The sequence below is a fragment of the Nonomuraea glycinis genome (assembly GCF_014646515.1).
In the GTDB taxonomy this organism is placed as follows: Bacteria; Actinomycetota; Actinomycetes; order Streptosporangiales; family Streptosporangiaceae; genus Nonomuraea; species Nonomuraea glycinis.
Window position 1 is genome coordinate 112109 of sequence record NZ_BMNK01000018.1, and the last position, 100047, is coordinate 212155.

Genomic DNA, 100047 nt, shown 5'->3' on the forward strand with positions numbered 1-100047 from the left:
CCGCCCTCGCCGGGCGCTGCACGGTCCCGGTCGACCTGGAGGTGCAGACCAGCGAACGGTACGAGGCCGCGATCGAGAACGCCATCTACTTCGTCGTCGCCGAAACGCTGACGAACGTCGCCAAGCACAGCAAGGCCACGGTCTGCACGATCCAGCTCATCAGCACCGGTGCCGTGCTCATGCTCACCATCGGGGATGATGGGGTCGGCGGCGCGCATGTCGCCAAGGGACACGGTCTCGCCGGGCTGGCCGACCGGCTCCGCGCGGTGGACGGGGAGCTCATGGTGCGGTCGCCCGAAGGCGGGCCGACAGTGATCTTTGCGGAGGTTCCGTGCGTGTAGTCGTGGCCGATGACGCTGTGCTGATCAGGGAGGGCCTGGTCAGGCTGCTCGAAGAGTTCGGCTGCGAGGTGGTCGCGACCGTCGGGGACGGTGACGGCCTCGTCAAGGCGGTCGCCGAGCACCGGCCCGACGTGTCGGTGGTGGACGTGCGGATGCCGCCGTCCTTCACCGACGAGGGACTGCGGGCCGCCGTCGAGGCGCGGCGCAGGGTCCCCGGGGCGCCCGTGCTGATCCTGTCGCAGTACGTCGAGGTGTCCTACGCCGACGACCTGCTCGCCGACGCCCGGGGCGCGGTGGGCTACCTGCTCAAGGACCGCGTCGTCGACGTGGACGAGTTCATGGAGGGGCTGAGACGGGTCGCCTCCGGGGGGACCGTGTTCGATCCACAGGTGGTGTCACAGCTGATGGTGCGCAGGCGCAGGGACGACCCGCTCGCCCTGCTGACGCCTCGCGAGCGCGAGGTGCTCGGCCTGATGGCGGAGGGCAAGTCCAATCCCGCCATCGGCAGGCAGCTCGTGATCAGCGACGGGGCCGTCGAGAAGCACATCAGAAGCATCTTCAGCAAGCTCGGCCTGTACGCCGACGACAGTGACCAGCATCGCCGGGTGCTCGCCGTACTGGCCTATCTGCGGTCGTAGCGCCCCCCTGACGTTCACCGGGTGGGCCGGGCTCGCGGACCCGGACCGGCGACCGCCGGCCTACCCCGGCCACACCGGAGTAGCTGGCGTGCCCGCGGTCGTACGGCCGGAGCCTGGCTCGCTCACAGGCGCAGGGTCCGCCTGTCAGCCCCTCCTCGGCCCGCAGTCCGGCCTGACATCCCGGATGCGTCAACGGCCGGTCCGCGCGATGCTGCGCTGCGCGCGGACCTGGCCGCCCGGTATCAACCGAGCGCTTCGACCAGCTTCTTGCGCTGCTGGGCGCCCAGGCCGCCGAGACGGCGCTTCTCGTCGACGCCCGCCTCCTCCATCAGCGCGGTGGCCTTGGCCGGGCCGACGCCCTTGACGGCGCGCAGCGCCTGGGAGACCTTGATCTTCTTCGCGATGTCGTCCTCGCGCTCGAGCAGCTGGGAGAAGGTGACCTCGCCGGCCTTGACCTTGGCCAGCAGAGCGGTGCGGGCGGCGCGGGCCTCCGCGGCCTTCTCCAGCGCTGCCTTGCGCTGCTCTGGGGTGAGAGTGGGAAGTGCCATGTTCTGTTCTCTCCTCGGGGAGTTGACGATCGGGGATTCCTGTTACCCGTAGTGCAGTGGCTAATCATGGCGGATACCAGCGGTTCTTGTTGCGAAAAGCGCCGCTCAACGTGTCCGCCACACCGATGAGGCCGCTTCGGCGCACGCCACATCCTGCTCGGCGGTGCCACCGCTGACCCCCACACCGCCGGCCACCCGCTCCGTCTCGCCGTAGTCCGCCCAGAGCGGGATCCCGCCGCCGACGCAGACGAAACGGTCATGCCAGGACAGGTATTCGCCCGGCCCCGAGGCGGCCGTGGGCGCCAACTCGGCCGTGGGCCTGCGGTGGGCCGCCGCGGCGCAGGCCTTGCCCGGCGCCAGGGACGCTCCCGCGAAGCCCGCACCCTCCATACGCTGGAAAGACACCAGATGGCCGCCCGCGTCGACCACGGCCACGGAGATCACCGCGCCCTCCCGGGCGGCCTGCTTCAGTGCCGCCTCGCACATGCGTAACGCGAGCTCGAGATCCACGTACGTCCCCCTGGGTTTCGGTGTCCAGCCGCTGCCCCGACGCCTCATGCGTACAGCGCGTGCGTCGGCTGCGCAAGATCGGCTCCGGGTCCGGAACGGCCGCCGGGGGACGCGTACAGGATGGGGCCTTTCAGCCCTTGCGCGTGGTATGAATCACATTGCTCGCTCGGGCGTGTCGCGCCTACTTCGGTGTCGAAAGCCAGGTCGCGAGGCCCTCGGGGGTCAGGAAGGCGTCGAACACCGACTCCATGGCGCCCAGCAGAGAGCCGCGCCACGGCATGGCCGACGGGGCGATCAAGGGCGGGCGGTCGCGGCGGATGGTCATCAGGCCGTCCTCGACGGCTCCCGTCAGCACGGGCGCCACCCGCTCGTACAGATCCGCGGCCAGACCGGACAGGACGACCACCTCCGGATCGTGCGCGTTCACCAGAGCAGCGATCCCCCTGCCGAGCGCCCGCGCATTGGCCGCGACCGCCTGCATGGCCGCCTCCGCCTGTACGGCCGCCTCCGCCTGATCGGCGGTCGTCCGGTCAGCCGGCCCGCCATCGGGTGGGCTCGCCGCCTTGGTCGCTGCCTGGGCGAGGAGGTGCGCGGCCTGGGCTCGGCCTTTGCCGCCGCCGTAGGCGAGGCCCATGTGCCGGAGCAGGGCGTTGGCGCCCACCTCCATGCCCCAGCAGCCGCTGGCCCCGCACATGCAGGGCGCGTCGCCGCCGGTGAGGGGCATGTGGCCGAACTCGGCGCCTATCCCGCTCGCTCCGCCCAGTGGCCTGCCGTCGACGATCAGGACGCCGCCGAGGTCGAAGTCCACATGGAGGTGCAGCCCCACCTGGACGCCGCGCAGCAGCCCCCGGCGAGCCTCCGCGAGCCCGGCCAGCGCCGTGTCATTGCCCACTCGAACGAAGCCCGGGCGGTCAGATCCCGGACGCTCGGATCCCGGGCGGTGGACGGCGAGGAGTGCGGGGACGTCCACTGAGCGCCAGCGCAGGTGGGCGATGTCCACCAGGTCGCCCTCGCGGACCGGACCGGCCACCGCCACGCCCACGCCCACCACGCGGGTGCCGTAGCGCGCCAGGTGGTCGCGGATCGCCTCGCCCAGCGGCAGGAACACGCCCTCCGGCGTGCCGTCGTGCTCCTGGACGCCCAGGACGGTGATCCGGCCGCCCAGCTCGCAGGCCGCCAGCTCCCAGGCGTCCTCGCGTACGTCGACGGCCAGCACGATCGGGCCGTCCGGGTGAGGGCCCGGCACCAGCGTGGGCCGGCCTCGTACCTGCTCGGGCGCCGGGACCTCGTGCAGGAGCCCGTCCTCCACCAGCCCGCCGACCAGCACTGACGCGGTCCCCCTGGCGAGCTCCAGCTCGCGGGTGAGGCGGGACCTGGTCCAGGTCGCGCCGCAGTCGTGGACGGCGCGCAGCAACCGCACCCGGTTGTGCGCGCGCAGTTCGCCGCTGGTCCGTGCCCCGTTCGCAATCATCGTATTTCTCATTATGCTCTAGCCGTGAGCAAAAAATGGGGCGATGCCCAACGTGCCCGACTTGGTGTGTTTATTTTCTTCTTTCTGTGCGGGTTGGTCATGGGCCTGTGGGCGGCCGGGCTGCCCTCGCTGAACGACCGTCTGGACCTCGGCCCGGCCCGGCTCGGCACCGTTCTGCTGCTCATCTCCGGTGGCGCGCTGGTGTCCATGCTGGCGGCCGGGCCGCTGGTGGACCGGTGGTCGAGCCGGGCCGTCTGCTGGTTCGCCGGGCCGTTCTCGGCGGTGGTCCTGCTCGGTCCCGCGCTCGCGCCGAACTACGCGGCGCTGACCGTGCTGGCCGTCGTCTTCGGGCTTGGGCTCGGGGTGACCGAGGTCGCCATGAACGCCCACTCCGTCGAGGTCGAACGCCGCTACGCCCGGCCGATCATCTCGGCTTTCCACGGCACGTGGAGCCTCGGTGGCGCGGCCGGTGGCGCGGTGACCGCACTCGTCCTGCGGGCCGGGCTGGACGCCCAGACGCTGCTGGTGGTGGCGGCCGTGGTGGTGCCGTTCCTGTACCTGCCGGCGGCGCGGCTGCTGCTGCCGGACCCGCCCGGCGACACCTCGGCGAGCCCGGCCGCCGGGGAGCGCCGATCCGCGACCTCCCTCAAGTGGGGACTGATCGCGCTGCTCGGCGGGGCCGCGTTCGCCGGTCACCTGGCCGAGGGCGCCGCCATCGACTGGGCCGCGCTGCACGCCCGCTGGGTGCTGGGCACCGACCCGGCGCTCGCGCCGCTCGCCTACACCGTCTTCGCGGTGGCCATGACCACCATCCGGCTGCTCGGCGACCCCATCCGGGCCCGGCTCGGCTCGGTGCGCACGATCCAGCTCGCCGGCCTGCTGGCGACCTGCGGGTACATCCTCGTCCTGGCGGCCCCGCTGACGGGTTCGCTGGCCGTGGTGTGCGCCTGGACCGGCTGGGCGCTGGCGGGGATCGGCCTGGCCACCGTGGTGCCGGTCATCTTCAGCGCCGTCGGCGCGGCGGGCGGCCCGGTCGGGCGCGCGCTGGCGCTGGTGACCGCGTTCGGCTACAGCGGCCTGCTGGTCGGGCCCGCCGTGCTGGGGTACGTCGCGGAGGCGTCGTCGCTGCCCATCGCGCTGATCGTGCCCGCCGTGCTGGCCGCGGTCATGGCTCTCACCGGCGCGCCCGCCATCCTCGCGCTGGACCGCGTCGCCACGCCGCCGGAGCCCGTGCCGGTGGCGGCCCGCGACTGATGACCGGGGGGCGCGAATCCTGGCCGGGACCTCCCGCCAACGCGCGGGACCGAATCCCGGTCCAGGGTTCCCGCCCCCTAGTTGACCTGGCGTTATGCGATCGTGACTTGACCCAGGGGTACGGTCAGAGTTTCATGTCCCAAAACACCGTAAACGTTTACAGAAATGTGGAATCGTTTACGTTCCTGGAAGGACTGCCTTGGCCGAGGGACCCACGATCACGACGATCGCCGAGCGCGCCGGCGTCTCCATCGCCTCGGTCTCCCGAGTGCTGAACGGCCTGCCCACCAGGCAGGAGACCGTGCGCAAGGTGATGGCCGCCGCCGAGGAGCTCGGGTATGTGCGCAACGCCGTCGCCCGCTCCCTCAAGTCCCGCCGCACCCATCAGGTCGCCTTCGCCATGGCCGACGTCGGCAACCCGGCCTACCTGGCCATGTTGCGCCAGATTCAGCCCGTGCTCAAGGCCGCAGGCTACCGGATCGTGCTGCACTCCACCGACGCCGTCGTCGCCGACGAGATCGACGTGCTGCACAGCCTCGGCGAGCGCTACGTGGACGGGCTGATCATGAGCCCGCTGCGGGTCACCGGCCGGCACCTGCAGATGCTGGCCACCGCCAGAGCGCCCGTGGTGATCATCGGGTCGGTGCCCGAAGGCACGCCCGTCGACAACGTGCGCGCCGACTCCCGCACCGGCGTCAAGCTCGCGATCGACCACCTGCACGCCCTCGGCCGCCGCCGCATCGGGATGGTCAACGGCCCGCCCGACACCGTGCCGGGCGCCGCCCGCGGAGCCGCCTACATCGAGGCGCTCGAAGCCTGCGGTCTGCCCTATGACGAGAACCTCGTCCAGATCGGCGACTTCTACCGCGCCGAAGGCGGCCGGGCCGTGGCGGCGCTGCTCGACCGGGTGCCCGACCTCGACGCGCTGATGTGCGCCAACGACCTGATCGCGCTCGGCGCCCTGGACGTGCTGCGCGCCGCGGGCAGACGGGTGCCGCAGGATGTGGCCGTGGTCGGTATGGACGACACCGACCTCGCCGCGGCCTCGTGGCCCTCGCTCACCAGCGTCTCGCTGGGCTCCGCCGAACGTGGCAAGGCCGCCGCCGAGCTGCTGCTCGACCGGCTGCAGCACGGCGAGCGCGAGCCCCGGGTGGTGACCGTACCGCCCCGTCTCGTGGTGCGTGCCTCCACGACGGGCGAGGAGGAGGGCGGGACGTGACGGCCACCGCGACCAAGCCCGCGCCGCCCGCGCGGAACGCGCGCGGCGCCGGCGGACCCCGGCGCAACCGCGAGATGTGGGTGCTCATGCTGCCCGCGCTCGTGCCCGTGCTGCTGTTCAGCGTGGGCCCGCTGCTGTACGGGATCGGGCTGGCGTTCACCGACGCCGAGTCCGGCAAGAACCACGTCACCGGCTTCGTCGGCCTGGAGAACTTCGGCGACCTGCTCGCCGACGACACCTTCTGGGCGTCCATGCGGGTCGGCCTCATCTGGGCCGTGACGGTGACCGTGCTGCAGTTCCTCGCCTCGCTCGGGCTGGCGCTGCTGCTGAACCAGAAGCTCTGGCTCACCGGGCTCGCCCGGGTGCTGACCGTGGTGCCGTGGGCGATGCCGCCCGTGGTCATCGGCCTGATGTGGCGGCTGGTCTACCACCCGGACGCCGGCATCGTGAACAGCACGCTCGGCACCGACATCAACTGGCTCGCCGACTTCACCTGGGCGCTGCCCGCCGTCATCGTCATGGGCGTGTGGAGCGGCATGCCGCAGACCACGATCGTGCTGCTGGCCGGCCTGCAGACCATCCCCAAGGAGCTGTACGAGGCGGGCGAGATGGACGGGGCGGGCACCTGGCGCAAGTTCTGGAGCATCACGCTGCCGCAGCTGCGCCCCATCATCGTCACCATCACCTCGCTCGACTTCGTCTGGAACGTCAACCAGTTCAGCCTGGTCTACGTGCTCACCCAGGGCGGTCCCGGCGGCCAGACCAGGCTGCCGATGCTGTTCGCCTACGAGGAGGCGTTCCGGTACGGCTTCTTCGGCTACGCCGCCGCTCTCGGCGTCAGCATCGTGATCGTCGTGCTCGCCCTGCTCGGCGTCTATCTGTGGCGGCAACTGAGGGAGGCGTCATGAGAAGGATCTCCCAGTACGTCGCGCTGCTGGCGTACATGGTGTTCCTGGCCTTTCCGCTGGTGTGGCTGCTGTCCACGTCGCTGAAGACGCCGCAGGAAATGGCCGGCCTCGACCCGACGTGGATCCCCGCCGAGCCCACCCTGGCCAACTTCGCCGACGCGTTCGGCGAGCAGGACCTGGTCGGCGCGGGCGCGCGGAGCCTGGTCGTGGCGCTGGCGAGCGCGCTGCTCACGGTCACCGTGGCGCTGCCCGCCTCCTACGCCCTGGCCCGCTACCGGGGCACGCTCAAGCAGGTCGCGCTCGGCTGGGTGCTGGTCAGCCAGGTGTTCCCGTTCATCTTGATCATCATCCCGCTCTTCATGGTGCTGCGGCAGCTCAACCTGACCAACACGCTGGTCGGCCTCGTGGTCGTGCATGTGACGTTCACGCTGCCGTTCGCGCTGTGGATGCTCCAGGGGTACGTGCGGTCGGTGCCGCGCGAGCTGGAGGAGGCGGCGGCGGTGGACGGCGCCGGCCGCATGCGGGCGATCGTCAGCGTGGTGGCGCCGCTGCTCGCGCCCGGCGTGGTGGCGACCCTGCTGTTCTCGTTCATCTCGTCCTGGAACGAGTTCCTGTTCGCACTGGTGGTCCTCAAGGATCCCGACGTGATGACGCTCCCGCTGACGCTGGTGAGGTTCACCGGCCCCGAGGGGGTGTCCAGGCTCGGCCCGCTGGCCGCGGCGTCGCTGATGGCGACGATTCCGAGCCTGATCTTTTTCGCAATCATCCAGCGTCGGCTGAGGTCTGGCCTGATGGCCGGCGCTGTGAAGGGCTAGGAGGCTCTCATGCGTATCAAATCCGCGTTGGCGGCGGCGGTCGTCGTCGCCCTGGCCGCCGGGTGCGGCGGCGGCGGGGACGGCGGGTCCTCCTCCGCCCCTGACGAGCCCGTCAAGCTCGACTTCCTCAGCCTCGCCTGGCAGAAGGAGTCGGTTGCGGCCAACAAGCAACTGGTCGAGGAGTGGAACAAGGCCAACCCGAACATCCAGGTCACCTACGTCCAGGGCAGCTGGGACAACGTCAACGACCAGCTCGTCACCTCCTTCGAAGGCGGCGACGCGCCCGACGTCATCCACGACGACTCCCCGGCGCTGTCCGGCTTCGCCACCAAGGGCTACCTGCTGGAGCTGAAGGACAAGCTGCCGGCCGAGCTCAAGAGCGACATCCCGCAGAGCGCCTGGGACACCGTCACCTTCGACGACGGCAAGGGCGCCAAGGGCGTGTACGGCGTGCCGTTCCTGCAGGAGTCGACGGTCATCATCGCCAACAAGAAGCTGCTGGACGCCGCCAAGGTGCGCATGCCCACCCCGGCTGAGCCGTGGACGTGGGACGAGTTCGCCACCATCGGCAAGAAGCTCACCAAGGGCGACACCTACGGCGTGGCCTGGCCGATGAAGTCCCCGGTCAACAAGACGCTGAACCTCGCGCTGAACTTCGGCGGCACCTTCTTCCAGACCGGCGCCGACGGCAAGACCACGGTCAAGGTCGGCCCGCAGGAGAAGGAGGTCCTGCAGCGCATCCACGACCAGCTCTACAAGGACAAGTCCGCCGACACCTCGGCGCTCGGCATGGGCACCGCCGACCCGCTGCCCGGCTTCTTCGCCGACAAGTACGCGATGCTGCCCGTCGGCGTCTACCTGCGTCAGCAGGTGGCCGAGCAGGCGCCCGACGACTTCGAGTGGGTGACGCTGCCGCCGCTCAAGGGCACTGGCTCCGAGCAGGGCGCCGTCTCCCAGACGCTGTCGGTCGCCGCTGACAGCGAGCACCCGGACGAGGCGCTCAAGTTCATCTCCTTCTTCCTGAACGGCCCCAACCAGGCCAAGCTCGCCAAGGGCGACTGGCTGCTGCCGACCTCCCAGCAGGCCGCCGCCGACCCGGCGATCACCACCGAGGAGAACGGCTGGGACGTGGCCACCGCCTCCGCCAAGAACCTCGTCGTCGCGCCCTTCCTCAAGGTGAACGGGTTCGACGAGTGGAAGTCCAAGGTGGCGACGCCCGCGCTGCAGGAGTACTTCGCCAACAAGATCAGCATTGACGAGGTGGCCAAGAAGCTCGTCGAGGACGGCAACGAGGTGCTGGAGCGGTACCAGCGGTGACGTCTGCGGATAGAACCCTTCGAGGCGGGATTTTTCGGGACAGGGCCCGGGGGTGTCTGCTCGGCCTCGCGGCCGGCGACGCCCTCGGGGCGCCCGCCGAGAACCTCTCACCGGCGGAGATCCGCCGCCGGTGGGGGCGGCTCACCGAGATCGAGGGCGGCGGCACGGACGACACCGAGTACGCCATCTTCGCCGCCTCCCTGCTGGTGGATCACGGGCACGGCCTGACCTCGGCGCTGGTGGCCGCCGCCTACCGGGAGCGGATCGTCCCGCTGGCCGAGGGGCCGATGCGCGGGGCGGGCTTCTCCGAGCTCGGCACCGTCCAGGCGCTGCGGCGGGGGCTGGAGCCGCCGCTGACCGGTCTGGTGCACCAGCACGGCTGGTCCGACGGGCTGGCGATGCGGGCCGCGCCGTACGGGATCTTCTGTCCTGGCGATCCCGGTGAGGCGGCCCGGCTCGTGGAGGAGGACGGCCGGGTCAGCCAGTCGGGGGAGGGCATACTCGGCGGCCGCGCGGTCGCGGGGGCCGTGGCCGCCGCCATGACGGGCGCGCCCCCGCCGGACGTGGTCGAGGCCGCGCTCGCGGTGCTGCCCGCCGACTCCTGGACCGCCAGAAATATCGTACGAATCCGCGACGTCATCGGCGCTGCCGCCGGCCGCGAGAGCGGTGGCGAGGCTGTCAGCCGCGAGATGAGAGGCGAGGCCGTCGGCGGGGATGCCGGGGCCGGGGCTTCGGGGCTTGTGGAGGCGCTGCACGAGGCGGTCGTCGTCAAGCACTACCCCTGGACGGACGTGGCCCCCGAGGCCGTGGCGCTGGCGCTGGCCGCCTACCTGGCCGGCGGGGGTGAGGTGGAGGCGTCGGTGACGTTCGGGGTGAGCCTGGGCCGGGACGCCGACACCATCGGCGCCATCGCCGGCGCGATCGCCGGAGCTGGACAGGGCGAGCGAGGCGTGCCCGGCCGATGGGCGGCGCGCATCGGACCGGTGACGGGCAAGTGCCTGCCCGCCGTCGCGGGACGACATGTGCTCGACGTCGCCGACGAACTGGCGGCGGCACTGGACCACGCCCACCGACCCCAGGACGGGACGGCGGCGGCATTGGACGACGCCCGCCGGCCCCAGGACGGGACGGCGGCGGATTGATGGCGGACCGGACAGGGGTGGGTCGATGATGGGACCGGATCGCGCCGGCGAATCGGCGGAAGGACTGTAGACATCATGTCGGGGGACAGGATCACGGGAGCCTTCATCGGGCTCGCCGTGGGTGACGCCGCGGGCTGGCCCGCGAGCAGGCACCGAGCGGCGCTGCACGCGCCCTGGAGCAGGCGGCTGCACCGCGAGCTGGACGTGTTCGCCGAGGAGCACCGGGTCACCACGCTGCCGGTGCCGTTCGCGCTGAACCAGCCGGTCGGGCCGCTGGCCGTCGGCCCGTCCGACGACGCCGAGTGGCTGGCCTGGACGGTGCTCGGCCTCGACCGCCCGAGGGCGGAGGCGTTCAGGAGCCTGGCCGGGCGGACGGACATCAGGGCGCGCGTCTCGGTGGCGACCGCGCTGGACAACCTGGCCAGGGGCCTCGAACCGCCCGCCAGCGGGCACGACAACCCGCACCACTTCGACGACGCGGCCGCCATCAGGGCCGTCGCCTTCGGCGCACTCGGGAGAGACCCGCGCGAGGACGCCCAGGTGACCAACTCCGGCGACGGCGTGCTCGGCGCGCTGGCCGTCGCGGCGGCCGTGGCCGAGGCGGTGGCGACCGGCTCACCGGCCCGGATGGTCGGCGCCGCGCTGGACGTACTGCCGGAAGAGACCGCCATCGGGCACAACGCGAGGCTGGCGCTGAAGGTCGCCCGTGCGGCGGGCGACCCGTTCGGCGCGGTGCCCGCGCTCGACGCGGCCCTGCTCGACCACGTCTACAGCTACGGGGTGGGCGCCGCGCAGACGGTGCCCGTGGCGCTGGCGCTGGCCGAGGTGGCGCAGGGCTCGCTCGGCCGGGCCGTACCGGCGGCCGCCTGCCTGGCGGCGCTGGCCGACTCCGCGCCCGCGCTGACCGGCGCGCTGACCGGCGCGTGCGGCGGGTACGGGGCCATCCCGGAGGGGTGGAGGGCGGCGGCGGGCACGCTCGCCGGCTGCTGTCTGCCCGAACTGACAGGCTTGGATCTCATGGACCTGACGGAGGGACTTTCATGACGCCGCTTGAGGACAGGGCGATCGGCTGCGTGGCGGGGGCGGCGGTCGGTGACGCGCTGGGCGGCGCCACCGAGGGCTGGACCCCCGAACAGATCGTGGGACGTTACGGCGGGCTGGTGGAGGGCATCGTGCCGCCGTTCAACGAGGACTGGCGCAACGCCCGCCCCATCGCGCCCTACCACAAGGGCGACGGCCACATCACCGACGACACCTTGATGACGCACGCGCTGATCCGCGTCTACGAGCAGGCGGGCGGCCACCTCGACGCCTACGCCGTGGCCGAGCACCTGGTGCCCGAGCTGATGGGCAAGCGGCAGTGGGTCCCCGAGCTGGAGGCGGAGGCGCTGCTGCTGCAGCGGATCTTCCTCGCGGAGAAGTGGATCGTCGCCCGCCTGCACTACGGGCACGTCGACCCCCGCGAGGCCGGCGTCGGCAACATCGTCAACTGCGGCGCGGCCATGTACGTCGCGCCGGTCGGCATCGTGAACGCCGCCGACCCCGACGCCGCCTACGCCGAGGCCATCGACCTGACCGGCGCGCACCAGTCCAGCTACGGCCGCGAGGCCGCGGGCGTGATGGCGGCGGCCGTGGCCGAGGCCATGCGGCCGGGCGCCAGCGCCGACTCCGTGGTGGCGGCCTGCCTCCGGCTCGCCAGGGACGGCACCAGGGCGGCCATCGAGTCCGTCTGCGAGGCGGCCCGCGGCCTGGGCCACTGGGACGGCTCGTTCGCCGCCCTGCGCGCCGCCGTACGGCCCTACGACACGGTCGCCGACACCTACCGCGACCAGGGGCTCGGCGCCCGCCGCCCGAGTCGTACGCACAGCATCGAGGAGCTGCCGCTGGCGCTGGGCTTCCTGGTGATCGCCAAGGGGGACTTCCGCGAGACGGTGCTGGGCGGCGTGAACTACGGCCGGGACGCCGATTCGATAGCCTCGATGGGTGGCGCCATCGCCGGCGCGCTCGGCGGCCTCGCCTCCGTGCCGGCGGAGTGGGTCGAGCAGGTGGGCACGGCCAGCCGCACCGACCTGCTCACGCCGGGCCGGACGATCGCCGCGGTGGCGCGCCGGGTGCACGCCGACGACGTGGCCCGGCGCCGGGCGCACGAAGCCGCGTTCACCGACCTTCTGGAGACCTGAATGATCCGGCTCACCTGGGTGCAGCCTGAAGACCTGGTGGGGCACGAGCTCCGCCAGGCGGCCGAGGACGGCCGGGACGCCGGCCGGATCGCCGAGCGATGGCACGCCGAGGGCGGCCACGACGCCCCGCCCCGCGCCGGGGCCTCCGAGCCCGGCGCGCAGAAGCTCCGGCCGCTGGCCGAGCGGCTTCTGGACGAGCTGGACGCGATGGACTCGCCGCTGGACGAGCCGACGGACCTGATCGCCATCATCGCCGCCTGCCCCGGCTGGCCGCAGCCGAGGCCCGGCCACGTCGCCTCCCGCGATCGCGTGCTCGGCGGCTGGCTGGGCCGCTCGGCCGGCTGCGTGCTGGGCAAGCCCGTGGAGAAGCTGCCGCGCGAAGGCGTCAGGGAGCTCGCCGAGGCCACCGGCAACTGGCCGATCCGCGGCTGGTTCACCGCCGAGGGCCTGCCGGACGAGGTCGCCGAGCGCTGGCCGTGGAACCGGCGCAGCGCCGTCAACTCCCTCGCCGAGAACATCGACGGCATCCCCGAGGACGACGACCTCAACTACGCGCTGCTCGCCCTGTCCGTCCTGGAGCGGCACGGCCGCGGCTTCACCACCGACGACGTGGCCAAGCTCTGGCTGGACGAGCTGCCGGCCGGGCGCACGTTCACCGCCGAGCGGGTCGCGTACCGCAACCTGCTGGCGGGCGTCGAGCCGCCGGAGACAGCCACCTACCGTAACCCGTTCAGGGAGTGGATCGGCGCGCTGATCAGGGCGGACGTGTACGGCTGGGTCAACCCCGGCGATCCGGGCACGGCCGCCGAGTACGCCTGGCGCGACGCCCGGCTCACCCACACCGCGAACGGCGTCTACGGGGCGATGTTCGTCGCCGCCATGTGCGCCACCGCGCTGGTCGCCACCTCCGTGGAGGAGGTGGTGGCGGCCGGGCTGTCGGTGGTGCCGCCGCGCTCCCGCCTGCATCTCGCCGTACGGCAGGCGGCCGAGGACGCGGCCCGGGAGCCTGACTTCGAACGGGTCCTCGACCTGCTGCACGAACGCCACGGCGGCCTGCACTGGGTGCACACGATCAACAACGCCGCCCTGATCGCCGCCGCCCTCATCCACGGCGGCGGCGACTTCACCGCCTCCATCGCCGGCGCGGTCGCCGCGGGCTGGGACACCGACTCGGCCGGCGCGACGGTCGGCTCCGTCGTCGGGGCGCTGAACGGCGGCGTCCCCGGGCAGTGGACCATGCGCGACAGCCTCGCCAGCAGCCTGACCGGCTTCGACGGCATCGGGCTGGAGGAGCTGGCGCGCCGTACCCAGGAGATGATGCATCCATGATCACGGTCTTCGGCAGCGCGAACATGGACCTGGTGGCCTACGTCTCCAAGGCCCCTCAGCGGGGTGAGACGGTCACCGGGCGCGAGTTCCGGACGATCCCCGGCGGCAAGGGGGCCAACCAGGCCATCGCCGCCGCCAGAGCGGGCGCGAAGGTGACGTTCCTGGGCGCGGTGGGCGAGGACGCCTTCGGCGCCGAGATGCGCGACGCCCTCGCCGCCGCCGGCGTGGACGTGAGCCTGCTGCGCCAGGTGCCCGGCGTGAGCGGCATCGCGCACATCGTGGTGGACGACGCCGGCGGCAACTCGATCATCGTGGTCCCCGGCGCGAACGGCACCATCAGCGCCCCCACCAGCGACGAGCGCGCCGTCATCGCCGCCTCCCAGGCGCTGCTGCTGCAGCTCGAACTCCCGATGGAGGCCGTCATCGCCGCCGCCAGGGCGGCGCGCGAGGCGGGCGTCCCCGTCATCCTCACCCCCGCCCCCGCGCAGCCGCTGCCGAACGGCCTGCTGGACGCGGTCACCCTGCTGATCCCCAACGAGCACGAGGCCGCCGGCATCACCGGCACCGCCACCCCGGAGGCGGCCATGGACGCGCTGCTGCGGCGCGTCGACGAGGCCGTCATCACGCTGGGGTCGGAAGGGGCGCTGTACGGCGCGAGCACGGGGGAGCGGATCTGGGTGCCGGCGGTCAAGGTCCAGGCGGTGGACACCACGGCGGCCGGGGACACCTTCGCCGGGGCGTTCGCGGTGGCCCGCGCCGAGGGCCGCGACGCCGAGCAGGCGCTGCGGTTCGCGTCCACGGCGGCGGCGCTGTCGGTGCAGCGGCCGGGGGCCAGCACGTCGATGCCCGCCCGCGCGGAGATCGACGCCGCGCACGCCTGACCGGACGAACCTGGTCGGCGCCCAGAAGGCTGGCATCGTGGCGCGCGGCCTGGTTCACAAGCCGCCTGCCCTGGGGACCCAAGGCCGCGTTCGCCGGGGAGCTCCCGCCCGCGCGGCGCGGCGCGGACGGGAGCCAGGCGTCATCGGCTAGCAGAGGGAGTTCCAGTTGATCGCCTTGCCGGCGGCGGCCTTGATCAGCCGGCACGCGAGGGCGGCCAACCCGCCGGTGTAGCCCCCCACGATGGTGCACACCGCCATGCCGAACAGCTGGTAGACCGCGTAGACCGCGCGGGCCTGCCAGCAGTTGAGGGCGGCCAGGGCCGTGGCGTCCGACGGCATGGCGGGCGCCTGGGGGATCGCCTGGATCTGCTCGGCGCTCAGTCCCGCCGCCAGCTCGTCCAGCACCGCCTCGGCGCCGTCCCCGAACTGCGCCAGAACCTCGGCCACGGCCGGGTTCTCCCGCAGTGCCGCCTTCTTGTCGTCTTCAGTGGCGAGGGTCATCCGCTTCTCCTTGTCTCGTCGTACCGGCCGACAGGTGATCGACCGGCGTCCTGACACCCAGGAAAACCAGCCGGCCTGGATGTCCAACAGCTCCTCGGACGGACCCGTCCGCAGTCGAGCCACTCCCGGCCGAACCGAGACGACCGCACGCCAACCACCGACAACTCTCGGTCATTGTTTGTACGCTGTGCGTAGCGGAACGGTGCTGCCGGAGCGGTCCGGGTCAAGAGAGGGCAAGGTCCGGGAAGTGATGCGTAAGGCTCCTGAAGGCAGTCAAGATCCTGGGCCTGACGAGCAGGCGCCCTCCGGGTCCGGCTTGGCACGGGTGAGCTGCCACGAGGACCTGGTCAAGGCACTGGCCGAGCAGTTCGCCCGAGCCGATGTGTCCCTGCGGGAGTTGCAGGCGCGGGCGGACCGGGCGGGCGGCGTCCGGCTGCCACGGGCGACCTGCGCGGACATGCTGGCCGGGCGGCGTTTCCCCAAGAAGGCGCTGATGGTGGCGTTCCTGCGGGCCTGCCGGGTGCCCGAGCCGCAAATCCCGGCGTGGGAACGGACCTGGGAACGGGTACGCCTCACCCGGATGCCCCTTGGGCAGGACCCTACGACCGACTCCTCCACCGGCGCGCCCCCCGAGGACCAGCGCCGGACCGCCGGCGGCACGCCACCTGAGGGCCGCGGCCGTCGCTGGACCGTCGGCGGCGCGCCGGCCGAGGATCGCCGGACCGTCGGTGGCGCGCGGCCCGCAGGTCGCGGCCGGCGCAGAGCCATCGTGCTGGCAGGGGCGATCACGGTGGTCGTGGGCGTCGGTCTCGTGCTGACCGCGGCGCTGCGGGGCGGCATGTCCGAGGGGCTGCCCGGCGACATCGTCGACGTCGGGCACATCGTCAGCGACGACGGCCGCGCGTTCGGCGGCGGCGGCTCCAGCCGGTTCACCGTGACCGTCAGTCCGGCCAACACCGGCGTACGCCTGATCCGCCGCCTGGACGTGGGCGTCCCCCTGCAGCACGCCACCATCACCGTGAACGGCGCGCCCGCCGGGGCCTGGCGGCCGCTGCTCGGCGACGACCTCTACAAGTGGCGGAACCAGATCGTCGAGCTCCCCCCGCACCTGACCGCCGGGCGACGCTCGCTCACCATCGTCAACGCCTCGGTGGGCTCCTCCGACTTCAACGAGTTCCGCTACATCGTCAAGCACAAGGTCGACGATGTCTGGTCGATCATCGACACCATCGACATCGGCCCCGACCACACCGCCGACGAAGCCATGCACGGCTACCGCATCGTCGGGCAGGGCTGGCTCGGCACCCAGACGTTCGCCTACCCGCCCCGCACCGAGGACTGGAACATCGAGTGAGCACGCGACGATCGGAGATCCCCATGCGCCGGCTCTTCCTGGTGTTGGCCCTGCCGGCGACGATCGCCGTACCTGCCGGCGATGTTCAGGCGACGATCGCCGTACCTGCCGGCGATGTTCAGGCGACGATCGCCGTACCTGCCGGCGATGTTCAGGCGACGGCCGCCGTACCTGCCGGCGACGTCGGCGCGACGGCCGTCGCGCCTGCCGGCGACGTCCAGGCAGCGACCGCCGCGCCGCCTGCGGCCGTCCTCCCCGCCGACTTCCCCGACCCGGACGTGATCCGGGCCGGGTCCACGTTCTACGCCTACTCCACCAGCAGCGGAACCCGGCACGTTCCCGTCGCCGCGGCGCCGTCCGCCACCGGCCCCTGGACCGTGCGCGGGGACGCCCTGCCCGCCAAGCCGTCCTGGGCGGTGAGCTGCGAGGCCGACCCCGACTGCGGCTTGTGGGCGCCCGATGTCTCCCGCCGTGCGGACGGCAAGTACCTCATGTACTTCACCGCCCCGAGCGCGACGGCCAAGCGCAGGTGTGTCGGCGCCGCCCTCTCCTCCGGACCACTCGGCCCCTTCCGTCCCCTGGGCGACGGCCCCATCGTCTGCGACCCCGGCGAAGGCGGCGCCATCGACCCGGCGAGCTTCGTGGACACTGGCGGACAGCGATACCTGCTGTACAAGAACGACGGCAACGCCGTCCGCAGACCGGCGATCGTCTGGCTCCAGCGGGTGCTCCCCGACGGGGTGACCTTCGTCGGCCCCCGCAAGGAGCTCATCCGCAACGACGACCCCAGGGAAGACGGCATCGTCGAAGCGCCTGTCCTGGTCAAACGCTCCACCCGGTACGTCCTCTTCTATTCCGGCGGCCCCTACACGGGCGACCGCTACTTCACCGGCTACGCCGTGTCCCCCTCGCTCACCGGCCCCTACACCAAGTCCGCCTCGCCCCTGATGACGACCGCCACCCTGCACGGCGCGGTCCAGGGGCCGGGCGGCGCCGACGTGCTCGGCGACCGCGTCTTCTTCCACGGCTGGGTGAACGGAGCACGCTGGATGTACACAGCGCCCCTGAACTGGACCGACGACGTCCCCGCCGTACGCCAGGCCGGGTAGGTGAGCTGGAAAGCTCGATCGCCTGTCATGCGCCGTACACCGCCGAAGGGCCTGTGATAGTAGTGGCGAGTGAGGCGGTGAGCTGTGGTGATTGATGTGGCGGCGCTCAAGCGGCGTATGGGACGGGTCGGGGTCTGGAGCAGCGCGCTGGGCGGGGAGTCCGCGGCATTCGAGCGCGAGGCGGCCGCCGAGGTGGAGCGACTGGGCTTCGGAACGCTGTGGGTGGGGGAGACCCCGACCGGCAAGGAGGCGCTGGTCCATTCGGCGCTCCTGCTGGGCGCGACGCAGCACCTGATGGTCGCCACCGGGATCGCCAACATCTGGGTGCGCGACGCGACCGCCGCCGCCAACGGCGCGAACGCGCTGGCGGAAGCGTTCGACGGCAGGTTCGTGCTCGGCCTGGGCGTGAGCCACGCCCCCGTCGTGTCGGCGCGTGGCCATGACTACCGCAGGCCGGTCTCGGCCATGCGGACCTACCTGGACGCGATGGACGCGACGAAGTACGGTGGCCCGCTGCCGGAGCCGGCGCCACTCCTGCTCGCCGCCCTCCGCCCCAAGATGCTGGACCTCGCCGCGCAACGCACGCAGGGGGCGCACCCGTACTTCGTGCCCGTCGAGCACACCGTGCGCGCTCGTGCGATCCTCGGCCCCGATCCAATCCTGGCGCCGGAGCAGATGGTGGTGCTCGACACCGATCCGGCGCGGGCACGGCGGACCGCCCGCCGTTTCATGTCCCTCTACCTGAGGCTGCCGAACTACGTGAACAACCTGCTTGACCTGGGCTGGAGCGACAAGGACTGCGCTGATGGCGGCAGCGACGCGCTGGTGGACGCCATCGTGGCCTGGGGCGAGCCAGAGAAAATCATCGATCGAGTACGGGCGCACCTGGACGCCGGCGCGGACCACGTCTGCATCCAGCCGCTCACCGACACACCCCGCGAGGCCCTGGAGCACCTGCGCGTCCTGGCCGCCGCCGACCTGGTCTCGACCTGACGCAGCCGTGTGCCGGCCGGAACAGCCGTAGTGGGCTCACACTGAGGAGCCGACGATCACCTTGCCCACCGCACCGTTCCGCGAGGCGAGCTGCTCCACGGCGGTAACCGACTTACTCAGCGTAAGCCTGTCCAAAGCTGGGGGACCGGCTTACGCTAAGTAAGTGACTTCCCCGAGAACGACCCCGCCGCGCACCCGGTGGGACCACAGCAACGAGGCCGAATGCCGCAGCGCCAGCCGTGCCCTGGAGGTCGTCGGCCAGCGCTGGGCGCCCGGCGTCCTGCTCGCACTGGCTCGCGGCGCCGAGCGGTTCACCGAGATCGCCGCGTCGGTGACCGGCATCTCCGCGCGCATGCTCACCGTCCGCCTGAAGCAACTCCAGGACGCGGGACTGGTCGAGCGTACGGTCGTCCCCACGACCCCCGTCTCGGTGCGCTACGGCCTCTCGCCGCGGGGGGCCGATCTCGTCGTCGCGCTGCAACCCATCGCCGACTACGTCCAGCGGTGGGACGACGACGCGGCCGCGCCGGACTGACCTCCGGCGCGTCAGACCCGGCGGTGGCACCACGGCTGCGGGCGGCAGGGGAGTCGTCCATGTGGGCCGCTCCCCATCCGCCTTTTCTGGGGTGCTTGCAAGAGTCTTCCGGAGGAAGACGCCGAGGATCAGCGTTTCCGGTGAATCAGCTCTGAGTTGACCTGGTGTGATTCAGGCAGGTGAAGAGACCGTTCGGTATCAGACGGTGTTGAGCGGGCAGTGCCAGGGGATGAGCGAGACACCTGAGGCACAGTCGGAGGCGGCGATCGGCCTGGGCGGGGAGAGTGATGTGGTCGCCGAGCGGTCCGGCGCCACCACGGAGACGGGCCGCCGGCCTGTCCCCGCCGACCCGCCGGAGGCCACGGACGAGGCTGACGACGAGGACGAGGCCGACACCGAAGAGGCGGCCGACGAGGAGAACGAAGAGGACAAGGTGCCTCACCCCGAGGCCGGTCCGACGGCCTAGAGGTCGGGCAGCCTTCCGCCGGCTCAAGCCTTCGCTGCCGGCCCTGTCGGGGTGAGGCCGCAGGAGCGCAGGGCGAAGATCGACGCGTCCCTCACTTGAGGCTTTCGGCGTTTCGGGGTGAGCTCGTCCGCGGCCTGGTGAGACTGGCGAAGTAGTCCGTGAAGTGGCAGAGGCTGTCTTCGACCGCCTGGTCATCGCGGTCGGTGAGCCAGCCGAGAAGAAGGCCGTCCATCGCCGAGGTCATCATGCGGCTCAGAACCGGCAGCGGGACCGACCATTCGACGTCGGCGGCTTCCCCGATCGCGAGCAGCAGTCTTTCGGTCTGCTCGAAGTACTGCTGGTACTGCCACGCGGCCAGGTCGGCCAGGTCCGGATCGCGCATGACGAAGGTCGTGAACTCGTAGGTGAAGATCTGGCGTCCGGGTCGCGCCTTCACGTGGGACCAGCCCCTTTCCATGCTGGTGCGCACGGCCGCCTCGGCGGTGGAGCCGAGGTCCGGGACGGTCACCGCCGCGTCGACCATGTCGACGACGATCACACGCACGAGTTCCTGGTAGAGCTCCTTCTTGGAGTGGAAGCAGTAGTGGAACACACTCTGGTGAACCCCGGCCTCGGCGCAGATCGCCCTTGTCGTCGCTTTTGCGATGCCCACCTGCGCCATGGTGTGAAATGCGGCTTCGACCAGGTCCTTCCGTCGTTGCTCCACCGACACGCGTGCCGACACGATCACTCCATCTCCGTTGATGCGGCCGGGATCGACCGAGCCGCCGCCGAGCCTCTGGCGCACAGGCTATCGGGCGCGACGCGCACTCCCACCCACTATAGGTCAAGCGACATAGTCAGGCGACTTGGTCACTTGACTATGTTGTGGATCGGGCTCTAGCGTGCTTCCCCAAGGGCCTGGAGAAACTTTCTGGGGCTGCCCTTGACCACAGGAAGGGGAGAGCTTCATGACCACGAAACCTCAGACCACCGATCGTGTCTGCGTTGTCGGAGCCGGACCTGCGGGGCTGGTCGTCGCCCGACAGCTGCGTGCCGCCGGGCTGCCGTTCGATGTGTTCGAAAAGCACTCTGACGTCGGTGGGATCTGGGACCCGGCGAACGAGGGCAGCCCTGTCTACCGCACCGCTCACTTCATCAGTTCGAAGTACACCAGCGGGTTCTACGGCCACCCCATGCCGGAGGAGTACCCGGACTACCCCTCCTGGCGCGAGATCCTCCAGTACATCCGAGACTTCGCCCAGGCTGAGAACCTGTATGAGCACATCACGTTCAATGCCGAGGTCGAAAGCGCCGAACTGCTCGACGACGGCACGTGGGACGTCACGGTCGGCGGCGAGAGGCGTCACTATCGGGCCCTGGTCGTGGCGCCGGGCGTCACCTGGCACCCCAGCACTCCCGAGATCGCCGGTCGGGACACCTTCACCGGCCAGGTGATGCACTCGTCGGTGTACTTCGACAGCTCGACCTTCGCCGGCAAGCGCGTGTTAGTCGTCGGGGCGGGCAACTCCGGAGTCGACATCGCCTGCGACGCCGCGGCCGGCGCCGACAAGGCGTTCCTGAGCGTACGACGTGGATACCGGTTCGTGCCCAAGCACATCTTCGGAGTTCCGTCGGACGTGTTCATCAACCGCGGAAGGCCGCTTCCGGCGGGCGTCACCCTGCCCGACGACCCGGGCGCGCTCGTCGACGCGCTCGTCGGCGATCTGACCCGCTACGGCCTCCCCGCACCGGACCACGAACTGACGGCTTCCCACCCCATCCTGAACGACCAGGTCATCCACTACTTCCAGCACGGCGACCTCACCGCGAAACCAGACGTCGAACGGCTCGACGGTGGCGATGTCGTCTTCATCGACGGTACGCGTGAACACGTCGACGTGGTCGTGCTGGCCACCGGCTACGAGTACAAGATCCCGTTCGTGGACGAAGCGCTGTTCGAATGGAAGAGCGGTCACCCGCAGCTGTACCTGAACATCTTCAACTGCACGGTCGACTCGCTGTACGTGCTCGGGTTCATCGAGTTCGCCGATGCCGCCTACCACCGATTCGAGGAGATGGCGCAGCTAGTGGCGATGGACCTGACCCTTGAGGGGGCCGACAAGGAGAAGTTCTCGGAGTTGAAGCGCACCCATCAGCCGAACCTTCGAGGCGAGATGACCTACATCGACACACCCCGCCACGCCAACTACGTCGAGACGAACGCCTACCAGGCGGTCCTGGCCGAAGTTCGAGGCCAGTTCGGCGTCGCCGACCTGCGCGACATCTACGGCCCTGAGGAGATCACGCTGTCCCGGCGCCCCGACCCCGCGCGCGCCACATCGCCGACCACCGGCCCGGCGCCCTCACTCAGCACGTCGCGGTAGCCGACGGGAAGCCGTCCACCAGCAGGTGCGGGCGAAAGGACGGAGCTTCAGCGACGCCGGCGCTTCCTGGACAGGACGAACGTCGTCAGGTGCCGAGCAGGTCGTGAATGCGCCAGCCGTCTTCGTTACCGACTATGCGCATGGCCAGCTCCGCCCGGCTGGCCAGGTCGAGTGGGGCGGCCCCAGCGACCGCGTGACCGTGAGCGAGCCGGTCCAGAGCCGCGCCGACGAGAGGCCCGGCAGTTCGTACGGTTGCCGCAAGGGCGATCGACCGGGTGGAGCCGCCGTGCAAGACGATGTTCCGCTGGCGGTACAGCCGGCGAAAGCTGCCCCGGAGGTAGCCGTTGACCCGGCGAAGAGTGATCGATGGCGCTGCGACCAACTCCTGCATCCGCTCGAAGGCCGCAGCGGTGGTGAGGTCACTGGCGGGCCTGCCTGGCTTCGTGGCCAGCCACTGGACCAGTCGCTGTGCGCGCTGCCGGTTGTTGCCCTCTATCGCGGCGAGGTCCCGGTGGAGCCGAGGGTCGGCCGCACGGATCTTGCGCTCGTAGCTCAGCGCGGTCAGCTCGGCGCGCGGCCATCCGGCCGCCACCAGCGCGGCGGCCCGATCGGCGGACACGGTGCGCCCCTCGTCACGGTCGGCCTCGTCGGTGTCACAGAAGTGCAGTGATTCCAAGGCGGCCCAGGCACCGGCGACGGCATTGCTGGGCGAGCTCTCCGTGAGCGGGGCGGCCAGCTCCAGTGCGTCGTCTATGCGTACACCATGTGTGCCGCTTTCGGGCAGATCGTAGAGTACGCCGACGCGCTCCAGGGACAGGACAGTGACGGCGGGGTCTCCGCGGCGGAAATTCTGAGGCTCGGGCAGGCCGGACAGGAAGATCTGTGGGTGTACATCAAGAACTGTCTGTCCGCGCCGATAGCGCACCCGGTTCCGGATGCGGTCGAAGCGCTCGGTGATCTCATGCAGAGCCGAGACATGGTCGCGGGCACGGACACGGAAGAGCAAGCCACCGCTGGCGCGAACGGAAGTGACGGAGGGGAACTCAGAGGAAAGCCGGTGGCCCACCTCCTCCTGTGCCATCCAGTGGGAGGACTTGAGCGCGGCCTGGGCAGCAGGAAGCTTGTCCTGCAGGATGATCATTCCTTCGTACTCGCGTTCACCGAGTGACTCAAGCTCCATAAACAGTTCGATCAGGTCGACGGCGGTCCCGTTGCGGCCGAGACGAGACTTGACCTGGCCGTACAGGAAGTCTTGATGGAATCCCTCATCGAGCAGGTGAGCGGAGATACACCGGGCGGAACGTTCCACATGGACGGGTTGGGTGGAAACGAGATCGCGCCAGCGTCGTAGGTAGCCGTCAGCGGTCAAATCGGCGATAAGTGCCAGCGTGCGCTGGCTTCGCGCGCCTGATTTCAGGGGAGAAGAGCAGGTTCTATGGATCTCGCGACGCAACTCGCTGTCTCCGATGGCGCTATCGGTCTTGAGGCGTGGCAGAAGCGATTCGCGGGCATACCAGGCGAGGGAGGCCGGAGACAGGACGTGTCGTCCGACCCAGTCGGCTGCTTCGACCGCCTCATACATCGACAGAACCGTCCCCACATCCCACAGGCGTCGATGCCACGGCTGCCAGGATTCCAGTAGTTCGCTGACCCGTGCGCGCACAAGGGCGTCGGTGTCGGGCGGGGCGACAGTCGCCACGAAGTTCCTCCAGCCGGATGACATGTTCGTGTTATCGGTTGCGGTCGAGTACAGCGGGGAATTATCCTCGGTAGAACTTAGGCAGGGGAGTCGTCCATTCGGGCCGCTCCCCACCGCCTTCTCTGGGCTGCTCGCAAGTCTTCCTGAGGAAGACGTCGAGAGTCAGGGTTTCCGCTGAATCAGCTCTGGGCTGAGCTGGTACGACTCATGCAGGTGAGCGGACTGTTCGGTATCAGATGATGCCGAGCGGGCAGAGCCAGGGACCGAGGAGGGCGCGAGGTGCCCCACCCCGACGCCGGCCCGACGGCTTAGCCCATTTTCCGCACGCGCCGCTGGACCGTCTCCTGTCAACGGCCGGCCAGCCCGGTGGGAGGCCACACCTCGCAGACGGTTCCGCGATTTCGTGCCATCGTCGGTTCGCTCACCGATCTTCAGAGAGGCCATCACGTGGATGTTCGACGGCCTTCGGCCGATGAGGTGTACGGACGCTACCGGCGGCTTGTCAGCGATCCCGAATTGGATGTGGCGATGTGCTGGACGGTCGTGGTTCCGGGTGACGGTGCGGACTCTCTCACCCTGTATGAGGTGAGCGCGCGACTGGGCGGGGGGACCGGCCATGAGCTGCACGGATCGGCGAAGCCCAACATCGTCAATCTTCCCCTGCCGCACCCAGGCCCGCGCGGGGTCATGGATCGATCCGGTGCGGCAGTCGTCCTGTACGGGCTCGACCATCTCGGATCCTCGCCCGGAGCGCTCCGGCGGCTGGCGTCGAATGCCCGGGTCTACAGCGCCTGGTGGAACGTCAACTCTGTGAACCGCCTGTCCCTTGCCGTCGACGGCGAGGTGCTTGTTTCGATCGACGGGCTGTTCCCAGGAAATCCTGAGGATCACCCGAACCTGGCGCGGTGGCCCGAACTGGCGGCGATGAGTGAGTTCTTCGACTTCGAGGACGAAGACTGGACCGGGAGAGACGACGGCTGGAGCTGGAAAGCAGGTTTCCTGACGGCCATCGAACTGGCCACGGGGGTGCGACTGGACCACCGGTGGCTGGACACGGAACACCCCTATCTAGCCCTCCCGGACCCTGTTCCAGAGTGAAGCGCCTTTACCGGGGCTCAAAGACATTGCCTTCCATCGGCCTTGCCTCACCGCCCCATCCGCTCAAGTTCTTGCTGCCGGCCCTGCCGAGGTGAGGCCGCAGGAGCGCAAGGTCTCATCCAGTTGGTGGACGTATGTGGTGGTCGCCCAAGGTTCCAGCCGGGCTCGGGCCTGGTGGATCTCCTGGGCCAGGCGGGCGGAGCTGTGCTGCTTGGTGATGTCGGCGGCCTCGGTCAGCCGGGCAGCCGCCTCGGGGATCTCCTTGGCCGCCGTCAAAGCGCGGGCGTACCGGGCGAGTGCGAACCCATGAAGCCTCGTGAACCTGGGATCATGCCCGGCCAGATAACGCTCTGCCGCGTTCACGGCGTCTCGGGGTTGATTCAGTCGGATCAGCAAGGTGCTCCTCCTGGATTCCACTACGGGTGGCGCGACCCAGTACAAGAACGTCGGCTCGTTCTCTTTCGGAGCTCCGGCTGACGCGAGCGCGTTCTCATGCGCGCGGGCACTCCCAGAGGCATCACCCTCGGCGGCGTGGGCGAGCGCGCACAGCGCTTGATGCAACGAGGTGAGCAGCTTGCTCGGAGATCGGGCGGCCCAGCTCTGCAGGGCGAAGGCATGGTCGAAGACGGCGGCCGTCCGGTTCTGGTCAGTGGCCATCCTGCCCAGCCAGTAGTGCATGAAGGCGATCAACGTCGGATCTCCGAGATCGAGTGCCGCACGCAACCCGTCACGCAGGGGCTGTTCGGCTGCCGTGTACTCACACAGGTCGTAGGTCAGGTAGCCGGTCAACTGCGATAGTTGTGCGTACGTGTCGAGCAACCGGTCGCGCAGGCCCGGTGCCATCGACTCGCGGGCGAGGAGTTTGCCGACGGCCGTTCGCTGTCCGTTGACCGCTGGCAGCAACGTCGCGGGGCCGGAGACGTCGTCGGCTCGCCGCGCCTGCAAGGTCAGCTTCTCGAAGGTCCGTACGGTGGCCTCGTCCATCCGCCAGGTGTTGCGCAGTACGCCGGCCAGGCGTTCCTCTTCCTCAGGGGTGAGGATGCGCAGCAGGCTGAGCGCCTGACTGCCGCCGAAGACCAGGGCCAGTTCGAAGAGCAGCTCGCGTCGCTTCACGTCGGCCTCCTCGGCGCCGGTGGCGTGTAGCAGCCGTACGCACGCTGCGGCGTCCAGGGGCGCCGTGTCAGCGGCGGTGACTGCTGCGCTCTCGTCCATGGTGACATGGCGTGGAGCAGCGGTCCGGTTAGCGTCTGAGGCTCGGAAGTCCGCCCGGTCGATCACCTCATGATCTGCGGCTCCGTACGATGCCAGCCTCGCACTGGGCACCAGGTTGCGGGCGGTTGTCTGGTAGACCATGGCCAAGGCGGCGAGCAAGCGTGCGGGTGGCCTACGCCCGGTGTGCGACTCGAAGTCGTACAGGCGTGACTCCCGAAGTGCGGCGGTGCCCGCCGGATCGGCGTCGTTGACCAGCGCGACCACGTCGGCCGCGGTGTGGCCGTGTGCCAGCCGATACAGCCGCAACGGGGTGACGTCGTGGGTGAGCGCGATCACCTCGGCGATCTGATCCCAGGTGAGACCTTTCTCCCGGAGCCGCTGACTCCACACCCGGGTCTGCTGCAGCACCAAATAGCCTTCACTGGCCATCCGCCCCACCTCCATCAGACATTGGCCACCGAGTGTAATGCGACGGTCACATTGCGCACTAGGTCGAGCATGCCTGGGGGCACGGCGGGATGCCGATCATGAACGCTGACGGATTCGCCCAGGTCGGCGCTATGCCGGTAGGGGAGGCTCAGCAACTTACGGTGGGGATCACCATCGCTTGTCTGGAGGGGCAACCTTTCGGTGACACATCGATCCTCTTCCCCACGGAGAAGTCCCAGTGCATGTCGCCGCCGCCCTGATCATCCCCCGGCAACACGAGCAAGATCAGCCGTGCCACGTCAAACGCGAGCTCGTCGATGCGATGATCGACCTACACCCCGGCGGCCTGGTCTGGCGGCGCACCTTCCCCGGCGCTTTCGCCCAGATCCCGACCGCCCGCCACTTCACCCGCTTCCTGCTGCTCGACTCCCCCTGCCGGGACGACGCCGAGCAGATCATCGCCGAGCTCAGCGCCAACGCCGTCCAGCACACCAGCAGCGGCCGTCCCGAGGGGACCTTCATCGTCGAGATCGTCCGTACGACCGCCACGATCACCCTTTCGGTCTACGACTGCGGCTGGGGCGGCGTCCCCCGCTTCGGCGCCCCGTGCCGGACCATAGCTGAGCACGGCAGGGGCCTGGCCATCGTCGCCGCACTCGCGCACCAGGTCGGCTACGAGGGCGACGACGCAATCGGCCACAGAGTGTGGGCGAAGATCCACACGCGCCGTCAGTTCGAGAGCCACCCGGCGCCCGCGCTGGGCTGTCACTGTCAGTGCGTGGACATCGGTCGGTGGCGGACGGCGGCGGGAGGAAGCTGAGGGTGACGAGCGGACAGGGCGCCATCTCCTTTGGGCTGCTTGCTCGGAGACTTCGAGTGTCCATACGATCACGCTCAGCAAGGCCGCGTGGAGCGAAGGGAGATCACTGTGGGTAAGCACGAGGGCGACAAGAAGCACGACTACGAGACGTTCAAGCCTGACAAGGATCAGTCGCACGACGGCAACGCCGAGGGGGGCGGCACGCGGGAGAAGCCCGCCGACGGCGGCAAGAAGTGACCGACCTCGGCCCTCTGCTGGACACCATGATCGCCCGGATCGAAACGGTGCGGTCGCCGATGGAGAGCCGGATCGAGCGCGCCCTGCGGTCGGTGCCGCGGCACGAGTACGTTCCACCGGTGGCGCTGATCGTCGGCAACGATCGGCCGCCGATCCTGATCGACCGGGAGGCCGACCCCGAACTGTGGCTGCGCGGCGTCTACACCGAGACGGCGCTCGTGACGCAGCTCGACGACGGCGCGACCGAGCTGCGCGACCTGGACGGCAGTTACAGCTCGTCGTCGTCGGCGCCCGCGACGGTCGCCGACCTGCTCGAACTGCTCGATCCCCGGCCGGGGGATCGCGTGCTGGAGGTGGGCACCGGTACGGGATGGACGGCCGCGCTGCTCTGCCACCTGGCGGGGGAGGCGAACGTGACCTCGGTCGAGGTCGATCCGTCCCTTGCCGAGGCGGCGGCGAAGAACCTCGCCGCGGCGGGTCTGCGGCCGCACCTGATCGTTGGTGACGGTGCCGATGGGGCTGCTGAGCGCGCCCCGTTCGACCGCGTGCACGTCACGTGCGCCGTGCGGACGGTGCCGTACGCCTGGGTCGAGCAGTGCCGCCCTGGAGGGGTGATCGTCACGCCCATGCAGATGGGGGTCGGTGAAGGGCACGTGCTGCGGCTGGTCGTGCTGCCGGACGGCACCGCGCAGGGCAGGTTCCGCGAGTACGCCTCCTACATGACCATGCGGTCGCAGCGGTATGTCCATCTGCCGGACCCGGAAGGGGTGCAGCCGCGGGAGAGCACCACGCGCGTGGACCCCCGCATGATCGCCGGTGCGCCGCCCGGCGCGAGGCTGACGATCGCCGCACTGGCCGGGGTGCGGCTGGACACCCGCGCCGAGCCGGAGTGTTTCAGGGCCTGGGTGTCCAGCACCGTTCGTCCGCAGGAGAAGGCCCTGGTCATCTGGGAGGAGGGACGAACCGAGTACACGCTGTACGAGCTGAGCGACCGGCAGGTGTGGGAGGAGGTCGTCGCCGCCTACTTCCAATGGGTGAGGTGGGGCGAGCCCCGGCGCGACCGGTTCGGTATGACGGTCGCCCCCGACGGGCAGCGCTACTGGCTTGATACGCCGGGCCGCGTGATCGGCTGAGTCGAGTGACAAGGGCCGGACGGGTGGAGGATGTCACGACGAGAGATGGTGGACGCACTCGTCCCGGTAGCGTTCCGTTCGCATGCGTAGCTTGGCCGGGTCCGCCAGGACAGCTCGGGAGGCCGACGGGACGACCGCGTGTCGTACGGGGGCGAACAGGCGGCCGATGTCGGCGGGGGAGGCGCCCTGGGCGCCCAGCCCCGGGGCCAGGACCGGGCCGTTGAGGTGGTCGAGCGGGTAGCCAGGGTCGAGGACGGTGGCGCCGACGACGACGCCGATCGAGCCCAAGGGGGAGTGGCCTGTGTTGGCCGCCCGTACTCCTTCGTAGATCTCGCCCGCCACGGCGCTCTGCAGGGCGGTGGCCTCGGGGTTGGAGGTGCGGGCGAGGACGAAGACGCCGGCGTCGCTGGCGAGGGCGGAGGTGATGGCGCCCCGTAGGCTGCCGAAGCCCAGGTAGGGGCTGAGCGTCACCGCGTCGGCGGCGAGCGGGCTGCCGCGGTCGAGGTACGCCTCGGCGTAGGCGGTCATGGTGCTGCCGATGTCGCCGCGTTTGACGTCCAGCAGGACGAGCGTGCCCGCGTCCCGCAGGTCGGCGATCGTCTGCTCCAGCACGGCGATGCCCCGGCTGCCCCAGCGCTCGTAGAAGGCCGACTGCGGTTTGACGACCCCCACCAGGTCGCTGACCGTGTCGACCACCGTCCGGCTGAACCGGTCGAGGCCGGCGGGGGAGTCGTCGAGTCCCCACGCGTGCAGCAGTTCCGGGCTCGGGTCGAGCCCGACGCAGAGCGGTCCGTGCTTGTCGAGCCTCGCCCGCAACCGTGTGCCGAACGATTCGTTCACCTTGGGCCCCCTCACGACCTAGGCAGACTAGTGGGCGGAAGCCGTATGTATGGGGGTTTGGCGGCTGATACATGGGGCTCCCACCTTCCTAAGGATCCGGCATCTCGGGCATATCGGCCAGAGTTCATAAGAGGGCGGTCTTTCGGGGCGGCCGACGGGTAGTCACCTGGCATGTACGAGATCGCCCAGCGGACGCTCACGTTGTGCACCGACCCGGCCGGGGAGGTGGTCGTCACGATCGGCCTGCCGTACGAGGAGCCGACGGGCGAGTGGTCGTGCCCGTACCGGATCGACGGGCTGGCCGGCTGGGAGCACGAGCGGAAGGTGACCGGGGTCGACTCGCTGCAGGCGGTGGAGCTCGCGGTCGCGACCACGCGCGCCGCGCTCTCCGGCTCGCACGAGGCCAAGGAGGGCCTGCTGAACTGGGACGACGAGCCGACGGGCAGCCGCCCGCAGATCGTGTACGTGAACTGGGAAAAAGGCCAGAACATCGCTTATATCGCGATGAAGCATGAAATCATGCCAGGCGATGTGGTGCGCCAGATCGTGGCCGACGAGGTCGTGCTCGACTACGCGGCGTCCGGTGAGCTGCTCGGCGTGGAGCTGACCAACGCTCACACCCTTCTGCCGTCGGAGATGCGCATCTGACTAACCTCGGAGGCGTGACTACTCCCCGCGTCGTGGCCACGGACCTGGACGGCACCCTCCTGCGCTCGGACGGCTCGGTCTCCGAGCGGACCCGGCGAGCGCTGCGCCTGGCGCGCCGGTCCGGGGCCGAGATCGTGTTCGTCACCGCCCGCCCGCCCCGCAGCCTCGAACCCATCGCCCGGCAGACGGGCGAGCTGGGCACGGCGCTCTGCAGCAACGGCGCCATCGTGTACGACGTGACCGCCGACGAGATCGTCACCATGTCCCCGATCGCCCCGGCGGCGGCCGTGACGATCATCGCCACGCTGGCCGAGGCGCTGCCGGGGGTGACCTTCGCGGCGGAGACGGGCCGGGGCGTGCTGTTCCAGCCGGGTTACCACCGGCACATCCCCACCGACCTGGCCTATTGGCGCTCGGTGCCGGACGTGTGCGCCGAGGGGGAGCCCATCGTCAAGCTGCTCGTCTGGTCGGACACCCACCCGCTGGACGACATGTTCACCGCCGCCGTGGCCGCGATCGACGGGCAGGCCGAGGTGACGCACTCCGGCGTACGGGGACTGCTGGAGATCAGCGCCGCGCGGGTGACCAAGGCGGGCACCCTGGCGGGCCTGTGTGCACGGCTGGGCGTGCCGGCGGAGCAGGTGGTGGCGTTCGGGGACATGCCGAACGACCTGGCGATGCTCACCTTCGCGGGAGCGGGTTACGCGATGGCCAACGCGCACCCGCTCGTCCTGGACGCGGTGGAGCGCCGGACGCTCTCCAACGACCAGGACGGCGTGGCCGAGGCGCTGGAGCGGATCTTCGCCTGATCACGGTGACGTTACGTGTCCGTGACCAGAATCCGCATTTTTCCAGCTAATACGGATTATCACCGCTATTAGCCCTTGACTGCCCCGTCAGCGTGGTTCCAAAATGTCGAGCTAATGCGCATTACCACCTAGACGGGATGATACGGACTGTGACTGTTTCAGGTCGGCGCCTCACGCAGCAGGACATCGCGCGGATGGCCGGAGTGAGCCAGACGACGGTGTCGCTGGTGCTCAACGGCCGGGCCGAGGGCGAGGTCAGGATCTCCCAGGAGACCCGCGACCGCGTGCTGCAGGTGATCAGGGAGACCGGCTACGTCGCTGACCCGGTCGCCAGGCGGCTGGCCGACCGGCGCAACCGGATCCTCGGCGTCTTCACCTACGAGGCGGTCTTCCCCGCCGAAAGCGCCGACTTCTACCACCCCTTCCTCGTCGGCATCGAGGAGTGCGCCGAGGAGGCGGGCTGCGACCTGCTGCTGTTCACCAGCGCCAAGGTCGTGCAGGGGGAGCGGCGGCGGATATTCAGCGCGGAGAGCCGGATCCGGCTGGCGGACGGCTGCGTGCTGCTCGGCCGTACCGTCGACAAGGACGACCTGGCGAGGCTGCTGACCGAGGGGATCCCGTTCGTGTCGGTGGGTCGCCGCGACGACGCCGGCGGGCCGGTGCCCTACGTCGGCGCCGACTACCCGCCGGCGGTCCGCGCGCTCGTCGAGCGCGCGGCGGCGCTCGGCCACCGGCGCCTGGCCTACGTGGGCGTGGGAGTCGGCGCCGAGTCGTACAGTGACCGGCTGCGCGGCTTCACCGAGGCGGTGGCGGCGGTCGGCGCCGAGGGGCTGCATCTGACCTCGGCCGACGGGCTGTTCGACACCGGCGCGACCGCCGTACTCGCCGAAGAGCTCGCCGACGGGGTCGCGATCGTGCGGGCGGCCCGCGAGCGCGGGCTGGACGTGCCGCGCGACCTGTCGGTGCTGGTGCTCGGCGCGCACACCACGCCGGTGCGCACCGACATCGACTTCACCGGCCTGCGCATCCCCCGGCGCGAGATGGGCCGCAGGGCCGTCGAGCTGCTGACCCAAGTGCTGGAGAGCGGCGGAGCACCCCAGGACATGTTGCCGTGCGAGCTGGTCGAAGGCTCGACCCTGGCTCCCGTACAGAACGCTCCCGTACAGAACGCTCCCGTACAGAACTGAGAGAGGTAACCCCCACGTGGTTGAGATATCGGCAGACGCGGTCGTCGTCGGCGGCGGGCTGGGTGGCGTCGCCGCCGCGCTGGCCCTGCTGCGAGCCGGCCGCTCGGTGATCCTCACCGAGGAGTACGACTGGCTGGGCGGCCAGCTCACCAGCCAGGCCGTGCCGCCGGACGAGCACACCTGGGTCGAGCGGTTCGGCGTCACCGCGAGTTACCGGGCGCTGCGGGAGGGCATCCGCCGCTACTACCGCGACCACTACCCGCTCACCGAGCGGGCCCGCGCCTGGCAGGAGCTGAACCCCGGCGCCGGCCACGTCAGCAGGCTGTGCCACGAGCCCAGGGTCGCCGTCTCGGTCATCGAGGCGATGCTCGCGCCGTACCGGGGCTCCGGCCGGCTGCGGGTGCTGCAGCCGTACCGGCCCGTCGAGGCGCAGGTGGACGGCGACCGGGTGAGCGCGGTGCGGCTCGCGCACCGCGACGGCGGCGAGGACGTCACGGCGCTGGGCGCGTACGTGCTGGACGCCACCGAGACCGGCGAGCTGCTGCCGCTGACCGGCGCGGAGTACGTGACCGGGTTCGAGTCGCAGGCCGAGACGGGCGAGCCGAGCGCGCCCGCCGAGGCGCAGCCGCTCAACATGCAGGCCGTCTCCGTGTGCTTCGCCCTCGACCACGTCGACGGCGACCACACCATCGACAAGCCGGACTCCTACGACTTCTGGCGCGCCTACCAGCCGCCGTTCTGGGGCGACAAGCTGCTGTCGTGGCGCTGCCCCAGCCCGCGGACGCTGGAGATCGTGGAGCGTTCCTTCACCCCCAACCCCGGCGACGACCCCCGCCTGGTGGAGGCCGACCAGCGGGTCAACCCGGGCGACGCCAACCTGTGGACCTTCCGCAGGATCGCCGCCCGCGACAACTTCGTGCCCGGCGCCTACGACAGCGACATCACGCTGGTCAACTGGCCGATGATCGACTATCTGGAGGGGCCAGTCATCGACGTGCCCGACGCCGACCGGCACCTGGCGGCGGCCCGGGAGCTGTCCATGTCGGTGCTCTACTGGCTGCAGACCGAGGCGCCCCGCACCGACGGCGGCACCGGCCACCCCGGCCTGCGGCTGCGCGGCGACGTCACCGGCAGCGCCGACGGCCTGGCCCAGGCGCCCTACATCCGCGAGTCCCGCCGCATCCGGGCCCTGACGACCGTTACCGAGCAGGACGTGTCCGTGGCGGTGCGCGGCGACAAGGGCGCCGCCTCCTACGCCGACTCGGTCGGCATCGGCATGTACCGCATCGACCTGCACCCGTCCACGGGCGGCGACAACTACATCGACGTGGCCAGCTCGCCGTTCCAGATCCCGCTCGGCGCGCTGATCCCGCAGCGGATGGCCAACCTGCTGCCCGCCTCCAAGAACATCGGCACCACCCACATCACCAACGGCGCCTACCGCCTGCACCCGGTGGAGTGGAACGTCGGCGAGGCCGCGGGCGCGCTGGCCGCGTTCTGCCTCGACCACGCCACGACCCCGCACGCCGTACGCGCGAGCGAGCGGCTCCTGGCCGACTACCAGCACCGGCTCACCCGTGACGGGGTCGAGTTGCGCTGGCCCGACGTCACCGGTTACTGAAGGAGAACTCATCATGAAGGCACTCGGGAAACTGGCGGCCGTCTCGCTGACCACCCTGCTCGCGGTCACCGCGTGCGGCGGCGGCGAGACCCCTGTGGCGCAGGGACCGCAGCCGCTCCGCATGACCATCTGGACCTCCAACGAGGCCCACCTGAAGCTGTTCAACGAGATCGCCGACGAGTATCGCAAGGCCCACCCGAACGTCGGCTCGATCACCTTCGACACCATCCCGTTCGAGAACTACACCACCACGATCACCACCCAGATCGCCGGCGGCAAGGCCCCCGACCTGGCCTGGATCCTGGAGAGCTCCGCCCCCGACTTCGTCGGCTCCGGCGCGCTCGCCCCGCTGAACAGCAAGATCGAGAACGCCGCGGAGCTCGTCCCCTCCACCACCAAGCTGTGGCAGCGGGACGGCGAGCTGTACGCCTACCCGTTCTCCACCTCGCCGTTCGGCATGTTCGTCAACACCGACCTGGTCAAGGCCGCCAAGCAGAAGTTCCCGCAGGAGCTCATCAAGGCCGGCCAGTGGGACTGGGAGCACGTCAGCAAGGTCAACGCGGCCGTCGCCAAGGACGGCAAGCAGGGCATGACCATCCTCGACTTCGACTACAAGGGCTGGGACAACCTGGCCACCGTCTGGGGCGGCTGGGGCGCCAAGGCCTACAGCGACGACGGCAAGAGCTGTCAGTTCAACAGCCCCGAGATGGTCGAGGCGATGACCTTCCTGCACACCTCGATCTTCAAGGACAAGGCCATGCCGGGCCCCGGCACCGTGGCCGACTTCTTCGCGGGCGACTCCGCCATGGTGATCGCGCAGATCTCCCGGGCCGCCATGCTCAAGGAGGGCACCTTCGATTGGGACCTCGTCCCGCTGCCGTCCGGGCCCAAGGGGAAGTACGCGGTGATCGGACAGGCCGGGATCGGCGTGCTGAAGAAGTCGCCCAACGCCGAACTGGCCACCGACTTCCTCACCTTCTTCACCAACCCCGCCAACTCCGCCAAACTCGCCGCCTACTTCCCGCCGGCCCGCAGCTCCCTGCTCACCGCCGACACCATGGCCAAGACGAACCCGCTGCTCAAGCCCGACCAGCTTCAGCAGGTCGTGATCGACGGCATCGAGACCGGCGTCGTCAAGCCCAGCCACACCGGCCAGGCCGAGCTGGCGCAGACCATCAGAGCCGCGCTCGACCCACTGTGGACGGCCGACGCCGACGTCAAGACGGTGCTGGACGGCGTGTGCGCGAAGATCCAGCCCATGCTCGGTGCGTGACATGGCGGCAACGCAGCTCCGTGATCGGGTGGCGGGTCACACCGCCGCCCGGCGCGGCCCCTTCTGGACCATCCCGCGCCGCGACGCCCTCGTCGGATACCTGCTCATCTCACCGCAACTGGCCGGCAGCGTGCTGTTCGTCCTGCTGCCGCTGGCCCTCGTCGGCTGGTACAGCCTCCAGGAGTGGAACGTCCTGGCCGGCACGTTCGACTTCGTCGGCGGCGCCAACTACGCCAAGCTGCTCGCCGACCCGAAGATGGGCGAGGTGCTGACCAGCACCACCCTGTTCTCCATCGGCCTGGTCGTGCTCAACCTGGCGCTCGCCCTGCTGCTGGCCATCCTGCTCAACCAGAAGCTGGCCGGCACCACCTTCTTCCGCACCCTGTTCTTCTCGCCGGTGCTGGTGTCGCTGGTCGCCTGGACCATCGTCTGGCAGTTCCTGCTGCAGGGCGACGGCGGCATCAACGGCCTGCTCGGCGCGGTCGGCGTCGACGGCCCCAACTGGCTGCGCGGCGACGCCACCGCGCTGCTCTCCGTCGTCGTCGTCCAGGTGATCAAGAACGTCGGCCTCAACATGGTGCTGTTCCTGGCCGCGCTGCAGGGCGTGCCGCGCCAGCTCTACGAGGCCGCCGAGCTCGACGGCGCGAACGCCTGGGTGCGCTTCCTGCGCATCACCGTGCCGCTGATCAGCCCCACCATCCTGCTCACCTCGATCATCACCGTGGTCGGGTCACTGCAGGTGTTCGCCCAGATCGCGGTCCTCACCCAGGGCGGCCCCGGGATGTCGACCACGGTCCTCGTCTACTACCTCTACCAGCAGGCCTTCCAGTTCCGGCACTTCGGCTACGGCGCCACGCTGTCGGTCCTGCTGTTCCTGATCGTCGCGGCGCTCACGCTCGTGCAGTGGCGGATGCGCCGGAAGTGGGTCTTCCATGAGTCGTAGGGTCAAACTCTCGCTGTACGGCCTGCTGTGCGTCCTGTGTGTGCCGTTCGTCTTCCCCACCTGGTGGATGGTCACCTCGTCGGTCAAGCCGATCAACGAGATCTTCGCCTTCCCGCCCACCCTGGTGCCCGACCGGTGGGACCTGACCTCCTACAGCCGGGTCTTCGAGCTGCAGCCGTTCGCCCAGCAGTACTGGAACAGCCTCTACATCGCGGCCGTCGTCACCGTGGGCACCATGGCGGTGGCCGCGATGGCCGGCTACGCCTTCGCCCGCATCCGCTTCCCCGGGCAGAACGTGCTGTTCGTGGTCGTGCTCGTCGGCCTGCTGATCCCCAGCGAGGTCACGATCGTCCCGCTGTTCCAGATGTTCCACGACTTCGGGATGAGCGACACCCACTGGCCGCTGATCCTGGTGCCGATCTTCGGCGCCCCCAGCGTCCTGGCCACCTTCATCATGCGGCAGTTCTTCATCACCCTGCCCGGCGAGCTGGAGGAGGCCGCCCGCGTCGACGGGCTCGGCCGGTTCGGCACCTTCTACCGGGTCGCGCTGCCGCTGGCCCGCCCCGCCCTCGGCGCGGTCGCCATCTTCACCTTCCTGCACTCCTGGAACCTCTACCTCGAACCCATCGTCTACCTGTCCACCCCGGCCAACTTCACCCTCCCGCAGGCGCTCACCCAGTTCGTCGACGCCTACGGCGGACCCATGTGGAACGTGCAGCTCGCGGCCGCCACGATGACGGCGCTGCCGATCCTGGTGGTGTTCGTGCTGGCCCAGCGGCAGTTCATCGAAGGTCTCGCGCACACCGGTCTGAAAGGCTGACCATGCTCACTCGCCGCACCCTCCTCGGCGCCGCCCTTCTGACGGCGGCCGTGCCCGGCACCGCCCGGGCCGCCGCCGTGCCCGGCCTCGCCCCCTTACCCGCCGGAGCGCCGGACCGCCGCCTGTTCACGCCCGCCGAGCAGCGGTTCGCGCCCTACCTGGCGACCCTCGCGCCCATGGTCAACGACATGGACGACAGCGGCTTCTTCGCCGGCGGCTGGTGGCGTAACCCCGCCGCGCCGTACAACGCCCGGGTGCAGGAGCACGTCTTCACGCTCGCCTGGTTCCACGCCAACGCCCGCCCGTGGAACCCGTACGCGGGCGACCCCGCGCTGCTCGCCGCCCTCGACGCCGGGCTCGGGCACTACCTGTCGTTGCAGCACGCCGATGGATCGTTCCCGGAATACCACCGCCAGGAACACCACATGGCCGCCACCGGGTTCGGCATCGGCTACCTCAGCAAGACCCTGCAGATCCTGCGCCGATCCGGCGCGCTGCCCGAGCGGCGGGCCCAGCTCACCACGGCCCTGCGCACCGCCATGACCTGGTTCCTCGACCCGGCCAACGGGACCGTCTGGCAGCCGCGGCTGGAGTACGCCAACCAGACGGCCTCCGGGCTGGCCGGCGCCGGGCTCGCCCTCAACCTCGACCACGACCCCGCCCTGCGCACCCGGCTGACCGAGGCCTTCGCCCGGATCGCCGCCAACGGCCAGAGCCCCGCCGGGTTCTTCTACGAGCAGCGCGGCGCCGACATGAACTACAACTTCGAGGTCATGCTCCCCGAGCTCGCCGACGCCTACCACCAGACCCGCGACCCGGTCCTGGTCGACATGGCCGCCAAGTACACCGACTGGCTCGGCTACAACCTGCTGCGCGAGCCCGACGGCTCCGGCTACATGACGAACGTCGCCACCTCCACGCGCACCAGCTCCCGCTTCTACGCCGAGGTCCGGCCCGACCCGGACCGGACCGCGCTCAACTGGGTCTTCACCGGCCAGGTGCCGCAGCTGGCCGCGTTCATGACCGCCCGCGAGGACCTCGCCGACGCCCGCGCCGCCTGGGCCGCCTCCGCCGAGCCGGTGGGGCCGCTCGCCAAGCAGGACACCTCCCCGCGCGTCCTGTCCCACGCCCTGTACGGCGAGCGGTTCCCCACCCGGCGTCAGCGGGCCGCCGCCATCGCCCGGCTGCCCTACCTGCGCGACCACGACTTCGTGGAGCTGCGCCAGGACAACGGCCAGGACTTCCTGTTCGTTCGCAAGCCCGGCCTGTACCTGGGCGGCTACTTCGGCGCCCGCGCCGACGTCCAGACCCGCACCGGCCTGACCTTCCTCTGGCACCCCGAGGCGGGCACGATCATCCAGGCGCTCAACGACAACAACCACGCCTGCTGGTCCACCGTCTTCCCCGGCCAGCAGCCCGACTCCAACGGCCCGCTGCCCGCCGCCTACTTCCACGGCGCCCCCGGCGGCCGCCCGTGGACCGGCGGTCGCGCCCCCGGCGCCTTCGGCATCCGCTACGGCAACGCCGCCGTCACCACCGACGTGCACGTCACCCGCCAGACACTGCGCCGCTCCGTCCGGGCGAACGCGCCCGCGTTCGAGCAGATCCCGCTCATCCTGCTGCCGACGGACGAACTCACCTTCACCGACGGCACCCGCGCCCAGCACGGCAACTCCGTGACCGCCACCGCCGACGGCTTCGACCTGCGGCGCGGCCGGACCACGATCCGCTTCCGCTGGGGCACCGCCACCCCCGCCACGCTGGCCGCCGGCACGGTCCGCTACCTGGGCGAACGCCGCTTCCACGCCCTCCGCATCCCCCACCAGGGCACCTTCGACCTGACCCTCTCCCTCTGACCCCACGGCCACCGGGCTGTCCGGGCCCTCCGTCTCCGGTGATGATGGCGGCTCTGCCGTTCAGATCTGACAGGGGTCAACCCCTGGGATCAAACGCCCCGATCCGCCGAAGCGCTCTCGACATCCACTGAAGATCGACATAACTTCTGGAAGGCGGCCGCACGCCCAGCCAGGAGGAGCTCACGTATGCAGTTCGAAGTCATCCCCGTCGCGCAGTACGGTATCGACCCGCGCACGATCGCCGCGATGGATTACCGGGTCAGAAACAAGGGCGTCACCGCCGGGATGAATGTCGCGACCTTCCACTTCGGGCTCAGAGGCGCGGGCAAGGCGCAGTTGGGCTTCAAGCCGCTCGCGCACACGCTGGCCAGCCAGGGCGTGGGCTACTACCTGGACGCCAACTGGAGCGGCAAGCAGGTCAGGACGAACGACAGCCACTCCGAGGCGCTCTTCTACCGCAGCGACTTCTTCACCGACCTCCGGCGGGGAGACCAGTGGCCGACGGCCAACGTCATCGACTGGGTGTTCACCGAGCGGCCGGCGTGCGGCGGCGCCTGGTGGGGGCAGAAGCGGGTCCAGGGCGGGTGCGCCGACCTGCTGAACCAGTTCGACGAGACCCAGCGGTTGCGCAAGTGGGACAACGACCCGAACGAGCCGGAGCCGTACGCCGAGCGCGACGATCTGCAGATCACGGTGCTCTGCCTCGACCTGAACAAGGACCTGACCTTCAACCAGAACATCTCGTCCGCCGTCGCGGCGTACAAGAAGCTGAACAGCATCAGGTGAGTCGCCCGCAGGGCATCAGCCGTTCGATCGCGGCATCGGGGCGCGGATGCGTCGATCCTGGGCGGCCAGGACCTCGTCGGCGTGGTCGAAGGCCCACTCGCCCAGGGCCCCGATCGGGCCCAGCAGTGTCCGGCCCAGGTCCGTCAGATCGTACTCCACGCGCGGCGGCGCCTCCGCGTACGACCGCCGCGCGACCAGGCCGTTGGACTCCAGGCGGCGCAGCGTCTCGGTCAGGACCTTGGGGCTGATGCCGCCGATCTCGGTACGCAGGTCGCCGGGGCGTCTTGGCCCATGGCGTAGCGACCAGACGACGACCGCGGTCCAGGTGTTGGAGATCAGGTCGAAGGCGAGTCTGGCCTGACAGTCGGCGAGAAACACGGGGTCCTCCGTTAGGCACCGGATGGTGTGTGACGACCTTTCTACAGTCCTGCGTAGAAAGTACTGACACGCGGAGGACGAACATGCGGATCGGAATCCTGGGCGCGGGCAACATGGCCGACGCCCTCGGCACCCAGTGGCTCACGGCGGGCCACGAGATCATGGTCAGCGGCAGGGACCCGGTGGCGAGCGCCGCCCTGGCCCAGAAGATGACCACCGCCGCAGGGCCTTACCGCGCCCCTTCCCAGCCGGGACAGCCACAGCTCGCATCGCCTGAGCCTGAGGTCGCTGTCGTTCGGGCGGGGACGTGGGCGGAGGCCGCCGAGTACGGCGAGGTGGTGATGGTGGCTGTCACCGAAGCAGGACTGCACGACGTGCTACGAGCAGCAGGCCCGGCAATGAGGGACAAGCCAGTAATCGACGTGACGAATGCCGTCGGACCGGGTGCTTATGACGTGACACGCTCACTGGCCGAGCTGATCGCCGAATCCACGGGCGGACACGTGGTGAAAGCCTTCAACCTGTGCCACGTGAACATCTGGCGCATGACGCCTCCGGTCTTCGACGGCCGGCCGCTGGCCGTACCCCTGTGCGGGGACGACGAGCACGCCCTCGCGACGACCCGCACGCTGGTCACCGACCTCGGCTGCACCCCGGTGTACGCCGGCGGCCTGGACCGGGCGAAACTCCTGGAGGCGACGGCGGCCTTCATGATCGGCCTCTGGATCAGCGGCGCCGACGCCCAGGCTGTCCTGCCACCCCTCGCCCGCTCCGGCGCCCACCCCACCACCTGACGCCCGGCGCGGGGACGTTCCTGACTTTGCCCTACGGCAGGTTGAACTCACCCTTCACGGCGCCATTCAGGAACGCATCCCACTCGTCGTGGTTGAAGACAAGTGCCGGGCCGTCGGGGTTCTTACTGTCGCGGACGGCAACAATCCCGGGGATGTTCCGCGCCACTTCGACACAAGCACCCCCATGGCCGTTGCTCCTGGTGGCCTTGCGCCACTCTGCGCTCGACAGGTGAGGGGCCACGGTGATTCCGGACAGCTTAGGTACGTGAGGCACGTTCGGCTGCTGCTCAGGGTACGTCCCATCGCATGTGCGTCTGGCGGCCGTAAGATCATCGCATTCTTACCGAAGCCTGGTCAGTCGCCCGCCGGTACCGCTTCGGCCCCGCGGCGGCCGTGATCGTCATGCTCTACCTGGCCGCCGTGGTCGTGGCCGGTGTGTTCTCCGCCGTCACCGGTGACGTGGGAGCCGCCTGGGCGGCAGCCGTGTGGTCCCCGTGGTACGGGGCGTCCCAGGGATGGTCCGAAGACGGGGTCGTCCTGCTCGCGCTCGCGTTGGTCTGCCCGCTGCGGGCCTGGATGCTCTGGCAGGTCCTGCGCGGGCCAGTCGTCCGGGCCCGCCGTCCACCGCCGGCGCGTGGTGTGGCCGCAGCACGGCTCGTTCTCTACCTGGGCGTGGCCGTGACCCTGATCCCCTGGGGCTATATCGGCGGTCTGTACGAGGATGTCCCGTCCATGGCTGTTCGGGTGGCGCTGGTGGTGCTGTTCACGCTGGTCCTGACGGGGAGGCCGCCCGGGTTCCGGCTGGTGGCGCTCGTGCTGGGGCTGACGGCGGCGGCGGGGGCGGTCCTGACCGCCGTGTTGTTCCCGATCGTGCTCTCGCTGGGCGGCGAGGAATCCGTCTCTGTCTGGTGGATGTTCGCAGCGCCGGGGCTGGCCCAAGCTGCCTGGCAGACGATGATGCTGCTCGGGCAGAAGGGCGACGGCCGCTGGAGCGCCGCCACCGTCCGCTGTGGCGTGCTGGATCTGGTGGCCTTCCTCGCGCTCCTGGCCGTCAACACCGTCACCTGGCACGTGCGGGATCTGGCGCTCGCGTTCACGGCCTTGGGGTGGGTCCTCACGGCGCTGAACGTGTTCGGGCCGGTCTGGTGGGCGCGGACCGCCCATGAGCTGGCGGACGGCCGCCGGCCGCGGGTGGTGCCGGGCCGATCGCGGGTTCTCGGCGGTGTCGTGGCCGTCGTGCTGCTCACCGGGCTGCTCGGCGGCGAGGAGGGCCCGCGCCTGCCCTACCGGCCGCCTTACGACGTCAGCTGCCCCGCGTGGACGGAACAGCAGCGGGGGTTCGGCGAGACGCGGGCGGAGGATCGGGAGCGTGCCTTCTTGTGCCTGGTACGGGAGGCGGGCGGGCCGATGTTCCCTGCCGGCAGGTCCGACCGGGCCCTCCTGGCGTCCGGCAGGGAACTGTGCGCCCAGCCGATGTGGCAGCGAACCGAGACATGGCTGCGCAGCGATGACCGGACGATCAACATGCGTGGCCTGGACGAGGCGCTGGTGTTCCTATGCCCTGATGTTGTGACGTTCTCGGACGAGCATATGGTCAAGGAGAATGCCGACTACGTCGCCGCGAGCAACGCCGCCTGCCGTGACCCCTGGCCCAGGGCGCGGGCCCGCAGGCAGGGGACGGCGTCGTACTTCACGCCCGATGGCGGTGGCTACTATCTCGCCGATGACGCGGATCCGGACAACGAGTACGGGGTCGAGCGGGACTACGACGGGCTGCTCACGGCCGGGGAGACAGGCGTCGGCGTCGAGACGATCCGGCAGATGAACATCTGCGTGACCGTCAAGGCATTCGACAGGGCTCCGCCGCTGCGGCTCAAGGGCTGGCAGGAGGTGGCCGAGGTGGGGGTGACCAGCCGCAGCGGACGTCTGACGCTGCCGGCCAAGGGACTGGGCGAGGAGGGAGCCGGGCGGGCCCTGCCCAACCTGGCGATCAAGGGACCGGGGCACTATCGGGTACGGGTCCACGCGCGGGCCGACGAGGACGCCGTCACCATCCTGCCCGCCGAGTGGCATCTGGTCGTGGTCTATCCCGGCCGGTCCAAGAAGGAGGTCGTCCATCGGTCCCGTGATTGACCACGAGCGGGGACGTACACCCTGGGGCGTAGTGCGGAGGACGACCAGCGGTGGATGACGGGCGGGTGGGGGCGCAGGATTCTGGAGATCATCCCCGATCGAAGGAGAAGTCAGTGGTCACCCAGGTTGCCCGGGCAAGCGGATATCTGACCGCGTTCAAGGTGGTCGCACTGCTCAACATGGCGGCGATACTCGTGCAGGCGGTGACGGCCGGGCAGATGATGAGCGGGGCCGCTGGGGGACTGCACGGGGCGGGGGCGGGGGCCGTTCATCTGCTGGGACTGGTGCAGCTCGTCGTCGCCGTGCTGCTGTGGCGGCCGGCGCGGGGCGTGGGCTGGCCCGCGCTGGTCAGCCTGGCGGTGCTGCTGCTCGGGTTCGTGCAGTCCATGCTGGGTGGGTCCGGCGTGGTGGCGGCGCATGTGCCGCTCGGTATGACGCTGTTCGGGCTGAGCGTCTGGCTGGTGGTCTGGTCCTGGCGCCGCTGACCAGGCGGCCACGAGAAGGACAGGCGGCCACGAGAAGGACGCGGCCTGGCTCCGCACGCTCGGCCGCTGTACGGCCGGCAGGACCGGCAGGACCGGCAGGACCGGCAGGAGTAAGGGGCGAGCCGCCGAAGCGCGGCTCGCCCCTGAGACCGTGCTGTCACGCCCGCGCGTAGATGCGGTGCACGAACTCGGCGAGCTTGCTGTCGGGCAGCTCCTTGGCCAGATCGGCCTCGGTGATCATGCCCACGATCCGGCGATTGTGGATCACGGGCAGCCGCTTGATCCGGTGCTGCTCCATCTTCTCCAGCGCCTCTTCGACGCTGTGGTCCGCCTCGACCCACACCAGCCCGCGGGCCAGCTCGCTCGCGGTGGTGCTGTCGAGGTCCTTGCCCTCGGCGCAGCACTTGATCACGATGTCGCGGTCGGTGATGATGCCCTTCAACCGGTCGTCGTCACCGCAGATCGGCAGCGCGCCGACCGACAGATCGCGCATCATCTGCGCAGCGGTACGCAGGCTGTCGTTCTCGCCGATGCACTGCGCACCTTGGTGCATCACATCCTGAACCGTCTTTCCGGTCCCTGCTGTGGTCATCTCCGCCTCCCCCAGAAGGTTTGTTGGACATGCTCCGGGGATCCCTACCCAGCTGAGAGCCGTTATTCGGCGTACGCGAAGGAATGGAACTCGATACTGCGTTCTAATGAATCGGGCCGTAGGGCACGTCGCCGCGCAGGGTGATGCGGTGCATGACGCGGCGGGTGGTGCCGTAGTCGCGGTTGGCGTAGTGGGCGGTGCTGCGGTTGTCCCACATGGCGATGTCGCCCACGCTCCAGCGGTGCCGGACGATGTGCTCGGGCTTGGTGAGGTGGGCGTACAGCAGGTCCAGGATGGCGCGGCTCTCGGCCTCCGACACGCCGACGATGTGCGAGGTGAAGCCGGGGTTGACGAAGATGCCTCTGCGGCCGGTCTCGGGGTGGACGCGGATCACGGGGTGCTCCACCGGATCCAGTCGCGTGACGACCTCGCCGTCCCAGACGCTGCCCTTGCCGCCCCGGCGCTGGGCCAGGTAGTAGCCGAACTCCCGGTTGCCGTCGTGCACGGCGGTGAGCTGGTCGGCCAGCTCGCGCACGGGCGCGGACAGGGACTCGTAGGCGAGCTGGCTGTCGGCCCAGCTCGTGTCGCCCCCGGTGGCGGGCAGGATGACGGCGCGCAGGATCGAGCCGAGTGGAGGACGGGGCATGAAGGTGACGTCGGTGTGCCAGATGTCCGCGAAGCCGTTGTCGGCGCTGTCGAGCTCGTAGATCTCCGGGTGCGCCTCGTCCACGCCGCCGACGACGGGGTGGGAGGCGGTCAGCTCGCCGAGCCGCCGGCCGAGAGCCACCTGGCCGTCGTCGTCGAGGTTCTGCCCGGGGAAGAAGAGCACCTTCCTGTCGATGAGCGCGGCCCGTACCGCGACCAGGTCGTCGTCGTGGGCGCTCGCCAGGTCCAGCCCGTCGACGCGGGCGCCGAAGTGCGGTCCGAGCGGGTGCAGCGTGAGCTGGGCGGCGGTTCGCGTGGACATGGGAATCTCCTGTTTCGTCGCGGATGTCAGGTGGCGGCGGTGCGCACGGCCTGGCTGACCGTGGCCCGCAGGGCGGCGTACTCGGGCAGGGCGCGCAGTTCGTCGGGCTCCAGGCCGGTGCGGGGCAGGGGGATGTCGAGGTCGAGGGCGATCCGGCCGGGCCGCCTGGTGAGCACCACGACGCGGCTGCCGAGGAACACCGCCTCCTCGACGCTGTGCGTGACGAACACCGAGGTGCGGCCGGTCTGCGCGCTCACCAGGCGCAGATCCTCCTGAAGCCGCTCCCTGGTGAGCGCGTCCAGGGCGGCGAAGGGCTCGTCGAGCAGGAGCAGCGGGTTGTCGCTCGCCAGCGCCCTGGCGATGGCGACGCGCTGCTGCTGGCCGCCCGAGATCTGCCAGGTCCGGCGGTGCGCGACGTCGCGCAGGCCCACGCGCAGCAGCAGCTCCGGGATGTGGCGGGCGCGCTCCGCCCGAGGGACGCCCGCGTAGCGCAGGGCGAGCTCGACGTTGCCGCCCACGCTCTTCCAGGGGAAGAGCCGGGGCTGCTGGAAGACGATCCCGGCGCCTTTCCCTGGCGTGGGCGGGCTGTCACCGATCCGCACCCTGCCGGAGGTCGGCTCCTCGAAGCCCGCGATCAGGCGCAGGAGCGTGCTCTTGCCGCAGCCGGACGCCCCGACGATCACGAGGAACGATCCCGCCGGGACCTCGAGCGAGAGCGGCCCCAGCGCGGTCACGGCGTCGGGGCCCGTGCCGTACACATGCTCGACCTCGTGTACGGAGACGGCGGCGTCAGGAGTCGAGGACACCGGGCAGGCCCTTGTTGTAGATGGCCTGCTGGACGGTGGCCAGGTCGGGCACGGCGTCGATCTTCTGCTGGTCCTTGAGGAACTGGGCCGCGCTGACCAGGTTCTGCGCCAGTGCGCCGGGTGCGCTCGGCGTCCCCAGCCATTCGGCGGACGCCAGGTCGGCGGGTTCGAGGAAGACTCCCTGGCTGAGCTGGTCCTTGGCGTCGGCCGCGGCCAGGTTCAGCTCGGCGCCCACGGCCGCGGCCGCCTCGCCGGGGTCGTCGGCGATCAGCTGGAGGGCCTTCGCCTCCACCTTGCGCCAAGCGTCGACCGCGTCCGGGTGCGCTTGGATGAACGCTGTGGACACCACGCCGAGGTCCAGGGTGGGCTTGCCCGCCGTGGCCAGTTCGCGGCTGCTGATGAGGGTCTTGCCGGTCTTCTTCACCTCCGCCAGGGTCGGCAGCCAGGTGTAGGCGGCGTCGATGTCGCCGCGCGTCCAGGACGCCAGGATGTCCTGCGGCTCCAGGTCGATGATGTTCACCTCCGACTCGGCCACGCCCGCCTGGCTCAGCGCGGCCAGCAGGCTGTAGTGCGAGGTGGAGGCGAAGGAGGTGGCGACCTTCTTGCCGCGCAGGTCCTTGACCGTGGCGATGCCGCTGCCGTTCCTGGCGACCAGGGCCTCGTTGTCACCCGCCACGTCCAGCACGAACGCCACCTGGTACGGGATGTTCAGCGGCGCGGAGAGCCCCCGGGCGACCGGGCTCGATCCGATGGCGGCGATGTCCACGCTTCTGGCGACGAAGGCGGTGTTGATGCTGGCGCCGGAATCGAACTTGGTCCACTGGATCGTGTAGTCGGGAAGCGCCTGCTCCAGCCATTTCTTGTTCTTCACGATGAGATCGCCGCTGGGGAACGCCTGGTAGGCGAGGCGGATGGTCTTGGCCGGCGTGGCGCCTCCGGTGGACGCGGTTCCGCTGCCGCACGCGGTCAGGGCCGCGGCGAGGACGAGGGGGAGCAGGAGCTTGAGGCGCATGGCGTGGTTCCTTGTCGGGGACGTACGGCGGCGCGGGCTCATGAATGGCCGCGCCAGGGGATCAGTCGCTGCTCGGCGGCCCGCAGCGCGCCGTCGATGAGCAGCCCGGAGATACCGATGGCGATCAGTCCGAGCACCACGACGTCGGTCTGCAGATAGCGCTGGGCGTCCCGGACCATGCCCCCGATGCCGGGCACCCCGTTGACGGTCTCGGCGGCGACCACGGACGAGTAGGCGATGCCGACGGCCAGGCGGACACCGGTGAAGATCTCCGGCAGCGCGTTGGGCAGCACGACGTCCCGGATGACGTCCCAGCGCGAGGCGCCCAGCGCGCCGGCCGCCTCGACCAGGTCCTTCGGCGCGCCGTGCACGGCGGCCGCCGTGGCCACCGCGACCGGTGGCAGCGCCGCGATGGCGAGCAGCCAGAGCTTCGGGGTCTCGTCGATGCCGAACCAGATGATGAGCAGGCTGAAGTACGCCAGCGGGGGCAGGGCCCGCACGAAGGTGACCACCGGCTCGGCCACGACGCGGATCCACGGCACGGTCCCGAGGATGACGCCCACGACCAGGCCCGCCGCCACGCCGATCGCGGAGCCGATCAGGATGCGGCGCAGGCTCACGCCCAGGTGCTCCACGAGGAGGCTGCCGCTGTAGCCGCGGATGCCGTCGTGGGTCGTGGACAGCCGCAGGAGTTGATCCCAGACCGCCCCCGGCGTGGGGATGAAGGAGGGATTGCGCGCCGCGGTGGCGGCCACCTGCCACAGGGCGAGCAGCGCGAGGACGGCGAGCACGCGTACCCCGAAGCGCCGGCCCGCCCGCCGGCGCGTCCTCGGCTCGGCCGCTCGCCGTCCGGGCGGACCGGTTCCGAGGCGTTCCGGAACGAGGGTGGGCGTGGGGTTCACCGTGGGGTCAGCCGTAAGGACATATGCATTTCCTACCAAGTTATAGTGGATTATGCAATATGCCGGTGGACGAGGCGGTGCGCAGCAGACGGCGGAGTTCGTCGTACTCGATCGGGCGGCCGAGCCGGAGGGCGGCGTACTCGCCCGCGGCGCCGCCCTGCGCGGCGAGTTCGGCGCACGCCGCCTGCCACTCCTCGCGGGCCTTCCGTACGGACTGAGTGGCGCTGGGGCTCGCGGGGAGGTCACGGAGCCGGACATAGGTGTCGTACGCCGCACGCTCGGCGGCGGCGGATCCCTCGGCGGGGGGCGGCAGCCGCTCCGCGAGCAGTTCGAGGAAGACCCGGGAGCGGCCCAGCTCGGAGAACTGCCAGGCGGTGACCAGGGTGCCGCTCTCGCCGGGCGTCGGCGGCGTGGCCGAGGCGAACAGCCACACGCCCAGGTCGTACAGGCCGCTGATCGAGCCGCCCGCGCTGATCCGCAGGTCGGGGCTGAGGGCGCGCCCGCGTACGTCCTCAGCCGAGCGCACCGCCGCGAGCAGGCTGTCCCTGGCCACCTGCAGGTCGCCCATGGCCCTGGCGAGTTGGGACAGCCCGGTCAGCGCGTTCATCTCCCAGGTCACCTGCCCGGCCGCGCGGGCGCGCAGCGCGGCCTCGGCGAAGAGCGCGGCGGCCTCGGCGGGGCGGCCCTCGGTCACCAGCTCGTCGGCGCGCAGCGCGAGGTCGCGGATGGGGTTGCCCCAGGCGGGGAAGGGTGCGGGAGTGCGCCGGGACAGCCACGAGCGCATCTGCTCGTCCAGGTTCGTGTGCCCGCGCACGCCCATCAGCAGCGCGAAGGGATGGCTGATGAACGTGCGCGCCTGCTCCCGTCCCCAGGCCAGTCGTTCCCCGATCCCGCCGCGCCGGATCTCCATGGCCCGCGCCTCCAACCGGCGCGCGCCCTCCTCGTCACCGCGCTGCTGCGTGATCACCGCCAGACCCATGAGCGAGTTCCTGCGCAAGTACGGGCTGTCGTCCGGGGAGAGGAGCTCATGGTCCAGGTCCACGGCGACGAGCCCGTGCCGGGCGATCAGGCGGCTCCAGGCGGTGTGCCGGGCCTGGGCCGCCATGCGCGGCAGACCCAGGGCGGAGAAGCGGCGGGCGCACTCCCGCCAGGTGGCCAGCGCCTCGTCCTCCTGCCCGAGATATTGGTAGATCTCCGCCCGCAGCCACAGGCAGCAGGTGCGCTGGATCTCCTGGTCCCGGGTCAGCCGCCGGGCGGTCCGCGGCACGACCTCCGTGTCGACCAGGGTCAAGGCGAGCTCGGCCAGCTCGACCCGGCGCAGCGCCGCCTCGGCGGAGACGGAGCCGACGGTGAGCCGCGCCTCCAGCAGCAGCGCGGAGATCAACGCGTAGTCGGGCCTGCGGCGGCGGGTCAGGAAACCGTCGTGGAGCCACTCGCCCAGATGCACGACGGTGAGCGTCCGGACGTCCGACTGTTGGGCCTGGGCAGTGCCGACGGCGATCCTGTAGAGCGTCTCGGCCGTCTCCGCCAGGCACAGGGCGAGCGCGGGCACGGCCAGCGCAGGGTGGGGCTGCGCCACGTACGCCAGCAGGAACGGCGTCCACGCGTAACGCAGCAGCACGGTCGCCAGCACCGAGCAGAGCGCCAGCGGCACCCGCAGCGGTTTCGGCGCGGTGGCCACGGCGCGGAAGGTGCCGACCCCGACCTGTAGCAACAGGACGGCGGCCACCAGGAACACCCCGCCGAACGCCGTGGCCCAGGCCGTCGTCGCCCAGACGGCGGCCAGCCACGCGCCGGCGGGGGAGAACGCCAGCAGCGCACCGGCCGCGAGCACGATGATCTCGCCCCAGCGCCGCAGCCGGGCCCGCTTGCGGATCAGGCCGCGCCAGGCCGCCATCCGGCCCGCCACGTGCCCGCTGACCAGCAGCCCGGCCAGCAGGGGCAGCCAGGCGGCGCCCCCGCCCGCACGGGCCGCCGCCCACCCACCGAGCGCGGCAGGCGTCACGCAGGCCACCCATCGGGCGCACGCCGACACCCGGTCGGCCCGCCCCGGAGGCCGGATCAGCAGGCCTTGATCGTGTGACTCGCGCCGGCCACCCACCGGAGTGATGTCCCCGCGAACGCCGCCGTTCACGCCCCCATCACGAATACGTATCGTGCACTTCTCAGCACGATCCGGCGGGGATAGCTTCTGCGTGGCGGCGGAAGAACCAGCGCGGAGGGCCATGCCAAGGCGGGTGCGGGTCCGGACCGGCGACTCCTGGACGCCCCATCTGGCGCGTGCGCGGCGGCGCCTGGCGGGCGGGCGGCCGCGGGACGCGGCCCGCGAATACCGGCAGGCGTGCCGGCTCGCCGACGGCGGCCACGCCGATCCGGCCGTCAGGTCCGCGCTGCGGCAGTGGCTCGGGCTGGCGTTGCAGAAGGCGGGCCGGGGCCAGGAGGCGTTACGGGCGCTGACCCAGGCCTGTGAGCTGCTGGGCGACGACCCCGGTGCGGCGGAGCAGTACGCGCGCACCCTGGACACCCTCGGTCTGGTGCAGCGCGACCTCGGGCAGCTCGCCGCGGCCGAGGAGTCCCACCGGCAGGCCCTGGACCTGCTCAGGCGGGCCGGTGCACGTGAGGGCGCCGTACGCGCCGCCGTCAACCTCGCCGTCGCGGTCAAGGACCAGGGGCGTCTCACCGAGGCACGCGGGCTGCTCGCCGACATCGAGCCCGCGGCCCGCGACTGCGACGACCCGGCGCTGCTCGGGCACACGCTGCTCACCCTGGGCCTCGTCCACGAGCTGCTCAACGAGCCGGCGCCGGCGGAACGGCTGGCGAGGCAGGCGGCCGAGGCCTACCGCGCGGCGGGCGACAGGGAGGGTGAGGCGGCCGCCACGCACAACGTGGGCCGGGTGCTGGACACGCGCGGGCGGCACGCCGAGGCCATGGAATGCTTCGCCACCTCCCTGACGATCAATCTGGAGATCGGCGCCGAGCTGGGCGTCTCCGACGACCTCGGCGCCATGGCCTCGCTGTTCCAGCTCGCCGGGCAGGACGAGGAGGCCCGCCGCCTGCATGAGCGGGCACTGGACATCCAGCGCAGGGCGGGCTATCGGCGCGCGGTCGTCGCCACCCTCTGCGACCTGGGATTGCTGGCGCGAGACCAGGACGACCTCCCCCTCGCGCGCCACCACCTGCTGGAGGCGCTGCGGGAGGCCGAGACGCTCGCCGACCCGCACACCGTCTACGAGACGCGCGTTCTGCTGGCGGAGATCAGCATGCTGGAGGAGGACTACCCGCAGGCCCGCGTGGCCTACCTGGCCGCGGCGGAGGCGATGGGGGACGCCAGACGGGCGCTGCTCGACGAGGCGGACGCCGTCACCTACTTCACCGAGTCCCGTCTTGACGCCCCCGGCATGCTGGTCCGGCTCTCGCTCCACCTGCGCGACAGGGCGGGCGCACTCGAATGGGCGGACGCCGCGCGCGGTCAGGAGCTCGTACGCAGGCTGGCCTGGACGGCCCTGCCCGCACCTCCCGGCGCGCCGGAGACGGTCCTCGCCGAGGAGGCCGAGACCCGCCGGCTCCTGCGTGCGCAGGAGGCGGACCTGCGCGTCGGCGGATCCGCCGACGCGGCCCTGCTCACGGACTACCGGCAGACCTTGTCACGCCTGCATCGGCTGGAGGACCGGCTCGCCGAGCTGGCTCCGGAGTACGTGTCGATGCGCCGGGGAGAACGCCTCGGCTGGAATGCCGTCACCGCCCTGCTGACTTCGGCCCCTTCCCCGGACGGGCCAGAGGGGAGCGACGCCATGGCTCGTCTGGTGCTGGCCGAGTACCACGTGACCGACCACGAGACCTTTGTCTTCGGCGTGACGGCCGACGCGCCGGAGCCGGAGGTCGTCACCGTGGACGTGACCCGCGCCGAGCTCCGCGAGCTCGCCGAGGCCGCAGGGGACACCCTGGCCCGCGACAGGGCCGGCCTCGGCGCGCACTTGGCGGACGAGCGACTGGTACGGCTCCTCGCCCCGGTGGCACGGTGGGCCGAGCCGGGGGACGTGGTCTACCTGGTGCCCCATGACTCGCTGCACCTGCTGCCCCTGCAGGCCGTGCCCGTCGAGGGCGTCCCGCTGATAGAGCGCAACCCGGTCGCGTTCGTGCCGTCGGCCTCCGTGCTGCGCCACTGCCAGGCCAAGCGGAAGGCACGCCGCGCGAGCGCGCTCATCGTCGCCGCGCCGCCCGCGGAGCATCCGCTGGCCTTCGCCAGGGAGCAGGCGCTGGCCGTGTCGGAGGCGCTCGGCGGGCAGGAGGTGCCGGCGGCGGCCGACGCCTCCCGCGAGAGCCTGCTGGCCCGCTTCGCCGAACCCGGGCGCGCGCCGGACATCGTCCACTTCGCCACGCATGGCGTGTTCGACCGCGAGGACCCGATGCGCTCCGGGATCGAGCTCGCGGGTGGCAGGCTGACCGCGGCGGACATCCTCGGGCTCCGGCTCGACGTGGACCTGGTGACGCTCGCGGCCTGCGAGACCGGCGTGAGCCAGAGCCGCCCGGGAGACGAGCTGATCGGCCTGACCAGGGCGCTGCTGTACGCGGGCGCGCCCTCGGCGCTGGTCGCCCTGTGGCGCGTGGACGAGCTGTCGACCAGCATGTTGTTCGGCCAGTTCTACGCCGCGTTGCGGGCCGGGTCGCCCAAGGCGGAGGCCCTGCGCCAGGCGCAGCTGTGGCTGCGCGGCAGGACGATCGCCGACGTGCTCGACTACGCGCGCGGGGCTCGTCCGCGCCTGGCGGACGACCCTCGGGCGCTGGCCGCCGTACGGCTGGAGGAGGCGCGGCTGCTCCTGGCGGCGGGCGACTACACCGTGGCGGCCGGCTTGTTCCGTGACCTCGTCGCCTGCCCCGACCTGGACGAGGAGCAGCGGCAGGGCGCGGAGGTGGGCATGCTGCAGGCGACGCTCGTCATGGGCACGGGCATGAGGACGGGGACGGGGACGGGCTCAGGTACGGGGATGAGTGCGGGCTCGGGCGCGGGGGCGGCTCCGGATTTCGGCGTGCTCGCGTTCGCTGATCCGTACCACTGGGCGCCGTTCGCGCTGATCGGTGACTGGCTCTGAGCACAGCAGGAGGGAGAAGGCGTGGAGCGGCGACGGCCGGTCGAGGAGTTGATGACCGGCGACTTCACCGTCACGGACGTGGCGGACGGCGGGCTGGACGGAGCGGGTGCCACGGTGCTGGACAGGGCGGGGTTCACGGTGCTGCTCGGGGTGGACGGCGAGCCCGCCGGGCTCGCCGGTGGGGGCGAGCGGGGACCGGCCTGCGTCGTCGAGGCGGACACCCCGCTCGGCGACGTGCTCGACTCGGCCGACCTGCTGCACGCGCTGGTGTCCGGCACGCCCGGCCTGGTCATCGTACGGGGGAGAGACGTCGTGGGCGTGGTCGGCGCCGAGGCGATCAAGGCGGAGATCGTCCGCGACACCGCCTCGCGCCTCGTCGCCGGACGGCAGCTGGGCGACGCGCAGCCGCACGGCAGGCGGGCCACGCCGCCCCCGAGCCGCATCCAGTGCAAGACCTGCGGCGCGACGAACACCTTCCACCGCTTCAGCCAGGCGGCCACCTACACGTGCCAGCACGGGGATCACGACTTCGTCCCCTACTGGAGCGCCTGACATGGGCGGACTCGTCGAGGCGGCGTCGGCGGTGGTCGACCGCCGGTTGCTCACCACGACGTTCCTGCCGGTGCTGGTCTTTCTGAGCGCCCTGGCGGCGGTGGCCGTCGCGGGCGTGGGCTGGGTCACGGCGGTCCGCTGGTGGGCGGGGCTCGGCGCGGAGGTGCAGGTCGTCATGTCGGGGCTGGTTCTCGCGGGCGCGCTGCTGTTCAGCCAGCTCCTCGCCGTACGGCGGGCCGGGCTGATCCGGGTCTACGAGGGTTACTGGGACGGCCTGCCGTACGGCGAGCGGCTGGCCGAGCGGTGCCGGCTGCGGTTCGTGGCAGGCGAAGACCAGCGACGCTCCCTCTATCCGGTGGACGAGTCCCGGCTGATGCCGACCGCGCTGGGCAACATCCTGCGGGGGGCCGAGGACCACAGCGGCGATCGGTACGGCATCGACGGGGTGACGGCGTGGCCGCGCCTGTACCCGACGCTGCCGGACAGCTTCCGGCAGACGTTCGCGGCGGCTGCGGGGGATCTCGACCTCATGGTCACGGTGAGCGGGCTGGGGCTGGCGTTCTCGCTGGCGGGCGGGGTGCTGGGGGCGCTGCTGCTGCCGTGGTACTGGGCGCTGGGCTGCTGCTGGGGCGGGCTGGTGGTCGCATGGTGGGGGTATCGGGGGGCGGTGCGTGCCGCTGAGCCGTACGGGGAGTTGTTCCGGTCGGCGTTCGACGTGTATCGGTGGACGTTGCTGGACGCGATGGGGCTGCGGCGACCCACCGAGTACGGTGGCGAGCCGGAACAATGGCGGCAACTGGACAAGCTCTGGGTGATCGGGGCTCCCGACAGCACACATGTCACCAGCCTCGGCTACCCGACGACCGCTCCCGCCACAGACGCCCCCAACCCCGTCGAGCCCGTTCCGGACAAGGACTCCACCGCGCCAAGGGCATCCCCGCCTCTGCAGGACAGCTCACTCGACCTCCTACCTTCGGGGAACGGGCGGAAGGCGCGGCCGCTGCGGTTGGGGCTCTGGCTGGTGGCCGGGGCGGTCGTCGCGGGGATCGTCGTCGTCGTGGGCAGTCTGGCCGTTCGATCGCCGGACGGCTGGGTGGCCGCGCGCACGCTGCACCCGTACCGGATCCTTGCCGCCACCGACGTGAAGGGCCCGGCCGGCACGGCAGGCCGGTACGCGCTGCGCCAAATCGAGGAGGGCAAGCAGGTGCCCCCGGAAGCCCTGGGCCCTCGCCTGCCGAGCGGTGCCGTCGACGGCAAGACCGTGATCACCCTCCGCCCGGCCCCCGGGCATCTGTACGCGGACGCGGCCGCCCGGGGCACGACGGCCACGCTGCGCCTCGTACGCCGGACCGCCACATCGGACGGAGAGGCGACCTCCCGCACCTTCCCCGGCGTCACCGTCCTCGACCTGTCCGGCGGCGAGCCACGCACGAGCCTGGTGATCGCACTTCCCGCGGATCGCGTCGAAAACCTGCTCGACCAGGTCGCCGACAGCGACGTCTACCTCGTCACCACCACCGGCTGACCGAGCACTCAGGCCCTTGGGCCGACGTCTTGATCCCCAGGGCCCTCGGAACCCGGCGCGGACAGCGGAGCGCGAGGCCATGTCAGGCCAGCGCAGCACTCGTATGTTCATGATGCAACCTACAGATTCGCATGGCGATCGATGAGCGTCCGGCAATCTCCGCGACCCATCAGTCCCACGGCGAGCGCACTGATGGCCGCCCAAAAAATCCCCGCACCCGGGCCATGCCATGGGTGTCAAAGGCGAACTGACCTGGATTTATCCGTCGGTTTCCGATGGATCAGCGGCACGGATCAGCCTCCGGCCGAGCGTAGACACGAGAAGCCTCCGTACGTAGACTGAACATCCAGTTCACGATCCGCACTAAACGGAGGCTCATACATGCTGTCCGCCGAGGATGCCCGGCCCGTCTCGCCGGCCCTCCTGAAGGTCCTGACCGGCGCCGTGGACCTGCACTGCCACTCCGGACCCAGTCCTTTCCCGCGACGGTTGAACCACGTCGAGGCGTCCTACGACGCGGCGCGCATCGGCATGCGCGCGATCCTCGTCAAGTCGCACCATCACAACACGGTGATGGACCTGCTCGCCATGGGCACCTGGCTCGCGGACGCGCCCACGCCGGTCTACGGCGGGGTGGCGCTCAACACCGAGGTCGGCGGCGTCAATCCGTCGGCCGTGGCGATGAGCCTGCGGATGGGCGGACGCTGCGTCTGGGCGCCGACCGTGTCCGCCCGGCCGCACATCGACCACCACAGCCACGGCGGCGACTTCCCCAGCGCCGCCATCGACCTGCTCGAGAAGGAAGAGTCGATCTTCGACGAGGCCGGGGAGGTCTCGGCGGACACGGCCGCGGTCGTCGACATCGTCGCCGAGACCGGCGCCCTGCTCACCGGCGGCCACCTGGACCCCGGGTCGATGAAGGCCCTGTTCTCGCTCGCCGAGAGCAAGGGCGTGCGGCGCCTGCTCGTCCAGCACCCGGACTTCATCGTCGGCGCCTCCGATGCCGACATCGAGGAGCTGCTGGGCTACGGCGCCTACATCGAGCATGAGATCGCGATGTACCACCCCGAGGTGACCGCCATCGGCTGGCCCATCCAGCAGTTGCTGGACTGGATCGACCGGGTCGGCCCCGAGCGGACCGTCATCTCCTCGGACCTCGGCCAGCAGGGCAACCCCCTGCCCGTCGACGGCTACATCTACCTCATCGGGGCGCTGCTCGACCACGGCGTGGCCGAGAAGGACATCCGTACGATGATCGCCGCCAACCCCGCCTTCCTGCTGGGGCTGGAGGAGAAGCCGTGATCGCCGCCGACCGGGTGATCATCAGCACCGCGGTGACGGGATCGGTCCACGTGCCGTCGCAGAGCGACCATCTTCCGATCACGCCGAAGGAGATCGTCGCGGAGTCCCTGGCCGCGGCCGAGGCGGGGGCGGCCATCATCCACCTGCACGCCCGGCACGCCGAGGACGGCCGGCCGGCGTTCGAGCCGGAGGTCTTCGAGGAGATCATCCCGCCGATCGCGGCGCAGTGCGACGCGGTCATCAACATCACGACCGGCGGCGCGTCGTCGATGACGATCGAGGAGCGGCTGGCCGCGGCGACCCGGTTCAGCCCCGAGCTCGCCTCGCTCAACATGGGCTCGATGAACTTCGTCTACTCCGGCATCGCCGATCGGGTGACCCACTGGAAACACCCGTGGGAGCAGCCCTACGTGGCGAACACCTACCACCATCCGTTCGTCAACTCCTTCGCGCAGATCGAGTACGCGCTACGGGAGCTGGGCGACAAGGGCGGCACCAGGTTCGAGTACGAGTGCTACGACATCGGGCACCTGTACACCCTGGCCCACTTCGCCGAGCGAGGGCTCGCCAAGCCGCCCTTCCTCATCCAGGGCGTCTTCGGGATTCTCGGCGGCATCGGGGCCGACCACGCCAACCTCACGCACATGGTCGCCATCGCCGACAAGCTCTTCGGCGCCGACTACCACTTCTCCGCCTTCGCCGCGGGCCGCCACCAGATGCAGTTCTGCACGCACAGCGCCTGGCTGGGCGGTCACGTGCGCGTCGGGCTGGAGGACAACCTCTACATCGGCAAGGGCGAGAAGGCCACCGGCAACGCGCAGCAGGTCCGCAAGGTCCGGGAGACCCTCGCCGACCTCGGCAAGCAGATCGCGACGCCCGCCGACGTCCGGCGGATGCTGGCCCTCAAGGGCGCGAAGAACATCACGCTGTAACGGCTACGAGAGGAACCGACATGACGATGTACGCCAAGGACGACCTCCGGTCCCAACTGGCGAGTGCCCCGTCAGCGAAGGCGGCGGTCGATCCGTCGACCCCGATCGCGCCGGCCCAGTACCTGGACTTCACCGAGCTCCCGCCCACCGCGGTCAGCCCGGCCGGCAGCCGGACCTGGCAGGCGCGGGGCCAGAACGCCGTGCTCGTGTGGACCGACGCCGTCGCCGGCGAGCGCTTCGAGCGCGACGGGCAGCCCGACGAGTACGCCGTCCTGCTCTACTCCGGCAGCGCCTCGATCCGGATCATCGCCGGTGACCAGGAGCAGGAGGTGAGCGAGGAGGCGTTCGTGGTGGTGCCGCCCGGCGACAGCGTCGTCGAGGCGCTGACCGACGGGCCCGTCATCCGGGTGTTCTCCACCGTCGCCGAGGACCTGCGCGACGGCGCGCTCAACGCCGGGGCGTACGCCGAGCCCGACCCCCGCTGCGCCCCGCTCGTGCCGTGGCCGGACCCGGTGGACGGCTTCCGGCTGCGCGTCCACCGGCTCGCCGAGACGCCGATCACCGAGGGACGGTTCGGCCGGATCTTCCGCACCACGAACCTGATGGTGAACTTCCTGGCCGAGGAGCCCACCCCCCGCGACCCGCTCAAGCTCTCCCCGCACTTCCACGACGACTTCGAACAGCTGTCCCTGGGGATCAAGGGGGAGTTCGTCCACCACATCCAATATCCCTGGGGCCCCGACTCGACCCAGTGGCGGGCCGAGGACCACGGCCGGGTCGGGACGCCGTCGCTCACCGTCATCCCTCCGCCGACCGTCCACACGACCCAGGGCATGGGCCCGCACCAGCAACTGATCGACATCTTCTCGCCGCCGCGCCAGGACTTCTCCGCCCGTCCCGGCTGGGTCCTCAACGCGGCCGAGTACCCGGCCCCATGAGCCCGGCACGCACCAGCCGGTTCCGGGCCGCGCTGGCCCGGCCCGGCGGACCCGCTCTCGGCACGTGGGTGAAGCTGCCGGTGATGGAGAGCGTCGAGCTGCTCGCGCTGGCCTGCTTCGACTTCGTGGTCATCGACCTGGAGCACTCCGCGATGAACCTCGAGACGGCGTACCGCCTGATCGGCACCGCGAACCATCTGGCGATGGCACCGATCGTCCGGATCCCCACGCTGGACGGCGGCATCGCCCAGCGCGTCCTGGACGCCGGCGCCGAAGGGATCATGCTGCCGCACGTGGACACGGTCGGCCAGGCGGAGGCGGCCGCGCGGGCGGTCCGCTTCCCGCCACTGGGCGCCAGAGGCGTCGGCTCGACGAGCCGCGCCGGCGCCTGGGGGGCGATGGACCGCGCCGAGTACCTGCGCTTCGGCCAGGAGGAGGTGGTGCTCATCGCGCAGATCGAGAGCGCCGGGGCGGCCCGGTCGGCGGGCGCGATCGCGGCGGTGGCGGGCGTGGACGCGCTGCTCGTCGGCGCCGCGGATCTGTCCACCTCCGAGGAGACCACGGAGGACGACCCACGGGTGGTCGAGCTGATCGCCTCCGCCATCAAGGCCTGCACCGCCGCCGGCAAGCCGATCGGCAACGCGGGGGCGCCGACGAGGCGGTCGGCGCGGGCCGCGATCGACGCGGGGTACGCCTTCACGATGCTCGGCAACGACGCCGGCCTGCTCGGATCGGCCGCCGCGGCCGCCGTGCGGGAGGGCCGGGCGGCCAGTGGTGACCGCTGAGTCCCGCGCGCCCGTCACGGTGCCGCTGCAGCTGCGCTGGGCCGACACCGACGTCTACGGGCACGTCAACAACGTCACCCACGCTCGATACCTGGAGGAGGCGCGCATCAGGGCGTTCGGCCTGCCCGACCACCCGATGACCGCACCGCCCGACCAGCCGCCGATCTTCGCCTGCCTGGAGCCGAAGACGTTCACCATGACCGTGGCGCAGCGGCTGGAGTACGTGAACGAGCTGGCCTACCACGGGCAGACGATCCTCGCCGACCTGTGGCTGTCCCGGATCGGCTCCAGCAGCCTGGACATCGGCTGCCGGCTGTATCACCAGGTCAGTGCGCTGACCTATCTTCGGGCCCAGGTCACGCTCGTGGTCTGCGACCTCACGTCCCGGCGTCCCCGGCCGCTGAGCGTCGCCGAGACGCGTGCCCTCGCGCCGTACCTGGGCGAGCCCGTCTCGTTCCGCTGACACCTTTCTCACCCGCTCGCGGCTGAGTCCACGGACCGCCGCACATCCAGAACTGAGAGGCGGACACCTTGTCCGACAACTTGTCCGACAACGCACAGGCGCACCCGACACCCGGAGCCGGGCTGCTCGCCGGGAAGGTCGTCCTCGTGGTCGGTGGGAGCACCGGCATCGGGGCCGACTCCGTACGGGTCTTCGCCGAGGAGGGGGCCTCCGTCATGGTCGCCGCGCGGTCGCGGGACACCCTCGCCGCGCTCACCGAGGAGCTCACCGCGGCGGGTCACGACGTCGCCTACAGCGCGGGCGACGTCAGCGTCGGAGCCGACGTCGCGCGGTTCGTCGACGACACGCTGGCCCGGTTCGGCCGGCTCGACGGCGCGTTCAACAACGCCGGCATCAACCAGTACGGCCCGCTCGACGAGGTGTCGGAGGAGGACTTCGACCGGATCATGGCGGTGAACGTCAAGGGCACCTGGCTGTGCCTGCGCGAGGAGATCCGCGCGATGCGCGAGAAGGGCGGGTCGATCGTCAACACGAGCAGCGTGGGCGGGTTCCGCGGGAACACGGGGCTCGGCGCGTACCAGGCGACCAAGCACGCGGTCATCGGCTTCACCCGCACGGCGGCCCACGACAACGGGCCGTTCGGCATCCGGGTCAACGTCGTCGCCCCCGGCCCCACCGAGACCCCGATGTTCGTCCAGTGGCGGCACGACGATCCGGCGGCCGTGGAGCGCCGGATCGCCTCGGTCCCGTTGCGGAAGGCCGGCACGACGACCGAGGTGGCCAACGCCGCGGCCTGGCTGCTGAGCGATCGCGCGAGTCAGGTCAACGGGGTCGTCCTGCCGGTCGACGGCGGGTACAGCGCGTAGCGCGCCGCCTCTTATGTTCACAATACGGACACGGCAATTGTGATATGAACAATGGCTTGCTTTACTGACCGCCTGAGCCGTACGAGCTGGAAGGGGACGAGGATGTCCTCGAACAAGATCAAATGGTCGAGTTGGCCCCTGCTGGTACCGGCGCTGGCCCTGCTGGCGGGAATCCTGCTGGTGCCGCTGGCCGACACCTTCATCCGCAGCGTCTCGGCCCCCGGAACCTATACCAATCTCCTCACCGACGGCGTGACCATGACGGTGCTCTGGCGGACGGTGGTGACCGCCGCCACGGTCACCGTCGCCGCCCTGCTGATCGGGTATCCGTACGCCTACCTGATGACCCGGGTGAGCCCACGGGCGCGCGGCATCCTCCTGGTGATCGTTCTGATCCCCTTCTGGACGTCCGTGATGGCGCGCAACTTCGCGTGGATCATCATCCTCCAGGACGGCGGGCCGGTGCAGAGCCTGTTCGCGTTCTTCGGGGCCGAGGACGTCGTCCTCTACGGCAGCACCGCCGGCGTGACGATCGCGATGACCCAGGTGATGCTCCCGTTCATGGTGCTGCCGCTGTTCAGCACCCTCGGCGGCATCGACCGGCGGCTGCTGCTCGCCGCGCGAGGGCTCGGCTCCTCGCCGACCGCGGCGTTCTGGAAGGTCTTCTGGCCGCTGTCGCGCGGCGGGGTGATGGCCGGCGTGATCCTGGTGTTCACGCTCAGCCTCGGGTTCTACGTGACCCCGGCGCTGCTCGGATCCCCGCAGGAGTCGCTCGTCGCCCAGTTGCTCGCCCAGCGGACCACCCTCCTGCTCGACTTCGCCGCCGCCGGGGCGCTCGGCATGGTCGTGCTGGTCGTCACGCTCGTGCTCGTCGCGTGGGCGAACCGGATGGGTGGCACCGTGTCCGCGATCGGTGTGGTCGCGGCCAGCCCACCGAAGGACCGCTGATGACCACTCCCTCGACCCCCCGCCGGCGGTACACGAAGGTCGACCCGATCCCGTGGTGGCTCAAGGCGTTCGGCGGGCTCGTCGTCGTCTTCTTCATCCTGCCGACGCTGTTCGTCATCCCGATGAGCTTCAGCGACGCGACGACGTTCCAGTTCCCGCCGCAGGGCTTCACCTGGCGGCTGTACGAGAACTTCTTCACCAACCCGATCTGGCTGGACTCCCTGGGCAACTCGTTCCTGGTCGCCACGCTCACCGCGGTGCTGGCCACGACGGTGGGGACCGCGGCCGCCGTGGCGCTGTCCCGGCTCCAGGGCAGGGTGGCCCAGCTCGTCCGCACGTTGCTGATGGTGCCGATCGTCGCCCCGGCGATCGTCGTCGCGGTCGCGGTGTACATCGCCTTCCTCGGCTGGCAGCTCACCGGCACCGTGCTCGGATACGTGCTCGCGCACACCGCGATCGCCGTGCCGTACGTGCTCATCTCCGTCACCGGCGCGCTCGGCGGCTTCGACCCGAAACTGCTGAGAGCCGCCGCGTCGCTCGGCTCCTCGCCGGCCCGCGCGTTCGTCCGGGTGACGATGCCGCTGATCAGCCGCGGCATCCTGACAGGCGCGATCTTCGCGTTCATCGTCTCGTTCGACGAGGTCGTCCTCGCGCTGTTCCTGCGATCCCCGCTGTTCCAGACCATGCCCGTGCAGATGTACAACAGCGTCACCGTCGAGATCGATCCGACGATCTCGGCGGCGTCGAGCCTGATGGTCGTGGCCGTGACCATCATCTTCCTCCTGCCCCAGCTGCTCCGCGGCAGGGTCCGCCGCCGATAGGAAAGCCATGACGATGACACCTGACACGACGGCGAAAGCCACCGGACCGTCGACCGGGACCCCGAGCGGCACCGAGATCCGCCTGGACCGCGTCACGAAGGACTACGGGCTGGCGGCTCCCGCTGTCGACGACATCTCGCTGACGATCGAGCCCGGTGAGTTCATGACGCTGCTCGGGCCGAGCGGCTCGGGCAAGACGACCACCCTGAACCTCATCGCCGGGTTCGAGACGCTCACCGCCGGCTCGATCGCGCTCAACGGGACCGACGTGAGCGACGTGCCGCCGCACCGGCGCAACCTCGGCATGCTGTTCCAGAACTACGCGCTGTTCCCGCACCTGACGGTCGCGCAGAACGTCGCGTACCCGCTGCGCGAGCGCAAGGTCGGCAAGCGGGAGATCGCCAGGAAGGTCGCGGAGGTGCTCGAGCTGGTGCAGCTCACCGGGCGCGACGACAACCACCCCTCGCAGCTCTCCGGCGGGCAGCAGCAGCGGGTCGCGCTGGCCCGCGCGATCGTCTTCGAGCCCGAGGCGCTCCTGCTGGACGAACCGCTCGGCGCGCTCGACCGCAATCTGCGCTCAGCCCTGCAGACGGAGATCCGGCGGATCCATCGCGAGGTCGGGTCCACGTTCGTCTTCGTGACGCACGACCAGGAGGAGGCCATGAACCTCTCCGATCGCATCGCGCTGTTCAACAACGGGCGCATCGAACAGGTCGGCACGCCGCAGCAGCTGTACGCCGAGCCCGAGACCCTGTTCACGGCGAAGTTCCTGGGCGATTCCAACGTGTTCGAGCTCGGGGAGGCCGCCCTCGACGCGAACGTGGCGTGGGACGGCGAGAGCTGGGTCATCGATCCCGCCACCGTCGCCGCCCATCCCGGCGTGCGCGCGAGCAGCGCGGTCGTGGTGCGGCCGGAGGACGTCGAGGTGGCGGGCGGCCGCGACGACGTGCCCGCCGGCGCCAACGCCGTACGGGCGACCGTGCGCGACGTCGAGTACATGGGCTCGTACCGCACGCTGCTGCTGGCCATGGGCGAACGCGGGCTGCCCGGCCGTACCCGTGTCAGCCCGCTCCAGGGGGAGTACGCCATCGGCGACGACCTCGTGGCCTGGTGGCGGCCGCAGGCGCAGCGGATCGTCGCGGCCTGACCGAGGTCGATCGGGCCACTCGCCCTATGTTCATATTGTGAACTTACCGCCGCTTTCCGCGCACAAATAAGAACAATGCTGGGTGAAGCCCCTGTACGTGGCCGTTTGTGTCAGCTAATGTTCACATATCGGGGATATGCAGTCGCATGGTGAACAAAATGGCTGACCGACTCGGCAGCATCCCATGAGAGGTAAGACAGATGGCTCGATCAAGAACAGTCCTGGCGGGCGCCGGACTCACCGCGGCGGCGCTGCTGCTCGCCGCCTGCGGAGCCGGTGGCGACGCGGGCTCGGACGCGGCCGGCGGGGCGGTACGGCTCACCTACGTCTCCTACGGCGGCTCCGGCCAGGACGCGCAGATCAAGGCGTTCCAGGAGCCCTACGCCGCCGCGCACCCCGACGTGACCTTCGTCAACTCGTCGCCGGCCGACATCGCCCAGGTGAAGGCGCAGGTGACCTCTGGCGTCGTCCAGTGGGACGTCGTCTCGGTGGCGCCCGCCGCGGCGACGCAGCACTGCGGCACCCTGTTCGAGAAGCTCAGCTTCCCCGACCTGAAGGCCGATGACTTCGTCGCCAAGGCGATCGGCGAGTGCTACGTCGGCAACTTCGGCAACGCGAGTCCCTTCGCCTACAACGCCGACAAGTACCCGGACCCGGCGAAGGCGCCCCAGACGATCGAGGACTTCTTCGACACGGCGAAGTTCCCGGGCAAGCGGGGCGTCATCACCAACCTGCAGAACGGCATCCTGGAGTACCCGCTCCTCGCCGACGGCGTCGCGCCCGACAAGCTCTACCCGCTCGACGTCGACCGCGCCCTGAAGAAGTGGGACACCGTCCGCAAGGACACCATCTTCGCGCCGAACGTGGGCGCGCTGCAGCAGGCGGCCAGCTCCGGCCAGGTTGACATGTTCCTCCTGTCCGACTCGCGCCTGATCGCGCTGCTGAACGAGAAGAAGAACATCAAGATCGTATGGGACACGACCGTGGTGTCGGTCAACGCGCTCGCCGTGCCGCTCGGCACGAAGAACAAGGAGACCGCACAGGACTTCCTGCAGTCACTGGTGCAGCCCGAGCCGGTCGCCAAGATCACCGAGATGCTCGGGACCGTGCCGGTCAACCTCAAGGCCAAGCCGAACCTGACCGACAACGGCAAGCTCGTGGAGGCCTACGGGCCGGTGAACACCGGGGAGACCGTGGTCCAGGACGTCGACTGGTACGCCCAGAACTGGGACGCGGTCACGACTAAGCTCACCAACTGGCTAGTGGGTTGAAAATTGGCTCACAGGCTTGCGTTGTCCACCCACCAAGTTCTCCATGTGAACTAGAGTTCAGTCATGGCGAACATTGAAGTGAGCGGCGACGGTTCCGGCTCCGATATCCAGGCGGTCCAGCGGGTCGGTCAGATCTGCTCACTCTTCGGTCCTCGCACGACCGAACTGACGGCAGCCGATGTGGCCGACCGGCTGGGACTGAACCGGACGACGGCGTACCGGTACTGCGCCTCGCTCGTCACGGCGGGCATCCTCGAGCGCGGGCACCGCCGCGGCACCTTCGTCCTGGGCGGCCTGATGGTCCAGCTGGGGATACACGCCCTGGGACGGCGGCGCGTCGTCGAGATCGCGCCGCCGTACCTGGCGGAGCTGACCACCGCCGTCCGCATGACGACGGTGCTCGGCGTCTGGGGCGCACGCGGACCCGTCGTGGCGCTCGTCAACGAGGACGTCAGCCGCACCCTCGTCGTCACGGTCCACGCCGGCACGCAACTCGACCTGAACTCGTCGCAGCTGCGCGTCTTCCTGGCCTGCAAGGACGAGCAGGCGTTCAAACTGGCCACGGAGGGCGTCTCGGACGCCAGGCGGGCCGAGCTGGAGGCGGGGGTCTACATGGCCCGGCGCAACGGCTACAGCATCACGAGTCACCCTGACGGCCTCTTCGCCGCAGCCGCGCCCGTCTACGACGAGCACGGAATCTGCGCCACCATCGGGCTGCTCGGAGCCGACCAGATGGCCGACCTGTCGCCCGGGTCGCCGGCCCTCACCAAGCTTCTCGACATCGCCACCACCCTCAGTGACGAACTGGGCGGTGCCCAAGAGAGGAAACGCGTTGCCGACCTATGACGAGTTGGCCAAGGCCGAAATCGCCGGTTCGAGCTGGGAGGTCTTCGGACCCGGCGATCAACTGGGGACCGTCAACCTCCTGACCCCCGAGCGCGTGGCGGCGGCGGCCCGCCTGATCCGCACCGGCCACCGGTTCAACCTCGACTACGCGATCAACGCCTTCGAGCCGTACCCGACCGGGACCAGGCACCGGACCGAGCACCACGTCTTCGCCAACAACGAGTTCCATCGCGACGACTGGCTCGACTCGTTCTACCTGCAGTCCACCTCACAACTCGACTCGCTGCGCCACATCGGGCATCCGCAGCACGGCTTCTACGGCGGGCTCGCGGCCGACGCCAACAACGAGGACTCGACGGTGCTCGGCATCCACAACTGGGCCGAGTCGGGGATCGCCGGCCGTGGCGTTCTGCTCGACATCCCGCGCTTCTTCGCCCTTGAGGGCCGGCCGTACGACTGCGAGCAGACGATCGCGCTCGACGACGTGACGCTCGACGCCGTCGCGCGCTCGCAGGGCGTCACCTGGCAGGGCGGCGACATGCTGCTGCTGCGCACCGGCTGGGCGGAGAACTACGTCGCGAAGTCGGTCGAGGAACGCGTCGAGTTCAACAAGCGCAACAAGTCCCCGGGGCTGGCCCAGCGGGAGTCGATCCTGCGCTGGCTCTGGGATCACGAGATCGCGCTCGTCGCGGGCGACAACCCGGCGGTCGAAGCCGACCCCGTGATCGAGTCCGACTTCCGGGACGCCGGCGACCGCCCCCCGGAGCGCGGCGTGGACCACAGCGGGATGCTGCACCGGCCCCTCATCGCGCTCCTCGGCATGGCGATGGGCGAGCTCTGGAAGCTCGACGACCTCGCCGCCGACTGCGCCGCCGACGGGATCTACGAGTTCTTCCTGACGTGCAAGCCGCTGAACCTCGTCGGCGGGGTGGGCTCGCCGCCGAACGCGCTCGCGTTCAAGTAGCGGACCTTCAGGGAGAAGACCTTCAGGAAGAAGTAGACGACGTACGCCGCAGTCGTCGGGACATCGCCATCACCAGGGCAGGAGAACCATGAAGTACGTCACGGCCGGGACACTCCGGCTCCCGGCGCGCATCCACTTCGGCTACGGGGCACGCGCGCAACTGAGCGAGGTGCTGCGTCCCAGCGGCCGCCGTGTGCTGGCGATCGTCGATCCGTTCCTGATCGAGACTCCGATCTTCCGGGAGACGATCACGAAGCTCGAGACCGACGGCTTCGACGTCGCCGTGCACAGTGACATCAGCCCGGAACTCCCCACCGCGTCGCTGGACGCCGCGGCGGCGTTCGCGCGGGAGTACGCGCCCGACGTCATCCTCGCCATCGGCGGCGGCAGCGCGCTGGACGCCGCGAAGCTGGTCGGCCTGCTCGCCACCCACGGCGGGCCGCTGAGCCGCTACTACGGGGAGAACCAGGTCCCGGGCCCTTCGCTGCCCCTGGTCGCCGTCCCCACCACCGCCGGAACCGGGTCGGAGGTGACCCCGGTCGCCGTGGTGTCCGACCCGGAGCACGAGATGAAGGTGGGGATCTCCAGCCCGTACCTGATCCCCACGGCCGCGATCGTCGATCCCGAGTTCACCCTCGGCGCTCCCCGGAGCGTGAGCGCGTACGCGGGCATCGACGCCCTCGTGCACGCGGTCGAGTCGTACACCGCGGCTCAGCTCGAACCGTCCTGGGACACCGCCCTTCCCGTCTTCACCGGCCGGAACGCGTTCACCGAGAGCATGGCGCTGCGCGCGGCGGAGCATCTCGGCGCCTCGCTGGCGGCGGCGGTCGGCGATCCCGGCGATCGCCGGGCGAGAGAGGAGGTCGCCTACGGCAGCCTGCTCGCCGGCGTCGCGTTCGGCGCCACCGGCACGCACCTCTCGCATGCCCTGCAGTACCCGATCGGCGCGGCCACCAAGACGCCGCACGGGCTCGGCACCGGCCTGCTGCTCCCGTACGTGCTGCAGGCCTGTCTCGGCGACGCCGGGGTCGTCGAGCGGATCGCCGCGGTCGGCGGCGCCCTCGGATCCACGGCGGCCACCGCGGACGGCAGGGCCCGGGACGCCATCTCCTCGATCGCGGCGCTCAACCGCGTGATCGGCGTGCCGGCGTCCCTTCAGGAGATCGGGATCACCCGGCCGCAACTCCCGCGCCTGGCCGAGCTGGCCTCGCGCTCCACGCGACTGGTCGCGATCGCGCCGATCCCGGCGCCACCCGCCCTCCTGCTCGACATCCTCGAACACGCCTACACCGGACATCTCACCGGACGGAGCGACTCATGACCTACCTCGCGGACCTCTTCATCGACGGCGAGTGGCGCCCCGGCGGCGGCGAGCGCTTCGACGTGATCGACCCCGCCGACCTGACCGTGATCGCCCGGTTCGCCGCCGCCACCGAGGACGACTGCATGGCCGCCGTCGACGCGGCCGCGAACGCGCAGCAGAGCTGGGCGGCCACCGCGCCGAGGGAGCGGAGCGAGTTGCTCCGCTCCGCCTACGACGTGCTCACCGCCGAGGTCGAGCAGTTCGCCGAGATCATCGTGCGCGAGAACGGGAAGTCCTGGTCCGACGCGATCGGGGAGGCGAACTACGCCAAGGAGTTCTTCCGCTGGTTCGCCGAGGAGGCCGTGCGCATCCCCGGCGACTACCGTCTCTCACCGGCCGGGGACAAGCGCATCGTCGTCGACCGGCAGCCGATCGGCGTCTCCCTGCTGATCACCCCGTGGAACTTCCCCGCCGCCATGGCCACCAGGAAGCTCGCTCCCGCGCTGGCCGCCGGCTGCACGACCATTCTCAAACCGGCCAGGGAGACCCCGCTGACGGCGGCGTACATCGTCGAGGTACTGCGGCGCGTCGGCGTCCCCAGCGGCGTCGTGAACCTGGTGACGCCGGTGCCGACGGGCCCCCTCGTGGCCAAAATGATCAACAGGCCGGAGGTCCGGAAGCTCTCCTTCACCGGCTCCACCGAGGTCGGCCGCGACCTGCTGCACGCCTGCGCCGACAGCGTGGTCAGCGCCTCGATGGAGCTCGGCGGCAACGCGCCGCTCATCGTGCTCCCCGGCGCCGACATGGACGTCACCGTCGAGGGGACGCTGCTGGCGAAGATGCGCAACGGCGGCGCGGCCTGCACCGCCGCCAACCGCATCTACGTGCACAGCTCGCGGCACGACGAGTTCGTCGAGCGGATGACCGCCGAACTGGCCGCCCTGTCCGTCGGCCCCGGCCTCGACCGCTCCCAGCAGGTCGGCGCGCTCGTCTCGACCACCGAACGCGACAAGGTCGCCGCACTCGTGGACACCGCCGTCGCCGAGGGCGCGACCCTCGTCCACGGCGGCACCTCCTCCGACAAGGGCGCCTTCTACGACGTCACCCTGCTGACAGATGTACGGCACGGGTCGAGCATCACCTCGACCGAGATCTTCGGCCCGGTCGTGACCGTCGTGGCCTACGACGACGTCGACGAGGCGGTACGGATGGCGAACGACACCATCTACGGCCTGATGGCGTACGTGTTCGGCGAGGAACGCGAGGCCATGGCCGTCGCCCGGCGGCTGGAGGCGGGCATGGTCGCGGTCAACCGGGGCGTGGTGAGCGACCCGGCGGCGCCGTTCGGCGGGGTGAAGCAGAGCGGGCTCGGCCGGGAGGGCGGCTCGGAGGGCATCCTCGAGTTCCTGGAGGAAAAGTACATCGCCCTGACCGCCCACCCGTAGGCAGGCTGAGGACGACGACGGTTCGAGTGCACGGGTACGCACTGTCGGCCAGCGCATTCGATAGAGCGACCACGCCAAGTCTGATCAGCCTGCGTGGGACTTGGCGCGGTCGAAGTAGGCGGAGACGGTCTTACGTGAGCGGGCGTTGATGTCCTTGACCAGGGCTGGGTCCGGTGTGAAGTCAAGGAGGGAGAGGCCCTCGGTGTCGAGAGCGATGGTGCGGTTGCGGTAAGCGCTCGTCACCTGGGACTCGCCGGTGCCGTAGAGCGCATACTGGCCCATGGCACCAAGAAAGCCGCCCAGGTTGTTGATCTCCAAGGTGGTGGGCGTGTCCAGACGCAGAGCGAGAGTTTGAGGCATGGGCATCTGTCCAGGGTCCGAGGGCTGGGGGCGGGGCTCCTCGTCGAACTCACGGAAGGGCAGGTTGTTCCAGACCCCTCCATCCACGTAGACACCGGGGGCGGGCCACGCTCCGGGGCGTTCCGGCTCAGTGAGGACGTACGGCTTGTAGATGTAGGGCAGGCTCATCGAGATTCGGATGGCGTCGGCTACAGGGAATTCTGAGGTGTGCTTCGCGGAGAAGATCTGGGTGAGCCCGGTCGACAGGTTGGCGCCGGTGACCAGAAGGTCCTTGCCCAGTTGCGTGCGAAGCTCGCCGAACGTCACGAACGAGCGGGCGATGCCGGAACGGTTCCTGAACTTGTTACCGATGAGCTGGTCGAACGTGTCCCGCGCGGCTTGACCGTGGAAGAGGCCCATGTCCCGGCCGAGGTAACCGATGTATTCGGGCCAGGAACTGAGGAGCAGCGGGACCGGCGGTTCGTCCTTGTGCGACTCCATCTCTTTCAGCAGGTCGTTGAGATTGCTTCGTGCCCAAGCCAGGCCGCCCACATACAGAGCCGCCCCAACGGGACCGCACATGCCGTAGGCCAGCACCGCTCCCAAGGGCATGCCGATCCGCGTTCCGAGGGGGACCTGCTTCAGCTGCGCGATCAGCTTCGTCTCGTCGGGTTCGTCTTTGACCTTCGTGTAGTGGGCGCCCACCTTGGGCACGAGCCGGTAGACGGGTGAGTCGAAGAAATCCGTGAACGACGCGGCCCGCACGCCGCGGATCTTGTTGGGCGCCCGCATGAACATCTCTATTTCCTCGACGGTGTAGCCGAGGGTCAGGAGCAGTGCGGTGATGGCGCCCGCTGAGGAGCCGCCGAATCCGACCGGCATGACATCCCGGTCGTACAGCTCGGCCAGCGCGCCAAGGTAGGCGAAGCCCTTGCCGCCGCCGCCCTCGAACACCAGGTAGGAGATCTCCTCGGGGAGGAGTTCCCGGTCCGGGGCTGGGCGCAGGGCCGGGACGCGGCCTGTCGGGCGCGGGCTGTTCACATATCCTCGTGCGCGCAGATCGGGTCGGCGGGTTCGGCCAGCCGCCGGTTGTCGTTCTCCTTGGGCAGGGCCGGATCAGGGTCGAGCCAGACCAGCGTGGTAGGCAACCGCTTCTCCCACGACTCGCCCGCCTCCGCCTGGTCGGGTGCGCCGGTCAGTTCCTGGATCTCCTTGGCGACCGAGATGTAGAGCTCCTCGTCGGGCGCGGGCGCGCTTCCGCCGCCCCAGAGCCTGCCGCAGTAGAGGAAGACGTTCACCGCGTCCTCGAAACCCGGCCGGGCCGGGACGACGACGCGGGCCGACCCGCTGCGGAGGAAGCGGATGAACTCGGGGTCGGTGCCGGTCAGCGGCTGCAGTTTCGCCCACCGTTGCCGACCGGCCCAGAAGTAGGGGTAACAGACGTAAGTCAGGTTGCTCCACTCGAAGGCCTGCTCCAGGAACTGGATGAAGGGGGCCTCCGCGATGGCTGTCGCGAATTCGGGCCGGGGCCGTTGGTCGTCCGTGCCCTCGATCAGCGCATCGACCCCATCGAACCGCCCGGCCAGCAGCAGTTCGATGACCTGCCGCTTGAGTTCCTCCCGAACCAGTTCGGCCGCCCGCAGCGGCGGGATCTGTTCCGACCACAGTGAGCGGGCGCCCATCTCAGCCGAGGCCATGCGCTGAAAGTCTCGGTCGAGTGCCTCGTAGGCTGCGGCGAGCTTGTCGAAGATGTTGTTGCGCCACCGATCGACCGTTGCGGGAAGCGGCCTGCACACCACGTTCACCGAAACGATCGATTTGAAGGTACCCGCCATGATCACTGCGAGTTTCGCCTTGCTGGTGCAGGGTGTTTTGAGGGCGACCAGATCACTGGTCATCATCACCAGCCCCTGGTCCTGGAAGTCCCCCTTGTTATAGATCGTGGTCTTGTCACCCGTGACCCAGCCATCCCACAACGGGATATCGGTGCCGGCGAACGACACCTGTCCCCACACGAAGTGATACCCGGAGGCCTCCCCGAGCGCGGAGTTGCCGTCTTTTCCCGGATAGTCGGAGAACGTGCCCAGGGCGCGGGTCGCGCCTGAAGCGGCCCGCATCGCGATGGCCTGGTAGCCCTCAGGGATCACCACGTCCTCGCTCTTGACGATCTTGGGCGGTGCCTTGCTCTTCTCACCCGTCGAATCGCCTGGGGCCTTGTCCGGGGCCACCAACTCCAACGCCACTGCGACGGCCTGCTCATCGGGTGGTTCAGTCAGCCCGGACACGCGATAGCGGGCGCCGAGCGCGCGATAGTTGTCAGGGGTGATCATCGCGGCGCTGAGCGGCGCGCCATTCTCGGTGCCGTCGACGGTGAACGGTACGGGCGCGAGCCCGTGCTCCTTCGGGGCCTGCTCGGAGTTCAGCCAGTGCAGGTAGGCGGCCGGCTCGGGGATTTGGAACTCCAGCAGGTAACGGTGGGGGTAGCGGAACAGCTGATACCGCTGGATCTTGTCGACCCAGCGATACACGCCGGTGACGGAGTCGGTCTTGTTCTCGGCGTTGTCGAGGCGATGGGTGTTCGTCTCTTCGACCCTGGCCAGCGTCCGGGTCACCTGCTGGCGCCGAACCCGCTGCTCGACGCGCTGCAGGGAGCGTTCCACGACCTCCTTGGAGATCGCCAGCGCCTGTCGGCTCGATTCGTTCAGCGAGTAGTCAAGGCTTCCTCCGAGATGGGTGTCGACCTTGGTCGGCCCATACTGCCCGGATGTGGTCACCTGTCCCTCGACGGAGACCGCAAGCTCGGTCTCGCGGGAGGTCTCCGACTGGAGCTCGAACCGGTCGGTGTTCTGGAGTTCGTGCTCGTTGAGCGTAGTTGTCTCGGTCTCGTCGGTGACTGTGACCTCTGTCTCGTCGGTCCGCCGGTAGACGCGTTCCCGGAACTCCCCGCGCAGCGCGTTCTCCACATGAGTGATCTCGCCGGGAACGTAGCAGCTCCACTCGTCGCGCACCACCCACAGGTCGGCGAAGCCGGGCCGCCGCGCCAGCGCCCGGCCCGGCCGAACCTTGGTGAAGGGGAACAGGCCCGGCGGCAGCAGGATTGTCCGCCGGGTCAGCAGCAGCTGCACGGCAGCAGCGTCCCTGGGCTCCTTCAGCGCGCACCTCTCGACCAATCCGGCGACCAGCAGGAGCCGGGTGAGACGGACGTAGTCCTGCGCCTCGCTGGCCGGGTCGAGCAGAGCCGCGACGAGGCTGTCGCCGAGCGCCGCACGAGCCCTGCTCCAGCCGGGCTTGCCGACCAGGTGCTGGGCCACCGTCTTCCGGTCGCCGGGCAGGTCCAGCTCCTTCGTGACCTTGCCGAGGTATGTGATCAGTTGGTCCGGCTCTGGTTGGTTGCGCAGGCTGGTCAGCCAGCGGTCCAGATCGAGGATGATCCGTATGAACGGATCCTCCGACGGGCCGAACGGATCGACGTAACCGCTGGCCTGATCGTCGGCCGCGGTCCACGGAATGGCGCGGAACTCTGCGGCCCTGGCGGAATGCTCGTCCTGGTGATCGCGCCCTTTCAGCTCCTGGAAGAACGATGAGCCGCCATCGTCAGAGACAAGTCTCATCACATCGCCTGGGGAGGTGGTGCGCTGAGGTGCCCTCATGGTATGGAAACGCAGTACTTCCGCCATGTGGGTCAGTGGATAACACGGTTAGAAGCTTGACAAGAGCCTGGCCCATTGCGGCGACCTTAGGAGCTGACTGGAATGGTCTCCGCTGCGCTCCCCAGCCGGCCATGGCCCTATGGGCGGCTCGCTCACTCCATATTGGTGTGCCTGGCACGCATCGCCTCGCGCGTGGCGCCGGTCAGCGTCCTGAGCTTCAGCACCATCACCTCGAACAGCACGAACAGCGCGCCTTCGTAGATCGAACCCATGGGCAGGACCGAGGTCTGCCTTCCGCCCTGATCGCTGGCCATGGTCTGCGCCGGGATCATGAGGGCGAAGTCGGCGAGTTCTGCCGCGCTGCTCTCAGGTTCAGCCGTCAACAGAAGGTTGGCCGCGCCCGCAGCCTTCGCCGTTCGCATCAGCGCCAGCACCGTGGAGGATTCGCCGGGACCGGAGGTGACAAGGAAAACGTCGCCGCGCCCCAGGGCCGGCATGGTCATGTCGCCGACCACCGCGACGGGCAGGCCGAGATGGAAGAGGCGCATCGCAAAGCCCTTGATCTGCAACGCCTCCCGACCGCAGCCATGGACACCGATCGTTCTTGCTTCGGCGATCATCCGGCAGGCTGCGTCGATCGTTCTTTCGTCCATCTTCGCGAGCACAGCGCCGAGTTCGTCGAGTGCGGCGCGAAAGAGGTTGTCGCTCATAACAGCTCCGTCATCAAGCCCTTGGTCTGGCGATAGAGATCCTGCAATTCCCGATGCTCCGAAGAGTGCCTCCGCAGCTTTCTTCCGCGCAAGGCCGTCAAGGCCGGCGCACTCCAGTCAAGTGCTCTGGCGGGCGAGGTGGTCGGCGGCGCGGATGGGGTCGGGGAGGCGGAAGCGGGGGGCCAGGCGGAGGACCTGGGCCGTGGCCGTGTCCAGGGTGATGCGGTGGCCTTGGGAGACGTACACGGGCTTGATGGCCTTTTGGGTGCGTACTGTGCGGCCGACCGTGGTGTCGTCAAGGATGATCGGGGTCCATGATCCGCGTTCGCGGTCGGGGGTGGTGTGCGTGCCGACGAAGGGGGTCTTGGCGACGCCGAGTGACGGCAGGCCGGTCAGGACGCCCAGGTGGCAGGCCAGGCCGAACCTGCGGGGATGCGCGAGGCCGTAGCCGTCGCAGACCAGCAGGTCGGGCGTGACCGTGAGGCGTTCGAGCGCCTCCACCAGGGCGGGCAGCTCGCGGAAGGCGAACAGGCCCGGCACGTACGGGAACGCCGCCTTGCCGTGCACCACCACCTGATCCACCACGGCCAGGGTCCCGGAGTCGAGCACCACCACGGCGGCGGAGAGCGCGTCGTCGCCGTGGTAGTGCACGTCCAGGCCCGCCACCGTGGTGAAGTCGGTGGGGCCGGTCAACTCGACGTGAAGGCGGAGTCGCTCCTGGACGGACTCGGCCTCCGAAACACTGGTCGGCCAGGGGTGAAGCTGGTTCACATGCACCGGCCTAACCTATGGGACGACCTGTTGCCAGGAGCTAACGCGGGTCGATCGGGGTCAGCGATCGGCTCCGCGCCTCGATCGCCTCGGCGGCGTCCAGGCACAGGTCCTCCCGGAAGCGCGGGCCGATGATCTGCACACCCTGGGGCAGGCCGGCCGCCTCGCCGGTCGGTACGGCCACCGCCGGCAGGCCCAGCAGGTTGACGGTCACGGCCATGCGCATGGCCGCCGGCCACCCGGCAAGCCATGCGGCGTCGAAGTCGGCGCCGACGGTGAACGCCGGGCCGGTGCTGATCGGCGCGAGCACGAGCGGGGTCTCACTCATCCACGCGGTCCAGGCCCGCGCGATCTGGGCGCGTTCCAGCATCGGGTCAAAGGCCGGCCGGCCGCCGGCATGGGCCCAATGCGGCTGGTAATCAGCCCAGAAGCGTACGAATCCGTCAGAAGCCAGAGACTCGACCGGAGGCTGCTTCTCGTGCGCCCGGCCGTAGGCGGACATGATCTGCGTGTAGATCTCTCCGGCCCTGGTCAGCGCCGGAGGTGCGCCCTCCTCGACGACATAGCCCGCCTCACCGAGCAGTTCCGCCGCTCGGCGCAGGGCGGCCGCGACGCCGGGGTCCAGGTCCGGCCCGTCCGGGTCAGTGGCGAGACGTACCCGGACGGGCGGTTCGGCCGGAGGGCCTTCGAGCGGCACCGGCGCGTACCAGGGGTCGCCGCCGGAGCGTCCGCACATGTGCGCGAAGGCCAGGCGCAGATCGCTCACCCGGCGCGCGATGGGTCCATGCACGCCCAGCAATTGGAACGCGAACGGCGTCGGCTGATCCCCACTTGTCTGGGAGACCCGGCCCAGCGACGGCTTCAACGCGGTGACGCCGCAGCACTGGGCCGGCCAGCGCAGCGAACCGGCCCCGTCGTTGCCCAGCCCCAGCGGCGCCATACCGGTGGCCACGGCCACGGCGTCACCCCCGCTGGAGCCGCCGGGCGTGTGGCCGGCCGACCAGGGGTTGCGGGTAGGGCCGCGCAGGTCGTTGTCGGTGTGCCAGCGCATGCCGAACTCCGGCATGTTCGTCCGCCCGATCGGGATGGCGCCGGCCGCGCGCAATTCGGCGACGTGCGGTGCGTCCGTCGCGGCGACGGCGTCGCGTAGCGCCACGATCCCCAGCGTCGTCGCCGAGCCCGCGACGTCGATGTTCTCCTTGACCGTCACGGGAACGCCGAGAAGCGGACCGGCCGTCACGCCAGAGCGCACGGCTTCGTCGGCCGCGTCCGCCGCCTGGAGCGCCGTCTCCTCCAGAACGACCGTGATCGCGTTCACCTCTGGATTGACCTGGGCGATCCGCCGGAGATGCGCCTCGACCACCTCGCGGCTCGACACCTCGCGCTCCCGGATCAGTCTTGCTAGCTCCGAGGCTGACATCTTCCAGAGTTCCGGCATTTTCCTCCCCAGTGGTGGTGTGCCGAGGAATCTAGGGCCCGCTGCCGGGAGATTGCAGTCTTGTCTTTCCCGCGTGCGTCAGCCGACCCGGTCCGGGGCCTCGCGGGGTGGCGCGGGCGCGGCGTTCTGAGGCTGGGCGCGTTACTTTCTTGTTACTGCTGGCCGCTTATAGGTCCTATTACAAGGGCCATAAAGGGAAATGCTGGGTAGTGTCAGGACCCATGAGTGATGTCCTGGTGCTGGTCGGCCCTGGGCTGGCCGCAGACGAGGCACTGCTCGGCGAGATCGCCGAGCGCGAATTCGCCGCTCTGGGTGTGCGGGGTGTGATCACGCATGTACGTGACGCGGCGGACGTCCGAGCCCGTACGCGCGCGCGACGTGGCACGAGCCCCGAGCCGGATCCGGTGGCAGCGCTCGCCGGCCCGCCGGGCCACGGGAGCGGGCCGGCGCTGCCCGGTACGTCCGATCAGGAGAGCGAACCCGCGCGCACCGGTACGGCGGGCGAGGGGCTGCACGTAAGTGCGCCCGCAGCGGAGGGCGGCGGGCTGGAGCGGCGCGGTGCTCGGGCCCGCGCCACGGTGATCATTCCGGGGCCCGAGGAGGACATCCGGCGGCTGATGGGGGAGTCGCTCGGCCTGGTCGTCTGGCTCGACATCTGGCGGGCCGACGGCATCGTGGTGGGGGAGGGGGCCGCCCACGTGCACGGTCGCGGGCTCGGCGGCCTGGCCTGGGCCATCCGGCATGCCGTACACCGGCTGCGCCACCCGTACCAGCGCATCTCCTACGGCCCGCACCACGAGCAGCGAGCGGATCTGTACCTCCCGGCGGAGCCTCGCGAGGTTCCTGGGGAGGGAGCCGGTGCGGCGGTGGCGCCGCTGCCGGTGGGTGCGGTGCGGGTGCCGGTCGTGGTGTTGGTGCACGGGGGCTACTGGCGGTCCGTCTGGGCGGCCGACCTGATGGACGCCCTCTGTGCCGATCTCGTGGAACGTGGCTTCGCTGTGTGGAACCTTGAGTACCGGCGGCCTGACCTGCACGGCTGGGAGGCGGCCACGGCCGATGTGGCCGCCGGTCTGGACGCGCTGGCTTCGGCGGGAGCGCCGTTGGACCTGGGCCGGGTCGCGGTGGTGGGGCACTCGGCCGGTGGACAGCTCGCGTTGCGGGCGGCGGCGGACGGGGCCCGCGTGGTGCTGGCCGTGTCGCTGGCGGGGGTGCTGGATCTGGTCGAGGGTGACCGGCGCTGGCTCAGCGCGGGAGCGGTGGCCGCTGCGCTCGGGACGGCGGCGGCGCACATGCCGGACATCGCGGGTGGCGCGCCCCGTGCCGCGACGCTCCCCGGCCGGGGGTGGTGGGCGGGAGACGGGCATGAGGCGGCCAGAAGTGTGTACGACGCGGCCAGTCCGATGCTCAGGCTGCCGCTGGGGGTGCGCCAGCTGATCGTGCAGGGCTCGGGGGACGATCTGGACCTGCTCGACTTCGGGCGGAGATATGCGAAGGCAGCCCACGACGCTGGCGACAACGTGAAATATCTGGAAATGGTGGGGGATCATTTCGCCGTCATCACCCCGGACACACCCATCTGGCGCGCCACCGCCCAGAGCATCACCGACGCCCTGCGGTAGGCCGCGGACCCTGGACAACAGCACGGTTCCGCTGGTCCCGTGCCGTCCCGGAGGGTGTGAAGTCGTACCGGACAGTGCGCGACGCCTCCGGTCGCCGGCATGTGGCCTTCGTGCACGTGGTGGACTCGTTCCCGATCACGGTGACCGGCAAGATCCACAAGGTGGAGATGCGGGCGCGGGCGCTCGGGCTGCGTGCCGTCGCGGAGCTCCGGAACGCCTGAGACACCCGGTGGGCTGGACAAAACGGACAACGCCTAGCATGTCTCCGTGATCGTTGGTGAGGTGTTCGGCCTGCTCGGCGTCGGGGTGGCCGCCGGGGTGGTCAGCACCGTGGTGAGCCTCGCCTCCATCGTGTCCTACCCGGCGCTGCTGGCGTTCGGACTGCCGCCGCTCACCGCGAACGTCACCAACACCGTCGCGCTGCTCTTCACTGGCCTCGGCGCCGCCTTCGGTTCCCGGCCGGAGCTCAAGGGGCAGGCGCCCCGCGTGTTCCGGCTGGGCTGGCTGACCGCCCTGGGCGGCGCGACCGGCGCCGGTCTGCTCCTGGTGACGCCGTCGGAGACGTTCGAGCAGATCGCCCCCTGGCTGATCGGCGGGGCCTCGCTGCTGCTGGTGCGCCCGCCGCGAGGTGAACCGCACGGCGACCGCGGGCTGCTGATGCGGCTCGCGCTGTTCGCGGTGGCCGTCTACGTCGGCTACTTCGGGGCGGCGGGCGGCATCCTGATGCTGGCCGTGCTCTCCTCCATGCTGGGCGGTGGCCCCGCCAAGATCAACGCGCTGAAGAACGTGCTGTCCGGGATGGCGAACGCGGTGGCGGCGATCGGGTTCGCGGTGTTCGGCCCGGTCGACTGGGGGGCCGCCATGCCCCTGGCCGCCGGCTTCCTGCTGGGCGGCTGGTTCGGCCCGAAGATCGCCAGACGGCTGCCCGGCCAGAGCCTGCGCTACCTCGCCGCGGCCTGCGGCCTGGCGGTCGCGATCAAACTGGGGTACGACGCGTACACGGCCTGAGAACTCGGGTACGGGCGCGCACGGCCTGAAAACTCGGGTACGGCGCGTGCGTGCCCGAAGGCTTGGCGACGAGGACGGAGGTCTGAGCGGTGGTCCTCAGACGAGTTTGGCGAAGCGCAGGGCCACCTCGCGCCAGATCGGTGTCGAGACCGGCTCGTCAGCGGCCGCCGTCGCGTACACCTCGTCGGGATCGAACCCGTCCGCCCGCCACTCGCGGATCCGCTCCGGCACCACCTCAGGGTGGAACTGCACCCCCCACGCCTGCTCACCCACCCGGAACGCCTGGTACGGGCAGCGCTCGGTCTCGGCCAGCCAGACGGCTCCCGGCGGCAGCGCGGTGATGGCGTCGACGTGGTGCTCGATGGCGGGCACCACCTCGGGCAGGTCGCGGAACAGCAGGTCGGAGCCCGCCTCCGGCCTGATCGTGACCGGGAGGCTACCGTTCTCCGGCGCGCCCGCGTCCCCGGTCACCTCGCCGCCGGCCACCTCCGCGATCATCTGCCCGCCCAGGCAGATCCCGAACAGCGGCACCCCGCCCTCCAGCGCCTGCCCCACCAGCCTCCTGGTGGGCGCCAGCCACGGGGCCCGGTCGTCCTCACTGGGCAGGTAACCACCGCCCAGCATGATCATGGCATCGTGCTCCAGCCGCTCCGGCACGGGAGCGCCGTCATAGGCGTGCACCACGTCCAGCCGCAGCCCGGCCTCCTCCAGCCAGCCCCCGAACCGGCCGGGTCCGCCGCTCCGGCTGTTCTGCACAATCAGAACGTCACGCATCGTTGGCCTCCGCCGAAGAGTCATCAGGTCAGGTCGAAGCAGGGCGGGTCAGGGGAGGTTGGCGGCGCGGGCGGTGTGGCGCAGGAGCAGGGCGGTGGTCACCGGGCCGACGCCGCCGGGCACCGGAGTGAGTGCACCCGCCACGCCCGCGACCGCGTCGAAGTCCACGTCACCGGCCAGGCCGCCGTCGCCGGTCGGGTTGGTGCCCACGTCGATGACGACCGCGCCGGGCGCCACGTGCTCGGCGCCGATCAGCCCGGTCCGGCCGACGGCCACCACCAGCACCTCGGCGGCGGAGGTGACGGCGGCCAGGTCACGGGTGCGCGAGTGGCTGACTGTGACCGTGGCGTGCCGGTCGAGCAGCAGGTGGGCCAGCGGCTTGCCGACCACCGTCGAGCGGCCCACCACCACGGCCCGCCTGCCCGCCAACTCCACGCCGTAGTGGTCGAGCAGGGCCATCACCGCCGCCGCCGTGGCCGGCACGAACGCGGGCAGGCCCGCCGCGAGACGGCCGAGCGAGAGCGGGTTGGCGCCGTCGATGTCCTTACGCGGGTCGATGGCGGCGGCCATCTCCTGCGCCGAGATCCCGGCGGGCAGCGGGGTCTGCAGCATCACGCCGTGTACGCCGGCGTCGGCGCCGAGCCGGGCCAGCGTCTCCCGGATCTGCTCGGCGCGCGCGCCGGGCCCCAGGTCGACGAGGTCGGCGGCGATGCCCAGGCCGGCCGCCGCCTTGGCGATGGACCGGACGTACCACAGGCTCGCCTCGTCGTCGGTGGCCACCACGACGGCCAGCCGTGGCTGCGGCCCGGCGGCCACCTCCGCGGCGGTCTGCGTCTTGATGGCCGCGGCCAGCTCCTTGCCCGTCAGCTTCCTCACACACCCGTCCTCTCGCCCACTACCAGCCCGCCCGTCCATACTTGCAGCCCCTCGCCCGCTCACGCGCCACCGGCTCGGCTCCAGCCGTGCTCTGCTCTCCGCGCTCGGGCGGCACTCGCCCGGACCCGGTCAGCGTCCCGTCTCTTCCTATGCTTTCAGGCCCTCGCGCACCTGGGCGGTCACCCGGTCGGCGCGGGCCATGGTCTCGTCGGCGTTCGCGAGCCGGGCGCGCAGGCCGTCGCGGGTCCGGTCGTCGCGGATGCCGCCCAGGTTCACCTCGACGTTGACCCTGGCCGTGGCGATGGCGGCGCGGGCGGCCTCGGCGGCGGCCGCGATGTCGGTGCGGAGGTTGGGGTTGCCGATCGGCAGCAGGGTCTCGCAGAGGCCGACCAGGCGCGCGGCCATCTCGGCCACCTCGGCGGGCGGCTCGGCGGCGCCCACCAGAGCCGCCGCGATGGCCAGCGAGCGCTCCTCGCCCTTGGGCAGCCGGTAGGCGTCGGTGACCGCGGTGAACGCCGCCGCGTCCCGCTCCGCCAGCTCCAGCGCCCGCGCCCGGTCCTCGTCGGTCTCGGTGATCACTCGGGTGACGGTCCCGGCGTGCTCGGCGTACTTCTCGCCGGTGGTGTAGCGGGCCACCATGCCGAGCAGCGCGGCCGCCTGCGCCGCGTGCAGCGCGGCGGTGGCGCCGCCGCCCGGCGCGGGCACCCGGTCGGCCAGCGTGGACAGGAAGTCGACGATCGTTGTGTCGCGCATGGCGGCATTCTGCCAGCCCGCGCACCGCTCACTCGCGGTGCATCGGCCGCGTGGCGTCCGGCCGCGGCACGTCCGAGGAGTACGGATCCCGCGCGTACGGGTCCGCGCCACCAGGGCGGTCGGGCGACCCGGAAGGGCGAGAACCGTACTGGTCCGGCGACCCGGAGGGACCCTGCGACCCGGGGGGACCCTGCGGCCCGGAAGGCCCGGAAGGCCCGTACGGGCCGGAAGACCGGGAGGAACCCTGCGGACCGGAAGACCCGGAGGGACCGTACGGGCCGGGAGGGTAAGAGGGCGCCTGCTGGGCGTGAGAGGAGCGGTGCTGGGCGGGAGGGTAGGAGGGCCCGTAGGGGCCGGTGGAGGGGTCGAAGGCGAGCCGCGCCCCGCGCCAGCGGGACGGGAACGCGGAGGCCGCCAGGAGCAGGACGCCGATGATCAGCAGGATTCCCTGATAGGACAGGTTCTGGTAGCCGATGTTGAGCATGCCCGGCAGGAACCCCCGCGGCAGGATCCGTATGCGCAGTGTCAGCTCCAACAGCGGCAGGCTGCCCAGCAGGGTGAACAGCAGCCCGCCGAGGAGCGAGGCCACCGGCGACAGCCGCGATCCCGCCAGGAAGGCCAGCCCGATCGCCGACACCATCAGCAGGCCGAACCCGACCCAGGAGAAGCCGAACAGGCGCTGCATGGTGACGGTGAGCTCGGTCGTGCCGTATATCAGGGCAAGGCCGATCAGCGGTGGCAGGAGCAGTCCGGCGACGAGTCCGAGAGCATGGCGCACGCCGTTTGTCATGATCCACCCCGTTTATCCGGTAGTGCCCCAAGCTACCTCGTGGACTCCCGCACCACGAGATCAGGCTGGAACATGATCTGCTGGTGCGCGTGCGTGTCCGGGTTGTCGCACTCGTCGAGCAGCAGCTCGGTGGCCACCCGCCCGAGCTGGTACGTCGGCTGCCTGATCGAGCTCAGCGACACCGTCGTGGCCGAGGCGAAGTCGATGTCGTCGTAGCCGATCAGCGACACGTCGTCGGGCACCCGCACGCCCCCCTGCAGCAGCCCGCGCAGCATGCCCACGGCGAGCAGGTCGTTGGCGCAGAACAGCGCGTCCGGCAGGCGGTCCTGGGCGAGCAGCTTCTCGGCGGCCTGCTGGCCGGCCGCGGCGGTCATCGCCGGCATGGACACCTCCCGCAGCTCCTGCGGGTCGCGCCCGGCGGCAGCCAGCGCCCGCTCGGCGCCCCGCCGCCGGTCCTGGCACTGCCGGAGCGAGGAGGGCCCGGTGATGTAGGCGATGCTGTCGAACCCACCCGCCAGCAGGTGGTCGACGGCCATCGTGCCGCCGGTCACGTCGTTGACCGCCACCGCGCACTGGTCGGCCCGCTCGGCCGGATGGTCGACCAGCACCACTGCGATGCCCCGCCCGCGCAGCATGTCGAGCCGGGTCTGGTCCTCGTCCGACGGCGTGATCAGCACCCCGCGTACTCGCTGCTCGGCGAAGACCAGCAGGTTGCGCTCCTCCTTGACGCGGCTGCCGGAGGAGTTGCCGAGGATGACCGCGTAGCCGCGCTCGCTGGCCAGGTCCTCCACCCCGGCGGCGACGTCGGTGAAGAACGGGTTGCCGATGTCCATCACCGACAGGCCGACCGTGCGGCTGTGCCCGGCGCGCAGCGTGGAGGCCGAGCCGTGCCGGACGAAGCCGAGCTCCCTGATGACCGTCTCCACCCGGTCGCGGGTGCTGCCGGCGACCTTCTCGGGCCGGTTGAGCACGTTGGACACCGTGCCGGGCGAGACCCCGGCCCTGGCCGCCACATCCTTGATGCTCACCATGCTCATGCGTGCCCCCGTGGCTCGTAGGTGCGCACGCCCGCGCTGCGCCGTACCAGATCCCGCATCTCGGCCAGGTCGCCCACCAGGCCGCGCGCCCTGGCCTGCACCAGCGCGTTGCCCAGCGCGGCCGCCTCCACGGGACCGGCGACCACCGGCAGTCCGGTGGCGTCGGCCGTGAGCCGGCACAGCAGCGTGTTGAGGGAGCCGCCGCCCACCAGATGCACGACCTCGACCGGGCGGCCACTGAGTCGCACGGCGTCGGCGACGGCCCGCTGGTAGGCGAGGGCGAGGCTCTGCAGGATGCATCGTACGACCTGCGCGCGGCCCTGCGGAGCGCGCTGCCCGGTGCGGGCGCAGTAGGCCGCGATGCGGGCGGGCATGTCGCCGGGCGGCAGGAAGGACGGGTCGTCGGGGTCGATGACCGTGTCCGTCCCGGCGGTCTCCGCCTCCGCCAGCAGCGGCTCCAGATCCGGCTCCCCCCAGGCGCGCAGGCACTCCTGCAGGATCCACAGGCCCATGACGTTGCGCAGGTAGCGGGTGGTGCCGTCGATGCCGGCCTCGTTGGTGAAGTTGGCCAGGCGGCTCTCCTCGGTGAGCACCGGGGCGGGCAGTTCGACGCCCACCAGCGACCAGGTGCCGCAGGAGATGTAGGCGAAGCGGCCGGTCTCGGCGGGCACCGCGACCACGGCGGAGGCGGTGTCGTGGGAGGCGACCTTGGTGACGGCCGTGGTGTAGCCGATCTCCTCCGCCACGTCCGCCCGCAGCGGGGTGCTTTCCGACGATATTTCGGGGAAAAGCCGGTGGGGGAGGTTGAGCTTGTCGAAGAGGTCCCAGGCCCACTCCCGCCGCGTCACGTCGTACAGGCCGGTGGTGGAGACGTTCGTCCGCTCGGCCCCGATCGCCCCCGTGAGCCAGTAGCCCAGGAGATCGGGGATCAGCAGCATCGTCTCCGCCTGGTCCAGCCGCTCGGTGAGCAACTGGTTGACGGTGTTGAACTGCAGGAACTGCAGCCCGGTCACCTCGTAGGGGTCCACCCGCGCGGTGAAGCGGTTCGTCCGGGCGTCGCGGTAGTGCACCGGGTTGCCGATCAACCTGCCCGCCGCGTCGAGCAGCCCGTAGTCGATCGCCCAGGAGTCGATGCCGACCGACTCGGCCGGCCCCGCCGCGCGCAGCCCGTCCAGCACCCCGCGGTAGAGGGCCAGGATGTCCCAGTGCAGCGTCCCCGCCACCCGCACCGGCCGGTTCGGGAAACGGTGCACCTGGGTGAGCTCGATCCGGCCGCCCGTCACGGCGGCACTCATCACCCGCCCGTTGGAGGCCCCTAGATCAACAGCTGTGAATCGCACGACACTGATTAAAACGTAACAATCACAGATGCGCCAGAGAGTCCGTGCGGGGATTGACGCACGAGGGCGGAACACCTAGATTCCGGGAAACATTCTGTTAAAACGTTTGTTGCCCGGAGGACGTATGAGTGGTCCGCCCACCCTCGCGCTCGCGAACGTCAGCAAGTCGTTCGGAGCCGTGCGGGCGCTGCGCGACGTATCGCTCGAGCTGTTCCCCGGCGAGGCCCACGCACTCGCGGGGGAGAACGGCGCCGGTAAGTCCACGCTCGTCAAGACCCTCGCCGGCGTGCACCGCCCGGACAGCGGCCAGGTGCTGCTGGGCGGCGAGCCCGTCACGTTCGCCGGCCCCGCCGACGCCCAGCAGGCCGGCGTGGCGGTCATCTACCAGGAACCCACGCTTTTTCCCGATCTGTCGGTGGCCGAGAACATCTTCATGGGCCGCCAGCCGCGCACCAGCCTGGGCCGCATCGACCGCAAGGCGATGCACGCGCAGGCCAGGCGGCTGTTCGAGCGGCTCGGCGTCACCCTCGACCCCGAGCAGCCCGCGCGCGGCCTGTCCATCGCCGACCAGCAGCTCGTCGAGATCGCCAAGGCCATCTCCCGGGACGCCCGCGTCCTGGTCATGGACGAGCCCACGGCCGCGCTGTCCGGCAACGAGGTCGCCCGGCTGTTCTCGGTGGTGGAGGCGCTGCGCGAGCAGGGCTGCGCGATCCTGTTCATCTCGCACCGGTTGGACGAGATCTTCTCGCTCTGCCAGCGGGTGACGACGCTGCGGGACGGCGCCTGGATCGCCAGCGAGCCCGTCGAGGGTCTCACCCACGACGACCTGATCCGCCGCATGGTGGGCCGCGACCTCGACGCCCTCTACCCCAAGCAGGACACCACCGCGGGTGAGGTCGCGCTCCAGGTCGAGCGGCTGACCCGGGAGGGCTACTTCACCGACGTGTCCTTCCAGGTACGGCGCGGCGAGATCGTCGCGCTGGCCGGGCTGGTCGGCGCCGGGCGGAGCGAGGTGGCCAGGGCCGTCTTCGGCATCGACCGGTGGGACGCCGGCTCGGTCACCGTGGCCGGCCGGCCGCTGCCCGCGGGCAGCCCCACCGCCGCGATGGGCGCCGGTCTGGCCCTGGTGCCCGAGGACCGGCGCCAGCAGGGCCTGGTCATGGAGCTGTCGATCGAGCGCAACATCGGCCTGACCGGGCTGCGCTCGCTGCGCCGGGGCGTCACCATCTCCAGGGCGGCCGAACGCGACCGGGCCAGGGACTGGGCGCTGCGGCTGCAGCTCAAGTTCGGCCGGCTCAGCGACGGCGTCGGCGTGCTGTCGGGCGGCAACCAGCAGAAGGTCGTGCTGGCCAAGTGGCTGGCGACCGAGCCGTCCGTGCTCATCGTGGACGAGCCCACCCGGGGCATCGACGTCGGCACCAAGGCCGAGGTGCACCGCCTGCTGTCGGAGCTGGCCGGTCAGGGCATCGCGGTGCTGATGATCTCCTCCGATCTGCCGGAGGTGCTCGGCATGGCCGACCGGGTGCTGGTCATGCACGAGGGCCGGCTGACCGCCGAGATCTCGCGCGCCGAAGCGACCGAGGAGAGCGTCATGTCCGCCGCGACCGGGAGGGCCGCATGACGACCGCGGCCGCCCCGCCCGAGCCCGCCGTGCGCGCCCGCAGCGCCCGCAACCTGGTCGACCTGGTGTTCCGGGCGAGAGAGCTGAGCCTGGTCATCGCCCTGGCGGCGCTCGTCGCCATCACCGCCGGCGTCAACGGCAACTTCCTGTCCGGGCAGGGCATCGAGGACATCCTGCTCAACACCGCCATCCTGGCGCTGCTGGCCGTCGGCCAGTCGCTGGTGGTCATCACCCGCAACCTCGACCTGTCGGTCGGCTCCGTGGTGGGGCTGGTCGCGTTCGTCACCGGCGACATGCTGGCCAGCGGCTGGGGCATGGTGCCGGGCATCGTGCTGGGGGTGGCCATCGGCGCCGTCTGCGGCCTGCTGAACGGGCTGCTGGTGAGCTTCTGCCGGGTGCCCGCCCTGGTCGTGACGCTCGGCACGCTCTACGTGATCCAGGGCGTCGGCCACTTCATCGCGCACGGCCGCCAGATCAACGCGGTGGACCTGCCGCCGGGGCTGCTCTCGCTGGGCAACGGCAGCGTGCTGGGCATCCCGTACCTGCCGCTCATCACGCTCGTCGTGATGCTGGCGATCGGCTACTACCTGCGCTCCTACCCGAGCGGCCGGGAGTTCTACGCGATCGGCTCCAGCCCCGAGGCGGCCGGCCTGGCGGGCGTGCCCGTCCGGCGCCGCATCTTGGTCGCCTACCTGGTCAGCGGCTGCCTCGCCGGGCTGGCCGGCGTGCTCTGGCTGGCCAGGTTCGGCACCGTCATCGCCGACTCCGCCAACGGCTGGGAGCTGCTGGTGATCAGCGCCGTGGTGGTCGGCGGCGTCGCGATCACCGGCGGCGTCGGCAGCGTGTACGGCGCCGCGCTCGGCGCGCTCCTGCTCACCACCATCGGCAGCGCGCTGGTCGTGCTCCGGGTCAACCCGTTCTGGCAGCAGGCCATCACCGGGGCGCTGCTCCTGCTCGCGATCAGCGTCGACCGGGTGCTCGCGCTGCGGGTCGCCCGGCTGCTCAGAAGGAGAAGCCGCCATGGCTAAAGTGCTGCGCTGGGACGTCATGGTCGGCGTGCTGCTGGTCGCGGTGTTCGCCGGCGGCTCGTTCACCTCGCCGGGCTTCGCCACCATCGGCAACCTGTCGTTCGCGCTCGGCGACCTGGGCGAGATCGCGCTCATCGCGCTGACCATGACCATGCTGGTGGTGGCGGCCGAGGTGGACCTGTCGGTCGCCTCCGTGCTGGGCCTGTCCAGCGCCCTGGTCGGCGCGCTGTGGGACGGCGGCATGGCCATCGAGACCATCATCCCGCTGGTCGTGCTCGTCGGCGCGCTGTGCGGGCTGGTCAACGGGCTGCTCGTGACCAAGCTCGGGCTCCCCTCGCTGGCCGTCACGATCGGCACCCTGGCCCTCTACCGGGGGCTGGCGTACGTGGTGCTGGGCGACAAGGCCGTGGCCCAGTTCCCCCGGGAGTTCACCGCGCTGGCGGTGGACGACGTGCCGGGGACGTTCATCCCGTACCCCGTCGCGCTGTTCGTGCTGCTCGCGGTGGTGGTCGCGATCGTCCTGCACGCCACCGGGTTCGGCCGGTCGCTGTTCGCCATCGGCGCGCAGGAGCAGGCCGCGTTCTTCGCCGGGATCCGGGTCAAGCGGATCAAGCTGCTGCTGTTCGTGCTGTCCGGCACGGTCGCCGCCTTCGCCGGCGTCGTCTTCACCCTCAGGTACGGCTCCGCCCGCGCCGACAACGGCATGGGCATCGAGCTCGCGGTCATCGCCGCGGTGCTGCTCGGCGGGGTCGACTTCGACGGCGGCAAGGGCACGCTCGGCGGCGTCATCGCCGGGGTGCTCCTCATCGGGTTGCTGCGCAACCTGCTCATGCTCAACGACGTCTCGACCGAGATCCAGTCGATCGTCACCGGTCTCCTGCTCATCATCTCGGTGCTCACCCCCCGCCTCATCACCGCTCTGAAACCGGCGCTCAGCCGGAGACGTACCAGCACCGACCAGGTCGGCCCTGAGTCGGCTCTGAAAGGATCCCCATGAGATCGATCCGCATGGTCACCCTGACAGCGTTGCTCGCCCTTGGCGTGGCAGCCTGTGGCGGTGGCACCACCAAGGACACGGTCAGCTCGGCGTCACCGGCGGCTCCCGCCTCCAGCGCCGCGGCCAAGGCCGACCCCAACGCCCCCATCAAAGAGGGCCTGAAGCTGGCATTCCTCCCCAAGCAGATCAACAACCCGTACGAGACCATCGTCGACAAGGCCGGCATCGAGGCGGCCGCGGAGTTCAAGGGCGAGGCCAAGGAGGTCGGCCCGTCCGACGCGTCGGCCTCGTCGCAGATCTCCTACATCAACACCCTCACCCAGCAGGGCCACGACGCCATCCTGATCGCCGCCAACGACGCCAACGCGGTCTGCGGCCCGCTCCAGGAGGCCCGCGCCAAGGGCATCAAGATCGTCTCGTACGACTCCGACGCCGCCCCCGAGTGCCGGGACATCTTCATCAACCAGGCCAGCTCCGAAGAGGTCGGCCGCAGCCAGGTCAAGCTGCTCGCGGACATGATCGGCAGCAAGGGCGAGATCGCCATCCTGTCGGCCACGGCCAACGCCACGAACCAGAACACCTGGATCGAGTTCATGAAGGACGAGCTCGGGAAGCCTGAGTACAAGGACATGAAGCTGGTCAAGGTCGCCTACGGTGACGACGACGACCAGAAGTCCTTCACCGAGACGCAGGGCCTGCTGCAGGCCTACCCGGACCTCAAGGGCATCATCTCGCCCACCACGGTCGGCATCTCGGCCGCGGCCCGTTACATCTCGGGCTCGAAGTACAAGGGCAAGGTCGTGCTGACCGGCCTCGGCACGCCGAACCAGATGCGCCAGTTCGTCAAGGACAAGACCGTCGAGAAGTTCGCCCTGTGGAACCCGAAGGACCTCGGCTACCTGGCCTCCTTCGCCGCCGCCGCGCTGGCCTCCGGCCAGATCACCGGCGCCGAGGGCGAGACCCTCAAGGCCGGCAAGCTCGGCGAGCGCACCATCGGCGCCAAGGGCGAGATCATCCTCGGCCCGCCGTTCACCTTCGAGGCGTCGAACATCGACGAATTCGACTTCTGATCACGTAGCGACAGTCCGCACGCGCGCTCCCCACGGGGGCGCGCGTGCGCGGGAAGGAGACCGTGTGGAGCGGGTGTGCTTTCAGCTGAAGGTCCGGCCCGAGCTGATCGACGAGTACCGGGAGCGGCACCGCGAGGTGTGGCCCGACATGCGCGAGGCGCTGCGGGCGGCCGGGTGGCGCAATTACTCGCTCTTCCTGCGTGCGGACGGGCTGCTCATCGGCTATCTGGAGGCCGACGACTTCGAGGCGGCGCAGCGGGCGATGGCCGACACCGAGGTCAACACCCGCTGGCAGCGCGAGATGGCGGCGTTCTTCGAGGCGGGCCGGCCGGACGAGGGTCTGGTCCGGCTGGCCGAAGTTTTTCATCTGGATTGATTACGGGGACGATTACATGATCAAGGACATGCTGCGCAGGCAGCGCATCGAGACGCCTTCGTGGGCGTACGGGAACTCCGGCACCCGCTTCAAGGTCTTCGCCCAGCAAGGCGTGCCGCGCGACCCGTACGAGAAGCTGGCGGACGCCGCGCAGGTGCAGGTGCACACCGGGGTGGCGCCGACGGTGGCGCTGCACATCCCGTGGGACAAGGTCGACGACTACGGCGATCTCGCCCGGCACGCCGCCGAGGTGGGGGTGAGCATCGGGGCGATCAACTCCAACGTCTTCCAGGACGACGACTACATGCTGGGCAGCGTCACCCACCCCGACGCCCGGGTGCGGGCCAAGGCGCTGGGCCACCTGCTCGAGTGCGTGGACATCATGGACCAGACCGGGTCCGACACCCTCAAGCTGTGGTTCTCCGACGGGACGAACTATCCGGGGCAGGATGACATCCGGGCCCGGCAGGACCGGCTCGCGGAGGCGCTGTCGGCGGTGTACGAGCGGCTGGGGGAGGGGCAGCGCTTCCTGCTGGAGTACAAGCTGTTCGAGCCCGCCTTCTACGCCACCGACGTGCCCGACTGGGGCACCGCCTACGCGCACTGCGTGAAGCTCGGGCCCAAGGCGCAGGTCGTGGTCGACACCGGGCATCACGCGCCCGGCACCAACATCGAGTTCATCGTGGCGTTCCTGCTGCGCGAGGGGAAGCTCGGCGGCTTCGACTTCAACTCCCGCTTCTACGCCGACGACGACCTCATGGTGGGCGCGGCCGACCCGTTCCAGCTCTTCCGGATCATGTACGAGGTGATCAGGGGCGGCGGGTACACCGAGGAGACCGCCTTCATGCTCGACCAGTGCCACAACATCGAGCCGAAGATCGCCGGTCAGATCCGCTCGGTGATGAACGTGCAGGAGGCCACCGCCAAGGCGCTGCTCGTCGACCGGGACGCGCTGGCCGGGGCGCAGCGCGAGGGTGATGTACTCGGGGCGAACGCCGTGTTCATGGACGCCTACAACACCGACGTGCGCCCGCTGCTCGCGGAGCTGCGCGAGGAGATGGGGCTGGCGCCAGACCCGATGGCCGCCTACGCCAAGTCCGGATATTTCCAGAAAATCGCCGCCGATCGGGTGGGCGGCGCCCAGGCAGGATGGGGAGCCTGATGACCGCCGTCGAAGAACTGCTCGCCAGGGCGCACGCCCTCGGCTCCGACCCGCGCAACACCAACTTCGCCGGCGGCAACGCCTCCGCGAAGGCCACCGCGAACGACCCGGTGACCGGCCACGACGTCGAGCTGATGTGGGTGAAGGGGTCCGGGGGCGACCTCGGCACCCTCACCGCCGCCGGACTGGCCGTGCTGCGGCTGGACCGCGTCAAGGCGCTGGTCGACGTCTACCCGGGCGTGGACCGCGAGGACGAGATGGTGACCGCGTTCGACTACTGCCTGCACGGCAAGGGCGGCGCCGCCCCGTCGATCGACACCGCCATGCACGCCCTGGTCGACGCCCCGCACGTGGACCACCTGCACCCCGACTCCGGCATCGCCATCGCCACCGCCGCCGACGGCCCCGCGCTGACCGAGCGGATCTTCGGCGCGCGGGTCGTCTGGGTGCCGTGGCGGCGGCCCGGCTTCCAGCTCGGCCTGGACATCGCCGCGATCAAGGCCGCCCACCCGGACGCCATCGGCTGCGTGCTCGGCGGCCACGGCGTCACCGCCTGGGGCGAGAGCAGCCAGGAGTGCGAGCGCAACTCGCTCGACATCATCCGCACCGCCGAGCGCTACATCGCCGAGCACGGCCGCCCCGACCCGTTCGGCCCGGTGCTGCACGAGCCGCTGCCGCAGGAGGCCAGGCGCCGCAGGGCCGCCGAGCTCCTCCCGGTGGTGCGCGGGCTGGCCAGCACCGACGCCCGCCAGGTCGGCCACTACACCGACACCCCCGAGGTGCTCGACTTCCTGTCCCGCGCCGAGCACCCCCGGCTGGCCGCGCTCGGCACGTCCTGCCCGGACCACTTCCTGCGCACCAAGGTCGCCCCGCTGGTGCTCGACCTGCCGCCGGACGCGCCGCTGGAGGAGGCGCTGGCCCGGCTGCGCGAGCTGCACGCCCGCTACCGCGAGGACTACGCCGCCTACTACCAGCGGCACGCCACGCCCGACTCGCCGCCGATGCGCGGCGCGGACCCGGCCATCGTGCTGGTGCCGGGCGTCGGCATGTTCAGCTTCGGCAAGGACAAGCAGACCGCTCGCGTCGCCGGCGAGTTCTACGTCAACGCCATCAACGTGATGCGCGGCGCCGAGGCGCTGTCCACTTACCAGCCGATCCCGGAGGCGGAGAAGTTCCGCATCGAGTACTGGGACCTGGAGGAGGCCAAGCTGCGCCGCCTGCCCAAGCCCAAGCCGCTGGCCGGGCGGGTCGCCCTGGTCACCGGCGGCGGCTCCGGCATCGGTGCCGCCACCGCCCGCCGGCTGGCCGCCGAGGGCGCCTGCGTGGTGCTCGCCGACCGCGACCTGGCCGCCGCCGAGAAGGTCGCCGCCGAGCTCGGCGCCACCGCCCACCGGCCGCAGGACGTCGCCGTCGCCGCCGGCGTGGACGTCACCTCCGAGGAGCAGGTCCAGGAGGCGGTACGGCAGGCGGTGCTCGCCTTCGGCGGCGTCGACCTGGTCGTGAACAACGCCGGCCTGTCCCTGTCGCGCTCCCTGCTGGAGACCACGCTCGACGACTGGGACCTGCAGCACGACGTGATGGCGCGCGGCTCGTTCCTCGTCTCCCGGGAGACGGCCCGGGTGCTGATCGACCAGGGCATCGGCGGCGACATCGTCTACATCTCCTCCAAGAACGCCGTCTTCGCCGGGCCCAACAACGTCGCCTACGGCGCGGCCAAGGCCGACCAGGCGCACCAGGTGCGGCTGCTGGCCGCCGAGCTCGGCGGTCACGGCATCCGGGTGAACGGCATCAACCCCGACGGCGTGGTGCGCGGCTCCGGCATCTTCGCCTCCGGCTGGGGGGCGAACCGGGCGGCGGTGTACGGGGTGGAGGAGGAGAAGCTGGGTGAGTTCTACGCCCAGCGCACGCTGCTCAAGCAGGAGGTGCTGCCGGAGCACGTGGCCGCCGCCGTGTTCGCGCTCACGGCGGGCGACCTGCGGGTCACCACCGGGCTGCACATCCCGGTCGACGCGGGGGTGGCCGCCGCCTTCCTGCGCTGACGTTCCTGGACTGACGTCCCGGCGCTGACGTTCCTGCGCTGACGTACCCATCAAGAAGCACGATCAGGCCGTACAGAGTCGTACCCAGCAAGACCGCCCGCTCCGGGCGTACAGAAGGGAGAGCGTCTTGACGCTCGAACGGATCACCACCAACCGCACCAAGGTCGGGCTCGTCGCGGGCGGGCTCGGCGCGTACTGGCCGCAGTTCCCCGACCTGCTGCCGCAGCTCCAGCGCTCCTCCGCCCGCGTGTCGGAGCGGATGCGGGAGCTGGGCTGCGAGGTGGTGGACGCGGGATTCGTCTCCGACGCGCAGGAGGGGGCCGCGGCGGCGGAGAAGCTGCGCGCGGCCGGATGCGACCTGATCGTCGGCTTCCTCACCACCTACATGACCGCCACCATGCTGCTCCCGGTAGCCCAGCGCACCGGCGCGCCGGTGCTGCTGATCAACCTGCAGCCGACCGAGTCGATGGACCACGACACCTTCGACACCGGTCAGTGGCTGGCCTACTGCGGCGCCTGCCCGCTGCCGGAGATGGCCAACACCTTCATCCGGGCCGGGATCCCGTTCCGGTCCGTGTCCGGCTACCTGGAGGACGAGCGGGCCTGGGCGAAGATCGGCCGCTGGGTGCGGGCCGCCGGCGTGCGCGCGTCGCTGCGGCGCGGCCGGCACGGGCTGATGGGCCACCTCTACCCGGGCATGCTGGACGTGGCCACCGACCTCACGCTGGTGCCGGTGAACCTCGGCGGGCACGTCGAGGTGCTGGAGTTCGACGACCTGCGGGTACGCGTGGAGCAGGTCACCGACGCCGAGGTCAAGGACCGGATGGAGCTGGCCCGCCAGGTGTTCGAGCTGGACGGGAGCGTCGTCGCCGAGGACTTCGCGTGGGCGGCGCGGGTCTCGGCCGGGCTCGACCGGCTGGTGGCCGACTTCGAGCTCGACAGCCTCGCCTACTACCACCGCGGACTCGACGGCGAGATCCACGAACGGCTCGGCGCCGGCATGATCCTCGGCGCGTCCCTGCTCACCGCGCGCGGCGTGCCCGCCGCCGGCGAGTACGAGCTGCGTACGTCCCTCGCGATGCTGATCATGGACCGGCTGGGCGCGGGCGGCTCCTTCACCGAGCTGCAGGCGCTGGACTTCCTGCGCGGGCACGTCGAGATGGGCCACGACGGCCCGGCCCACCTGGAGATCAGCTCCCGCAAGCCGCTGCTGCGCGGCCTCGGCGTCTTCCACGGCAAGCGCGGGTGGGGCGTGTCGGTCGAGTTCGACGTGGCGCACGGGCCGGTGACGGCGTTCGGACTGCTGCAGAAGCGCGACGGCACGTTCGGCTTCGTCGTCTCGGAGGGCGAGACCGTGGACGGACCGCACCTGAAGATCGGCAACACCACGTCGCGGGTCGACTTCGGCCGCGACCCGGGCGAGTGGACCGACGCGTGGAGCGCCACCGGCATCTCCCACCACTGGGCCCTCGGCACCGGCCACCGGGCCGAGGAGCTGCGGGCGCTGGCAGATTTGATGGGGGTGGAGGTCGTACATGTCTGACGTCCTGGACGAAGCCCGAGAGGAAGGTCCCCTCGGGCAACCCCGTTTCAGTTCCGCTGTTGCCGCGACTGTAGCCTGCGTGCCAGTTTCTGCCGGTCAGCGTCGAACGGGTTCACCGCTGCTTGCCTTCCGACTGGAGCGGGGCTCAACGGGGTTCCGTCACTCCAGCGACTCGCCGCTGCCAGAGACTGATCCTCGGGCGTGTCGTGCCGCCTGGTACGCCGCAGCCCGGGCCGCCTGCGGGCAGGTCGGGACTTTTGCGGAACAGCAGTACCCGCAGAACTTTCACAGCGCTACGATCAACGATCGAGATGGAGTGCACGTTGCGCTGTTCCACGCTCAGTACCCACTGATCGCCTTCGTGGACGACCGGTGTTACTGGTACACCGATGGGTTCCAGGACCCACCCGCCTGGGCAGCCCCCCTCAACGACTTCGGCTTTACCGTCTTGAGTGCGTCGCTGCTCATGTCACCCCTGGCAGAGGCGGACACTGCTGCTCTGTCCGCCGCGGAGTGGAGGCAGATCAAGCACTGGCAGCCAGGGACCCTTGGCGCGACGCTCTTCAACTCGTGGGACTGATGCTTGGCCGTCCTGGACCCGCTCAGCCTTCGCTGGCACGCACTCAAGGTTCGGTGGCACAGGATAGACGCACGCTGGCTCGATGAGGCAGGTGGTTGAGGGCACATCCAGGGCCCGTGCTCGCCGACCCCGGCTACCAAGGAGCAGGTCACGGCATTCGCATGCCGTTCAAGCAGCCCACCGGCGGCTACGACCTCAGCCCCGACAACCGGACCCACAACACCCTCCAACGTGCCCTGCGCAGCCTCGGCGAACGCGGCTTCGCCCTCATCACCGCACGCTGGACCGCACTCCAGCAGACCACCCTCAGCCCAAGCCGACTCGGAGATCTCGTACGCGCCGCGCTCGTCCTCGTCCACTTCGAGCACCACAGAATCAATTGAAAGTCACTGAGAAAACGTCACTAGAGCGGCCGGCCTTATACCAAACTATCGGTGATTAGCTGACGACCATGCCGTCACGCAGGCAGAACAATCCGGCGTGACGGCATGGCATTCCAGGTAGGCTATGACACCCATACCGCTTGTCGTCATAGGAGAGACTTGAAGCGCCGTCCGATGGCCGCCATCGTATGCATCACAGCATTTTTAGGTGCCGCGTCCGCCTGCAGTGCATCGAGCCCATCCGGCCCACCGCAATCTCGCACCGTGCAGCATGAATACGACCTGGTCCTGCCGCTGGACGCCTACGATTTGACGTCCGAACAACGCTCGACGGTGCAGACCGCCCGCTATCTCTTGATAGAGCGATGCTTAGCCAGGTACGGACTGAAATTCAAACCACACGACACCAAGCCGATCGCCTATCCGAAGAACGCGTCCTACCTCGGCTGGCTGGGGGCGAAGAAAGTCGCCGAATATGGCTACAGGCGGCCCTCCTGGACAATGGGAGGAGGCCGTGGCCGCCGTTTCTGGCATCCGCGGGTACGAAATCCCGAGGAAGCAGGACGCCGTTCACGTCGGCACCGTGAAAACGTACAAAGGCCGTGCCGTTCCTTCGGAAGGATGTGACGGATGGGCGCAGCGCAAGCTCAATGAAAACGCTCCCGGCCCGGACGGAAAGGTGCCCGCCAAGCCGCACATCTACAAGAACCTCTACGTCCTGATGGACGACGCCGCGATAGCCGCGTACAACCACCCCCAAGTGCGGGCCGCCGGCTCGGCATGGAGCGAGTGCATGCGCGCATCGGGCTTCGTCTACCCAGATCCACCGTCAGCCGAGAGCGACAAGCGATGGGCCGGGCGAGGCGGGCAGGACAGCGCGGGGCAGCCGCCCGGTAAGGACGAGATCGCCGTCTCAGTCGCCGATGAGGCGTGCCGGTTGAAGGTCGACTACAGCGGCGCCCGTAAGCGCGCCTATGCGTCTGCCCAGGAAAAAATCATCGCGGCCAACCGCCCCACCCTCGACCGCCTGTCCGGCCTTCTGAAGGTGCGCTACGCGAACGCCGTCAAGATTCTTCCTTGAAGTGATTGCGATCCTTCTCGAAATCTCACCGGACATTGTGCCCGCCTTGGGGAGTACTTCCCAGGGTGATTCCGATCTCCTCGGCGAAGGCCCGTACGGCGGCCTTCGAGGTCAGATTGGCGAGCCGAAGGGCGTACTGAGGGGGTATGGAGCAAATCTTCTGCAGTCGCGGCCGGACTTCTGGGCGGACTGCGCCGTCTTGCTGTACGCGATGGTCAGAGAGGGATCGGGTTCAGGCTGGGCATGCTCCGGCGGTTAGGGTTCGTAGTTCCTGTGCCGAGGAGTTGTGCCGCGCGCCGGCGGGCAGAGCGGTCAGCAGGTCGGACGCTGAACCTCGCACGGAAACGGACCGCTGCTCCCTGGGAAGCATGCCGACGACTTCTCTCGCGTGTTCGACGCCGACCAGCACGTCCCCAGCAGCGACCAGGCATCGGGCTCGGTGCAACTCGATGAGGCTGCTGCGCCGGACCGTGTGCGCGGTGCTGTGTTTCCGGTATGCGTCTTGAGCGGCCTCTGCGGCGCGATAGTCCCCGGCTGTGGAGTAGACCGCACTTTGATACAGGTAGACCCGGGCAGGCCGCCATCCTCCGACCAGCGCCGGCCCGTCCTTGCTTGCCGCCCTTTCGTAGTCGGCCACCATCGCGGTCACCTCGGCGCGTGCCTCAATGGTGCGTTTCTGCTGGGCGAGGAGTATGGCGTGGGTGCTGCGGGCTTGGAGAGCTCCTGGACAGGGCTGGTCGCCTGCTGCTCGCATCGCCCGGCGGACACGCCGGAGAAGGTACTCCTCGTCGCGTCGCTCGTAGAGCGCCTGGGTGGCGTCCAGGGCATAGGCCAGTGATGCGAGAGGAGAGTCTCCGCAGTCTTCGGCGGTCATCTGCGCGGCGCGCCACCAGCGGTGGGATTCTTGAGACTCTTTGGGATCGCCGACGAGGCCCAGTGCGCTGGCCACGACCATGGACATCTGCGCGTTGACCCTGGTCAGCTCGCGCCGGTCGGCTTCCTGCGCGTGATCGATGGCCTGTCGCAGGGCGACCAGGTCATTGGCGACACCTGCGAGGGTGTCCCGGGGCGGCCCGGAGAGGGCGTGTGCCCAGCCCCATGCGATCTCTTCCCAGTCCTCCACGCTCTCGGCAGGGGGAGCGACGGTGCTCCGGACGTTCGCCAGCGCGTCTGTGGGAAGCGTTCCCGTCAACCCGAGTACGCTCAAAGTTTGGATCAGGCGGCGACGCAGCATGTCCATGTCGATCGTGTCCGCGAAAGTAGGGGGATCTACTCCCAGAGTACGCGCGACATCCACGAGAGGACGGAGAACGTCGCAGGACTTCGCATACGAGTCGTGCGCGAACAGGTCCGCCTCATCGGTTCCGAAGGCTCGGGCGTACAGGAGTCGGTAGGGGTCGTCGGGTTGGTTGTGTCCGGCCTCGTATGCCTTGATGCGGCGGACGATGCTTTCCCGGGAGGGGAGTCGGGCTCGTACGTCGTCTTTGGCGGCCTCGACCAGGTGCCGGGCCATGTCCTTCTGGCTCCAGAACCGGTTGCGGCGCTCGGCGCGTAGCCGAATGGCCCATGCGGGGCGTTCAGTGGTCATCGTGTGCACCTCGCTGTCAGACCTGGGGGGATGTTCTGACTGCCCTTAGCGTCCCTCGATCACATCTGTGATCGAACAGTAACACGCTGTTGTAATCGGAGGTGACGCGACCGAAGCGGGGTCCGTAGGCGCTGGAACCGCCGTACGGACCCCTTGATCAGGATGGTGGTCCTGACCCATGACCCACGATAGGGCTGTAGCCGCCGCTCGTCCGGTGTTCGCCGGGTGGCGGATCATGCGCAGCGACGCCGGACGCTTCTGGGCAACGCGCGAGCGGGCGTTCCCCCGGGCCGTCGAGGATGCGGGCGCGTACCGTACGGTCGACGCCGACGACCTGGTGAAGTTGTGCCAGGCCATCGCGGCGCAGGAGAGCATCGCCGAGCAGACGCGCCCGGCCGCATGGATGGCCCAGTGACCTTGGCCGCCGCCGTTCTCGCCCTGCCTGATGTCCTGGCGGAGGAGGGTGACGAGGGCTGTCCGGGGATCTCGCCGCATCCGGCCGTGCCGCGCCCGGGGCGTACGGTGCTGCGGTGGATCGAGCAGGACCTTGGGCGCGGGCGGGTCGTCGCGTACTCCTGCTCCTACCGGATGGCCGTCTATGAGCTGGTCTCCTGCGCCGGCTCCTACCAGATCTGCCGGCACACCCTTCCCTGCAAGGGTGTGCCGCCCGTGTCCTGGACGGCTGAGTGGTGGCGCCGCGAGGAGGCGCAGGAGTGGTGGCGCCGCTTGCTGGCCGGCCAGGCCCGATGAGCCGCCCCGCCGGTCGGATGCTGGTCCCGGCCGGCGGGGCTGCGGGCGGCCTGCCGACACCCAGGGGTTCAGGCCGCCCGTAAGACTTGCCCTGCACATCCTGTCCGGGCGGGACGACGTCTTCGCCGTGCGCGACAGCAAGAACCCGAACGCTGGGATGCTCGGGTTCAGCGGCCCGAGTGCATCTCCACTGCTACTCCTCGACGGGAGTCGGCGACGACCGGTGTAAAGGGGCCGAAAGCTACCGGGGCCGCTGAACGGTACTGCCTGTGCGGCGACGACGAGGCGCGGATCGGGCTGAACCTGCGGCTCGAGCTCGCGGGGGAGCCGTTGACCAACGAGGTGGGCGTGCGGCGGGGCATCTGGCTGCGCGGCGGCCGCTTCGTCATCTGCGGCCCTATCCCTTGGCGATCGAGTGCCGCAGAGTTACGAAGCTGTGACGGAAAGCGATGTGCAAGCGGGTGGCTGGGGGGTACGCTTTTCCTGCCGCCCCCTGCAAGGGGGAGAGGAAGTGAGCCCGGGCTTACCGCCGGAATTGACGGGAACCCGGGCTTTGCGCTGTCCGCCTCAATCGCAGCTCACGTGCTCGACCGGGTGATCACCGATAAGTAGTCCCTCAGGGTCCGGGTGGAGGGCCGCTGCAGCGCGGGTGATCTCAAGACGGCGTTTCGGTCGTTCGTCGCGCCAATGCAGCCAGGGCTGTTTCCTCAGCAGCAGAGCGCGCAGCGCGGCTCGGTGCTCGTCCGCACATTCGCAGGGCACGATGACGGCCCCGATCCCACGCGCGTAGATCGGCAGCGAGCTTGTCCCGACCTTGCCTCAGTAGAGTAATGATGTGGCTACGATCAGTTCATGAGCAGCTATGTCAGAACCATTCGCGAGTACATGTACCAGAAACCGTCCCCAATCTGGACGGAACTGCCGCTTGCGGGCGAACGACTCTCGGAGATCGTCCTTTTTGGTCATGGGAAGGATGCCGATGTCATGGTGGAGCTGCTTGACGGGCGGCGGTTCGTCTTTGGTTTGGGTGGCGCTTCGCGAGTAAACGGCTGCTCCGGGCTGGAAAGCGAGGTAACCAGGTGGGATGACCGTTCGCTGATCATCCGGTATTTCGGCCAGAATCTAAAGGTGGCTGCCGTACGGCTTGGAGTTCCGGACCAGGCCGATGTGGAGCAGTTTGCCGCTGATATTCACGAATGGCTGGCTACGAACGGTGTTGACGACCTGCTTTGGGCGGTGTCAATCGAGATTGAGGTCGCGCCGATCCTCCAAGGCGCTGGTTGAGGGTCAGCGGTTGCCTGATGGCGATCTCAATCTGCCCTGCGCGGAGGTGATCTCAGCGAGGGGTCGGGTCAGATCTGATCGACACGGGCATACCCGATCGGGCCGGACGGTGCTCGAAATGGGCGTGGAGCCATCGATGGACAGGTCTTTGCGACAAGATCCACGTCTTCGAGAGGGCTCCACGTGATTGCCTATCGTGCCATGATCGACGGTCCCAGGGAACTGGTGCCATGGGGGTATTGCAAATGGAAAACGACAGAGATTTCCGTCGGATCGTAGGTAAAGTACCTACACGCGACAAAGAGGGAAATGATATCACCGGCGATAACTTGAGCACGGGTGGATTGCGTCGGGATGATGGCACCATTTCCGGAATGGCCTACGATCTGAAATTCCCGGACGATGATGACGGCACCTCCACGGGATATAACTACGTTCAGCACTACCAAAGATCCGGCAAGTGAGCTCATCGCCTTGGCGATTCTTGCTGCTGCCGCCGCCGGCGCCGCTATAGCTGCTCCTCATATCAAGAGCTGGTGGCAGGAGAAGGCGTTTCCAAGCCTGAAGCGGAGATGGGCCAGAAAAGAGGATCTGGCCCCATTTGCAACCGATGAGGGGCACAGCCAGGCGGCTACTGCCGAGCCGGCCACTTTGAGAAAAACTGCGCGCGCAGATTTTTCCAACGCAATAGATTGGGTCGCAGAACAACGTCGTGCCTGCTCACGGCTGTCACCATCCAACGCTGACGTGATCAGATTCCTGAACTGGCACCGTGCCGCCGCCTTGACCGGCAACCAGTCCTGCGCCGGGAAAAGTTGATCTTAACCTCGATCTTTCACGATCTTCGTATGGTCAGGTAAGCGGTTCGGCTGGGGGTTGATTTCA

97 protein-coding genes (1 of these 97 running past the window's edge) are annotated in these 100047 nt (G+C 70.1%); 69 read left to right on the plus strand and 28 right to left on the minus strand.

Features of this window, described 5'->3' with window-relative positions:
• Together IEY87_RS36975 and IEY87_RS36980 are read left to right on the plus strand one after the other, a co-directional pair.
• On the plus strand, nucleotides 1-341 hold the 3' portion of the coding sequence (locus IEY87_RS36975; protein WP_189143492.1) for a sensor histidine kinase. It extends 907 nt beyond the left edge of the window; the window shows 341 of its 1248 coding nt (coding positions 908-1248); its start codon lies beyond the left edge, outside the window; its stop codon occupies nucleotides 339-341.
• Nucleotides 332-979: a response regulator transcription factor gene (locus tag IEY87_RS36980; protein ID WP_189143493.1), complete on the plus strand. Its 648-nt coding sequence runs from the start codon at nucleotides 332-334 to the stop codon at nucleotides 977-979. Before IEY87_RS36975 ends, IEY87_RS36980 begins: the two co-directional genes overlap by 10 nt.
• A 242-nt stretch (nucleotides 980-1221) precedes the next feature.
• Here the strand turns inward: IEY87_RS36980 and mihF are convergent, their stop codons facing one another.
• From mihF to IEY87_RS36995, 3 genes are all read right to left on the minus strand, one after another.
• Nucleotides 1222-1527, minus strand: a complete 306-nt coding sequence (mihF, locus tag IEY87_RS36985; protein WP_189143494.1) for an integration host factor, actinobacterial type — start codon at nucleotides 1525-1527, stop codon at nucleotides 1222-1224.
• A 105-nt stretch (nucleotides 1528-1632) separates the two neighbouring features.
• Entirely contained in the window at nucleotides 1633-2037 is a 405-nt protein-coding gene (locus tag IEY87_RS36990; protein ID WP_189143495.1) for a GlcG/HbpS family heme-binding protein, read from the minus strand.
• 181 nt (nucleotides 2038-2218) lie between these two features.
• Complete coding sequence (locus IEY87_RS36995) at nucleotides 2219-3508, minus strand: ROK family protein (RefSeq protein ID WP_189143496.1); 1290 nt, start codon at nucleotides 3506-3508, stop codon at nucleotides 2219-2221.
• Nucleotides 3509-3574: 66 nt separating this feature from the next.
• Between IEY87_RS36995 and IEY87_RS37000 the strand changes: the two genes are divergently transcribed.
• From IEY87_RS37000 to rbsK, 10 genes are all read left to right on the plus strand, one after another.
• Nucleotides 3575-4762 carry an MFS transporter gene (locus IEY87_RS37000; protein ID WP_225277589.1) on the plus strand — a complete coding sequence of 396 codons (1188 nt, stop codon included), beginning with the start codon at nucleotides 3575-3577 and terminating at the stop codon, nucleotides 4760-4762.
• 199 nt (nucleotides 4763-4961) lie between these two features.
• Complete coding sequence (locus tag IEY87_RS37005; protein WP_189143498.1) at nucleotides 4962-5981, plus strand: LacI family DNA-binding transcriptional regulator; 1020 nt, start codon at nucleotides 4962-4964, stop codon at nucleotides 5979-5981.
• Nucleotides 5978-6889, plus strand: a complete 912-nt coding sequence (locus IEY87_RS37010; protein ID WP_225277588.1) for a carbohydrate ABC transporter permease — start codon at nucleotides 5978-5980, stop codon at nucleotides 6887-6889. The genes IEY87_RS37005 and IEY87_RS37010 overlap by 4 nt, the downstream gene beginning before the upstream one ends.
• A complete protein-coding gene (locus IEY87_RS37015; RefSeq protein WP_189143499.1) occupies nucleotides 6886-7704 on the plus strand; it encodes a carbohydrate ABC transporter permease in 819 nt (272 codons plus the stop codon). The genes IEY87_RS37010 and IEY87_RS37015 overlap by 4 nt, the downstream gene beginning before the upstream one ends.
• A 9-nt stretch (nucleotides 7705-7713) precedes the next feature.
• On the plus strand, nucleotides 7714-9021 hold the full coding sequence (locus tag IEY87_RS37020) for an ABC transporter substrate-binding protein (RefSeq protein WP_189143500.1): 1308 nt from the start codon (nucleotides 7714-7716) through the stop codon (nucleotides 9019-9021).
• Nucleotides 9018-10163 (plus strand): ADP-ribosylglycohydrolase family protein, encoded by a 1146-nt coding sequence (locus IEY87_RS37025; RefSeq protein ID WP_189143501.1) that lies wholly within the window; start codon nucleotides 9018-9020, stop codon nucleotides 10161-10163. Before IEY87_RS37020 ends, IEY87_RS37025 begins: the two co-directional genes overlap by 4 nt.
• Before the next feature lie 75 nt (nucleotides 10164-10238).
• Nucleotides 10239-11207, plus strand: coding sequence for an ADP-ribosylglycohydrolase family protein (locus IEY87_RS37030; RefSeq protein WP_189143502.1), 969 nt, complete (start codon nucleotides 10239-10241; stop codon nucleotides 11205-11207).
• Nucleotides 11204-12343, plus strand: a complete 1140-nt coding sequence (locus tag IEY87_RS37035; RefSeq protein ID WP_189143503.1) for an ADP-ribosylglycohydrolase family protein — start codon at nucleotides 11204-11206, stop codon at nucleotides 12341-12343. Before IEY87_RS37030 ends, IEY87_RS37035 begins: the two co-directional genes overlap by 4 nt.
• A complete protein-coding gene (locus tag IEY87_RS37040; protein WP_189143504.1) occupies nucleotides 12344-13672 on the plus strand; it encodes an ADP-ribosylglycohydrolase family protein in 1329 nt (442 codons plus the stop codon).
• The gene (gene rbsK / locus IEY87_RS37045) at nucleotides 13669-14553 is read left to right on the plus strand and encodes a ribokinase (RefSeq protein WP_189143505.1); all 885 of its coding nucleotides are present in this window, start codon (nucleotides 13669-13671) and stop codon (nucleotides 14551-14553) included. Before IEY87_RS37040 ends, rbsK begins: the two co-directional genes overlap by 4 nt.
• A gap of 147 nt (nucleotides 14554-14700) precedes the next feature.
• On the opposite strand, the gene IEY87_RS37050 is transcribed toward rbsK, so the two are convergent.
• Nucleotides 14701-15054: a hypothetical protein gene (locus IEY87_RS37050; RefSeq protein ID WP_189143506.1), complete on the minus strand. Its 354-nt coding sequence runs from the start codon at nucleotides 15052-15054 to the stop codon at nucleotides 14701-14703.
• A gap of 250 nt (nucleotides 15055-15304) precedes the next feature.
• Here IEY87_RS37050 and IEY87_RS37055 point away from each other — a divergent pair, with 250 nt between their 5' ends.
• From IEY87_RS37055 to IEY87_RS37075, 5 genes are all read left to right on the plus strand, one after another.
• On the plus strand, nucleotides 15305-16408 hold the full coding sequence (locus tag IEY87_RS37055) for a hypothetical protein (RefSeq protein ID WP_194511358.1): 1104 nt from the start codon (nucleotides 15305-15307) through the stop codon (nucleotides 16406-16408).
• Nucleotides 16405-17517 carry a glycoside hydrolase family 43 protein gene (locus IEY87_RS37060; protein WP_225277587.1) on the plus strand — a complete coding sequence of 371 codons (1113 nt, stop codon included), beginning with the start codon at nucleotides 16405-16407 and terminating at the stop codon, nucleotides 17515-17517. Before IEY87_RS37055 ends, IEY87_RS37060 begins: the two co-directional genes overlap by 4 nt.
• 87 nt (nucleotides 17518-17604) lie before the next feature.
• Nucleotides 17605-18510: a TIGR03620 family F420-dependent LLM class oxidoreductase gene (locus tag IEY87_RS37065; protein WP_225277586.1), complete on the plus strand. Its 906-nt coding sequence runs from the start codon at nucleotides 17605-17607 to the stop codon at nucleotides 18508-18510.
• 163 nt (nucleotides 18511-18673) lie between these two features.
• Complete coding sequence (locus IEY87_RS37070) at nucleotides 18674-19045, plus strand: winged helix-turn-helix transcriptional regulator (protein ID WP_189143508.1); 372 nt, start codon at nucleotides 18674-18676, stop codon at nucleotides 19043-19045.
• 229 nt (nucleotides 19046-19274) lie between these two features.
• The gene (locus tag IEY87_RS37075; protein WP_189143509.1) at nucleotides 19275-19511 is read left to right on the plus strand and encodes a hypothetical protein; all 237 of its coding nucleotides are present in this window, start codon (nucleotides 19275-19277) and stop codon (nucleotides 19509-19511) included.
• 91 nt (nucleotides 19512-19602) lie between these two features.
• Here the strand turns inward: IEY87_RS37075 and IEY87_RS37080 are convergent, their stop codons facing one another.
• The gene (locus tag IEY87_RS37080) at nucleotides 19603-20235 is read right to left on the minus strand and encodes a TetR/AcrR family transcriptional regulator (RefSeq protein WP_189143510.1); all 633 of its coding nucleotides are present in this window, start codon (nucleotides 20233-20235) and stop codon (nucleotides 19603-19605) included.
• A gap of 226 nt (nucleotides 20236-20461) precedes the next feature.
• Here IEY87_RS37080 and IEY87_RS37085 point away from each other — a divergent pair, with 226 nt between their 5' ends.
• Complete coding sequence (locus IEY87_RS37085; protein ID WP_189143511.1) at nucleotides 20462-21877, plus strand: flavin-containing monooxygenase; 1416 nt, start codon at nucleotides 20462-20464, stop codon at nucleotides 21875-21877.
• An 85-nt stretch (nucleotides 21878-21962) separates the two neighbouring features.
• On the opposite strand, the gene IEY87_RS37090 is transcribed toward IEY87_RS37085, so the two are convergent.
• Nucleotides 21963-23576, minus strand: coding sequence for a hypothetical protein (locus IEY87_RS37090; protein WP_189143512.1), 1614 nt, complete (start codon nucleotides 23574-23576; stop codon nucleotides 21963-21965).
• A 447-nt stretch (nucleotides 23577-24023) separates the two neighbouring features.
• On the opposite strand from IEY87_RS37090, the gene IEY87_RS37095 reads away from it, so the two are divergent.
• Nucleotides 24024-24674, plus strand: coding sequence for a hypothetical protein (locus IEY87_RS37095; protein WP_189143513.1), 651 nt, complete (start codon nucleotides 24024-24026; stop codon nucleotides 24672-24674).
• Between the two features lie 63 nt (nucleotides 24675-24737).
• Here the strand turns inward: IEY87_RS37095 and IEY87_RS37100 are convergent, their stop codons facing one another.
• Entirely contained in the window at nucleotides 24738-26315 is a 1578-nt protein-coding gene (locus tag IEY87_RS37100) for an NsdA family TPR-like regulatory protein (protein WP_189143514.1), read from the minus strand.
• 238 nt (nucleotides 26316-26553) lie between these two features.
• Here IEY87_RS37100 and IEY87_RS37105 point away from each other — a divergent pair, with 238 nt between their 5' ends.
• The 3 genes from IEY87_RS37105 to IEY87_RS37110 all read left to right on the plus strand — a co-directional run bounded on the left by IEY87_RS37105 (nucleotide 26554) and on the right by IEY87_RS37110 (nucleotide 28505).
• Entirely contained in the window at nucleotides 26554-27135 is a 582-nt protein-coding gene (locus IEY87_RS37105) for an ATP-binding protein (RefSeq protein WP_189143515.1), read from the plus strand.
• 108 nt (nucleotides 27136-27243) lie between these two features.
• A complete protein-coding gene (locus tag IEY87_RS46855) occupies nucleotides 27244-27372 on the plus strand; it encodes a hypothetical protein (RefSeq protein ID WP_263652593.1) in 129 nt (42 codons plus the stop codon).
• Complete coding sequence (locus tag IEY87_RS37110; protein WP_189143516.1) at nucleotides 27369-28505, plus strand: methyltransferase domain-containing protein; 1137 nt, start codon at nucleotides 27369-27371, stop codon at nucleotides 28503-28505. The genes IEY87_RS46855 and IEY87_RS37110 overlap by 4 nt, the downstream gene beginning before the upstream one ends.
• Before the next feature lie 33 nt (nucleotides 28506-28538).
• Here IEY87_RS37110 and pyrF read toward each other — a convergent pair whose 3' ends face one another.
• Nucleotides 28539-29345 carry an orotidine-5'-phosphate decarboxylase gene (gene pyrF, locus IEY87_RS37115; RefSeq protein WP_189143517.1) on the minus strand — a complete coding sequence of 269 codons (807 nt, stop codon included), beginning with the start codon at nucleotides 29343-29345 and terminating at the stop codon, nucleotides 28539-28541.
• A gap of 171 nt (nucleotides 29346-29516) precedes the next feature.
• Between pyrF and IEY87_RS37120 the strand changes: the two genes are divergently transcribed.
• From IEY87_RS37120 to IEY87_RS37160, 9 genes are all read left to right on the plus strand, one after another.
• Nucleotides 29517-29993 carry a DUF2283 domain-containing protein gene (locus IEY87_RS37120; protein WP_189143518.1) on the plus strand — a complete coding sequence of 159 codons (477 nt, stop codon included), beginning with the start codon at nucleotides 29517-29519 and terminating at the stop codon, nucleotides 29991-29993.
• 14 nt (nucleotides 29994-30007) lie between these two features.
• A complete protein-coding gene (locus tag IEY87_RS37125; RefSeq protein WP_189143519.1) occupies nucleotides 30008-30802 on the plus strand; it encodes an HAD family hydrolase in 795 nt (264 codons plus the stop codon).
• Between the two features lie 149 nt (nucleotides 30803-30951).
• Entirely contained in the window at nucleotides 30952-31989 is a 1038-nt protein-coding gene (locus IEY87_RS37130; protein ID WP_225277585.1) for a LacI family DNA-binding transcriptional regulator, read from the plus strand.
• A gap of 16 nt (nucleotides 31990-32005) precedes the next feature.
• Nucleotides 32006-33610: an FAD-dependent oxidoreductase gene (locus tag IEY87_RS37135; RefSeq protein ID WP_225277584.1), complete on the plus strand. Its 1605-nt coding sequence runs from the start codon at nucleotides 32006-32008 to the stop codon at nucleotides 33608-33610.
• A 13-nt stretch (nucleotides 33611-33623) separates the two neighbouring features.
• On the plus strand, nucleotides 33624-34883 hold the full coding sequence (locus tag IEY87_RS37140; RefSeq protein WP_189143520.1) for an ABC transporter substrate-binding protein: 1260 nt from the start codon (nucleotides 33624-33626) through the stop codon (nucleotides 34881-34883).
• A gap of 1 nt (nucleotide 34884) precedes the next feature.
• Nucleotides 34885-35826, plus strand: coding sequence for a carbohydrate ABC transporter permease (locus IEY87_RS37145; RefSeq protein WP_189143521.1), 942 nt, complete (start codon nucleotides 34885-34887; stop codon nucleotides 35824-35826).
• Nucleotides 35816-36646 carry a carbohydrate ABC transporter permease gene (locus tag IEY87_RS37150; protein WP_189143522.1) on the plus strand — a complete coding sequence of 277 codons (831 nt, stop codon included), beginning with the start codon at nucleotides 35816-35818 and terminating at the stop codon, nucleotides 36644-36646. Before IEY87_RS37145 ends, IEY87_RS37150 begins: the two co-directional genes overlap by 11 nt.
• Nucleotides 36647-36648: 2 nt before the next feature.
• On the plus strand, nucleotides 36649-38502 hold the full coding sequence (locus tag IEY87_RS37155) for a hypothetical protein (RefSeq protein ID WP_225277583.1): 1854 nt from the start codon (nucleotides 36649-36651) through the stop codon (nucleotides 38500-38502).
• A 186-nt stretch (nucleotides 38503-38688) separates the two neighbouring features.
• Nucleotides 38689-39288, plus strand: coding sequence for a hypothetical protein (locus tag IEY87_RS37160; protein ID WP_189143523.1), 600 nt, complete (start codon nucleotides 38689-38691; stop codon nucleotides 39286-39288).
• 15 nt (nucleotides 39289-39303) lie between these two features.
• Here the strand turns inward: IEY87_RS37160 and IEY87_RS37165 are convergent, their stop codons facing one another.
• Entirely contained in the window at nucleotides 39304-39666 is a 363-nt protein-coding gene (locus tag IEY87_RS37165) for a winged helix-turn-helix transcriptional regulator (protein ID WP_225277582.1), read from the minus strand.
• A gap of 83 nt (nucleotides 39667-39749) precedes the next feature.
• Here IEY87_RS37165 and IEY87_RS37170 point away from each other — a divergent pair, with 83 nt between their 5' ends.
• Nucleotides 39750-40460 carry an NADPH-dependent F420 reductase gene (locus IEY87_RS37170; RefSeq protein WP_189143524.1) on the plus strand — a complete coding sequence of 237 codons (711 nt, stop codon included), beginning with the start codon at nucleotides 39750-39752 and terminating at the stop codon, nucleotides 40458-40460.
• A gap of 31 nt (nucleotides 40461-40491) precedes the next feature.
• Here IEY87_RS37170 and IEY87_RS37175 read toward each other — a convergent pair whose 3' ends face one another.
• Nucleotides 40492-40734 carry a DUF397 domain-containing protein gene (locus IEY87_RS37175; RefSeq protein ID WP_308426474.1) on the minus strand — a complete coding sequence of 81 codons (243 nt, stop codon included), beginning with the start codon at nucleotides 40732-40734 and terminating at the stop codon, nucleotides 40492-40494.
• 119 nt (nucleotides 40735-40853) lie between these two features.
• Here IEY87_RS37175 and IEY87_RS37180 point away from each other — a divergent pair, with 119 nt between their 5' ends.
• Both IEY87_RS37180 and IEY87_RS37185 read left to right on the plus strand, forming a co-directional pair.
• Complete coding sequence (locus IEY87_RS37180) at nucleotides 40854-42593, plus strand: hypothetical protein (protein WP_189143525.1); 1740 nt, start codon at nucleotides 40854-40856, stop codon at nucleotides 42591-42593.
• A 113-nt stretch (nucleotides 42594-42706) separates the two neighbouring features.
• Nucleotides 42707-43078, plus strand: a complete 372-nt coding sequence (locus tag IEY87_RS37185) for a hypothetical protein (RefSeq protein WP_189143526.1) — start codon at nucleotides 42707-42709, stop codon at nucleotides 43076-43078.
• Nucleotides 43079-43235: 157 nt separating this feature from the next.
• On the opposite strand, the gene IEY87_RS37190 is transcribed toward IEY87_RS37185, so the two are convergent.
• The 6 genes from IEY87_RS37190 to IEY87_RS46330 form a co-directional block, all read right to left on the minus strand.
• Nucleotides 43236-43670: a CBS domain-containing protein gene (locus IEY87_RS37190; protein ID WP_189143527.1), complete on the minus strand. Its 435-nt coding sequence runs from the start codon at nucleotides 43668-43670 to the stop codon at nucleotides 43236-43238.
• A 103-nt stretch (nucleotides 43671-43773) separates the two neighbouring features.
• The gene (locus IEY87_RS37195; protein WP_189143528.1) at nucleotides 43774-44637 is read right to left on the minus strand and encodes a TauD/TfdA dioxygenase family protein; all 864 of its coding nucleotides are present in this window, start codon (nucleotides 44635-44637) and stop codon (nucleotides 43774-43776) included.
• A gap of 26 nt (nucleotides 44638-44663) precedes the next feature.
• Entirely contained in the window at nucleotides 44664-45443 is a 780-nt protein-coding gene (locus tag IEY87_RS37200) for an ABC transporter ATP-binding protein (RefSeq protein WP_189143529.1), read from the minus strand.
• Complete coding sequence (locus tag IEY87_RS37205; protein WP_189143530.1) at nucleotides 45427-46455, minus strand: taurine ABC transporter substrate-binding protein; 1029 nt, start codon at nucleotides 46453-46455, stop codon at nucleotides 45427-45429. The genes IEY87_RS37200 and IEY87_RS37205 overlap by 17 nt, the downstream gene beginning before the upstream one ends.
• 38 nt (nucleotides 46456-46493) lie before the next feature.
• Nucleotides 46494-47246: an ABC transporter permease gene (locus tag IEY87_RS37210; protein ID WP_225277580.1), complete on the minus strand. Its 753-nt coding sequence runs from the start codon at nucleotides 47244-47246 to the stop codon at nucleotides 46494-46496.
• Nucleotides 47247-47397: 151 nt separating this feature from the next.
• Nucleotides 47398-49491, minus strand: a complete 2094-nt coding sequence (locus IEY87_RS46330; protein WP_225277579.1) for a hypothetical protein — start codon at nucleotides 49489-49491, stop codon at nucleotides 47398-47400.
• 91 nt (nucleotides 49492-49582) lie between these two features.
• Between IEY87_RS46330 and IEY87_RS37215 the strand changes: the two genes are divergently transcribed.
• The 17 genes from IEY87_RS37215 (at nucleotide 49583) to IEY87_RS37295 (ending at nucleotide 68555) form a co-directional block, all read left to right on the plus strand.
• Nucleotides 49583-52447 carry a CHAT domain-containing protein gene (locus IEY87_RS37215; protein ID WP_189143532.1) on the plus strand — a complete coding sequence of 955 codons (2865 nt, stop codon included), beginning with the start codon at nucleotides 49583-49585 and terminating at the stop codon, nucleotides 52445-52447.
• Nucleotides 52448-52468: 21 nt separating this feature from the next.
• Entirely contained in the window at nucleotides 52469-52999 is a 531-nt protein-coding gene (locus IEY87_RS37220; protein ID WP_189143533.1) for a hypothetical protein, read from the plus strand.
• Between the two features lies 1 nt (nucleotide 53000).
• Nucleotides 53001-54524: a hypothetical protein gene (locus IEY87_RS37225; RefSeq protein WP_189143534.1), complete on the plus strand. Its 1524-nt coding sequence runs from the start codon at nucleotides 53001-53003 to the stop codon at nucleotides 54522-54524.
• Nucleotides 54525-54905: 381 nt separating this feature from the next.
• Complete coding sequence (locus tag IEY87_RS37230; RefSeq protein WP_189143535.1) at nucleotides 54906-55826, plus strand: DUF6282 family protein; 921 nt, start codon at nucleotides 54906-54908, stop codon at nucleotides 55824-55826.
• Nucleotides 55823-56758 carry a 3,5-dioxohexanoate:acetyl-CoA acetone transferase gene (gene kce / locus IEY87_RS37235; protein ID WP_189143536.1) on the plus strand — a complete coding sequence of 312 codons (936 nt, stop codon included), beginning with the start codon at nucleotides 55823-55825 and terminating at the stop codon, nucleotides 56756-56758. Before IEY87_RS37230 ends, kce begins: the two co-directional genes overlap by 4 nt.
• A 20-nt stretch (nucleotides 56759-56778) precedes the next feature.
• Nucleotides 56779-57696 (plus strand): cupin domain-containing protein, encoded by a 918-nt coding sequence (locus tag IEY87_RS37240; RefSeq protein WP_225277578.1) that lies wholly within the window; start codon nucleotides 56779-56781, stop codon nucleotides 57694-57696.
• Nucleotides 57693-58481, plus strand: coding sequence for an HpcH/HpaI aldolase family protein (locus tag IEY87_RS37245; protein ID WP_189143537.1), 789 nt, complete (start codon nucleotides 57693-57695; stop codon nucleotides 58479-58481). Before IEY87_RS37240 ends, IEY87_RS37245 begins: the two co-directional genes overlap by 4 nt.
• Nucleotides 58471-58944: an acyl-CoA thioesterase gene (locus IEY87_RS37250; protein WP_189143538.1), complete on the plus strand. Its 474-nt coding sequence runs from the start codon at nucleotides 58471-58473 to the stop codon at nucleotides 58942-58944. The genes IEY87_RS37245 and IEY87_RS37250 overlap by 11 nt, the downstream gene beginning before the upstream one ends.
• Nucleotides 58945-59012: 68 nt before the next feature.
• A complete protein-coding gene (locus IEY87_RS37255; protein ID WP_225277577.1) occupies nucleotides 59013-59810 on the plus strand; it encodes an SDR family NAD(P)-dependent oxidoreductase in 798 nt (265 codons plus the stop codon).
• Nucleotides 59811-59912: 102 nt separating this feature from the next.
• Nucleotides 59913-60758: an ABC transporter permease gene (locus IEY87_RS37260; RefSeq protein ID WP_189143539.1), complete on the plus strand. Its 846-nt coding sequence runs from the start codon at nucleotides 59913-59915 to the stop codon at nucleotides 60756-60758.
• Nucleotides 60758-61579, plus strand: coding sequence for an ABC transporter permease (locus IEY87_RS37265; protein ID WP_189143540.1), 822 nt, complete (start codon nucleotides 60758-60760; stop codon nucleotides 61577-61579). The genes IEY87_RS37260 and IEY87_RS37265 overlap by 1 nt, the downstream gene beginning before the upstream one ends.
• 7 nt (nucleotides 61580-61586) lie before the next feature.
• A complete protein-coding gene (locus tag IEY87_RS37270; protein WP_225277576.1) occupies nucleotides 61587-62726 on the plus strand; it encodes an ABC transporter ATP-binding protein in 1140 nt (379 codons plus the stop codon).
• A gap of 200 nt (nucleotides 62727-62926) precedes the next feature.
• Nucleotides 62927-63997, plus strand: coding sequence for an extracellular solute-binding protein (locus tag IEY87_RS37275; protein WP_189143541.1), 1071 nt, complete (start codon nucleotides 62927-62929; stop codon nucleotides 63995-63997).
• A gap of 63 nt (nucleotides 63998-64060) precedes the next feature.
• A complete protein-coding gene (locus tag IEY87_RS37280) occupies nucleotides 64061-64843 on the plus strand; it encodes an IclR family transcriptional regulator (RefSeq protein ID WP_189143542.1) in 783 nt (260 codons plus the stop codon).
• Nucleotides 64830-65807, plus strand: coding sequence for a cyclase family protein (locus IEY87_RS37285; RefSeq protein ID WP_189143543.1), 978 nt, complete (start codon nucleotides 64830-64832; stop codon nucleotides 65805-65807). The genes IEY87_RS37280 and IEY87_RS37285 overlap by 14 nt, the downstream gene beginning before the upstream one ends.
• An 88-nt stretch (nucleotides 65808-65895) precedes the next feature.
• A complete protein-coding gene (locus IEY87_RS37290) occupies nucleotides 65896-67128 on the plus strand; it encodes an iron-containing alcohol dehydrogenase (RefSeq protein WP_189143544.1) in 1233 nt (410 codons plus the stop codon).
• On the plus strand, nucleotides 67125-68555 hold the full coding sequence (locus tag IEY87_RS37295) for an NAD-dependent succinate-semialdehyde dehydrogenase (RefSeq protein WP_189143545.1): 1431 nt from the start codon (nucleotides 67125-67127) through the stop codon (nucleotides 68553-68555). The genes IEY87_RS37290 and IEY87_RS37295 overlap by 4 nt, the downstream gene beginning before the upstream one ends.
• An 84-nt stretch (nucleotides 68556-68639) precedes the next feature.
• Here the strand turns inward: IEY87_RS37295 and IEY87_RS37300 are convergent, their stop codons facing one another.
• The 5 genes from IEY87_RS37300 to IEY87_RS37320 form a co-directional block, all read right to left on the minus strand.
• Nucleotides 68640-69935 (minus strand): patatin-like phospholipase family protein, encoded by a 1296-nt coding sequence (locus IEY87_RS37300; RefSeq protein ID WP_189143546.1) that lies wholly within the window; start codon nucleotides 69933-69935, stop codon nucleotides 68640-68642.
• Nucleotides 69932-72505, minus strand: coding sequence for a hypothetical protein (locus IEY87_RS37305; protein WP_189143547.1), 2574 nt, complete (start codon nucleotides 72503-72505; stop codon nucleotides 69932-69934). Before IEY87_RS37305 ends, IEY87_RS37300 begins: the two co-directional genes overlap by 4 nt.
• A gap of 191 nt (nucleotides 72506-72696) precedes the next feature.
• A complete protein-coding gene (locus tag IEY87_RS37310; RefSeq protein ID WP_189143548.1) occupies nucleotides 72697-73254 on the minus strand; it encodes an SIS domain-containing protein in 558 nt (185 codons plus the stop codon).
• Between the two features lie 117 nt (nucleotides 73255-73371).
• Nucleotides 73372-74031, minus strand: coding sequence for an endonuclease V (locus IEY87_RS37315; RefSeq protein WP_189143549.1), 660 nt, complete (start codon nucleotides 74029-74031; stop codon nucleotides 73372-73374).
• 34 nt (nucleotides 74032-74065) lie between these two features.
• On the minus strand, nucleotides 74066-75463 hold the full coding sequence (locus tag IEY87_RS37320) for an amidase (RefSeq protein WP_189143550.1): 1398 nt from the start codon (nucleotides 75461-75463) through the stop codon (nucleotides 74066-74068).
• A gap of 221 nt (nucleotides 75464-75684) precedes the next feature.
• Here IEY87_RS37320 and IEY87_RS37325 point away from each other — a divergent pair, with 221 nt between their 5' ends.
• The 3 genes from IEY87_RS37325 to IEY87_RS37335 are packed head-to-tail and all read left to right on the plus strand — an operon-like array spanning nucleotide 75685 to nucleotide 78090.
• Nucleotides 75685-77082 carry an alpha/beta hydrolase gene (locus tag IEY87_RS37325; RefSeq protein WP_225277575.1) on the plus strand — a complete coding sequence of 466 codons (1398 nt, stop codon included), beginning with the start codon at nucleotides 75685-75687 and terminating at the stop codon, nucleotides 77080-77082.
• Between the two features lie 56 nt (nucleotides 77083-77138).
• Entirely contained in the window at nucleotides 77139-77303 is a 165-nt protein-coding gene (locus tag IEY87_RS37330) for a hypothetical protein (RefSeq protein ID WP_189143551.1), read from the plus strand.
• Between the two features lie 46 nt (nucleotides 77304-77349).
• Nucleotides 77350-78090 (plus strand): sulfite exporter TauE/SafE family protein, encoded by a 741-nt coding sequence (locus IEY87_RS37335; RefSeq protein WP_225277574.1) that lies wholly within the window; start codon nucleotides 77350-77352, stop codon nucleotides 78088-78090.
• Between the two features lie 96 nt (nucleotides 78091-78186).
• Here the strand turns inward: IEY87_RS37335 and IEY87_RS37340 are convergent, their stop codons facing one another.
• From IEY87_RS37340 to IEY87_RS37365, 6 genes are all read right to left on the minus strand, one after another.
• A complete protein-coding gene (locus IEY87_RS37340; RefSeq protein ID WP_189143552.1) occupies nucleotides 78187-78864 on the minus strand; it encodes a type 1 glutamine amidotransferase in 678 nt (225 codons plus the stop codon).
• Between the two features lie 48 nt (nucleotides 78865-78912).
• Nucleotides 78913-79740 carry a bifunctional 5,10-methylenetetrahydrofolate dehydrogenase/5,10-methenyltetrahydrofolate cyclohydrolase gene (locus IEY87_RS37345; protein WP_225277573.1) on the minus strand — a complete coding sequence of 276 codons (828 nt, stop codon included), beginning with the start codon at nucleotides 79738-79740 and terminating at the stop codon, nucleotides 78913-78915.
• Nucleotides 79741-79887: 147 nt separating this feature from the next.
• The gene (locus IEY87_RS37350) at nucleotides 79888-80493 is read right to left on the minus strand and encodes a cyclodeaminase/cyclohydrolase family protein (RefSeq protein WP_189143554.1); all 606 of its coding nucleotides are present in this window, start codon (nucleotides 80491-80493) and stop codon (nucleotides 79888-79890) included.
• A 28-nt stretch (nucleotides 80494-80521) separates the two neighbouring features.
• Nucleotides 80522-81283, minus strand: coding sequence for a hypothetical protein (locus IEY87_RS37355; RefSeq protein ID WP_189143555.1), 762 nt, complete (start codon nucleotides 81281-81283; stop codon nucleotides 80522-80524).
• Between the two features lie 32 nt (nucleotides 81284-81315).
• Nucleotides 81316-82320, minus strand: a complete 1005-nt coding sequence (locus IEY87_RS37360) for a LacI family DNA-binding transcriptional regulator (protein WP_189143556.1) — start codon at nucleotides 82318-82320, stop codon at nucleotides 81316-81318.
• Nucleotides 82317-83615, minus strand: a complete 1299-nt coding sequence (locus tag IEY87_RS37365) for a rhamnulokinase (protein ID WP_189143557.1) — start codon at nucleotides 83613-83615, stop codon at nucleotides 82317-82319. The genes IEY87_RS37360 and IEY87_RS37365 overlap by 4 nt, the downstream gene beginning before the upstream one ends.
• Nucleotides 83616-83784: 169 nt before the next feature.
• Between IEY87_RS37365 and IEY87_RS37370 the strand changes: the two genes are divergently transcribed.
• From IEY87_RS37370 to IEY87_RS37415, 10 genes are all read left to right on the plus strand, one after another.
• Entirely contained in the window at nucleotides 83785-85281 is a 1497-nt protein-coding gene (locus IEY87_RS37370) for a sugar ABC transporter ATP-binding protein (protein ID WP_189143558.1), read from the plus strand.
• Nucleotides 85278-86309 (plus strand): ABC transporter permease, encoded by a 1032-nt coding sequence (locus IEY87_RS37375; RefSeq protein WP_189143559.1) that lies wholly within the window; start codon nucleotides 85278-85280, stop codon nucleotides 86307-86309. Before IEY87_RS37370 ends, IEY87_RS37375 begins: the two co-directional genes overlap by 4 nt.
• Nucleotides 86302-87306 (plus strand): ABC transporter permease, encoded by a 1005-nt coding sequence (locus tag IEY87_RS37380; protein ID WP_189143560.1) that lies wholly within the window; start codon nucleotides 86302-86304, stop codon nucleotides 87304-87306. Before IEY87_RS37375 ends, IEY87_RS37380 begins: the two co-directional genes overlap by 8 nt.
• Nucleotides 87303-88376: a rhamnose ABC transporter substrate-binding protein gene (rhaS, locus tag IEY87_RS37385; protein ID WP_189143561.1), complete on the plus strand. Its 1074-nt coding sequence runs from the start codon at nucleotides 87303-87305 to the stop codon at nucleotides 88374-88376. The genes IEY87_RS37380 and rhaS overlap by 4 nt, the downstream gene beginning before the upstream one ends.
• Before the next feature lie 64 nt (nucleotides 88377-88440).
• Nucleotides 88441-88752 carry an L-rhamnose mutarotase gene (locus IEY87_RS37390; RefSeq protein ID WP_189143562.1) on the plus strand — a complete coding sequence of 104 codons (312 nt, stop codon included), beginning with the start codon at nucleotides 88441-88443 and terminating at the stop codon, nucleotides 88750-88752.
• Nucleotides 88753-88768: 16 nt separating this feature from the next.
• Entirely contained in the window at nucleotides 88769-89914 is a 1146-nt protein-coding gene (gene rhaI / locus IEY87_RS37395) for an L-rhamnose isomerase (RefSeq protein WP_189143563.1), read from the plus strand.
• The gene (locus tag IEY87_RS37400) at nucleotides 89914-91953 is read left to right on the plus strand and encodes a bifunctional aldolase/short-chain dehydrogenase (protein WP_189143564.1); all 2040 of its coding nucleotides are present in this window, start codon (nucleotides 89914-89916) and stop codon (nucleotides 91951-91953) included. Before rhaI ends, IEY87_RS37400 begins: the two co-directional genes overlap by 1 nt.
• 127 nt (nucleotides 91954-92080) lie before the next feature.
• The gene (locus IEY87_RS37405; RefSeq protein ID WP_189143565.1) at nucleotides 92081-93496 is read left to right on the plus strand and encodes an L-fucose/L-arabinose isomerase family protein; all 1416 of its coding nucleotides are present in this window, start codon (nucleotides 92081-92083) and stop codon (nucleotides 93494-93496) included.
• Between the two features lie 675 nt (nucleotides 93497-94171).
• The gene (locus tag IEY87_RS37410) at nucleotides 94172-94459 is read left to right on the plus strand and encodes a transposase family protein (protein WP_189143566.1); all 288 of its coding nucleotides are present in this window, start codon (nucleotides 94172-94174) and stop codon (nucleotides 94457-94459) included.
• A gap of 514 nt (nucleotides 94460-94973) precedes the next feature.
• A complete protein-coding gene (locus IEY87_RS37415) occupies nucleotides 94974-95540 on the plus strand; it encodes a hypothetical protein (RefSeq protein ID WP_189143567.1) in 567 nt (188 codons plus the stop codon).
• Between the two features lie 232 nt (nucleotides 95541-95772).
• Here the strand turns inward: IEY87_RS37415 and IEY87_RS37420 are convergent, their stop codons facing one another.
• A complete protein-coding gene (locus IEY87_RS37420; RefSeq protein ID WP_189143568.1) occupies nucleotides 95773-97128 on the minus strand; it encodes a hypothetical protein in 1356 nt (451 codons plus the stop codon).
• 178 nt (nucleotides 97129-97306) lie between these two features.
• Here IEY87_RS37420 and IEY87_RS37425 point away from each other — a divergent pair, with 178 nt between their 5' ends.
• From IEY87_RS37425 to IEY87_RS37445, 5 genes are all read left to right on the plus strand, one after another.
• Nucleotides 97307-97543: a hypothetical protein gene (locus IEY87_RS37425; protein WP_189143569.1), complete on the plus strand. Its 237-nt coding sequence runs from the start codon at nucleotides 97307-97309 to the stop codon at nucleotides 97541-97543.
• Nucleotides 97540-97878, plus strand: coding sequence for a hypothetical protein (locus IEY87_RS37430; RefSeq protein ID WP_189143570.1), 339 nt, complete (start codon nucleotides 97540-97542; stop codon nucleotides 97876-97878). The genes IEY87_RS37425 and IEY87_RS37430 overlap by 4 nt, the downstream gene beginning before the upstream one ends.
• Nucleotides 97879-98730: 852 nt before the next feature.
• The gene (locus IEY87_RS37435; protein ID WP_189143571.1) at nucleotides 98731-99162 is read left to right on the plus strand and encodes a hypothetical protein; all 432 of its coding nucleotides are present in this window, start codon (nucleotides 98731-98733) and stop codon (nucleotides 99160-99162) included.
• 230 nt (nucleotides 99163-99392) lie between these two features.
• Entirely contained in the window at nucleotides 99393-99626 is a 234-nt protein-coding gene (locus IEY87_RS37440) for a hypothetical protein (protein WP_189143572.1), read from the plus strand.
• Nucleotides 99627-99636: 10 nt separating this feature from the next.
• Entirely contained in the window at nucleotides 99637-99981 is a 345-nt protein-coding gene (locus IEY87_RS37445; protein WP_189143573.1) for a hypothetical protein, read from the plus strand.
• Nucleotides 99982-100047 lie beyond the last annotated feature (66 nt).

Excerpts from the sequence above, each read along its gene's own strand:
- mihF (WP_189143494.1), bottom strand. The coding sequence starts at position 1,527 with ATGGCACTTCCCACTCTCACCCCAGAGCAGCGCAAGGCAGCGCTGGAG.
- IEY87_RS36995 (WP_189143496.1), bottom strand. The coding sequence starts at position 3,508 with ATGATTGCGAACGGGGCACGGACCAGCGGCGAACTGCGCGCGCACAAC.
- IEY87_RS37015 (WP_189143499.1), top strand. The coding sequence starts at position 6,886 with ATGAGAAGGATCTCCCAGTACGTCGCGCTGCTGGCGTACATGGTGTTC.
- IEY87_RS37020 (WP_189143500.1), top strand. The coding sequence starts at position 7,714 with ATGCGTATCAAATCCGCGTTGGCGGCGGCGGTCGTCGTCGCCCTGGCC.
- IEY87_RS37030 (WP_189143502.1), top strand. The coding sequence starts at position 10,239 with ATGTCGGGGGACAGGATCACGGGAGCCTTCATCGGGCTCGCCGTGGGT.
- IEY87_RS37035 (WP_189143503.1), top strand. The coding sequence starts at position 11,204 with ATGACGCCGCTTGAGGACAGGGCGATCGGCTGCGTGGCGGGGGCGGCG.
- IEY87_RS37040 (WP_189143504.1), top strand. The coding sequence starts at position 12,344 with ATGATCCGGCTCACCTGGGTGCAGCCTGAAGACCTGGTGGGGCACGAG.
- rbsK (WP_189143505.1), top strand. The coding sequence starts at position 13,669 with ATGATCACGGTCTTCGGCAGCGCGAACATGGACCTGGTGGCCTACGTC.
- IEY87_RS37050 (WP_189143506.1), bottom strand. The coding sequence starts at position 15,054 with ATGACCCTCGCCACTGAAGACGACAAGAAGGCGGCACTGCGGGAGAAC.
- IEY87_RS37055 (WP_194511358.1), top strand. The coding sequence starts at position 15,305 with ATGCGTAAGGCTCCTGAAGGCAGTCAAGATCCTGGGCCTGACGAGCAG.
- IEY87_RS37075 (WP_189143509.1), top strand. The coding sequence starts at position 19,275 with ATGAGCGAGACACCTGAGGCACAGTCGGAGGCGGCGATCGGCCTGGGC.
- IEY87_RS37085 (WP_189143511.1), top strand. The coding sequence starts at position 20,462 with ATGACCACGAAACCTCAGACCACCGATCGTGTCTGCGTTGTCGGAGCC.
- IEY87_RS37100 (WP_189143514.1), bottom strand. The coding sequence starts at position 26,315 with ATGGCCAGTGAAGGCTATTTGGTGCTGCAGCAGACCCGGGTGTGGAGT.
- IEY87_RS37120 (WP_189143518.1), top strand. The coding sequence starts at position 29,517 with ATGTACGAGATCGCCCAGCGGACGCTCACGTTGTGCACCGACCCGGCC.
- IEY87_RS37140 (WP_189143520.1), top strand. The coding sequence starts at position 33,624 with ATGAAGGCACTCGGGAAACTGGCGGCCGTCTCGCTGACCACCCTGCTC.
- IEY87_RS37145 (WP_189143521.1), top strand. The coding sequence starts at position 34,885 with ATGGCGGCAACGCAGCTCCGTGATCGGGTGGCGGGTCACACCGCCGCC.
- IEY87_RS37150 (WP_189143522.1), top strand. The coding sequence starts at position 35,816 with ATGAGTCGTAGGGTCAAACTCTCGCTGTACGGCCTGCTGTGCGTCCTG.
- IEY87_RS37155 (WP_225277583.1), top strand. The coding sequence starts at position 36,649 with ATGCTCACTCGCCGCACCCTCCTCGGCGCCGCCCTTCTGACGGCGGCC.
- IEY87_RS37160 (WP_189143523.1), top strand. The coding sequence starts at position 38,689 with ATGCAGTTCGAAGTCATCCCCGTCGCGCAGTACGGTATCGACCCGCGC.
- IEY87_RS37170 (WP_189143524.1), top strand. The coding sequence starts at position 39,750 with ATGCGGATCGGAATCCTGGGCGCGGGCAACATGGCCGACGCCCTCGGC.
- IEY87_RS37190 (WP_189143527.1), bottom strand. The coding sequence starts at position 43,670 with ATGACCACAGCAGGGACCGGAAAGACGGTTCAGGATGTGATGCACCAA.
- IEY87_RS37195 (WP_189143528.1), bottom strand. The coding sequence starts at position 44,637 with ATGTCCACGCGAACCGCCGCCCAGCTCACGCTGCACCCGCTCGGACCG.
- IEY87_RS37205 (WP_189143530.1), bottom strand. The coding sequence starts at position 46,455 with ATGCGCCTCAAGCTCCTGCTCCCCCTCGTCCTCGCCGCGGCCCTGACC.
- IEY87_RS37215 (WP_189143532.1), top strand. The coding sequence starts at position 49,583 with ATGCCAAGGCGGGTGCGGGTCCGGACCGGCGACTCCTGGACGCCCCAT.
- IEY87_RS37225 (WP_189143534.1), top strand. The coding sequence starts at position 53,001 with ATGGGCGGACTCGTCGAGGCGGCGTCGGCGGTGGTCGACCGCCGGTTG.
- IEY87_RS37230 (WP_189143535.1), top strand. The coding sequence starts at position 54,906 with ATGCTGTCCGCCGAGGATGCCCGGCCCGTCTCGCCGGCCCTCCTGAAG.
- IEY87_RS37240 (WP_225277578.1), top strand. The coding sequence starts at position 56,779 with ATGACGATGTACGCCAAGGACGACCTCCGGTCCCAACTGGCGAGTGCC.
- IEY87_RS37245 (WP_189143537.1), top strand. The coding sequence starts at position 57,693 with ATGAGCCCGGCACGCACCAGCCGGTTCCGGGCCGCGCTGGCCCGGCCC.
- IEY87_RS37260 (WP_189143539.1), top strand. The coding sequence starts at position 59,913 with ATGTCCTCGAACAAGATCAAATGGTCGAGTTGGCCCCTGCTGGTACCG.
- IEY87_RS37265 (WP_189143540.1), top strand. The coding sequence starts at position 60,758 with ATGACCACTCCCTCGACCCCCCGCCGGCGGTACACGAAGGTCGACCCG.
- IEY87_RS37270 (WP_225277576.1), top strand. The coding sequence starts at position 61,587 with ATGACGATGACACCTGACACGACGGCGAAAGCCACCGGACCGTCGACC.
- IEY87_RS37275 (WP_189143541.1), top strand. The coding sequence starts at position 62,927 with ATGGCTCGATCAAGAACAGTCCTGGCGGGCGCCGGACTCACCGCGGCG.
- IEY87_RS37280 (WP_189143542.1), top strand. The coding sequence starts at position 64,061 with ATGGCGAACATTGAAGTGAGCGGCGACGGTTCCGGCTCCGATATCCAG.
- IEY87_RS37290 (WP_189143544.1), top strand. The coding sequence starts at position 65,896 with ATGAAGTACGTCACGGCCGGGACACTCCGGCTCCCGGCGCGCATCCAC.
- IEY87_RS37295 (WP_189143545.1), top strand. The coding sequence starts at position 67,125 with ATGACCTACCTCGCGGACCTCTTCATCGACGGCGAGTGGCGCCCCGGC.
- IEY87_RS37305 (WP_189143547.1), bottom strand. The coding sequence starts at position 72,505 with ATGAGACTTGTCTCTGACGATGGCGGCTCATCGTTCTTCCAGGAGCTG.
- IEY87_RS37310 (WP_189143548.1), bottom strand. The coding sequence starts at position 73,254 with ATGAGCGACAACCTCTTTCGCGCCGCACTCGACGAACTCGGCGCTGTG.
- IEY87_RS37320 (WP_189143550.1), bottom strand. The coding sequence starts at position 75,463 with ATGCCGGAACTCTGGAAGATGTCAGCCTCGGAGCTAGCAAGACTGATC.
- IEY87_RS37325 (WP_225277575.1), top strand. The coding sequence starts at position 75,685 with ATGAGTGATGTCCTGGTGCTGGTCGGCCCTGGGCTGGCCGCAGACGAG.
- IEY87_RS37340 (WP_189143552.1), bottom strand. The coding sequence starts at position 78,864 with ATGCGTGACGTTCTGATTGTGCAGAACAGCCGGAGCGGCGGACCCGGC.
- IEY87_RS37350 (WP_189143554.1), bottom strand. The coding sequence starts at position 80,493 with ATGCGCGACACAACGATCGTCGACTTCCTGTCCACGCTGGCCGACCGG.
- IEY87_RS37355 (WP_189143555.1), bottom strand. The coding sequence starts at position 81,283 with ATGACAAACGGCGTGCGCCATGCTCTCGGACTCGTCGCCGGACTGCTC.
- IEY87_RS37360 (WP_189143556.1), bottom strand. The coding sequence starts at position 82,320 with ATGAGCATGGTGAGCATCAAGGATGTGGCGGCCAGGGCCGGGGTCTCG.
- IEY87_RS37365 (WP_189143557.1), bottom strand. The coding sequence starts at position 83,615 with ATGAGTGCCGCCGTGACGGGCGGCCGGATCGAGCTCACCCAGGTGCAC.
- IEY87_RS37370 (WP_189143558.1), top strand. The coding sequence starts at position 83,785 with ATGAGTGGTCCGCCCACCCTCGCGCTCGCGAACGTCAGCAAGTCGTTC.
- IEY87_RS37375 (WP_189143559.1), top strand. The coding sequence starts at position 85,278 with ATGACGACCGCGGCCGCCCCGCCCGAGCCCGCCGTGCGCGCCCGCAGC.
- IEY87_RS37380 (WP_189143560.1), top strand. The coding sequence starts at position 86,302 with ATGGCTAAAGTGCTGCGCTGGGACGTCATGGTCGGCGTGCTGCTGGTC.
- rhaS (WP_189143561.1), top strand. The coding sequence starts at position 87,303 with ATGAGATCGATCCGCATGGTCACCCTGACAGCGTTGCTCGCCCTTGGC.
- rhaI (WP_189143563.1), top strand. The coding sequence starts at position 88,769 with ATGATCAAGGACATGCTGCGCAGGCAGCGCATCGAGACGCCTTCGTGG.
- IEY87_RS37400 (WP_189143564.1), top strand. The coding sequence starts at position 89,914 with ATGACCGCCGTCGAAGAACTGCTCGCCAGGGCGCACGCCCTCGGCTCC.
- IEY87_RS37420 (WP_189143568.1), bottom strand. The coding sequence starts at position 97,128 with ATGACCACTGAACGCCCCGCATGGGCCATTCGGCTACGCGCCGAGCGC.
- IEY87_RS37425 (WP_189143569.1), top strand. The coding sequence starts at position 97,307 with ATGACCCACGATAGGGCTGTAGCCGCCGCTCGTCCGGTGTTCGCCGGG.
- IEY87_RS37435 (WP_189143571.1), top strand. The coding sequence starts at position 98,731 with ATGAGCAGCTATGTCAGAACCATTCGCGAGTACATGTACCAGAAACCG.
- IEY87_RS37440 (WP_189143572.1), top strand. The coding sequence starts at position 99,393 with ATGGGGGTATTGCAAATGGAAAACGACAGAGATTTCCGTCGGATCGTA.